Annotated in this window: 102 protein-coding genes (2 of these 102 cut by a window edge); 17 read left to right on the plus strand and 85 right to left on the minus strand. The window is 62.5% G+C overall.

Going from position 1 to position 115,343, the window contains the following annotated elements:
• Positions 1-82, plus strand: partial view of a glycoside hydrolase family 17 protein gene (locus AC1RCO_RS07915; protein ID WP_492617617.1) — the 3' portion only. 1,514 nt of this gene lie to the left of the window's left edge; only the last 82 of its 1,596 coding nucleotides appear in the window; its start codon lies beyond the left edge, outside the window; its stop codon occupies positions 80-82.
• Positions 83-109: 27 nt separating this feature from the next.
• Here the strand turns inward: AC1RCO_RS07915 and AC1RCO_RS07920 are convergent, their stop codons facing one another.
• Positions 110-475, minus strand: a complete 366-nt coding sequence (locus AC1RCO_RS07920) for a hypothetical protein (protein WP_011060042.1) — start codon at positions 473-475, stop codon at positions 110-112.
• A gap of 233 nt (positions 476-708) precedes the next feature.
• On the opposite strand from AC1RCO_RS07920, the gene AC1RCO_RS07925 reads away from it, so the two are divergent.
• From AC1RCO_RS07925 to AC1RCO_RS07935, 3 genes are all read left to right on the plus strand, one after another.
• Positions 709-2,007 (plus strand): serine/threonine protein kinase, encoded by a 1,299-nt coding sequence (locus AC1RCO_RS07925; protein WP_026020029.1) that lies wholly within the window; start codon positions 709-711, stop codon positions 2,005-2,007.
• Positions 2,000-2,788 (plus strand): MlaA family lipoprotein, encoded by a 789-nt coding sequence (locus AC1RCO_RS07930; protein WP_011060040.1) that lies wholly within the window; start codon positions 2,000-2,002, stop codon positions 2,786-2,788. The genes AC1RCO_RS07925 and AC1RCO_RS07930 overlap by 8 nt, the downstream gene beginning before the upstream one ends.
• Before the next feature lie 142 nt (positions 2,789-2,930).
• A complete protein-coding gene (locus AC1RCO_RS07935; protein WP_011060039.1) occupies positions 2,931-4,964 on the plus strand; it encodes an FUSC family protein in 2,034 nt (677 codons plus the stop codon).
• Positions 4,965-4,971: 7 nt separating this feature from the next.
• Here AC1RCO_RS07935 and AC1RCO_RS07940 read toward each other — a convergent pair whose 3' ends face one another.
• From AC1RCO_RS07940 to AC1RCO_RS07960, 5 genes are all read right to left on the minus strand, one after another.
• Entirely contained in the window at positions 4,972-5,895 is a 924-nt protein-coding gene (locus tag AC1RCO_RS07940; protein ID WP_011060038.1) for a DUF808 domain-containing protein, read from the minus strand.
• 75 nt (positions 5,896-5,970) lie between these two features.
• Positions 5,971-7,422 carry an efflux transporter outer membrane subunit gene (locus AC1RCO_RS07945; RefSeq protein WP_492617618.1) on the minus strand — a complete coding sequence of 484 codons (1,452 nt, stop codon included), beginning with the start codon at positions 7,420-7,422 and terminating at the stop codon, positions 5,971-5,973.
• Between the two features lie 2 nt (positions 7,423-7,424).
• The gene (locus AC1RCO_RS07950; protein WP_492617619.1) at positions 7,425-10,550 is read right to left on the minus strand and encodes an efflux RND transporter permease subunit; all 3,126 of its coding nucleotides are present in this window, start codon (positions 10,548-10,550) and stop codon (positions 7,425-7,427) included.
• Positions 10,540-13,641 carry an efflux RND transporter permease subunit gene (locus tag AC1RCO_RS07955; RefSeq protein ID WP_492617620.1) on the minus strand — a complete coding sequence of 1,034 codons (3,102 nt, stop codon included), beginning with the start codon at positions 13,639-13,641 and terminating at the stop codon, positions 10,540-10,542. The genes AC1RCO_RS07950 and AC1RCO_RS07955 overlap by 11 nt, the downstream gene beginning before the upstream one ends.
• A gap of 10 nt (positions 13,642-13,651) precedes the next feature.
• Complete coding sequence (locus tag AC1RCO_RS07960; protein WP_220223896.1) at positions 13,652-14,782, minus strand: efflux RND transporter periplasmic adaptor subunit; 1,131 nt, start codon at positions 14,780-14,782, stop codon at positions 13,652-13,654.
• Between the two features lie 274 nt (positions 14,783-15,056).
• Here AC1RCO_RS07960 and AC1RCO_RS07965 point away from each other — a divergent pair, with 274 nt between their 5' ends.
• A complete protein-coding gene (locus AC1RCO_RS07965) occupies positions 15,057-15,665 on the plus strand; it encodes a TetR/AcrR family transcriptional regulator (RefSeq protein WP_492617621.1) in 609 nt (202 codons plus the stop codon).
• Positions 15,666-15,796: 131 nt separating this feature from the next.
• On the opposite strand, the gene AC1RCO_RS07970 is transcribed toward AC1RCO_RS07965, so the two are convergent.
• Positions 15,797-16,237: a GlcG/HbpS family heme-binding protein gene (locus AC1RCO_RS07970; RefSeq protein WP_011060036.1), complete on the minus strand. Its 441-nt coding sequence runs from the start codon at positions 16,235-16,237 to the stop codon at positions 15,797-15,799.
• Between the two features lie 268 nt (positions 16,238-16,505).
• On the opposite strand from AC1RCO_RS07970, the gene gcl reads away from it, so the two are divergent.
• The 8 genes from gcl (at position 16,506) to AC1RCO_RS08010 (ending at position 25,979) form a co-directional block, all read left to right on the plus strand.
• Positions 16,506-18,281, plus strand: a complete 1,776-nt coding sequence (gene gcl, locus AC1RCO_RS07975; protein WP_015634658.1) for a glyoxylate carboligase — start codon at positions 16,506-16,508, stop codon at positions 18,279-18,281.
• Between the two features lie 117 nt (positions 18,282-18,398).
• A complete protein-coding gene (gene hyi, locus AC1RCO_RS07980; RefSeq protein WP_011060034.1) occupies positions 18,399-19,181 on the plus strand; it encodes a hydroxypyruvate isomerase in 783 nt (260 codons plus the stop codon).
• A gap of 105 nt (positions 19,182-19,286) precedes the next feature.
• The gene (locus AC1RCO_RS07985; RefSeq protein ID WP_011060033.1) at positions 19,287-20,180 is read left to right on the plus strand and encodes a 2-hydroxy-3-oxopropionate reductase; all 894 of its coding nucleotides are present in this window, start codon (positions 19,287-19,289) and stop codon (positions 20,178-20,180) included.
• A 153-nt stretch (positions 20,181-20,333) separates the two neighbouring features.
• The gene (locus tag AC1RCO_RS07990) at positions 20,334-21,614 is read left to right on the plus strand and encodes a glycerate kinase type-2 family protein (RefSeq protein ID WP_011060032.1); all 1,281 of its coding nucleotides are present in this window, start codon (positions 20,334-20,336) and stop codon (positions 21,612-21,614) included.
• On the plus strand, positions 21,604-23,019 hold the full coding sequence (pyk, locus tag AC1RCO_RS07995; protein ID WP_015634657.1) for a pyruvate kinase: 1,416 nt from the start codon (positions 21,604-21,606) through the stop codon (positions 23,017-23,019). Before AC1RCO_RS07990 ends, pyk begins: the two co-directional genes overlap by 11 nt.
• Before the next feature lie 101 nt (positions 23,020-23,120).
• Entirely contained in the window at positions 23,121-24,041 is a 921-nt protein-coding gene (locus AC1RCO_RS08000; protein WP_015634656.1) for an urea transporter, read from the plus strand.
• Between the two features lie 21 nt (positions 24,042-24,062).
• Complete coding sequence (locus tag AC1RCO_RS08005; protein ID WP_015634655.1) at positions 24,063-24,887, plus strand: ion transporter; 825 nt, start codon at positions 24,063-24,065, stop codon at positions 24,885-24,887.
• Between the two features lie 90 nt (positions 24,888-24,977).
• On the plus strand, positions 24,978-25,979 hold the full coding sequence (locus AC1RCO_RS08010; protein WP_011060028.1) for a sulfate ABC transporter substrate-binding protein: 1,002 nt from the start codon (positions 24,978-24,980) through the stop codon (positions 25,977-25,979).
• Positions 25,980-26,044: 65 nt separating this feature from the next.
• Here the strand turns inward: AC1RCO_RS08010 and AC1RCO_RS08015 are convergent, their stop codons facing one another.
• The gene (locus tag AC1RCO_RS08015) at positions 26,045-26,494 is read right to left on the minus strand and encodes a RidA family protein (RefSeq protein WP_011060027.1); all 450 of its coding nucleotides are present in this window, start codon (positions 26,492-26,494) and stop codon (positions 26,045-26,047) included.
• 134 nt (positions 26,495-26,628) lie between these two features.
• The gene (locus AC1RCO_RS08020) at positions 26,629-27,258 is read right to left on the minus strand and encodes a hypothetical protein (protein ID WP_065363392.1); all 630 of its coding nucleotides are present in this window, start codon (positions 27,256-27,258) and stop codon (positions 26,629-26,631) included.
• Positions 27,259-27,503: 245 nt separating this feature from the next.
• Here AC1RCO_RS08020 and AC1RCO_RS08025 point away from each other — a divergent pair, with 245 nt between their 5' ends.
• Positions 27,504-28,712 carry an MFS transporter gene (locus AC1RCO_RS08025; protein WP_041116710.1) on the plus strand — a complete coding sequence of 403 codons (1,209 nt, stop codon included), beginning with the start codon at positions 27,504-27,506 and terminating at the stop codon, positions 28,710-28,712.
• A gap of 70 nt (positions 28,713-28,782) precedes the next feature.
• Here the strand turns inward: AC1RCO_RS08025 and AC1RCO_RS08030 are convergent, their stop codons facing one another.
• From AC1RCO_RS08030 to ccmA, 11 genes are all read right to left on the minus strand, one after another.
• A complete protein-coding gene (locus tag AC1RCO_RS08030) occupies positions 28,783-29,925 on the minus strand; it encodes an alpha/beta hydrolase family protein (protein ID WP_072451665.1) in 1,143 nt (380 codons plus the stop codon).
• A 119-nt stretch (positions 29,926-30,044) separates the two neighbouring features.
• Complete coding sequence (locus tag AC1RCO_RS08035) at positions 30,045-30,446, minus strand: hypothetical protein (protein WP_220223890.1); 402 nt, start codon at positions 30,444-30,446, stop codon at positions 30,045-30,047.
• A 14-nt stretch (positions 30,447-30,460) separates the two neighbouring features.
• A complete protein-coding gene (gene ccmI / locus AC1RCO_RS08040; RefSeq protein WP_015634649.1) occupies positions 30,461-31,672 on the minus strand; it encodes a c-type cytochrome biogenesis protein CcmI in 1,212 nt (403 codons plus the stop codon).
• A complete protein-coding gene (locus tag AC1RCO_RS08045) occupies positions 31,669-32,139 on the minus strand; it encodes a cytochrome c-type biogenesis protein (RefSeq protein WP_011060022.1) in 471 nt (156 codons plus the stop codon). Before AC1RCO_RS08045 ends, ccmI begins: the two co-directional genes overlap by 4 nt.
• Positions 32,136-32,672, minus strand: a complete 537-nt coding sequence (locus tag AC1RCO_RS08050; protein WP_015634648.1) for a DsbE family thiol:disulfide interchange protein — start codon at positions 32,670-32,672, stop codon at positions 32,136-32,138. Before AC1RCO_RS08050 ends, AC1RCO_RS08045 begins: the two co-directional genes overlap by 4 nt.
• Positions 32,669-34,657: a heme lyase CcmF/NrfE family subunit gene (locus AC1RCO_RS08055; RefSeq protein ID WP_011060020.1), complete on the minus strand. Its 1,989-nt coding sequence runs from the start codon at positions 34,655-34,657 to the stop codon at positions 32,669-32,671. The genes AC1RCO_RS08050 and AC1RCO_RS08055 overlap by 4 nt, the downstream gene beginning before the upstream one ends.
• A gap of 3 nt (positions 34,658-34,660) precedes the next feature.
• On the minus strand, positions 34,661-35,116 hold the full coding sequence (gene ccmE, locus AC1RCO_RS08060) for a cytochrome c maturation protein CcmE (RefSeq protein ID WP_011060019.1): 456 nt from the start codon (positions 35,114-35,116) through the stop codon (positions 34,661-34,663).
• A complete protein-coding gene (gene ccmD / locus AC1RCO_RS08065; protein ID WP_011060018.1) occupies positions 35,113-35,289 on the minus strand; it encodes a heme exporter protein CcmD in 177 nt (58 codons plus the stop codon). The genes ccmE and ccmD overlap by 4 nt, the downstream gene beginning before the upstream one ends.
• Positions 35,286-36,041, minus strand: a complete 756-nt coding sequence (locus AC1RCO_RS08070) for a heme ABC transporter permease (RefSeq protein WP_011060017.1) — start codon at positions 36,039-36,041, stop codon at positions 35,286-35,288. Before AC1RCO_RS08070 ends, ccmD begins: the two co-directional genes overlap by 4 nt.
• A gap of 90 nt (positions 36,042-36,131) precedes the next feature.
• Complete coding sequence (gene ccmB / locus AC1RCO_RS08075; RefSeq protein WP_011060016.1) at positions 36,132-36,800, minus strand: heme exporter protein CcmB; 669 nt, start codon at positions 36,798-36,800, stop codon at positions 36,132-36,134.
• A complete protein-coding gene (ccmA, locus tag AC1RCO_RS08080; RefSeq protein WP_011060015.1) occupies positions 36,797-37,432 on the minus strand; it encodes a cytochrome c biogenesis heme-transporting ATPase CcmA in 636 nt (211 codons plus the stop codon). The genes ccmB and ccmA overlap by 4 nt, the downstream gene beginning before the upstream one ends.
• A 196-nt stretch (positions 37,433-37,628) precedes the next feature.
• Between ccmA and fliK the strand changes: the two genes are divergently transcribed.
• Both fliK and AC1RCO_RS08090 read left to right on the plus strand, forming a co-directional pair.
• A complete protein-coding gene (gene fliK / locus AC1RCO_RS08085; RefSeq protein WP_492617622.1) occupies positions 37,629-39,212 on the plus strand; it encodes a flagellar hook-length control protein FliK in 1,584 nt (527 codons plus the stop codon).
• Entirely contained in the window at positions 39,209-39,538 is a 330-nt protein-coding gene (locus AC1RCO_RS08090; RefSeq protein ID WP_011060013.1) for an EscU/YscU/HrcU family type III secretion system export apparatus switch protein, read from the plus strand. The genes fliK and AC1RCO_RS08090 overlap by 4 nt, the downstream gene beginning before the upstream one ends.
• A gap of 59 nt (positions 39,539-39,597) precedes the next feature.
• On the opposite strand, the gene AC1RCO_RS08095 is transcribed toward AC1RCO_RS08090, so the two are convergent.
• The 65 genes from AC1RCO_RS08095 to AC1RCO_RS08415 all read right to left on the minus strand — a co-directional run bounded on the left by AC1RCO_RS08095 (position 39,598) and on the right by AC1RCO_RS08415 (position 114,492).
• Complete coding sequence (locus tag AC1RCO_RS08095; protein ID WP_011060012.1) at positions 39,598-39,990, minus strand: DUF2802 domain-containing protein; 393 nt, start codon at positions 39,988-39,990, stop codon at positions 39,598-39,600.
• Positions 39,991-40,473, minus strand: a complete 483-nt coding sequence (locus AC1RCO_RS08100) for a chemotaxis protein CheW (RefSeq protein WP_011060011.1) — start codon at positions 40,471-40,473, stop codon at positions 39,991-39,993. It abuts the gene before it with no gap.
• Positions 40,474-40,552: 79 nt separating this feature from the next.
• Complete coding sequence (locus tag AC1RCO_RS08105; protein ID WP_236183561.1) at positions 40,553-41,431, minus strand: chemotaxis protein CheW; 879 nt, start codon at positions 41,429-41,431, stop codon at positions 40,553-40,555.
• 84 nt (positions 41,432-41,515) lie between these two features.
• Entirely contained in the window at positions 41,516-42,304 is a 789-nt protein-coding gene (locus AC1RCO_RS08110) for a ParA family protein (RefSeq protein WP_011060009.1), read from the minus strand.
• Between the two features lie 50 nt (positions 42,305-42,354).
• Positions 42,355-43,239: a flagellar motor protein MotD gene (gene motD, locus AC1RCO_RS08115; protein WP_072451670.1), complete on the minus strand. Its 885-nt coding sequence runs from the start codon at positions 43,237-43,239 to the stop codon at positions 42,355-42,357.
• A gap of 2 nt (positions 43,240-43,241) precedes the next feature.
• On the minus strand, positions 43,242-43,982 hold the full coding sequence (locus AC1RCO_RS08120) for a flagellar motor protein (RefSeq protein WP_011060007.1): 741 nt from the start codon (positions 43,980-43,982) through the stop codon (positions 43,242-43,244).
• Complete coding sequence (locus AC1RCO_RS08125) at positions 43,982-45,103, minus strand: protein-glutamate methylesterase/protein-glutamine glutaminase (RefSeq protein WP_011060006.1); 1,122 nt, start codon at positions 45,101-45,103, stop codon at positions 43,982-43,984. The genes AC1RCO_RS08120 and AC1RCO_RS08125 overlap by 1 nt, the downstream gene beginning before the upstream one ends.
• A 47-nt stretch (positions 45,104-45,150) precedes the next feature.
• The gene (locus AC1RCO_RS08130; protein ID WP_492617623.1) at positions 45,151-47,442 is read right to left on the minus strand and encodes a chemotaxis protein CheA; all 2,292 of its coding nucleotides are present in this window, start codon (positions 47,440-47,442) and stop codon (positions 45,151-45,153) included.
• Between the two features lie 12 nt (positions 47,443-47,454).
• A complete protein-coding gene (locus AC1RCO_RS08135; protein ID WP_047284566.1) occupies positions 47,455-48,243 on the minus strand; it encodes a protein phosphatase CheZ in 789 nt (262 codons plus the stop codon).
• A gap of 30 nt (positions 48,244-48,273) precedes the next feature.
• A complete protein-coding gene (locus tag AC1RCO_RS08140; protein WP_003183998.1) occupies positions 48,274-48,645 on the minus strand; it encodes a chemotaxis response regulator CheY in 372 nt (123 codons plus the stop codon).
• 165 nt (positions 48,646-48,810) lie between these two features.
• Positions 48,811-49,551, minus strand: coding sequence for an RNA polymerase sigma factor FliA (fliA, locus tag AC1RCO_RS08145; protein ID WP_011060003.1), 741 nt, complete (start codon positions 49,549-49,551; stop codon positions 48,811-48,813).
• Positions 49,548-50,378, minus strand: coding sequence for a flagellar synthesis regulator FleN (gene fleN / locus AC1RCO_RS08150; protein ID WP_011060002.1), 831 nt, complete (start codon positions 50,376-50,378; stop codon positions 49,548-49,550). The genes fliA and fleN overlap by 4 nt, the downstream gene beginning before the upstream one ends.
• Before the next feature lie 118 nt (positions 50,379-50,496).
• A complete protein-coding gene (gene flhF / locus AC1RCO_RS08155; RefSeq protein WP_011060001.1) occupies positions 50,497-51,819 on the minus strand; it encodes a flagellar biosynthesis GTPase FlhF in 1,323 nt (440 codons plus the stop codon).
• Positions 51,820-51,830: 11 nt separating this feature from the next.
• On the minus strand, positions 51,831-53,960 hold the full coding sequence (gene flhA, locus AC1RCO_RS08160) for a flagellar biosynthesis protein FlhA (protein WP_065363384.1): 2,130 nt from the start codon (positions 53,958-53,960) through the stop codon (positions 51,831-51,833).
• 215 nt (positions 53,961-54,175) lie between these two features.
• Positions 54,176-55,351: a flagellar biosynthesis protein FlhB gene (flhB, locus tag AC1RCO_RS08165; protein ID WP_065363383.1), complete on the minus strand. Its 1,176-nt coding sequence runs from the start codon at positions 55,349-55,351 to the stop codon at positions 54,176-54,178.
• A gap of 3 nt (positions 55,352-55,354) precedes the next feature.
• Entirely contained in the window at positions 55,355-56,137 is a 783-nt protein-coding gene (gene fliR, locus AC1RCO_RS08170; protein ID WP_011059989.1) for a flagellar biosynthetic protein FliR, read from the minus strand.
• Between the two features lie 4 nt (positions 56,138-56,141).
• Positions 56,142-56,411 carry a flagellar biosynthesis protein FliQ gene (gene fliQ / locus AC1RCO_RS08175; protein WP_011059988.1) on the minus strand — a complete coding sequence of 90 codons (270 nt, stop codon included), beginning with the start codon at positions 56,409-56,411 and terminating at the stop codon, positions 56,142-56,144.
• A 24-nt stretch (positions 56,412-56,435) separates the two neighbouring features.
• Positions 56,436-57,185 (minus strand): flagellar type III secretion system pore protein FliP, encoded by a 750-nt coding sequence (gene fliP, locus AC1RCO_RS08180; RefSeq protein WP_011059987.1) that lies wholly within the window; start codon positions 57,183-57,185, stop codon positions 56,436-56,438.
• A complete protein-coding gene (gene fliO / locus AC1RCO_RS08185) occupies positions 57,185-57,628 on the minus strand; it encodes a flagellar biosynthetic protein FliO (RefSeq protein WP_011059986.1) in 444 nt (147 codons plus the stop codon). Before fliO ends, fliP begins: the two co-directional genes overlap by 1 nt.
• The gene (gene fliN / locus AC1RCO_RS08190; RefSeq protein WP_011059985.1) at positions 57,629-58,090 is read right to left on the minus strand and encodes a flagellar motor switch protein FliN; all 462 of its coding nucleotides are present in this window, start codon (positions 58,088-58,090) and stop codon (positions 57,629-57,631) included.
• 55 nt (positions 58,091-58,145) lie between these two features.
• A complete protein-coding gene (gene fliM, locus AC1RCO_RS08195) occupies positions 58,146-59,114 on the minus strand; it encodes a flagellar motor switch protein FliM (RefSeq protein ID WP_011059984.1) in 969 nt (322 codons plus the stop codon).
• Positions 59,115-59,123: 9 nt separating this feature from the next.
• A complete protein-coding gene (gene fliL / locus AC1RCO_RS08200; RefSeq protein ID WP_065363382.1) occupies positions 59,124-59,624 on the minus strand; it encodes a flagellar basal body-associated protein FliL in 501 nt (166 codons plus the stop codon).
• A 191-nt stretch (positions 59,625-59,815) separates the two neighbouring features.
• Complete coding sequence (locus AC1RCO_RS08205; protein ID WP_220223886.1) at positions 59,816-61,210, minus strand: flagellar hook-length control protein FliK; 1,395 nt, start codon at positions 61,208-61,210, stop codon at positions 59,816-59,818.
• 98 nt (positions 61,211-61,308) lie between these two features.
• The gene (locus tag AC1RCO_RS08210; protein WP_011059981.1) at positions 61,309-61,653 is read right to left on the minus strand and encodes an Hpt domain-containing protein; all 345 of its coding nucleotides are present in this window, start codon (positions 61,651-61,653) and stop codon (positions 61,309-61,311) included.
• A gap of 30 nt (positions 61,654-61,683) precedes the next feature.
• Positions 61,684-63,390 carry a fused response regulator/phosphatase gene (locus AC1RCO_RS08215; protein WP_103289648.1) on the minus strand — a complete coding sequence of 569 codons (1,707 nt, stop codon included), beginning with the start codon at positions 63,388-63,390 and terminating at the stop codon, positions 61,684-61,686.
• A 5-nt stretch (positions 63,391-63,395) separates the two neighbouring features.
• Positions 63,396-63,701: an STAS domain-containing protein gene (locus AC1RCO_RS08220; protein WP_011059979.1), complete on the minus strand. Its 306-nt coding sequence runs from the start codon at positions 63,699-63,701 to the stop codon at positions 63,396-63,398.
• Positions 63,702-63,788: 87 nt separating this feature from the next.
• Positions 63,789-64,238 carry a flagellar export protein FliJ gene (fliJ, locus tag AC1RCO_RS08225; RefSeq protein ID WP_011059978.1) on the minus strand — a complete coding sequence of 150 codons (450 nt, stop codon included), beginning with the start codon at positions 64,236-64,238 and terminating at the stop codon, positions 63,789-63,791.
• A gap of 6 nt (positions 64,239-64,244) precedes the next feature.
• A complete protein-coding gene (gene fliI, locus AC1RCO_RS08230) occupies positions 64,245-65,603 on the minus strand; it encodes a flagellar protein export ATPase FliI (protein ID WP_401026421.1) in 1,359 nt (452 codons plus the stop codon).
• The gene (fliH, locus tag AC1RCO_RS08235) at positions 65,593-66,438 is read right to left on the minus strand and encodes a flagellar assembly protein FliH (protein WP_065363379.1); all 846 of its coding nucleotides are present in this window, start codon (positions 66,436-66,438) and stop codon (positions 65,593-65,595) included. The genes fliI and fliH overlap by 11 nt, the downstream gene beginning before the upstream one ends.
• Before the next feature lie 9 nt (positions 66,439-66,447).
• Positions 66,448-67,467: a flagellar motor switch protein FliG gene (gene fliG, locus AC1RCO_RS08240; RefSeq protein ID WP_011059975.1), complete on the minus strand. Its 1,020-nt coding sequence runs from the start codon at positions 67,465-67,467 to the stop codon at positions 66,448-66,450.
• Positions 67,460-69,247 (minus strand): flagellar basal-body MS-ring/collar protein FliF, encoded by a 1,788-nt coding sequence (gene fliF, locus AC1RCO_RS08245; RefSeq protein WP_011059974.1) that lies wholly within the window; start codon positions 69,245-69,247, stop codon positions 67,460-67,462. Before fliF ends, fliG begins: the two co-directional genes overlap by 8 nt.
• Before the next feature lie 15 nt (positions 69,248-69,262).
• A complete protein-coding gene (gene fliE, locus AC1RCO_RS08250) occupies positions 69,263-69,589 on the minus strand; it encodes a flagellar hook-basal body complex protein FliE (protein ID WP_011059973.1) in 327 nt (108 codons plus the stop codon).
• 128 nt (positions 69,590-69,717) lie between these two features.
• Positions 69,718-71,124: a sigma-54-dependent transcriptional regulator gene (locus AC1RCO_RS08255; RefSeq protein WP_492617624.1), complete on the minus strand. Its 1,407-nt coding sequence runs from the start codon at positions 71,122-71,124 to the stop codon at positions 69,718-69,720.
• Between the two features lie 5 nt (positions 71,125-71,129).
• Positions 71,130-72,323 (minus strand): sensor histidine kinase, encoded by a 1,194-nt coding sequence (locus AC1RCO_RS08260; protein WP_161467054.1) that lies wholly within the window; start codon positions 72,321-72,323, stop codon positions 71,130-71,132.
• A gap of 128 nt (positions 72,324-72,451) precedes the next feature.
• Positions 72,452-73,927 (minus strand): sigma-54 dependent transcriptional regulator, encoded by a 1,476-nt coding sequence (locus AC1RCO_RS08265; RefSeq protein WP_011059970.1) that lies wholly within the window; start codon positions 73,925-73,927, stop codon positions 72,452-72,454.
• 171 nt (positions 73,928-74,098) lie between these two features.
• On the minus strand, positions 74,099-74,395 hold the full coding sequence (gene fliT, locus AC1RCO_RS08270) for a flagellar protein FliT (protein ID WP_011059969.1): 297 nt from the start codon (positions 74,393-74,395) through the stop codon (positions 74,099-74,101).
• 11 nt (positions 74,396-74,406) lie between these two features.
• Positions 74,407-74,802, minus strand: a complete 396-nt coding sequence (gene fliS / locus AC1RCO_RS08275; protein ID WP_065363375.1) for a flagellar export chaperone FliS — start codon at positions 74,800-74,802, stop codon at positions 74,407-74,409.
• Positions 74,803-74,930: 128 nt separating this feature from the next.
• Complete coding sequence (gene fliD / locus AC1RCO_RS08280) at positions 74,931-76,349, minus strand: flagellar filament capping protein FliD (RefSeq protein WP_065363374.1); 1,419 nt, start codon at positions 76,347-76,349, stop codon at positions 74,931-74,933.
• 82 nt (positions 76,350-76,431) lie between these two features.
• A complete protein-coding gene (locus AC1RCO_RS08285) occupies positions 76,432-76,806 on the minus strand; it encodes a flagellar protein FlaG (protein ID WP_065364691.1) in 375 nt (124 codons plus the stop codon).
• Positions 76,807-76,879: 73 nt separating this feature from the next.
• Positions 76,880-77,728, minus strand: a complete 849-nt coding sequence (locus tag AC1RCO_RS08290) for a flagellin domain-containing protein (RefSeq protein WP_065363373.1) — start codon at positions 77,726-77,728, stop codon at positions 76,880-76,882.
• Between the two features lie 272 nt (positions 77,729-78,000).
• Positions 78,001-78,927: a ketoacyl-ACP synthase III gene (locus AC1RCO_RS08295; protein ID WP_065364690.1), complete on the minus strand. Its 927-nt coding sequence runs from the start codon at positions 78,925-78,927 to the stop codon at positions 78,001-78,003.
• A 334-nt stretch (positions 78,928-79,261) separates the two neighbouring features.
• Positions 79,262-80,317, minus strand: a complete 1,056-nt coding sequence (locus tag AC1RCO_RS08300) for an NAD-dependent epimerase/dehydratase family protein (RefSeq protein WP_081305185.1) — start codon at positions 80,315-80,317, stop codon at positions 79,262-79,264.
• Between the two features lie 109 nt (positions 80,318-80,426).
• Positions 80,427-83,921, minus strand: coding sequence for a glycosyltransferase (locus AC1RCO_RS08305; protein WP_492617625.1), 3,495 nt, complete (start codon positions 83,919-83,921; stop codon positions 80,427-80,429).
• 81 nt (positions 83,922-84,002) lie between these two features.
• Positions 84,003-85,301, minus strand: a complete 1,299-nt coding sequence (locus AC1RCO_RS08310) for a class I SAM-dependent methyltransferase (protein WP_492617626.1) — start codon at positions 85,299-85,301, stop codon at positions 84,003-84,005.
• Positions 85,302-85,328: 27 nt separating this feature from the next.
• Positions 85,329-86,162 (minus strand): SDR family oxidoreductase, encoded by an 834-nt coding sequence (locus tag AC1RCO_RS08315; RefSeq protein ID WP_065363371.1) that lies wholly within the window; start codon positions 86,160-86,162, stop codon positions 85,329-85,331.
• Entirely contained in the window at positions 86,159-86,911 is a 753-nt protein-coding gene (locus AC1RCO_RS08320) for an SDR family NAD(P)-dependent oxidoreductase (protein ID WP_065363370.1), read from the minus strand. Before AC1RCO_RS08320 ends, AC1RCO_RS08315 begins: the two co-directional genes overlap by 4 nt.
• Positions 86,901-87,734, minus strand: a complete 834-nt coding sequence (locus AC1RCO_RS08325) for a sugar phosphate isomerase/epimerase family protein (RefSeq protein ID WP_492617627.1) — start codon at positions 87,732-87,734, stop codon at positions 86,901-86,903. The genes AC1RCO_RS08320 and AC1RCO_RS08325 overlap by 11 nt, the downstream gene beginning before the upstream one ends.
• Positions 87,734-88,480 carry an SDR family NAD(P)-dependent oxidoreductase gene (locus AC1RCO_RS08330; RefSeq protein WP_081305183.1) on the minus strand — a complete coding sequence of 249 codons (747 nt, stop codon included), beginning with the start codon at positions 88,478-88,480 and terminating at the stop codon, positions 87,734-87,736. Before AC1RCO_RS08330 ends, AC1RCO_RS08325 begins: the two co-directional genes overlap by 1 nt.
• Positions 88,481-88,482: 2 nt before the next feature.
• Positions 88,483-90,285, minus strand: coding sequence for a thiamine pyrophosphate-binding protein (locus AC1RCO_RS08335; RefSeq protein WP_073698922.1), 1,803 nt, complete (start codon positions 90,283-90,285; stop codon positions 88,483-88,485).
• Positions 90,286-90,320: 35 nt separating this feature from the next.
• On the minus strand, positions 90,321-92,222 hold the full coding sequence (locus AC1RCO_RS08340) for an N-acetylneuraminate synthase family protein (protein ID WP_492617628.1): 1,902 nt from the start codon (positions 92,220-92,222) through the stop codon (positions 90,321-90,323).
• Complete coding sequence (locus AC1RCO_RS08345) at positions 92,219-93,586, minus strand: GHMP family kinase ATP-binding protein (protein ID WP_065363365.1); 1,368 nt, start codon at positions 93,584-93,586, stop codon at positions 92,219-92,221. The genes AC1RCO_RS08340 and AC1RCO_RS08345 overlap by 4 nt, the downstream gene beginning before the upstream one ends.
• The gene (locus AC1RCO_RS08350) at positions 93,583-94,278 is read right to left on the minus strand and encodes a sugar phosphate nucleotidyltransferase (protein ID WP_065363364.1); all 696 of its coding nucleotides are present in this window, start codon (positions 94,276-94,278) and stop codon (positions 93,583-93,585) included. Before AC1RCO_RS08350 ends, AC1RCO_RS08345 begins: the two co-directional genes overlap by 4 nt.
• On the minus strand, positions 94,278-95,600 hold the full coding sequence (rfbH, locus tag AC1RCO_RS08355; RefSeq protein WP_065363363.1) for a lipopolysaccharide biosynthesis protein RfbH: 1,323 nt from the start codon (positions 95,598-95,600) through the stop codon (positions 94,278-94,280). Before rfbH ends, AC1RCO_RS08350 begins: the two co-directional genes overlap by 1 nt.
• Positions 95,593-96,666 carry a CDP-glucose 4,6-dehydratase gene (gene rfbG / locus AC1RCO_RS08360; RefSeq protein ID WP_065363362.1) on the minus strand — a complete coding sequence of 358 codons (1,074 nt, stop codon included), beginning with the start codon at positions 96,664-96,666 and terminating at the stop codon, positions 95,593-95,595. The genes rfbH and rfbG overlap by 8 nt, the downstream gene beginning before the upstream one ends.
• Positions 96,648-97,418, minus strand: a complete 771-nt coding sequence (gene rfbF, locus AC1RCO_RS08365; protein ID WP_065363361.1) for a glucose-1-phosphate cytidylyltransferase — start codon at positions 97,416-97,418, stop codon at positions 96,648-96,650. The genes rfbG and rfbF overlap by 19 nt, the downstream gene beginning before the upstream one ends.
• Before the next feature lie 249 nt (positions 97,419-97,667).
• Complete coding sequence (locus tag AC1RCO_RS08370; protein WP_065363360.1) at positions 97,668-100,598, minus strand: glycosyltransferase family 2 protein; 2,931 nt, start codon at positions 100,596-100,598, stop codon at positions 97,668-97,670.
• A gap of 60 nt (positions 100,599-100,658) precedes the next feature.
• Entirely contained in the window at positions 100,659-104,240 is a 3,582-nt protein-coding gene (locus tag AC1RCO_RS08375) for a glycosyltransferase (RefSeq protein ID WP_492617629.1), read from the minus strand.
• A gap of 110 nt (positions 104,241-104,350) precedes the next feature.
• Positions 104,351-105,916 (minus strand): flagellar hook-associated protein 3, encoded by a 1,566-nt coding sequence (locus tag AC1RCO_RS08380; RefSeq protein WP_065363359.1) that lies wholly within the window; start codon positions 105,914-105,916, stop codon positions 104,351-104,353.
• A 13-nt stretch (positions 105,917-105,929) separates the two neighbouring features.
• A complete protein-coding gene (flgK, locus tag AC1RCO_RS08385) occupies positions 105,930-107,981 on the minus strand; it encodes a flagellar hook-associated protein FlgK (protein WP_065363358.1) in 2,052 nt (683 codons plus the stop codon).
• Between the two features lie 10 nt (positions 107,982-107,991).
• Positions 107,992-109,254 carry a flagellar assembly peptidoglycan hydrolase FlgJ gene (flgJ, locus tag AC1RCO_RS08390; protein WP_065363357.1) on the minus strand — a complete coding sequence of 421 codons (1,263 nt, stop codon included), beginning with the start codon at positions 109,252-109,254 and terminating at the stop codon, positions 107,992-107,994.
• A gap of 10 nt (positions 109,255-109,264) precedes the next feature.
• Positions 109,265-110,374: a flagellar basal body P-ring protein FlgI gene (locus AC1RCO_RS08395; RefSeq protein ID WP_011059952.1), complete on the minus strand. Its 1,110-nt coding sequence runs from the start codon at positions 110,372-110,374 to the stop codon at positions 109,265-109,267.
• Between the two features lie 15 nt (positions 110,375-110,389).
• Positions 110,390-111,085 carry a flagellar basal body L-ring protein FlgH gene (gene flgH, locus AC1RCO_RS08400; RefSeq protein WP_011059951.1) on the minus strand — a complete coding sequence of 232 codons (696 nt, stop codon included), beginning with the start codon at positions 111,083-111,085 and terminating at the stop codon, positions 110,390-110,392.
• 61 nt (positions 111,086-111,146) lie between these two features.
• Positions 111,147-111,932 (minus strand): flagellar basal-body rod protein FlgG, encoded by a 786-nt coding sequence (gene flgG, locus AC1RCO_RS08405; RefSeq protein ID WP_011059950.1) that lies wholly within the window; start codon positions 111,930-111,932, stop codon positions 111,147-111,149.
• Between the two features lie 45 nt (positions 111,933-111,977).
• Entirely contained in the window at positions 111,978-112,718 is a 741-nt protein-coding gene (gene flgF, locus AC1RCO_RS08410) for a flagellar basal-body rod protein FlgF (protein ID WP_041116646.1), read from the minus strand.
• A 205-nt stretch (positions 112,719-112,923) separates the two neighbouring features.
• Entirely contained in the window at positions 112,924-114,492 is a 1,569-nt protein-coding gene (locus AC1RCO_RS08415) for a sigma-54-dependent phenylalanine hydroxylase transcriptional regulator PhhR (RefSeq protein WP_047284476.1), read from the minus strand.
• A 306-nt stretch (positions 114,493-114,798) separates the two neighbouring features.
• Here AC1RCO_RS08415 and phhA point away from each other — a divergent pair, with 306 nt between their 5' ends.
• Positions 114,799-115,343, plus strand: partial view of a phenylalanine 4-monooxygenase gene (phhA, locus tag AC1RCO_RS08420; RefSeq protein ID WP_011059947.1) — the 5' portion only. The gene runs 247 nt beyond the window's last position; only the first 545 of its 792 coding nucleotides appear in the window; its start codon is at positions 114,799-114,801; its stop codon lies off the right edge, out of view.

Below are 115,343 nucleotides of genomic sequence, written 5' to 3' on the forward strand. Positions count from 1 at the left end.
CCAGCAGGCCTGGGGCTGGGCCCTGGTCAGCCTGCTGATGGTAGCGGCGCTTTGGCGCAACCTGCGGGCCCGCAGGGCCTGAGGCCATAGGCCATGGCCGCTGCTGCGGCTATGGCTTGCTGGCGCGCACCAGGCGCAAGCCGGCAATCACCACGGCAAATACCGCCAGGGTGGTGTTGTACAGGGCCAGGGCCGGGATGCCGATCAGCAACGCCAGTACGCCCAGCCCCCAACCGGCACGCCCGGGCATGACAAAACCCAGGAGCGCCACGGCCACCGCGCTCCAGCCCAGCACCTTGAAGTGAATCATCCAACCCAGGCTGGAGCGCAGCCCGCACTCCCAGCGGCTGGCAGCCTCGACACAGGCACCCACCCAGCGCGCGTCCTCCATGAAGCCGTAGCGCAGGCCATAACTGGCGGCCAGCCACAGCGGCAGGACCACGAGCAGCAGAATCAGGGGAAGGCGGCGGGACATGAAACACTCCGAACAGTCAAAACGGCGCCCAGCATAATCCCCCGCGAACGCTTGGCAAGCGCCAGGCGCAGATATCTGTCATGCAAATGGCGGCAAAGTGTATCGTCCGGCTACTATCACTTCCCAATAAGCCTGTCGCAGGCGTTATTTGTGCCCAACCATGGCACTTCGGCAGCAGCGCGGTGGTCATAGCCTGCGAACCTCATTCGGTACCTTCTTCTAGGGATACAGTCATGCTTCGTTCCTTGCGCTTCGCTGCCCTGTTTGGCGGCCTTATCCTGAGTGCGTCCGCGCTGGCGGTCGACGTCGACCCGGCCACCTATGGCTACCCGTTGACCAACCCCTTCGAAGCCACCATCGCCACCACGCCTCCGGAGTTGCGCCCGGAACTGCCCTCCAACGATGACATCCGCCAGTCTGACCACAGCCTGACGCTGCGTCCGGAACGGGAATTCATCCTCCCGGACAACTTCTGGGCGGTGAAGAAACTCACCTACCGCATTGCCACCCAGGACCACGCCGCGCCGCTGATCTTCCTGATCGCCGGCACCGGGGCGCGCTATGACAGCAGCCTCAACGAGTACCTGAAGAAGCTCTACTACAAAGCCGGCTACCACGTGGTGCAGCTGTCCTCGCCCACCAGCTTCGACTTCATCAGCGCCGCTTCGCGCTTTGCCACCCCGGGCGTGACCCAGGAAGACGCCGAGGACATGTACCGGGTGATGCAGGCCGTACGGGCGCAGAATCCCAAGCTGCCGATCACCGAGTTCTACCTCACCGGCTACAGTCTTGGCGCGCTGGATGCGGCCTTCGTCAGCAAGCTGGATGAAACCCGGCGCAGCTTCAATTTCAAGAAGGTCCTGCTGCTCAACCCGCCGGTCAATCTCTATACCTCGATCACCAACCTCGACAAGCTGGTGCAGACCGAGGTCAAGGGCATCAACAACAGCACTACCTTCTACGAACTGGTGCTGGGCAAGCTGACCCGCTACTTCCAGCAGAAGGGCTATATCGACCTCAACGACGCCCTGCTCTACGACTTCCAGCAATCCAAGCAGCACCTGACCAACGAGCAGATGGCGATGCTGATCGGCACCTCCTTCCGTTTCTCGGCGGCGGACATTGCCTTCACCTCGGACCTGATCAACCGCCGTGGCCTGATCACCCCGCCCAAATACCCGATCCGCGAAGGCACCAGCCTCACGCCGTTTCTCAAGCGTGCCCTGCAATGCGACTTCGACTGCTACCTGACCGAGCAGGTGATCCCCATGTGGCGCGCCCGCACCGATGGCGGCAGCCTGCTGCAACTGATCGACCAGGTCAGCCTCTACGCCCTGCAGGACTACCTCAAGGCCAGCCCGAAGATCGCCGTGATGCACAACGCCGACGACGTGATCCTCGGCCCCGGCGACCTGGGCTTCCTGCGTAAAACCTTTGGTGACCGCCTGACCGTCTACCCCCATGGCGGCCACTGCGGCAACCTCAACTACCGCGTCAACAGCGACGCCATGCTGGAGTTCTTCCGTGGCTAAACATCTCCTGCTTATCGCTGCGTTGCTCTGCGCAGGCTATGCCCAAGCCGACAACAGCAAGGCCAACATCCCCGTCACCCCCGACCCCGATGGCTTCACCGAGCCGTTGAAGAAGCTCAAGTTCAACCCGGGGCTGGACCAGCGCGAGTTCGAGCGCTCGACCTTGAACGCCCTGAATATCTACGACCCGCTGGAGTCGTGGAACCGCCGGGTCTACCACTTCAACTACCGCTTCGACCAATGGGTGTTCCTGCCGGTGGTGGACGGGTACCGCTACGTGACGCCGAGCTTCCTGCGCACCGGGGTCAGCAACTTCTTCAACAACCTGGGCGATGTGCCCAACCTGTTCAACAGCCTGCTGCAGTTCAAGGGCCAGCGCTCCATGGAAACCACCGCGCGCCTGCTGCTCAACACCACTATCGGCGTGGCCGGCCTGTGGGACCCGGCTACCAAGATGGGCCTGCCGCGCCAGAGCGAAGACTTCGGCCAGACCCTGGGCTTCTACGGCGTACCCGGCGGCGCGTACCTGGTGCTGCCGATCCTCGGCCCGTCGAACCTGCGTGATACCGCCGGGCTGGCGGTGGACTACACCGCCGAATCGGCGATCAACTTCCTCAATGTTTCGGAAGCCAGCAGCAACCACCCGGAAATCTGGGTCCTGCGCGGGGTCGACAAGCGCTACCAGACCAGCTTCCGCTATGGCCAGCTGAACTCGCCGTTCGAATACGAGAAAGTGCGCTACGTCTACACCGAGTCGCGCAAGCTGCAGATCGCCGAGTAACCCTGCCTCGCCCCGCCATCCGGCGGGGCGTCCGCTCCCCGTCAAAGCCCCTTCCTCGCCCGCTCGTTGAAAAGCCGATTGGCACACCCTGGCAAAATCGATACGATGCTAATCATTAGCTAGCTATCAATGTGTCTGAAAGATGAAACTGCCGACCTTTTTCCGCGCCGATATCTGGCAAGCCCTCTTCGCCCCTGCCCCTGCCGACCTGCTGTTCGCCGCGCGCAACCTGATTGCCGGCGGCCTGGCCTTGTACCTGGCGTTCCGCCTGGATTTCGAACAACCGCAATGGGCCCTGACCACGGTGTTCATCGTCAGCCAGTCCAGCAGCGGCATGGTCCTGGCCAAGGGCGCCTACCGCCTGTTGGGCACCCTGGTGGGGGCCGTGGTGTCGATATTGCTGATTGCTACCCTGGGCCAGGCGCCCCTGCTGTTCCTGCTGGCCATGGCCCTGTGGCTGGCCTTCTGCACCACCGGCGCCTCGCTGCTGCGCAACCACGCAGCCTACGGTTTCGTACTGGCGGGCTACACCACTGCCATCATCGCCCTGCCCGCCACCGCAGCGCCCTTGCAGGTGTTCGACCAGGCAGTGGCGCGCTGTTCGGAAATCGGCCTGGGGATCATCTGCGCCGCCGTGGCCAGCCAACTGCTCTGGCCGCGCCGGGTGGAACAGGCGCTGGCGGTCCAGGGCCGCGCCGCCTGGCTGGCCGGGCGCCAGGCCGCAGCCTCGGAGCTGCTGGGGGAAGACCAGCGCAAGGGGCTGCTGGAAGCCCTGGGGCGTATCGTCACCGTGGATGCCCAACGCGATCACGCCTGGTTCGAAGGCCCGCAGGGGCGCCGTCGCTCCCAGGCGCTGCGGGTGCTGAGCCGCGACCTGCTGGGCTTGCTCCGGTCCGCCCGCGGCGTGGCGCGGCAACGGCAGATGCTCGACGCCGCCACCGCGCAGCAACTCCAACCCTTGCTCGGCGAGACCATCCAGGCCCTGCAGGCCGAACATGACGCCGCCCTGCCACCCTTGCTACAGCGCCTGCAACAGGCACTGCAGGACCCTTCGCTGTCCGCCGAAGGCCATCTGTGCCTGGTGCAACTGGCCCAGGTACTGGAGCGGGTGGAACAGAGCGCCCTGAGTGTCAGCGCCGTGGAACAGGGCCGGGTCCCGCCCGGCGCTCCCGGCGCCCTGTCCTGGCACCGGGATATCCAGCAAGGGGTGCTGGGAGGCTTGCGCAGCGCCCTGGCCTTTCTCGCCGTCGCCGGCTTCTGGCTGCTGTCCGCCTGGCCCTCGGGGCTGGGGGCCGTCTCCATCTGTGGCGTGGTGCTGAGCCTGTTCGCCGGGCGTGAGAACCCTGCCGCGTCCTGCCTGAATTTCTTCAAGGGCATTGCCCTGTCCATTCCCGTGGCGGCCTTCGTCGGCCTTGGCCTGCTGCCGGGCTGGGACGGTTTTCCCCTGCTGTGCCTGGGGCTGGCAGTGCCGCTGTTCTGCGCTTCGCTGTGCATGAGCCGACCGAAGCTCGCGCCCGTCGCCTCGGCGTTCTGCATCTTTTTCGTCAACAACGTCGGCCCCAGCAACCTGATGAGCTACGACCTCGGAGCGTTCCTGAACAAGGCCATGGCCACCCTGATCGGTGTCGGCATCGCCGTGGTGGTGCTGCGCCTGGTCAGCCTCAACCCGGGCGAGCAGCACTACCGGCGGATGTTCAAGGCTTCGCTGTTCGATCTGGCGCAGCTCACCTCACGCCCGCCGGAGCAGGCCGAAAGCTGGTTCGGCGGGCGCATGGCCGATCGGCTGATCCGGGTGTCGCGGTATTGGCAGATGCAGCCCGAGAACCGCCGCAGTCACTGGGACAACGGCCTGCTGGGGCTGGACCTGGGAGATGAGCTGCTGCAATTGCGCAGTTGCCTGGACCCGGCCCGGGGGACCCTGGCCACGGAACGCGAGCATTATCTCGCGCACCTGGCGACGCTGCTCAGGCACGGCGGCCCCAGCGCCAACCGCAGCGAACAGCTGGATGCGGTCTCCGCGGCCCTGCTCAAGGCCCTGGATGGCGACCGCGACCTGCCCCTGCAAGCCCGGGAGATGGCCCGGGCGGCGATCCTGCAACTGCAGTTCACCTGGCGCCGCTGGTGCCGCCAGCAACAAGCGGCCGCGCTGCCGACCCCGGTGCCGGCAGCGGGCTGAGCGCCCGTCAGCCGCGCAGTGCACGCCAGGCCTTGCCCGCCAGGGTGACCGCCAGCAGCACCACGGCACCGGCAATGATCCCGGCCACGGCATTGAGCAGGGTCGGCATCAACGCCGATACCGGGCCTATGACCCCGGCGCTGCGCTCGGCCAGCCCTTCTATCAGGTGGTGCACGGCGGGCACACCGTGGGTCAGGATGCCGCCGCCGACCATGAACATCGCCGCCGTACCGATCACCGACAGGCTCTTCATCATCAGCGGCGCTGCCCGCAGGATCGCCCCACCGATGCGTTTGGCCAGGGCAGCGGGCTTGTGCACCAGCCACAGCCCCAGGTCATCGAGCTTGACGATGCCGGCCACCAGGCCGTAGACACCGACGGTCATGACAATGGCGATACCCGAGAGCACCACCACCTGCTGGGTCAGGGAGGCCCCGGCCACGGTGCCCAGGGTGATGGCGATGATTTCCGCGGAAAGGATGAAATCGGTGCGCACCGCACCCTTGATCTTGTCCTTCTCGAAAGCCACCAGATCCACCTGGGGGTCGGCCAGGGCTTGCAGGGTCTGGGTATGTTCGGCCGCCACTTCGGCGTGGTGCAGGTATTTGTGCGCCAGCTTCTCGAAGCCCTCGAAACACAGGTAGGCGCCACCCAGCATCAGCAGCGGGGTCACCAGCCACGGCGCCAGGGCGCTGATGGCCAGCGCCGCCGGCACCAGGATCAGCTTGTTGCGAAACGACCCCTTGGCCACCGCCCAGACCACCGGGATTTCCCGCTCGGCGCGGACCCCGGAGACCTGCTGGGCATTGAGCGCGAGGTCGTCGCCCAGCACACCGGCGGTCTTCTTCGCCGCCATCTTGGTCATCAAGGCCACGTCATCGAGTACCGCGGCGATGTCATCGATCAATACCAGCAAACTGCTTCCGGCCATGAACCTGGCTTCCCTGCATGGAAATAAGGCGCGCAGCATAGCGTGCCGGGCTTGTGCCACGCGAGATCCCGCGTGTCAGGGCAGGCTCGCGCCCGGCTCGTGCCAGCCGCCGCCCAGGCTCTGGAACAGGGCCACGCTGCCCAGGCTCAGTTGGCCCTGGGAATCGCGCAGGCTCTGCTCGGCCTGCAGCAGCACCAGTTGCTGGGTCAGCACGTTCTGCTCGCTGACGGTGCCGGCCCGCAGTTGGGCTTGCTGGCTGCCGAACAGTTGCCGGTTGCGCTGGTACATCTGCTGGTAGGTCGCCACTTGGCGCTGCAGGTGATTGACCGAGGACAACTGGTCCTCGACGTTCTGCAGGGCGCCAAGCACCGTGCCGCGGTAGTTGGCCACGTCCTGGTCATAGCTGGCCCGGGCCTGCTGCACCGCCGCTTCCCGGGCGCCGCCGTCGAACAGGGTTCCGGCCAGCGCCGGGCCCAGGGTCCAGATCCGGTTCGGTACCGAGAACAGCCCGCCCAGGGCGCTGCCGCGAAAGCCCACTTCGGCGGTCAGGTCCAGGGTCGGGAAGAATGCCGCCTCGGCCACACCGATCCGCGCATTGGCCGCCGCCGCGGTGCGCTCCGCCGAGACCACGTCGGGGCGGCGCAGCAACAGAGTCGAAGGCAGGCTCAGCGGCGGCTGCGGCGCATTGAAGCGGTAGTCGGCCTGCGGCGCCAGGCTGAACTGGGCCGGAGCCACGCCCAGCAGCACCGCCAGGGCATGCTCGAACTGCTCGCGGGAGATCTGCGCCGTCTGCAGGGCCGCCACCACACTGCTCAACTGATCCTGGATCAGCAGCAACTGATCGTTGGAGGCCGTGCCCTGGACGTAGGCGGCCTGGGTCATGTCCTGCAGGCGCTGGGTGATCCGCTGCTGCTCCTGGAGCAGGCGGATGTCCATATCCAGCTGACGCAGGCTCAGGTAGTTGCTCGCCACACTGGCGCTGATGGACAGCCGTACCCCCGCCAGCAGCGCATCGGAAGACTGGGCCAGGGCCTGGCTCGACTCGATGCCGCGGCGCACCTGGCCCCACAGGTCCGGTTCCCAGCTGGCCCCCAGGGTCGCGCTGACACTCTGCTCGACGCCGCCGGAACTGCTGGTGCCGGTACTCGAACCGCTACCGGCGCTGGTGCCGCCCACACCCCGCGAACCGGAAAGCCCGGCGCTAACCGTGGGAAACAGCCCCGAGCGGCTCGACGCCACCTGGGCCTGTGCCTGGCGATAGGCCGCCTCGGCAGCGACGATCGACTGGTTGGCGCTGGCCGAGCGCCAGACCAGATCGTTGAGCACCGGGTCCTGATACGCCAGCCACCACTGGCTGTCCAGGGCACCCTGGGGGTTGGCTACGGCGCGCTGCCACTGCCCGCCTTCCTTGAAGGCCATGGGCAACGGCATCTCGGGCTTCTGGTAGTCCGGCCCGACCATGCAGCCGCCAAGCAACATACACAGCAGTGCCACGGCCAGACGCCCCGGTACAGGTTGGCCACGCATAGTCATGCCTCCTTGACCACCCGGCGCAGGCGTTGGGACGCCCGGTCGAGCCACAGGTAGATAACGGGGGTGGTATACAGCGTCAGCACCTGGCTGAGCAGCAGGCCGCCGATGATCGAGATCCCCAGTGGGCGGCGCAGCTCCGAGCCGTAACCACTGCCGAGCACCAATGGCAAGGCGCCGAGTATCGCCGCCAGGGTGGTCATCATGATCGGCCGGAAGCGGATCAAGCAGGCCCGGCGGATCGCGTCCTGGGCACTGAGCCCCTGCTCCCTGGCCTCGGTGATGGCGAAGTCGATCATCATGATGGCGTTTTTCTTGACGATACCGATCAGCAGGATCACCCCCACCAGGGCGATGATCGACAGCTCGGTGCCGGTCAGCAGCAAGGCGATCAGTGCCCCGACCCCGGCCGAAGGCAGGGTCGAGAGGATGGTCAGCGGGTGCATCAGGTTCTCGTAGAGAATGCCCAGCACGAGGTACACCGAGACCAGCGCGGCAATGATCAGCAAGGGCTCGCTGGCTACCGAGGACTGGAACACCTGGGCCGTGCCGGCAAACTGCCCGACCACGCTGGCCGGCATGCGCAACTGCGCCACGGCCTGGTCCACCAGGGCCGTGGCCTGGCCGATGGACACCCCCGGCGCCAGGTTGAACGAAGCGGTCACAGCCGGAAATGTGCCCTGGTGGCTGATGGCAATGGCCGTGCGCTGCACCGACAGCTGGGCCACCGACGAAAGCGGAATCAAGGTCCGTTGCGCCTTGGCCGCCAGGTCCGGGCTTGCCGCGCCGCCCTTGCCGCTGGCCACCGCCCCGGTGGGCAGGTAGATCGAGTTCAGGGTCGAAGGATCGGTCCAGTACTGCGGAGCGATCTCCATCACCACATGGTATTGGTTGGCAGCCCGGTACAGGGTCGATACCTGGCGCTGGCCGAAGGCGTCGTACAGCGTCTGGTCGATGGCCGCCATGCTTACGCCCAGGCGCGCCGCGGTGTCGCGGTTGACCTGGACATTGGCCAGCAGGCTGTTGTCCTGCTGGTCGGTATTCAGATCCTTGAGCTGGGGCAAGCCGCGCAGCACCGCTACCACCTTGGGCACCCATTCATCGAGGTCGGCCTGGTCATCGGCGGTCAGGGTGTACTGGTACTGCGCGCCGCTCTGGCGTCCGCCCACGGTGATGTCCTGTACCGATTGCAGGTACAGACGTGTGCCGGGCATGTCGCCCAGGGTCCGACGGATCTGCGCGATCACCTGGTCGGCGCTGTCGTGGCGCTGGTTCAGGGGCTTGAGGGCAATGAACAGTTGCGCACTGTTGATCGCCCCGCCACCGCCGCCCCCACCCCCGACAAAGCCGCCGACCGTGTCGATATTGGGGTTCTGCATGACCTTGCGGTTGATCTCCATGAAATCCTTCTGCATGGCGTCGTAGGAAATGCTCTGGGCCGCCAGGATGCTGCCGGACAAGCGCCCGGTGTCCTCCTGGGGAAAGAAACCCTTGGGCACCAGCACGTAGAGCACACCGGCGAGCAGGATCACCAGCACCGTCACCAGGCCCATCAGCCGTGAATGGCCGATGACCCAGCCCAGGGTCCGGTCATAGAAGCGGTGCACCGGCGAATCCACGGTCTCGGCGCCTTCGAGTGCCTTCTGCCGGGTGCGCAGCAGCACGCTAGAGAGCATCGGCGTCACCGTCAGCGAGATCAGCATCGAGATGCCGATGGACACCGACAGCGACACCGAGAACTCGCGGAACAGACGGCCGACGATGCCCCCCATCAACAGCAGCGGAATGAACACCGCCACCAGCGACACGCTGATGCTGAGCACGGTGAAGCCCACTTCCCGGGCCCCGGCCAGCGCTGCCTGCAGCCGCGATTCGCCCCGCTCCAGGTGGCGCATGATGTTTTCCACCACGACGATGGCGTCATCCACCACGAACCCGGTGGAAATGGTCAGGGCCATCAGTGACAGGTTGTTCAGGCTGTAGCCCAGAAAATACATGGCGCCAAAGGTGCCCAGCAGCGACAGCGGCACGACGATGGCCGGCACCAGGGTGCTGCGCCAGTCGCGGAAGAAAGCGAAGGTCACCAGGGTCACCAGCACGATCGAGGCGATCAGGCTCAGTTCCACGTCCCGCAGCGAGGCACGGATGGTGGTGGTGCGGTCCATCAGGATATTCAGGCGGATCGAGGCCGGGATCGACTCCTGGAGAAACGGCAGCTCGGCCTTTACCGCATCCACCGTGTCGATGACGTTGGCCCCCGGCTGCTTGAAGATCACCAGCAGCACCGCCGGCTTGCCGTTGAACAGGCCGAAGTTGCGCAGGTCCTCGACGTCCTCGTGGACGTAGCCCAGGTCGGCGATGCGCACCAGGCTGCCGTTGTTCTGCTTGACCACCAGGTCGGCGTAGTCGGCGCTCTGGTACAGCTGGTCGTTGGCGCCGAGCACATGGTTCTGCTGGCCGAGGATGATCGAGCCCTTGGGCAGGTTGACGTTGGCTGCGGCGATCACCTGGCGCACCTGCTCCAGGCTGACCCCGTAGTGATTGAGCCGGTCCGGGTTGAGCTCGACCCGCACCGCCGGCAGGGCGCCTCCGCCGACAGTCACATCGCCGACTCCGGTGGTCTGCAACAGCCGCTGCTCCAGCAAGGTCGAGGCCACGTCGTACATCTGCCCCGGCGAGGCGCTATCGGAGGTCAGGCTGATGATCAGGATCGGCGAGTCGGCCGGGTTGACCTTGCGGTAAGTGGGGTTGCCGGAGAGGTCACTGGGCAGGTTGGTACGCGCAGCGTTGATCGCTGCCTGCACGTCCCGGGCGGCACCGTCGATGTCACGGTTGAGGTCCAATTGCAGGTTGATCCGGGTCGCCCCCAGGGTGCTCGACGAGGTCATCTGGGTAACCCCGGCGATTTGCCCGAACTGCCGTTCCAGGGGCGTGGCCACCGAGCTGGCGACGGTGTGCGGGTCGGCCCCCGGCAGAGAGGCACGCACGCTGATGGTGGGAAAGTCCACCTCCGGCAGTGGCGCCACCGGCAGCAGTTTGAAGGCCAGGACGCCGAACAGCGCCAGCCCGGCGGCGAGCAACGTGGTGGCGATGGGGCGCTGGATGAACGGCGCGCTAAGGTTCATCGCCGATCCCCTGGGGCCCTTCCCCGTCGCCCTCCCTGCCACTGCGGCGCCCTGCCAGCCGCTCGCCCAGGCCGTGCATGGCGAGGAAGATCACCGGGGTGGAAAACAGCGTCAGCAACTGGCTGAGCAACAGGCCGCCGATGATCGCGATACCCAGCGGGTGGCGCAGTTCCGAGCCGATGCCGGTGCCCAGGGCCAGGGGCACCGCGCCGAACAGCGAGGCCATGCTGGTCATCAGGATCGGCCGAAAACGCAGCTCCGCCGCCTGGCGGATCGCCGCCAGTGGCGTCAGGCCGCCCTTGCGCGCCAGCTCGAGGGCGAAGTCCACCATCATGATGCCGTTCTTCATGACGATGCCGATCAGCAGCACGATGCCGATCAGGCCGATGATGTCGAACTGGGTCCCGGTGATCAGCAGCGCCAGCAAGGCGCCCAGGGCCGCCGAGAGCAGGGTCGAGAGAATGGTCACCGGGTGCACGAAACTCTCGTAGAGAACCCCCAGCATCAGGTACACCACCACGATCGCCGCCAGCACCAGAAACACCTGGTTCGACAGCGAAGCCTCGAAGGTCGCCGCCGCCCCTTCCAGCGACGCCTGCACCGAGGCCGGCAGGCCGACCCGGGCCTCGATCTGTTGCAGCCGGGTCACCGCCGCTCCCAGGCTCTGCCCGGGGGCGAGGTTGAACGAGACATCGGCATAGGGAAACTGCCCCAGGCGGTTGATGGTCAGCGGCGCCCGCTGCACCTGCTGGGTGGCCATGCTGGACAGCGGCGCCACCCCGCCGCCGGGGATGTTCACGTAGAGCCCGGTGAGCAGGTCCGCCAGATTACGCGGTGGCCGGTCGGTGGCCATGACCACGTGATACTGGTTGAGCTGGGTATAGATGGTCGACACCTGGCGCTGGCCGAAGGCGTCGTAGAGCACATCGTCGATGGCCTGGGGAGTGATGCCCAGGCGCGAGGCGGTGGCGCGGTCGAAGTTCAGCTGGATCTGGTTGCCGAACTGCATCGCCTGACTCTGCACATCGGTGAACATCGGATCCTGCTTCAGCGCCGCCAGCATCTTGCCGGTCCACAGCTCCAGCAGGTCCGGGTCGGTGGCCTGCAGGCCCAGGCGGTAGCTGGTGGTAGACACCGTGGCATCCAGGGTCAGGTCCTGGACCCCGTGCAGGTACAGGCGTATCCCGGCGTCATCGGCGTTGGCATCGGCCAGCCGGCGGATCACCACCGCGCTGCTGTCGCGCTGCCCGTGGGGCTTGAGGTTGATCAGCAGGTTGCCCTGGTTGAGGGTGGGGTTGGTCTGGTCGATGCCGACGAAGGACGACAGGCTCTCTACCGCCGGATCCTTGAGAATACGCGCCGCCAGGCGTTGCTGCTGTTCCTGCATCTGCTGGAAGGAAATACTCGGCGCCGCCTGGGAGATGCCCTGGATCAGCCCGGTGTCCTGCTCGGGGAAAAAGCCCTTGGGCATGATCATCAGGGTCGCCAGGGTCAGCACCGCCGTGAGCATCAGCGACAGCAGGGTCAGGGTGCGGTGGGCCAGCACCCAGTCCAGGCCGCGCACATAATGCCGGTTGATACGGTCGAAGAAATCCGCGCGGCGCTCCTGGTGGCGACTCTTGAGCATGCGCGCGCACATCATTGGCGTCAGGGTCAGGGAGATCAGCGCCGAGATCACGATGGTCACCGCCACGGTCATGGCGAACTCGCGAAACAGCCGGCCCACCACATCGCCCATGAACAGCAGCGGGATCATCACCGCGATCAGCGCCACCGACAGCGAGATGATGGTGAAGCCGATCTGCTCCGCGCCCTTGAGCGCTGCCTGCAACGGTGGCTCGCCCGCCTCGATGTAGCGGGTGATGTTCTCGATCATGACGATGGCATCGTCCACCACGAAACCGATGGCGATGGTCAGGGCCATCAGGGTCAGGTTGTTCAGGGAAAAGCCCAGCGCATAGGCCACCGCCAGGGTGCCCACCAGGGTCAGGGGCACGGTCACCGCGGGAATCAGGGTGGCCGCGACGTTGCGCAGGAACAGGAAGATCACCAGCACCACCAGCAGCACCGCCACCGCCAGTTCGAACTGCACGTCGGTGACCGAAGCGCGGATGGTCTGGGTCCGGTCGGTGAGCACCTCGACCTTGAGGGTGCCCGGCAGGCCGGCCCGCAGCTTGGGCAAGAGTTGCTGGACCCGGTCCACCACGTCGATGACGTTGGCCCCGGGCTGGCGCTGGATGTTCAGAACGATGGATGGCGTGCTGTTGGTCCAGGCGGCCTGATGCGGGTTCTCCGGGCCTTGCACGGAACTGGCGATCTGCGCCAGGCGAATCGGCGCGCCGTTCTTGTAGGCGATCACCAGGTCGCGGTACTCCTGCGCCGACTGCAACTGGTCGTTGGCACCGATGGAATAGGCCTGGTAGCGCCCGTCGATATTGCCCTTGGCCTGGTTGACGTTGGCGGTACCCAGGGCCGTGCGCAGGTCATCCAGGGACAGGCCCAGGTTGTTCAGCGCCGAGGTATTGGCCTCGACCCGCACCGCCGGGCGCTGGCCGCCGCTGATGGTCACCAGGCCGACCCCGGAGATCTGCGAGATCTTCTGCGCCAGGCGGGTGTCGGCCAGGTCCTCGACCTTGGTCAGGGGCAGCACGTCGGAGGTCAGGGACAGGGTCAGCACCGGCGCGTCCGCCGGGTTGACCTTGCTGTACACCGGCGGGTAAGGCAGGTTGCTCGGCAGGAAGGTGCCCGCGGCGTTGATCGACGCCTGCACCTCCTGCTCGGCCACATCCAGGGACAGCGCCAGGTCGAATTGCAAGGTGACCACCGAAGCACCGTTGGAGCTGGTGGAACTCATGGACTTGAGCCCCGGCATCTCCCCCAGCTGGCGCTCCAGGGGTGCGGTGATCGACGAACTGATCACCTCCGGGCTGGCCCCCGGGTACTGGGTGTAGACCTGGATGGTGGGGTAATCGACTTCCGGCAGGGCCGAGACCGACAGCAGGTGATAGCCCAGCAGGCCCAGCAACAGCACCGCCACCATCAACAAGGTGGTGGCCACCGGCCGTTCGATAAAGGGGCGCGAGACGTTCATCGGCGCCGGCCTATTGAGCCACGACTTTGATGGCCGAGCCGTTGTCCAGCTTGTCCGCGCCCTCGGTAATCACCTGCTCGCCAGCCTTGACCCCGGCGTCCAGCACCGCCGTGACCTCGCCGCTGGCCGGCCCGCTCTTGATGTTGCGCAGGCTGGCCTTGGTGCTGCCGTCAACGACGAACACGAAGTCGCCCTTGCTGCCATGCTGAATGGCCCGGGTGGGCACCACCGGCACCTGCGTCAGGGTGTCGGCCCTGAGCCTGGCGTTGACGAACTGATTGGGAAACAGGGCCTTGCCCGCCCCCTCGAAGCGAGCCTTGACGTTGATGGTCCCGGTACTGGTGTTGACCTGGTTGTCCAGCGCCAGCAGGCTGCCGCTGGCCAGCAGGTTGTGCTTGTTGCGGTCATAGGCGAGTACCGGCACTGGCCCCTTGGCCATGGCCTGGCTGATCGCCCCCAGGTCATCCTCGGGCACCGCGAACACCACCTCGGCCGGCTCCATCTGGGTGATCACCACGATCCCGGTGGTGCTGGCGGTGGTCACGTAGTTGCCCGGGTCCACCAGGCGCAGCCCGGCCACGCCGTCCACCGGCGAGATGATGGTGCAGTAGCTCAACTGCACTTCCAGGTTCTGCACGCTGCCCTGGTCGGCAGCCACGGTGCCGGCCTGTTGCTGCACCGTGGAAACCTGGGTGTCGAGGGTCTGCTGGCTGACCGAACCGGCCTTGATCAGTTCGCGGTAGCGGGCCAGGTCGCGCTGGGCATTGTCCAGCACCGCCTGATCATGGGCCAGCACGCCCCGGGCCTGGGCCAGCTGCGCCTTGAGCGCGCGATCATCGATCCGCGCGATGACCTGGCCCTTGCGCACAGGCTGGCCTTCCTTGAACTCGACGCTGGAAAGAATCCCGTCCACCTGGGTGATCACCGTCACGCTGCGGGTCGGCGTCACCGTGCCCAGGGCGTCGATGTAGACCGGCACATCCTGCAACTGCACCGCCACCGCCACCACCGGCTCCCCCACGGGTGCCGGCTTGACCGGATGCCGCGGGCCGGACAGATAGAACCACAGCCCCAGGGCCAGAGCTGCCAGTGCCAAGAGGATGAGCCACAGAGAAACTTTGCCGCGTCTGCCTTTGTCCACGAGCGAGCATCCGATTCAGGCGGGTCCGGACCCGGTTGCGCAGCGCGATGAACGCCCCACCACAGGCTGATCACAGGCCGGCGAGCCAAGCACTGCCCTGAACTCTAGCAGCCGCCCTCTGGGGCGCCCGCCGATGCGTATTTTCGTTCAGCCACGGGACAGGCAAATCCGCCCAAGTGCAGGAAAACCGGGCCCGAGCCGGCATTCTTGAGCCTCGTACAAGGCCGGTGCTACCATGCGCAACCGCCCGAACAGGCAAGGAATCCCCTGGTTTATGAGCACCATCCGCGAGCGCAATAAAGAACTGATCCTGCGGGCCGCCAGTGAAGAGTTTGCCGACAAGGGCTTTGCGGCGACCAAGACCAGCGACATCGCCGCCAAGGCCGGGTTGCCCAAACCCAACGTCTACTACTACTTCAAGTCCAAGGAAAACCTCTATCGCCAGGTGCTGGAAAGCATCATCGAACCCATCCTCCAGGCCTCCACCCCGTTCAATGCCGATGGCGTGCCCAGCGAAGTGCTCAGCGGCTACATCCGCTCGAAGATCCGCATCTCCCGCGACCTGCCGTTCGCTTCCAAGGTCTTTGCCAGCGAGATCATGCATGGTGCGCCGCACCTGAGCCCGGAGCAGGTGGAACAGCTCAACGCCCAGGCCAAGCACAACATCGAGTGCATCCAGACCTGGATCGATCGCGGCCTGATCGCCCCGCTCGACCCCAACCACCTGATGTTCAGCATCTGGGCCGCGACCCAGACCTACGCCGACTTCGACTGGCAGATCTCGGTGGTCACCGGCAAGACCAAGCTCGACGAAGACGACTACGAAGCTGCGGCACAGACCATCATCCGTCTGGTGCTCAAGGGCTGTGAACTGGATCGCTGATAGCGTTTCGGTACTTTCCGGTTTGTTTCCCGGCCCGCAAGGGCGCAATAGTTTCAATCAAGATCCTGCGCGGCTTTTCGCAGCCTCGCGGGCTCGGCAGTGGCTACAGGCCGGGCCCGCGAGGTCGAGGGCTATGCGCTGACGCCGGCGTCCGCCGCCAGGCCCTGGGCTTCGATCGCGCTGATGGCGCACTGCTCATCGATGTCCGAGGTATCGCCACTGATGCCGATCGCCCCAATCACTGCCCCCGCCTGATCCCGAATCAACACCCCGCCCGGCGCAGGCACCACGCTGCCCTGCCCCAGACCGTTCAATGCGCCGATGAAGGCCGGGCGCTGCTGCGCGTCCAGGGCCAGCAGGCGCGAGCCCTTGCCCAGGGCCACCGCCCCCCAGGCCTTGCCGATGGCGATCTGCGGGCGCAGCAGGCTGGCGCCGTCCTCCCGTTGCAGGGTCACCAGGTGCCCGCCGGCATCCAGCACCGCGATGGTCAGCGGCGCCGCATTGATCTTGCGCCCCGCGTTGATGGCCTGGTTGGCCAGGTTGACTGCGACTTTCAAGGTTAAAGCGCTCATGGGTGCCGTCCTTATCTTGTTATTGAGAAAACCTGGGGAAGCTTCTTGTAGGAGAAGTCCGATACAACAAATAGAACACAATGAATTTATTTTTTGTATACAATAATTCGCGAAAGGTAGCCCCTGCGACAAAAGGACGCCGGTTTATCGGGGCTTTGATGAAAGCCGCTGCCGCTCAAGAAAATGGATTGACCTGCGCCATCCGCCGTGAATACACTTTGCGCAAAACCACTTGTATACAATTACAAAACGCAAGAGGCACAAAACCATGAGCAAAATGAGAGCAATCGAAGCCGCCGTTCTGGTGATGCGCCGTGAAGGGGTCGATACCGCTTTTGGCATCCCGGGTGCCGCCATCAACCCGCTGTATTCCGCGCTGCAGAAGGTCGGTGGCATCGATCACGTGCTCGCTCGCCACGTCGAAGGCGCCTCGCACATGGCCGAGGGCTACACCCGCACCAAGGCCGGAAACATCGGCGTGTGCATCGGTACTTCGGGCCCCGCCGGCACCGACATGGTCACCGGCCTGTACAGCGCCTCGGCCGACTCCATCCCTATTCTCTGCATCACCGGTCAGGCCCCCCGCGCCCGCCTGCACAAGGAAGACTTCCAGGCCGTGGACATCACCAGCATCGTCAAGCCGGTGACCAAGTGGGCCACCACCGTGCTGGAACCGGGCCAGGTGCCCTACGCCTTCCAGAAAGCCTTTTATGAAATGCGCTCCGGCCGTCCCGGCCCGGTACTGATCGACCTGCCGTTCGACGTGCAGATGGCGGAAATCGAATTCGACATCGACGCCTACCAGCCCCTGCCCCTGGCCAAGCCGGCGGCGACCCGCCTGCAGGCGGAAAAGGTTCTGGCCCTGCTGGACCAGGCCGAACGTCCATTGCTGGTGGCCGGTGGCGGCGTGATCAACGCCGACGCCAGCGAGCTGCTGGTGGAGTTCGCCGAGCTGACCGGCATTCCGGTGATCCCGACCTTGATGGGCTGGGGCACCATCCCTGACGATCACCCACAGATGGTGGGCATGGTCGGCCTGCAGACCTCCCATCGCTACGGCAATGCCACCCTGCTCAAGTCCGACACCGTGCTGGGCATCGGCAACCGCTGGGCCAACCGCCACACCGGTTCGGTGGACGTCTACACCGAAGGCCGCAAGTTCATCCACGTGGACATCGAACCGACCCAGATCGGCCGTGTCTTCACCCCGGACCTGGGCATCGTTTCCGATGCTGGCAGCGCCCTGACCGTATTGCTGGAGGTGGCCCGCGAATGGCAGACCGCCGGCAAGCTCAAGGATCGCAGCGCCTGGCTGCATGACTGCCAGCAGCGCAAGGCCAGCCTGCACCGCAAGACCCACTTCGACAACGTGCCGGTCAAGCCGCAACGCGTGTACGAAGAAATGAACCAGGTATTCGGCAAGGACACCTGCTACGTCAGCACCATCGGCCTGTCGCAGATTGCCGGCGCGCAGTTCCTCCACGTCTACAAGCCACGCCACTGGATCAACTGCGGCCAGGCCGGCCCGTTGGGCTGGACCATCCCCGCTGCCCTGGGCGTGGTCAAGGCCGACCCGAACCGCCAGGTGGTGGCGCTGTCCGGCGACTACGACTTCCAGTTCATGATCGAAGAACTGGCGGTGGGCGCGCAGTTCAACCTGCCGTACATCCACGTGGTGGTGAACAACTCCTACCTGGGGCTGATCCGCCAGGCCCAGCGCGGTTTCGACATGGACTACTGCGTGCAGCTGTCCTTCGACAACCTCAACGCGCCGGAACTCAACGGCTATGGCGTCGACCACGTGGCCGTTGCCGAAGGCCTGGGTTGCAAGGCCCTGCGGGTGTTCGAACCCAAGGACATCCAGCCTGCCCTGCGCCAGGCCCAGGAAATGCTCCAGACCTTCAAGGTACCGGTGGTGGTGGAAATCATCCTGGAGCGCGTGACCAACATTTCCATGGGCACCGAAATCAACGCAGTCAACGAGTTCGAAGACCTGGCGCTGGTGGGCAACGACGCCCCTACCGCGATTTCCCTGCTCGACTGATACCCCTGGCCGCTGGCACCGGCCGGGCCCCGGGCGCCACCTCCCGCCAGAGGTGGTGCCCGGGCCGCCCGCCCCCTGGCGCCAGCCCCAGGCTTGACCGAACCACAGGAGACCACCATGCCGCGCTTTGCTGCCAACCTGTCCATGCTGTTCACCGAACAGGACTTCCTCGCCCGCTTCAAGGCGGCCGCCGATGCCGGCTTCAGCGGCGTCGAATATCTGTTCCCCTACGAATTCAGCTCTGCCGAAATCAAGGCGCAACTTGACGCCCACGGCCTGAGCCAGGTGCTGTTCAACCTGCCGGCCGGCGACTGGGCCAAGGGTGAACGCGGTATCGCCTGCCTGCCCGACCGGGTCGAGGAGTTCCGCGCCGGGGTCGACCTGGCCATTGCCTACGCCCAGGTCCTGGGCAATACCCAGATCAACTGCCTGGCAGGCATCCGCCCACAGGGCGCCGATGAAGCCCTGGTGGAAAAGACCTTGGTCGCCAACCTCAAGTACGCCGCCGACAAGCTCCAGGCCGTGGGCATCAAGCTGGTGATGGAAGCCATCAACACCCGCGACATTCCCGGCTTCTACCTCAACAATACCGCTCAGGCGCTGTCGATTCGCGAGCAGGTGGGCAGCGACAACCTGTACCTGCAGTACGACATCTACCACATGCAGATCATGGAGGGAGACCTGGCGCGGACCATGGCCAACCACCTGGGCCAGATCAACCACATCCAGCTGGCGGACAACCCCGGGCGCAACGAGCCGGGCACCGGCGAGATCAACTACCGCTTCCTCTTCGAGCACCTGGACCGCATCGGCTACCAGGGCTGGGTCGGTTGCGAGTACAAGCCGCTGACCACCACTGAAGCCGGCCTTGGCTGGCTGAAAACCCACAACGCAATCTGAACCTGTACCTGCGTAGGAGCCGGCTTGCCGGCGAAGAGGCCCGCAAGACCGCCTTCGCTGGCCAGCCAGCGCCCACAAGGTCCCGTTGAATAGAGGATTTTTATCATGGCTAAAATCGGATTTATCGGCACCGGCATCATGGGCCACCCAATGGCCGCCAACCTGCAGAAGGCCGGTCACAGCCTGCTGCTCTCGGAACACCACGGCAAGGCTCCGGCCGACCTGATCGCCGCCGGCGCCATCGCCCTGGCCTCGCCCCGGGACGTCGCCCAGGAAGCCGAGTTCGTCATCATCATGGTCCCCGATACTCCCCAGGTCGAAGACGTGCTGCTGCGCGCCGACGGCGTGGCCGCCGGGATCGGCAAGGGCAAGATCGTCATCGACATGAGCTCGATCTCGCCCACCGCTACCAAGGCCTTCGCCGCCAAGATCAACGAAACCGGCGCCCAGTACCTGGACGCCCCGGTGTCCGGCGGTGAAGTCGGGGCCAAGGCCGCCACCCTGAGCATCATGGTCGGTGGCGACAGCCAGGCCTTCGAACGTGCCCTGCCGCTGTTCCAGAGCATGGGCAAGAACATCACCCTGGTGGGTGGCAACGGTGACGGCCAGACTGCCAAGGTGGCCAACCAGATCATCGTCGCCCTGAACATCCAGGCCGTGGCCGAAGCCCTGCTGTTCGCCTCGAAGAACGGCGCCGACCCGGCCAAGGTGCGTGAAGCACTGATGGGTGGCTTCGCTTCCTCGAAGATCCTCGAAGTGCACGGCGAGCGGATGATCAAGGGCACCTTCGACCCGGGCTTCCGCATCAACCTGCACCAGAAGGACCTGAACCTGGCCCTGAGCGGTGCCCGCGAGCTGGGCATCAACCTGCCCAACACCGCCAACACCCAGCAAGTGTTCAGCACCTGCACCGCCATCGGTGGCGCCAACTGGGACCACTCGGCCCTGATCAAGGGCCTGGAACACATGGCCAACTTCTCGATCCGCGAGAAGAAATAAGCAGCATCCGTAGCCGCTGCCGCAGGCTGCGCCAAGGTTCGCAGGAAACGCCTCACGGCGGGCCAGGGACAGGCCCTGCTGACCTTGCCGCCGCCTGAGGTGGCGGCTACACCCGTTTCAAGCCCCCCATAACAAGAAATCCGGGAGCCCGCCATGTCGGTCGATCCGCAAAAATTCCTCCGTGAGCTGTTCGCCACAGCCATCGACGCCGCCCACCCGCAACAGGTTCTGCAAGCCCATCTCCCCAGCGACCGCAGCGGCCGCGTCATCGTCATCGGCGCCGGCAAGGCCGCCGCGGCCATGGCCCAGGTGGTCGAGCGCAGCTGGCAGGGCGAAGTCTCCGGGCTGGTGGTCACCCGCTACGGCCACGGCGCCCCCTGCACCAAGATCGAAGTGGTCGAAGCCGCCCACCCGGTGCCCGACGCCGCCGGCCTGGCCGTGGCCAAGCGCGTGCTGGAACTGGTCAGCAACCTGTCGGAACAGGATCGGGTGATCTTTCTGCTGTCCGGTGGCGGTTCGGCGCTGCTGGCCCTGCCAGCCGCCGGCATCACCCTGGCGGACAAGCAGGCCATCAACAAGGCCCTGCTCAAATCCGGCGCCACCATCGGCGAGATGAACTGCGTGCGCAAGCACCTCTCGGCGATCAAGGGTGGACGCCTGGCCAAGGCCTGCTGGCCGGCCACGGTCTACACCTATGCGATTTCCGATGTACCCGGCGACCTGGCCACGGTCATCGCCTCCGGCCCCACCGTGGCCGACCCCAGCACCTCGGCCGAGGCCCTGGCGATTCTCAAGCGCTATGGCATCGACGTACCGGCCGCGGTCCGCAGCTGGCTGCAGAGCCCCGAGTCGGAAACCGTCAAGCCCGGTGACCCGTGCCTGGCGCGCAGCCACTTCCAGCTGATCGCCCGGCCCCAGCAGTCCCTTGAGGCGGCGGCCGTGAAGGCTCGCCAGGCCGGCTTCAGCCCACTGATCCTCGGCGACCTGGAGGGCGAATCCCGGGAGGTGGCCAAGGTCCACGCCGGCATCGCCCGCCAGGTCGCCCTGCACGGCCAGCCCCTGGCGGCGCCCTGCGTGATCCTCTCCGGCGGTGAAACCACGGTCACCGTGCGCGGCAATGGCCGTGGCGGGCGCAACGCGGAGTTCCTCCTGAGCCTCACCGACAGCCTCAAGGGCTACCCGGGCATCTATGCCCTGGCCGGCGACACTGACGGCATCGACGGTTCCGAGGACAATGCCGGGGCCATCATGACCCCGGACAGCTACGCCCGCGCCGCGGCCCTGGGCCTGAGCGCCAGCGACGAGCTGGACAACAACAACGGCTATGGCTACTTCGCGGCGCTGGGGGACCTGATCGTCACCGAGCCGACCCGCACCAACGTCAACGACTTCCGCGCCATCCTGATTCTCGAGAACCCCAAACATGACGCCTGACAAGAAGGTCAAAATCCTCGCCACCCTGGGCCCGGCCATCGACGGCATCGAGGACATCCGTGAGCTGGTGCAAGCCGGGGTGAACATCTTCCGGCTCAATTTCAGCCACGGCGCCCATGCCGACCACGCCCAGCGCTACGAGTGGATCCGCCAGGTAGAGCGCGAACTGAACTACCCCCTGGGCATCCTCATGGACCTGCAAGGGCCGAAGCTGCGGGTCGGCACCTTCGCCGAGGGCAAGGTGCAACTGGTGCGCGGCCAGGCCCTGCGCCTGGACCTCGACGCGACCCCGGGCAACGCCCAGCGGGTCAGCCTTCCGCACCCGGAGATCATCGCCGCCCTGGAGCCGGGCATGGACCTGCTGCTGGACGACGGCAAGCTGCGCCTGCGGGTGATCGCCAAGCACGCCGATGCCATCGAGACCACCGTGCTCAATGGCGGTGAGCTGTCGGACCGCAAGGGCGTCAACGTGCCCCAGGCGGTGCTCGACCTCAGCCCGCTGACGGCCAAGGACCGTCGCGACCTGAGCTTCGGCCTGGAACTGGGGGTGGACTGGGTGGCCCTGTCCTTCGTGCAGCGCCCGGAAGACATCCGTGAAGCCCGTGCGCTGATCGGCGACAAGGCCTACCTGATGGCCAAGATCGAGAAGCCTTCGGCCGTCACCCAACTGCGGGAAATCGCCGAGCTGAGCGACGCGATCATGGTGGCCAGGGGCGACCTGGGGGTGGAAGTGCCCGCAGAAAGCGTGCCGCAGATCCAGAAAAACATCATCAGCACCTGCCGCCAGCTGGGCAAGCCGGTGGTGGTGGCCACCCAAATGCTCGAATCCATGCGTTTCTCCCCTGCGCCGACCCGGGCCGAGGTCACCGACGTCGCCAACGCCGTGGCCGAGGGTGCGGACGCCGTGATGCTGTCGGCGGAAACCGCTTCCGGCGAATACCCGCTGGAGGCCGTGCAGATGATGAGCAAGATCATCCGCCAGGTGGAAACCGGCCCGGACTACCAGACCCAACTGGACGTCAGCCGGCCCCAGGCCGAGGCCACGGTCTCGGACGCCATCAGCTGTGCGATCCGCCGGGTGTGCAGCATCCTGCCGGTGGCGGTGCTGGTGAACTACAGCGAATCCGGCAGTTCGACCCTGCGCGCCGCCCGCGAGCGGCCTTCGGTGCCGATCCTCAACCTGACGCCGAACCTTGCCACTGCTCGCCGCCTGACAGTGGCCTGGGGCGTGCATTCGGTGGTCAACGACCGGCTGCGCCAGGTCGACGAGGTGTGTGCCACGGCCCTGGAAATCGCCCAGGCCCAGGGCCTGGCCAAGCGCGGCGACACCGTGGTGATCACCACCGGTGTGCCGTTCGGCCAGCCGGGCACCACCAATTCGTTGCGCGTCGAAACCCTTCTCTGACCCGCAGCCCATGGCGCCGCTGACCGGCCAGAGCCTCCCGCAGAGGAGGCCTGGGCGGTCGGCGCAACCCTCGCCCAGGGGCCGCCCCACTGATTTGCATCATGCCTTCACAGTCTTTCAATGCCTTCTGCCCCGACTGGGCCACTGCCCTGCTTAACGGCTTCAGTCAGATCTTTCTCCAGCGCCATCCGCTGTGCGGCCTGCTGTGCCTGCTGGCGATCCTGGTCAGTGCCCCGGCACTGCTCGGCGCTGCCCTGCTGGGTGCTCTGGCCGGGCTGCTGACCGCGCAACGCCGGGGGTACGCCAAGGCCGACCGCCAGGCCGGGCTGTTCAGCTACAACGGCGTATTGCTGGGCCTGCTGCTGGGCCTGTACCTGCCCTGGTCGGTATTGCTGCCGCCGCTGATCATCGCCGCCGGCGGTCTCAGCGCGATCATTACCCAGCAATGGCTCAAACGTGCCCGCAACCCCGCCAGCCTGCCGGCCTACACAGCACCCTTCGTCGGCCTCGGCTGGCTGCTGCTGAGCCTGATCGAGCCGCTGCCCGCGGCCACCCAGGGCGTGCCCGGGCTGTCCCTGGCGAACCTGCTGGGTGGGCTGTTCCAGGGCCTGGGGCAGATCATGTTCCTCGGCCAGCCCCTGGCCGGCCTGCTGATTCTGCTCGGCCTGCTGCTGGCCAGCCGCCGCGCGGCAGCCTGGGCCCTGTTCGGCTCCGCCTGCGGCCTGCTCTTTGCCCTGCTGCAGCAAGAGCATGCCCAGGCCCTGCAGGGCCTGGGCGGCTACAACTGCGCCCTGGTCGCCCTGGCCCTGGGCCAGCAGGCCCGGCACCCCTGGCGGCCGCTGCTGGGGATGCTGCTGGCACTGCTGATCAGCCCGGGGCTGGTCGCCCTGGGTCTTGCGCCCCTGACCGCACCCTTTGTCCTGGCCTGCTGGCTGGTGCACACCGTCGACCGGGTGCTGGGCCGCAACGTGCGGGGCGACGCGCCTTGCGCTCCCCCGGCAAATCCCCCTAGGCTTCGCTGACTTTCGATTCAGGCGATTTCCATGGGCAACAGCGACAACTGGCGGCAGCGCCTCTACGTAATGATCTTCCAGACCGATACGGTGGCGGGGAGGCGCTTTGACAGCACCCTGCTGCTGATCATCCTCGCCAGCCTGGTGATCGTGATCCTCGACAGCATCGACGAGGTCCATCGCAACTACGCCAACGTCCTGGCCTACATCGAATGGGGTTTCACCCTGATCTTCGCCATCGAGTACGGGCTGCGCCTGTACTGCTCCCCCCGGCCGCTGCGCTATGCCTTCAGCTTCTATGGCCTGGTGGACCTGCTGGCGATCGTTCCGGGGATCCTCGCCCTGTATTACAGCGACGCCCAATACCTGCTGATCATCCGCATCATCCGCATGCTGCGGATCTTTCGTGTGCTCAAGCTGGCGCCCTACCTCAAGCAGGCCCACTACCTGCTGGACGCCCTGCGCGGCAGCAAGCAGAAGATCCTGGTGTTCCTGCTCAGCGTCTGCACCCTGGTCACGGTGTTCGGCACCCTGATGTACGTGGTCGAAGGCCCGGAGCACGGTTTCACCAGCATTCCCAAGGGCATCTACTGGGCCATCGTCACCCTGACCACCGTGGGCTACGGCGACATCGTGCCCAAGACCGTGATCGGCCAGGTGATCTCGTCCATGGTGATGATCACCGGTTACTCGATCATCGCCGTGCCCACCGGGATCTTCACCGCGGAACTGGCCAGCGCCATGCGCGGCGAGCAGCTCAAGCACGACTGCCCGGTGTGCCGCAAGAACACCCACGAACCCGCCGCGGCCTTCTGTTCCCGCTGCGGCAATGCGCTATTCAGGAAACTGGAATAAGCAAAGTACTTTTTAATCTTTAAAGAGATATAGCGCCCCGGCTATAGTCGGCGGCAAATTGCCTTCACTCTCGAACAAAAGGAATGTGCAGTGAAAAAACTCTTCAGCGCCTCGCTACTGGCCGCCGGCCTGGCCCTGGGCAGCGTCGCCCAGGCCGCACCGACCCTGCTCAACGTTTCCTACGACGTGATGCGCGACTTCTACAAGGACTACAACGCCGCCTTCCAGAAACACTGGAAAGCCGAGCACAACGAGAACATCACCCTGCAGATGTCCTTCGGCGGCTCCAGCAAACAGGCGCGCTCGGTAATCGACGGCCTGCCGGCGGATGTCATCACCATGAACATGGCCACCGACATCAACGCCCTGGCGGACAACGGCAAGCTGGTGCCGGACAACTGGGTGACCCGCCTGCCGAACAACAGCGCGCCGTTCACCTCGGCCACCGTGTTCATCGTGCGCAAGGGCAACCCCAAGGCCCTGAAGGACTGGCCGGACCTGCTCAAGGACGGCGTGCAGGTGATAGTGCCCAACCCCAAGACCTCGGGTAACGGCCGCTACACCTACCTCTCGGCCTGGGGCTATGTGCTCAAGAACGGCGGCGATGAGAACAAGGCCAAGGACTTCGTCGGCAAGCTGTTCAAGCAGGCGCCGGTGCTCGACACGGGTGGCCGCGCCGCCACCACCACCTTCATGACCAACCAGATCGGCGACGTGCTGGTGACCTTCGAGAACGAGGCGGAGATGATCGCCCGCGAATTCGGTCGCGACCAGTTCGAGGTGATCTACCCGAGCGTGTCCGCCGAAGCCGAGCCGCCGGTATCGGTGGTGGACAAGGTGGTAGAGAAGAAAGGCACCCGCGCCGCCGCCGAGGAGTACCTCAAGTACCTGTGGTCACCGGAAGGCCAGGAAATCGCCGCCAACAACTACCTGCGCCCACGGGACCCGAAAGTGCTGGCCAAGTACACCGATCGCTTCCCGAAAGTCGACTTCCTCTCGGTGGAGAAGACCTTCGGCGACTGGCGCAGCGTGCAGAAGACCCACTTCAACGACGGCGGGATCTTCGACCAGATCTACACCAACGCCAAGTGACCCCTAACGGGTGAATGAAAAAAGCGACCTCCGGGGTCGCTTTTTTTATGCCCCAGGCATGGCGCTCAGAGGGCTCGCGCCGGAGTGAACAGCGCCGCTTCGGCGACCTGATGGCGCTCCTCCAGCACCGCCTCCGCCTCGACTTCGATCAGCCACTCTGGCAGCGACAGCCCGCTGACGATGATCCACGAAGACGCCGGCGGCTGGCTGGCAAAGCGTTCGAGCAAGACTGCGCTGATGTGCTCCTGCTGGTTGCGGGCCGCTTCGGCGATGTAGATCCGCAGCATCACCACATCCGCCAGCCGGCCACCCGCCTCGGCCAGGACCCGGGCGATATTGTCGAAGGCCTGCTCGGTCTGCTCCCGCAGGCCCGGGCCCACGGTGCGCTCCTGCTCATCCACACCCACCTGGCCGGAAAGCAGCAGGCGCCGCCCACCGCGCACCTCCACCGCCTGGCTGAAACCGTATTGCAGGGAATTGAACACACTGGCTGGGTTGAACGTCGACTTTTCCATAAGGCACTCCCGGCGCATTGAACGACCGGAGACCGTAAACCAAGCCTTTGCCGACTTCCACTGCAACCCGCGCGCAGCAACATTTGGCAATGCAAGCCCCCGCCCGCCTGGTGGCAACCCTGTGCAGCAGCGGCCTACATCGGCGGCGCGACCCCATCCTTGCCGGCGGAGATCGACTGCGCGGTGAGTTTGCCGTCATCGCTCTGGGTAACGAACATCACCACCTTGACCCCGACCTTGAGCAGGCTGCGGTCGCCGGGAGTCAGGTTGACGATGGGCACATCGTCCGGCACCAGGATCTTCTGCTGGCCGCCCTTGTAGTTGACGGTCAGGGTGCGGCCGTTGCTCACCACCAGGTCGCCGACGCTGCCGTTGGTCATGCTGCTGCCCTTGGCCAGGTCGAAAGGCCGGTGGCCATCACCCGTACCGGCCAACTGCGGTGGAAACACATGCACTTCCAGCGCCTTGAGGGTGCCGTCGGCCATGGGCATGGCCGCCGAGCCGATGTAGCTGCCGGGCTTGATGTCCTCGATATTGGCCAGGGTCACGGCACGCACCTGGGTCTGGGGCGTCAGCTCGATGCTGACATTCTCCCCACTGTTGACGTGCACCCGCACCACGTCGCCGCCGACCCCGGTGATTTCCCCGCGTACGCCAATGCGCATGCCCGGCGCATCCTGGGCCAGGGCCGCGGTGCTGCCCAGCAGGAACGCCAGGGCCAGGCATGGAAGGTTGCACAACAAACCAGGCAAAGACCGATTCATGGAACGGATTCCTCAAGGCAATGGGTGCACAGAGCCCGTCAGTCGACTGCAAGGCCCCGGGGGAGCATGAGCATGCTATCGAACAGGATGTAAGTAAATGTATCATCGCCCCTCGACAGCGACACGCCCCGGTACTCAACGGGCCTTCATCATTCGATCGCTGACCTTTGCCACCCGGCCCGCTCCATCGCTTTGCCACGGGGTCTTGCCGACCTCGCTCCTTGCGCTTGCCCCAGAGATCGCCAATGAATTCCACGACCCAGGCTCTGCCCACCGGCAGCGCGACAATGACCCGAGGCATGGTGCTGCTGTTCGCCTTCTGCTGCGGGGCCATAGTCGCCAACATCTACTACGCACAACCGATCATCGAGCTGATTGCCCCGGACCTCGGCCTGTCCAGCGCCCTGGCCAGCCTGATCGTGTCGCTGACCCAGATCGGCTACGCTCTGGGCCTGTTCTTCCTGGTGCCCCTGGGCGATTTGCTGGAAAACCGCCGGCTGATGATCTGCACCACCCTGGTGGCGATTGCCAGCCTGCTGGGCGCGGCCTTTATCCAGCAGCCCAATGCCTTTCTCCTGGTGTCGCTGTTGATCGGCTTCAGTTCGGTGTCGGTGCAGATCCTGATTCCCCTGGCCGCGCACCTGGCCCCCGAGGAAACCCGGGGCCGGGTGGTGGGCGGGATCATGGGCGGCCTGCTGCTGGGAATTCTCCTGGCCCGGCCGGTGTCCAGCGTGGTGGCCGACCACTTCGGCTGGCGGGCGATGTTCATCGCCGCGGCGCTGCTGATGGCAGCCATCAGCCTGGTGCTGATGCTCACCATTCCCAAGCGCCAGCCGGCCCACAGCGCCACCTATGGCCAACTGCTGCATTCCCTGGGCAACTTGCTGCGCCAGCAACCGGTACTGCGCCAGCGCGCCTTCTACCAGGGTTGCCTGTTCGCCACCTTCAGCCTGTTCTGGACCGCCGCACCGCTGGAGCTGGCGCGCCAGCACGGCCTGAGCCAAAGCCAGATCGCGATCTTTGCCCTGGTGGGCGCCATCGGCGCCATCGCCGCGCCCATCAGCGGGCGCCTGGCAGATGCCGGCCATACCCGCATCGCCTCACTGCTGGCCATGCTGCTGGCGGCCCTGAGCTTCATCCCCAGCCTGGTGCATCCGGCCTACAGCGTGATCGGCATGGCCGTGACCGGGGTGGTCCTGGATTTCTGCGTGCAGATGAACATGGTGCTCGGCCAACGCGCCGTGTACGCCCTCGACGCCCACAGCCGCAGCCGCCTGAATGCGCTGTACATGACCAGCATCTTCATCGGCGGTGCCTTTGGCTCCTCGATTGCCAGTGCGGTGTACGAGCATGGCGGCTGGCTGGGCATCGTGCTGGTGGGCAGCGCCTTCCCGCTGCTGGCCTTGATGCGTTTCCTGCTGGTGCGGGACAACCGCCGCCCGGCCCGGGCCTGAGGAAAAGGCGCGGCGCCCTTGCCCCTGCCCGGAGTTGCCCGGGCAGGCAAGCTGCACCAGGGCGGGCGCCTCAGATGCGTTCGCGCACCAGGACTTCGATATTGGCCGCCGCCCCCCAGAGCCGCAGGCGCCCGATCAGGCCGGCATCGGTTTCCCCCACCAGGTACAGAGTGTCGATGGTCTGGGTCGCGGCCCATTCGACGAACTCGCTGCTGTCGAAGTCGGCCAGGCTGGCCAATTGGAATTCACTTTCATAGAAGCCCGGGGTGACCGGGACCGGGGTGTCCTGGGGGCCGGGCGCGCCGATGAAGTCGCAGCCCAGGTGCACCACGCCCCAACGGGCTACCCGCCAATTGCCCAGGGCTTCATCCAGCCGAGCCCGGGCGCCACGGGCAAAACCCAGGCCATCGATGACCACGCGGCGGTTGATGATCAGCCACAGCTTGCGCCGCCGTGGTGCCTTGAGCAGCACTTCGCCGGTGACCTTGGAGGCGCGCAATGCCAGGGCGATCACCAGCAGCAAGGGCACGAAGTAGCTGTAGAGCCTCTCGGTAGCGCTGACCGTTACCAACCCGTACAGGCGCCGCACCTCGGCCCGCTGCTGCTCCAGTTCCTTGATGCTTTCACTCAAGCCCTGCAGCCATTGGCGGATGGGAGCCGCCGTGTATTCGCCGCGGATATCCTCCAGCGCCTGCTGCACCTTGACCTCTGCCAAGACCGAAAGGCGCCCGTCCGCGGTGCGCTCCAGCGCTGCAAAACGCTCGCACAGGCTGCTGACCTGGGCCGCATCCTGGGGCTCGTAGCGAGCGATGGCCGCCTTGCAGTGCTCCACGCCCAGCATGTCCTCGATCTCCGTGGCCACGCGCCGCTGCAGCCCGGCCTGGGCCTGCTGCGCCAATTGGTAGTCGGTCTGGAACCAGTCCACGCGCACCGCCTGGGTGGCGCTGATCAGGGCCAGGGACGCCAGCAGCAGCCAGGCGTAGTCCACGCGCTTCCAGCCGATCTCGCCCAAGCGAAAGACCGAGATCAGGCTCCAGCAGAAGAAGTAGTACATGAAGACGAATGCCAGCAGCAGGCACACCGGCTCCAGCGACAGGTAGATCAGCTCCGGCACCTCGGTCGGGCCAAAGCCATACACCAGCAACAACACACAGATCAGCGCAAGCCAGAACACCATCGGCGTGAAATAGGGTTTATTCAGGTCATTCTTCATCGGGCGCTCAACGGCTGATACTCGGGAACACCCCGCTGTATCGGCCAGGCATCCCGAGGCTTAAATAATCCAGCCCGGGCGCAGGCTCTGGCCTGCGCCTCTGCGCTTATCGGACAGGGTTACTGGAACTGGCGACCAAGCCCGGCGGGCACACCATGGATATCGGTGTCTTCCCAGGGCCCGTCAGGGCTGATGGAGCGGCTCCAGCCATTGTTCCAGCGGTAGTAGGTGCGCTGGCGGTAGAAGGTGTTGCTCTGGTCATCCAGCACATAGACCCCCAACCGCGCATCCCAATGGCTGTGCCCGCCCGGTGGCGGCGCGAAGCTGGCGGAGGTGCGTGGCAGGGGCTTGGCGGCGGGGATCGGCGCGCTGGGCGTACCCGGCACCGTGGACGGGGCCGGGCGTGTGCTCGGCCCTGCCGGCGGGATCGGCTCGGAGCTGGTGGGCACCGGCCGATGGACCGTACATGCGCTCAACCCCAGGACCAGTGATAACAGGGTGATACGAGCGATGGCGGTCATGGCGGCTTCTCTGATTATTGATCCGGGCTGTCGATGGTCAGCTGCTGGGCAGCGGTGGTGCTGCTGGCCAGAGGCTGGCTGCGCCCGACCCACTCGCCGGCCGTCGGCTGGCCGGCGCGGGACACGCGCGCAACCAGTTGGACTTCAGGGAAGTTCGACAGTTTCAACTGCGGCATCATCGCGTCGGCATCCGCCAGCTCGACCGTGGCCGGCAAGTCGGCCACGGTCAGGCGCTTGGCCGCCAGCGGCGCGGGTGGGCCCTGGGTGGCGCGAGCAAAGATGAACACGCTGTCGCCCGGCTGGACCTTGGCCTTGAGCTCGGCCGCCAGGTCGACCCTGACCTTGAGCACCGCGCCCTTGGCCTGAGCCTTGGCCGCAGGTTCGCTGGCAACCTTGCCGCCACTGGCCACCAGCTTCTCGCTGGCGCGGTCGATACCGCCCTGCAACGCGGCGCGGGAGTTGTCGTCCGGCGGCAGTTGCGCCTGCAGGCGCTTCCAGTAGTCGATGGCTTCCTGGAAACGCCCGCCTTCGAAGGCGGCGATCCCCAGCAGCCCGAGGCTGGTGACTTCATTGGGGTCGGCTTTCAGGGCTTCGTCGGTCAGGCCCTGGACCTTGTCCGACCATTGCTTGTTGTCGGCAAAGTACTGCGCCTGGGCCCATTGCCCCAGCAGCTCGGGCTGGCGCCCGGCCAGGGCCACGGTGCGCTCGAAGATCTTCGCCGCGTCCGCCGGCCGGTCCTGGGCCATGTAGGTACGGCCGAGGAAGTACAGGCCTTCGGCGGAATCCGGCTGGGCCGCTACCGCACGCTCCAGGCGCCGGGTCATTTCCTCCATGGACTGTGGCGCCTGGGCGAACTCCCGGGTCAGCTCGACCTTGTCGCTGGCACCAAAATGCAGGTACAGGCCCAGGCCCAGTACCGGCACCAGCAGCGCCGCCAGCAACGGCAGCGGCTTGCCCAGGCGCGAAGTGCGCACGTTAGCGCTGCCTTCGGTATCGGCCAGCAGTTCGCGCGCGGCTTCGGCACGGCCACTGTCCATCTGTTCGGCACTGAGCACGCCTTCCTGCTGCTGGCTGTGCAGTTCGGCCACGCGCTCTTCATAAAGCGCCACGTTCAGCGCGGTACGATCCTCTTCACGCTGAGCGCGACGCTCACGCAATACCGGGATCAACAGGAAACTCAGGGCAATCAGGAGCAGCAGGCCTGCCGCAAGCCAGAAATCAATCATGGGTGGTTTTTATCCAGCAGTTGGTCGAGGCGCTGACGCTCTTCGACGGAAAGCGTGTTCGGGCTGTCGCTGCGCTGCACGCGCCGACGCCGGACAATCACGACAATGATCACCAGCCCGCCCAGCAGCAACCCGGCGGGGCCGAACCAGAGCAAGGCAGTCTTGCCGGTCAGGGCCGGCCGGTAGCGCACGAAGTCACCGTAGCGATCGACCATGAAGTCGATGATCTGCTGATTGTCCTTGCCCTCGCCGAGCATGCGGAAAATCTCTTTGCGCAGGTCGGCAGCAATCGGCGCGTTGGAATCGGCGATGTCCTGGTTCTGGCACTTGGGGCAGCGCAGTTCCTTGGTCAGCTCGTGGAACCGTTCGCGATCGGTGTCGTTGGCGAACTGGTAGGTGTCGATGGCGGCATGGGCCATGCCGGCGATGCCCAGGCCCAGGATGGCGGCGGCTAACCAGCGCTTCATGGCTTGGCCTCGTCGACCAGGGCCTGGTACTTGGCGGCCAGTTGCTCGCGCCACACCACTTCGTCGATCACCCCGACGTACTTGTCGCGGATGATGCCCTTGGCGTCGATGAAAAAGGTTTCCGGAGCGCCGTAGACGCCCAGGTTCAGGCCCAGGGAGCCCTCCTCGTCACGCACGTCCAGCAGATAGGGATTGTGGAATTCGGCCAGCCACTTCAGGGCATCGGCGTTGACGTCCTTGTAGTTGATGCCGTAGATCACCACGCCCCTCTCGGCCAGCTTGTTCAGTACCGGGTGCTCGACCCGGCAGGAAATGCACCAGGTGCCCCAGACGTTGACCAGCGCCGGCTTGCCCAGCAGGTCGGCGCGGGTCAGGGTCTTGTCGCCCTGCACCGACGGCAGGGAGAACTCCGGGAACGGCTTGCCGATCATCGCCGACGGCAGTTCGGCCGGGTCCAGGTACAACCCGCGATAGAGAAACACCGCCACCACCAGGAACACCGCCAGGGGCAGCATCATCATCCAGCGTCTCATGCCGTAGCTCCTGTCATGCCCAGCGCTTCGCGCACGCGGCTTTTAACCTTGACCCGGTAGCGCCGGTCCAGGGCCGCCAGCAAGCCACCGAAACCGGTGAGCAGGCCGCCGAACCAGATCCAGCGCACGAACGGCTTGACGTGTACCCGCACCGCCCAGGCGCCATCGCCCAGGGGCTCGCCAAGGGCCACATACAGGTCGCGGGTGAAGCCGGCATCGATCCCGGCCTCGGTCATCATCGAACTCTGCACGGTATACAGGCGCTTCTCCGGATGCAGCACCGCCACTTCCTTGCCGTTGCGCACCACGCGGACGGTGCCCTTGTCGGAAGTGAAGTTCGGCCCTTCGAAGTGCTTGGCGCCCTCGAAGATGAAGTGATAGCCGGCCAGTTCCATGGATTCACCCGGCGCCAGGCGCAGATCGCGCTCGGCGCTGTTCTGGCTCGACAGCACCACGCCCAGGGCGCAGACCGCGATGCCCAGGTGCGCCAGCTGCATGCCCCAGTAGCTGCGGGTCAGGCTCGGCAGGCCCTTGATCAGGCCCTTGTGCCGGGTCTTGTCGACGATGTCGCGAGCCCCGGCCAGCAGCACCCAGGCCGCCAGCAGGAAGGTCGCCAGCACGGCCCAGTTGAAGTCGCCATAGGCGATGCCCGCAACCACGGCCAGGGCCACGCTGCCCAGCAGTACCGGGCCGAGCATGCCCACCAGCCATTTCACCGGGGTGTCTTTCCAGCGCACCAGCACGCCCACCGCCATCACCACCATCAGCAGGGCCATCAGCGGAATGAACAGCGCGTTGAAGTACGGCGGGCCCACCGACAGCTTGGCGCCGGTCAGGGCGTCCAGCACCAGCGGGTACAGGGTGCCGAGGAGAATCATCGAGGCCGCCACCACCAGCACCAGGTTGTTGCCCAGCAGCAGGGTTTCCCGGGACCAGAGGTTGAAGCCCACCTGGCTCTTGACCACCGGCGCGCGCAGGGCGAACAGGGTCAGCGAACCACCCACCACGAACAGCAGGAAAATCAGGATGAACACGCCGCGCTCAGGGTCGGAGGCGAAGGCATGCACAGAAGTCAGGACGCCGGAACGCACCAGGAAAGTCCCCAGCAGGCTCAGGGAAAAGGCGGCAATCGCCAGCAGCACGGTCCAGCTCTTGAACACCCCGCGCTTTTCGGTGACCGCCAGGGAGTGGATCAGCGCCGTGCCCACCAGCCAGGGCATGAACGAGGCGTTTTCCACCGGGTCCCAGAACCACCAGCCACCCCAGCCCAGTTCGTAGTAGGCCCACCAGGAGCCCAGGGTGATGCCGATGCCGAGGAAGGCCCAGGCGACAATGGTCCAGGGCCGCGACCAGCGAGCCCAGGCGGCGTCCAGGCGACCGCCGAGCAAGGCGGCGATGGCGAAGGCGAAGGCCACCGAAAAACCCACATAGCCCATGTAGAGCATCGGCGGGTGAACGATCAGGCCAATGTCCTGCAACAGCGGGTTGAGGTCGCGACCATCGGCCGGCACCTGGGGCAGGATCCGCGAAAACGGGTTGGAGGTCATGATCAGGAACAGCAGGAAGCCGGTGCTGATCATGCCCATCACCGCCAGCACCCGGGCCAGCATCACCTGGGGCAACTGGCGCGAGAACACCGACACGGCGAAGGTCCAGCCACCGAGGATCAGTGCCCAGAGCAGCAGCGAGCCTTCGTGAGCCCCCCACACGGCGCTGAATTTGTAGTACCAGGGCAAGGCGCTGTTGGAGTTGCTGGCGACATAGGCCACCGAGAAATCGTCGCTCATGAAAGCGTAGGTCAGGCAGCCGAAGGCGAACGCCAGGAAGGCGAACTGGCCCCAGGCAGCCGGCTGGGCCAGGCTCATCCACAGGCGATCACCGCGCCAGGCCCCCAGCAGCGGCACCACGGCCTGGACCAGGGCGAAGCACAGGGCGAGGATCATCGCCAGGTGACCGAGTTCGGGAACGAACAGTGCGGAACTCATGGCTTAACCCTCTTTCGCTGGTGTCGGTGCCGATTGGCCGCTGTCTTTCAGGGCCTTGGTGACTTCCGGCGGCATGTACTTCTCGTCGTGCTTGGCCAGCACTTCATCGGCCACCACCACGCCATCGGCGTTGAGCTTGCCCAGGGCAACGATGCCCTGCCCTTCGCGGAACAGGTCCGGAAGGATGCCGCGGTAGGTGATGGTCACCGACTTGTTGAAGTCGGTGACCACGAATTTCACGTCCAGGGAGTCGGCGGAACGCTGCAGGGAACCGGCCTGGACCATGCCGCCGGCGCGGATCCGCGTGTCCAGCGGGGCTTCGCCATTGGCGATCTGGGTCGGGGTGTAGAACAGGTTGATGTTTTCCTTCAGCGCGCTGAGGGCCAGGCCAACGGCAATGCCGACACCGACCAGAATCGCCAGGATGATCAAAAGACGCTTTTTACGCAGCGGATTCACTTACCGTTCTCCCGGCGCAGACGACGCGCCTCTTGTTGCAGATAGCGCTTGCGCGCCAGGATCGGCGCCACCAGCTCACGAGCCAGGACCACCAGGCAAATGCCATAGGCCGACCAGACGTAGAGGCCGTGATGGCCCATGGCGAGAAAATCGCTGAAGGATGCAAAGCTCATCGGGCGGCCTCCAGGCTGCGTTGGACTTCGGCCTTGACCCAGCTGGTCCGGGCTTCACGCTTGAGCACCTCAAGGCGCATGCGCAGCAACAGCAGCACACCAAAGAAACAGTAGAAACCCAACGAGGTCAGCAGCAGCGGCAGCCACATTTCCACCGGCATGGCAGGCTTTTCGGTCAGGGTGAAGGTCGCGCCCTGGTGGAGGGTGTTCCACCATTCCACCGAGTATTTGATGATCGGGATATTCACCACCCCGACAATCGCCAGCACCGCACAGGCCTTGGCGGCGCTGTCACGATTGCTGATGGCGGCATTGAGCGCAATCAGACCTGCGTACAGAAACAGCAGGATCAGCATCGACGTTAGTCGGGCATCCCAGACCCACCAGGAACCCCAGGTCGGCTTGCCCCAGATAGCCCCGGTCACCAGGGCCAGGAAAGTGATCGAGTGCCCGATGGGCGCCGCGCATTGCAGGGCGACATCGGCCAGTTTCATTTTCCACACCAGCCCGACCACACCGCACACGGCCAGCATGACGTAGCAGGACTGGGCCAGCATCGCCATCGGCACATGGATGTAGATGATGCGGAAACTGTTGCCTTGCTGGTAATCCGGTGGCGCAAAGGCCAGGCCCCAGACCACGCCGATGCCGATCAGCAACACGGCGGCAACACTCAGCCAGGGCAGCAGCTTGCCACTGATGCCGTAAAACCATTTAGGCGAGCCGAGCTTATGAAACCAAGTCCAGTTCATTCACTATTTCCATCACGGGTGCTTTTCGTGGTCGAAAAGCCTGGGTCTTTTCTCAGAAAGAAGTGATCAAAAAATGATCAGACCTCATTATTATTCGCCGACGCTGATCTTCAGGCCAGCCGCTATTGCAAAGGGTGTCAAGGTTACTGCCAGGGCGGTCAGGCTCCCAAGCCAGAGCAGGTAACCGGTTGCCGGCATGCCCTGCAATGCCGCCTGCAGGGCGCCACTGCCGAGAATCAGTACCGGGATGTACAACGGCAGGATCAGCAGCGCCAGCAGCAGGCCGCCACGCTTGAGCCCTACCGTCAATGCCGCGCCTACTGCGCCCAGCAGGCTGAGCACCGGGGTCCCCAGCAGCAGGGACATCAGCAGCACCGGCAGACAGGCGGCAGGCAGCCCCAGCATCACCGCCAGCAAGGGCGCGAGCAAGACCAGTGCCAACCCGGAAAACACCCAGTGTGCCAGTACCTTGGCCAGAACCAGAAGAGCCAGGGGGTGCGGCGAAAGGACCCACTGCTCCAGGGATCCATCCTCGAAATCACTGCGAAAAAGCCCGTCCAGCGAGAGCAGGACGGACAATAGGGCCGCTACCCAGACCAGCCCCGGAGACAAGGTTTGCAACAATTGTGTCTCAGGTCCCACGGCCAGGGGGAACAGTGCGACAACGATTGCGAAAAATACCAAGGGGTTGGCCAGTTCCGCCGGGCGCCGGCACAACAGGCGCGCTTCACGGGCCACCAACAGGGCAAACACACTCATGCGGCCCACCGTCCCAGGTCAATGTCACGGTAGCCGGAAGGCATGCGGGCCAGGCTGTGGTGGGTGGTCAGGACCACCATGCCGCCACGCTCGCAATGGCCCGCCAGGTGCTCTTCGAGCTGGGCCACGCCCTGCTTGTCGAGGGCGGTGAAAGGTTCGTCGAGTATCCACAACGGCGGGCTGTCCAGGTACAGCCGCGCCAAGGCCACGCGGCGCTGCTGGCCGGCGGAGAGGGTATGGCACGGCACATCCTCGAAACCGCGCAGGCCGACCGCCGCCAGGGCCTGCCAGATCGCCTCGCGCCGGGCAGGCTGGTGCAGGGCACAGAGCCAGCTGAGATTCTCCTCGGGGCTCAACAGCTCCTTGATGCCGGCGGCATGGCCGATCCACAACAGGTTGCGGGCCAGTTCCGCGCGCTGGGCGTGCAATGGTTGGCCATTGAGCAGCACCTGGCCGCTGGTGGGCTGCATCAACCCGGCCAGCAGGCGCAGCAGGCTGGTCTTGCCGCTGCCGTTGGGGCCGCTGATCTGCACCATGTCGCCGCCCGTCAGACGCAACTCGAGGTGTTCAAATAGCATCCGCCAATCGCGCTCACAGGCGAGTGCTACGGCTTCGAGAAGAGGGCTGGTCAAGGGATAGCGGGCCTTTACAGGTTCAAGTCGGCAACGGAGCGGCCGTTAAAGAGATGCAGGATAAATGCATTGGCGGCCTGTTCTAGAGAGCTGCGTCAAACAATTGCAATGTTTTCACCACTCCCCCAAAGACGGGCGGCATTATACATGCGAAGCCCTACGCTTATGAGGGCTAATTTCCACAGGTTGTGTCCGAATGACAGGCGAAATGAACATCCTGCCTGCGCCCCAGGTGCCCGCGCCCGGCGCCTCGCGCCCCCAGGCGATCAGCGGGGAACTGCTGAAGCTGGTGCCGCCCCTGGAAGGCCTGATTGCCGCCGGCCAGAGCGCCAAGGCCGAAGTGCTGTCGCTCAAGCAGACCGACCAGACGTTCCAGTTGCTGCTCAAAGTGACCCTGGACAACGGCCGGCAAACCACTTTGCAGGCCACCAGCAATCAACCCCTGCCCCAGGGCACCAGCCTGGCGGTCACCCAACCCTCGGCGGGCAACCTGGCGATCACCGTGCAACAGGCCATCGCCTCCAGTGTCGCCGCCCTGACCCGCCTGGACGCCAGCCAACTGCCCCCCGGCACCCTGATCCAGGCCAAGGTGCTGACCAGCCAGATGCTGCCCCAGGGCACCAGCCAGCCGGCGATCTATCGCTCCCTGGTGAGCCTGCTCAACACCGCACAGAGCGGCGCCACCCTGAGCATCGAAAGCCCGCAGCCGCTGCGCATCGGCAGCCTGCTCAGCGCCCTGGTCTCGGATGCCCAGACCCTGAATTTCGTCCCCCTGAGCAGCCGTCAGGAGCAATTGGCCATCGCCGCCCAACTCGCCAGCCAGCAAAGCCGCCAGGGCTCCCTCAGTAGCTTGATCAACGCCCTGCAGAACCTGCCCTCCGACAGTGACCCCTCGACCACCTCCACCGACCTGCGCGCCGCCGTCGAGCGCCTGCTGGCCGGCCTGCCCGACGTGCAGCAACTGAGCAACCCGCGCGGCGTGGCCCAGGCCTTGCTGGGCAGCGGCCTGTTCCTGGAAGCCCGGCTGCTGGCCGGGGCCAACCCGGGGCAGGTACCGGACATGAAGGCCGACCTGTTGCGCCTGATCGCCCAGCTGACCCCGGGCCTGCCCTCCTCCACCAGCTTCAACGCCATCCTGGCCGCCAACACCCTGGCCCAGTCGCTGCCCAGCTTCGTGCGCAGCGCCCTGGGTACCCTCGGCCAGGTCAGCGCCAAGGCTTCGCCCACCGGCTTTCCATTGCCGGAACGGTTGCTGCAGAGCCTGGAAGGCGAAGGTGACCTGGAACAACTGCTGCGCCTGGCCGCCGCGGCCGTATCGCGTTTGCAGAGCCATCAACTGTCGAGCCTGGAGCAAAGCGGCCTGACCGACGATGGCCGGCTGTTGAGTACCTGGCAGTTGGAAATCCCCATGCGCAACCTGCAGGACATCGTGCCCTTGCAGGTCAAGCTGCAGCGCGAAGAGGCGCCGGAACCGGAGCCGGAACACAAACGCGAGGAACGTGAGCCCAAGCAGGCCCTGTGGCGGGTCGACCTGGCCTTCGACCTGGAGCCTCTGGGCCCGCTGCAAGTCCAGGCACAGCTGATCCAGGGCCGGCTGTCCAGCCAGCTCTGGGCCGAGCGCCCCTACACGGCGAGCCTGATTGAAAGCCACCTGGGCAACCTGCGCGAACGCCTGCTGGCCTCGGGACTGAATGTCGGCGACCTGGATTGCCACCTCGGCACTCCGCCCCAGGGCCCGCAAACCCGATTGGAACAACGCTGGGTGGACGAAACCGCATGAAGCACTCTCCGCCACCACGCCAGGCCATCGCCCTCAAATACGATGGCCAGCAAGCTCCGACCCTCACCGCCAAGGGCGATGACGAACTGGCCGAAGCCATCCTGAAGATTGCCCGGGACTATGAAGTCCCGATCTACGAGAACGCCGAGCTGGTGAAGCTGCTGGCGCGACTGGAACTGGGCGAGAGCATTCCGCCGGAGCTGTACCGGACCATCGCCGAGATCATCGCCTTCGCCTGGAACCTCAAGGGCAAGTTCCCGGCGGGGCATGATCCGCAACGGGCGGAACTGGAGAAGGACGTCACCGAACGCGGCGACGATTACTGAGACAGCCCGGCCGCATGAGGGCCCCAGGGGCCTTTTTGCAGCGCGCGTTCGCGGCTACATCAGCCTTTGTGCAGCTTGCTGACCAGCTCCGCTTCAGCCTGGGTGAGGCCGCAGGACTGGGTCAGCTCGTCGACGCTGGCGCCCATGCCCACCAGGCGCGCGGCCTGGGCGAACGACAGGCTGGAAGGGTCACGCTGCTCCAGCTGGGCCAGCTTGTCCGGCAAAGGCGCTACCACAGCGCGCAACTCGTGCAGGTCCTCGCCCATGCGCACCGTACCGCTCTGGTAATGGTCGACGCGCTTGGCCAGCTCCTTGATCCGCTGGTCGCGCACGGCGTCACCCTCAGCCTGCTGGGCAGCAATCTGCCGCTGGTTGCGGGTGTAGGACAGGAACAGAGCCAGAGTGGCGACCCAGAGGATCGCCAGGACAATTACCGCTACCTCGAGGATCAATCAGATACTCTCCAGTTCCGACCATTCCTCTTCGCTCATCATCTTGTCCAGCTCAACCAGAATCAGCAGTTCGCCGTTCTTGTTGCACACGCCCTGGATGAACTTGGCCGACTCTTCGTTGCCGACGTTCGGCGCGGTCTCGACTTCCGACTGGCGCAGGTAAACCACTTCGGCGACGCTGTCTACCATGATCCCGACCACTTGCTTGTCGGCTTCGATGATGACGATCCGGGTGTTGTCGTTGACTTCGGTCGGCACCAGGCCGAAGCGCTGGCGGGTATCGATTACGGTCACCACGTTGCCGCGCAGGTTGATGATCCCCAGCACGTAGCTGGGTGCGCCCGGCACCGGAGCGATCTCGGTATAGCGCAGCACTTCCTGGACCCGCATCACGTTGATGCCGTAGGACTCGTTATCCAGCTTGAAGGTGACCCATTGCAGGATCGGATCTTCGGAACCCTGTGCAGACGACGACTTATTCATACCCTGACCCCTCAAATAACCGTTGAAAACGGCGTGTGTTCTGTGTGGCCACGCCCGACGGACGCGGCCTGTTGTTGGTTTACTTCGGCTTGTGGGCCGCTTGACTGATCGCCATCTGCTTGGCGCCACCGGTGGCGATCAATTCCGCCAGTTCGGCAACATCGAGCAAGGCGCACATATGTTCAATCACCGTGCCGGCCAGCCACGGGCGTTGGCCACGGTGACTGCGCCACTTGATTTCATTGGGGTCCAGGCGCAGCGAGCGGCTGACCTGGTGCACCGCCAGCCCCCACTCATAGCCCTGGACCGAGATCACGTACTGCAGGCCCTGGCGGAAATCGTCGCGGTAGCGATCCGGCATGACCCAGCGTGCGGTATCCAGCACCTTCAGGTTGCCAGCCTGGCTCGGCAGGATACCGAGGAACCATTCCGGCTGGCCGAACAGCGGCGTCAGCTCCTGCCCGGCCAGGGAATAGATCGAGCCCAGGCATACCAGGGGCACCGCCAGGGTCAGGCCCGCGACATCGAACAACAGGCACTCGAACGGCTCTGCCGCCCAGGCGGGACGATCGCTGCCGGTGACCGGAGGCGGCGTATTGCTCGGCGGCAAGTGCACTTCCACCACGGGCGGCACCAGGGCCTGGAGCATCGGCACCACGGGCGAGAGGGTGCTTGGCATGGGCTCCGGCGCTTCCAGCACCGGGGTGGCAACGGGCTCTGGCGCAGCAACCGCAGGCGCCGAGTGCTGCTGGAGCTCGGCGTCACGGGCCTGCTCTTCCAGTACCGCGGCCTGGAATTCATCCAGCACTTCACTGGAGGCTTCAACCACTACCGGGGCGGGCACCGGGATCGGCGGCGGTGGCAGCAACTCCTCGTCGGTGGCGTCCTGCAGCAAAGCGTCCAGGTACGACTGCAGCGCCAACTGCGGCCGGCTCTTTACATCCAGAGGACGGTTCATGAGGATGCCCACGCTAAAACCCCGATACAGTGACCTGTAGGGGTTATCGGCCGGGCGGCGTGGCGACTTGAATAACGCTTCACGTCAAGCCACCTGCGCCACGAGCTGCTGGGCCAGCAAGTGCTTGAGCAAGGCCTTGTAGGCCAGTACGCCGCGGCTCTTGCCATCGAATTGCGAAGGGGTGACCCCGGCCCGGCTGGCGTCGCGCAGGCGGGTATCCACCGGAATGTAGCCTTGCCAGATCTCCTCGGGAAACTTGTCCCGCAGTACCCGCAGGGTGCCCAGGGAGGCCTGGGTACGGCGGTCGAACAGGGTCGGCACGATAGTGAACGGCAAGGGTTGCTTGCGCGAGCGATTGACCATGGCCAGGGTATTGACCATGCGCTCCAGGCCCTTGACCGCCAGGTGCTCGGTCTGCACCGGGATCACCAACTGCTGGCTGGCCGCCAGTGCGTTGACCATCAGCACCCCGAGCAACGGGGGGCTGTCGATCACCGCATAGTCGAAATCCTGCCACAGCTGCGCCAGGCTCTTGGCGATCACCAGGCCCAGGCCGCTCTGCCCCGGCGACTGGCGCTCCAGGGTGGCCAGCGCGGTGCTGGACGGCAACAGCGAAATACGCTCGTGGCTGGTGCCCAGCAACAACTGGCCCGGCAGGTCCTGGGGCACATTGCCCTTGTGCAGGAACAGGTCGTAGCTGCTGTGCTCCAGGCTGTCCGGGTCATAGCCGAAGTAGCTGGTCATGGAGCCGTGGGGGTCGAGATCGACCACGACCACACGCTTGCCCGCCTCGGCCAGCAAGCCGGCTAAAGCGATGGAACTGGTGGTTTTACCGACACCACCCTTTTGATTGGCAACTGCCCAGACTCTCATTCGGTTGGTTCCTCCCGCCCGGCCACAGCGGGGCGAGACATAGCGCTAAGTTATAAAGCAGGTGACGGAGAATTGACGGCGCTTCCCTGTACCGGCGTTTTGACCGGGGTTGGTGCAGTTTGTGTGCCAGCACGCTTGAGTGCCGCATCCGGTGTTGCATGGGCGGTGCCGGTACCGGTCAGGCTGCGGCGCACATCCAGGTTGCGCGACACCACCAGCACCACCCGGCGATTGCGCGCCCGGCCTTCGGCGGTGGCGTTGTTGGCCACTGGCTGGAACTCACCGTAGCCCACCGAGGCCATGCGCGCCGGGTTCACCCCCTGCATCGCCAGCATGCGCACGATGCTCGCAGAACGGGCCGAGGACAGCTCCCAGTTGGTCGGGTACTGCGCGGTCTGGATCGGCAGGTTGTCGGTGAAGCCCTCGACATGGATCGGGTTGTCGAAGGGTTTGAGGATCTTCGCCACCTTGTCGATGATGGTGAACGCCTGGTCGCTGGGCATGGCATCGCCACTGCCGAACAGCAGGCTGGAGTTGAGTTCGATCTCCACCCACAGTTCATTGCCGCGCACGGTCATCTGGTTGGAGCTGATCAGGTCGCCAAAGGCTGCGCTGATGTCATCGGCGATGCTTTTCAGCGGGTCGCTGGCCCCGGCGATGCCGGCGTCGGTCTGGTCGCTGTCCTTGACCAGGGGCTTGGCCGGGGTCACGGTCTTGGGACGCTCGTCGCCGATGGGAATCGGCTTGAGGCTACGATCGGAGTCGGTGAAGACCCCGATCAAGGCTTCGGAAATGACCTTGTACTTGCCCTCGTTGATCGAGGAAATCGAGTACATGACCACGAAAAACGCGAACAGCAAGGTAATGAAGTCGGCGTAGGAAACCAACCAGCGCTCATGGTTGACGTGTTCTTCATGCTGGCGACGACGGGCCATAATCAGTCCATGAAGCCTTGCAGCTTCAGCTCGATGGAGCGGGGGTTTTCGCCTTCGGCGATCGACAGGATGCCTTCGAGGAGCATTTCCCGGTAACGCGACTGGCGCAAGGCAACGGATTTCAGCTTGGCGGCGATCGGCAGCAGCACCAGGTTGGCACTGGCCACCCCATAGATAGTGGCGACGAAGGCCACGGCGATGCCGCTACCCAGCTGGGATGGATCGGCCAGGTTGCCCATCACGTGGATCAGGCCCATTACCGCGCCGATGATGCCGATGGTCGGCGCATAGCCGCCCATGCTCTCGAACACCTTGGCGGCCTCGATATCACGACTTTCCTGGGTATAGAAATCCACTTCGAGAATGCTGCGGATGGCTTCGGGTTCGGCACCGTCCACCAGCAACTGCAAGCCCTTGCGCGCATAACTGTCAGGCTCGGCATCCGCCACGCCTTCCAGGCCCAGCAGGCCCTCCTTGCGCGCGGTGAGGCTCCAGTTGACCACCCGGTCGATGCCGCCCGGCAGATCGACCCGGGGCGGGAACAGGATCCAGGCAAGGATCTGCATGGCCCGTTTGAAGGCGCTCAGCGGCGACTGCAGCAGTGCCGCACCGATGGTCCCGCCGAGCACGATCAGTGCCGCCGGACCGTTGGCCAGGGCCGACAGGTGCCCCCCCTCCAGGTAGTTGCCACCGATGATGGCGACAAACGCCATGATGATCCCGATAAGGCTGAGCACATCCATCAGAGACAGGCCTCGACCAGGTGCCGGCCGATGTCGTCCAGGCTGTACACCGCATCCGCCAGGTTGGCCTTGACGATGGCCATGGGCATGCCATAGATCACACAGCTGGCCTCGTCCTGGGCCCATACCGCACTGCCGCCCTGCTTGAGCAGACGCGCGCCTTCGCGACCGTCGGCGCCCATGCCGGTGAGCACCACCGCCAGAACTTTGTCGCTGTAGGACTTGGCCGCAGAGCCGAAGGTGATATCCACGCACGGCTTGTAGTTCAAGCGCTCATCGCCCGGGAGAATCTTCACCGCACCACGACCGTCGACCATCATCTGCTTGCCGCCAGGCGCCAGCAGCGCCAGGCCCGGACGCAGGATGTCGCCATCCTCGGCTTCCTTGACACTGATGCGGCAGAGCTTGTCCAGACGCTCGGCAAAGGCTTTGGTGAAGGCCGCCGGCATATGCTGGATCAAGACGATGGGGGCCGGGAAGTTGGCCGGCAGCTGGGTCAGGACCCGCTGCAGCGCCACCGGGCCGCCTGTGGACGTACCAATGGCCACCAGCTTGTAGGCCTTGCGCTTGGGTGCCGGCGAATTCGCACTGGCCGCCGGCGCCGCTGCGCGGGCCGGAGCCGGTGCGGGAGCTGGCGAGCGCGAACTGGCGAAGCTCGAAGGAGCAGGTGCCGGCGCACTCGCCGGCTGCGGCGCCGGAGCACTGTAGCTGCTGAAGCGCCGATTGCTGCGCGAGATACTGTGGACCTTCTCGCACAGCAACTGCTTGACCTTCTCGGGATTGCGCGAGATGTCCTCGAAGTTCTTCGGCAGAAAGTCCACCGCCCCGGCATCCAGCGCATCGAGGGTCACTCGGGCGCCTTCGTGGGTCAGGGAGGAGAACATCAGGACCGGCGTCGGGCAGCGCTGCATGATGTGCCGCACTGCGGTGATGCCATCCATCATCGGCATCTCGTAGTCCATGGTGATCACGTCCGGCTTGAGCGCCAGGGCCTGATCGATCGCCTCTTTACCATTGGTCGCCGTGCCGACGACCTGGATATTCGAATCCGCTGAAAGAATTTCCGAGACGCGGCGGCGGAAAAAACCCGAATCGTCCACCACCAGGACTTTGACTGCCATAAACACTCCGTTAGGTGGGGCGAGGCCAACCGCCCCTCCCCGCCGAATCAAATACGCCGTGCGGCGTAACGCTTGAGCATGCTCGGAACATCGAGGATCAGAGCAATGCGGCCGTCACCGGTAATGGTGGCGCCGGACATGCCCGGGGTTCCCTGAAGCATTTTGCCCAAGGGCTTGATGACCACTTCTTCCTGGCCCACCAGTTGATCGACGACGAAGCCGATCCGCTGGGTACCCACCGAAAGGATCACTACGTGGCCCTCGCGCTGCTCTTCATGAGCGGCGGAACTGACCAGCCAGCGTTTGAGGTAGAACAGGGGCAACGCCTTGTCGCGCACGATCACCACTTCCTGGCCGTCCACCACGTTGGTGCGCGACAGGTCGAGGTGGAAGATCTCGTTGACGTTGACCAGCGGGAAAGCGAATGCCTGGTTGCCGAGCATGACCATCAGGGTCGGCATGATCGCCAGGGTCAATGGCACCTTGATGACGATCTTCGAGCCCTGGCCCTTGGTCGAATAGATGTTGATCGAACCATTGAGCTGGGAAATCTTGGTCTTCACCACGTCCATGCCCACACCGCGACCGGACACATCGGAAATCTCGGTCTTGGTGGAGAAGCCCGGGGCAAAGATCAGGTTGTAGCACTCGGTATCGCTCAGGCGGTCGGCGGCGTCCTTGTCCATCACGCCGCGCTTGACGGCGATGGCGCGCAACACGTTCGGGTCCATGCCCTTGCCGTCATCGGAGATCGACAGCAGGATGTGGTCGCCTTCCTGTTCCGCCGCCAGTACCACCTTGCCGCCACGGGACTTGCCCGAGGCTTCGCGCTCTTCCGGCGATTCGATGCCGTGGTCCACCGCGTTGCGCACCAAGTGCACCAGCGGGTCGGCCAGGGCCTCTACCAGGTTCTTGTCGAGGTCGGTTTCTTCCCCCACCAGTTCCAGGTTGATCTCTTTCTTGAGCTGTCGGGCCAGGTCGCGAACCAGGCGCGGGAAGCGCCCGAAGACCTTCTTGATCGGCTGCATGCGGGTCTTCATCACCGCGGTCTGCAGGTCGGCAGTCACCACGTCGAGGTTCGACACGGCCTTGGACATGGCTTCGTCGCCGCTGTTGAGGCCCAGGCGCACCAGGCGGTTACGCACCAGCACCAGCTCGCCCACCATGTTCATGATTTCGTCCAGGCGCGCGGTATCGACACGCACCGTGGTTTCCGCTTCGCTGGCAGGCTTTTCCGCCGGCGGGGCCGCAGCGGCGGCGCGAGCCGGGGCCGGGGCCGGGGCCGCAGCAGGAGCAGCGGCAGCTTTCGGCGCCTCGGCCTTGGGCTCGGGCTTCTTCGCCGCCGGCTTGACGACGGCAGCGGTGGCCGCCGCAGCCGGAGCCGCAGTGGCCGCGGCTGGCTTGGCCGCACCCGGGGTTTCGGAGAATTTGCCCTTGCCGTGCAACTCATCCAGCAGGGATTCGAATTCGTGATCGGTGATCAGGTCGCTGCCGGCTGCGGCTGCGCTTGGTGCGGCTGCGGCAGGAGCGGCAGGCGCCGCCGCCACGGCCGAATCCAGGGCCTCCACGGCGAAGTTGCCCTTGCCATGCAACTGGTCCAGCAATGCTTCGAATTCATCGTCGGTGATCTCATCACCTGCGCCAGCCGCACCACTGGTGGCACTGGCCGCGGCCGGTGCCACGGCATCCGGGGCGAACTGGCCCTTGCCGTGCAACTGATCGAGCAGGGATTCGAACTCGGCGTCGGTGATTTCATCGCTGGCCGGCTCGCCCTGGGCCGCAGGTGCGGCGGCAGGCGCTGCTTCGGCTTCGGCCTTGGCGGCATTCAGCGAGTCGAGCAACAGCTCGAATTCGTTATCGGTGATGTCCCCTGCCGGGCTTTCTTCAGCCACAGGCTCGGCAACCGGCTCAACCACCTCTTCCACAGCAGGTGCTGCAGGCTCGGCACCGGCAGGTTCGGCCAGGCGCGCCAGGGCCGCCAGCAACTCCGGTGTGGCAGCGGTGATTTCGGTGCGCTCACGGACCTGGCTGAACATGCCGTTCACCGCGTCCAGAGCTTCAAGCACCACGTCCATCAGTTCCGAGTCGACTCGCCGCTCACCCTTGCGCAGGATGTCGAAGACGTTCTCGGCGATGTGGCAGCACTCCACCAGCTCATTGAGCTGGAGGAAGCCGGCGCCCCCTTTAACAGTGTGAAAACCGCGAAAAATTGCATTGAGCAAATCCGCATCATCCGGCCGGCTTTCCAGCTCGACCAGTTGTTCGGACAGTTGCTCTAGAATCTCGCCGGCCTCAACCAGGAAATCCTGAAGGATCTCTTCATCGGCGCCGAAGCTCATTAATGGGTGCTCCTAGAATCCAAGGCTGGAAAGCAAATCGTCTACATCGTCCTGACCGGACATAACGTCTTCCCGTTTATCGGCATGAATCTGCGGACCTTCACCCTTGGCGAGATGTTTTTGCGGATCTTTTTCAGCGAGGATCGATTCACGGTCATGTTCGATACCGGCGAAACGATCGACCTGGCTGGCCATCAAGACGAGTTTGAGCAGATTGCTTTCGACTTCCGTGACCAACTGGGTCACACGCTTGATCACCTGACCGGTCAGGTCCTGGTAATCCTGCGCCAGCAGAATGTCGTTGAGGTGGCCGGAAACGGTACGGGTTTCCTGTTCGCTGCGCGTCAGGAAACTGTCGACCCGGCGCGCCAGCTCGCGAAACTCTTCAGCGCCGACCTCGCGCCGCATGAAGCGCCCCCAGTCTGCGCTCAAGGCCTGGGCTTCAGTGCTCAGGCCGTTGACCAGCGGGGTGCTGCTCTCCACCAGGTCCATGGTGCGGTTGGCTGCGGCTTCCGTCAGCCGGACCACATAGGACAGGCGCTCAGTGGCATCCGTGATCTGTGAAACTTCCTCGGCTTGTGGCATGTGCGGGTCAATCTGGAAATTGACGATCGCGCTATGCAGCTCGCGGGTGAGCTTGCCCACTTCCTGGTACAGGCCGCGGTCACGGGTCTGATTGAGCTCATGGATCAATTGCACCGCTTCGCCGAACTTGCCCTTTTCAAGGCTCTCGACCAGTTCCAGCGCATGTTTTTTCAGGGTCGACTCAAAGTCGCCCAGTGAAGATTCGTTATGCTCCATAGCTCCCCCGTGGCGGAATGGCTACGCGTCTCAACCGATGCGTTCGAAGATTTTTTCGATCTTCTCTTTCAACGCCTGAGCCGTGAATGGTTTGACGACATAGCCGTTTACGCCGGCCTGGGCAGCTTCGATGATCTGCTCGCGCTTGGCTTCAGCAGTCACCATCAATACCGGCAGGTGCTTGAGTTTTTCATCGGCGCGCACGTGGCGCAGCAGGTCGATACCGGTCATGCCCGGCATGTTCCAGTCCGTTACCAGAAAGTCGATGCTCCCGCTGTTGAGTACCGGAATGGCGGTAGTGCCATCGTCGGCCTCGACCGTGTTGGTGAATCCCAGATCACGCAACAGGTTCTTAATGATCCGCCGCATCGTTGAAAAGTCATCAACGATGAGGATTTTCATGTTCTTGTCCAATTCGACCTCCAAGCAGTCTTAAACGCATCCAGCACCTGAACGCGCCATTCAATCAATCCGGCATAACACACAACGACTGCATGGAGCACATACTGCAAGACCGGTGCAGCGCTTGCTTCACCGGTCCTGAACGCAGTGTCCCCACACTGCCTGTCAGCGCGCTCGCCACTCCCCCAAACGCCCCCGCAAACGGGCTGCGCACTGGCTGTGTAACTGGCTGACCCGCGATTCGCTGACCCCCAGGACCTCACCGATTTCCTTGAGGTTCAGCTCTTCGTCGTAGTACAGCGCCAACACCAGTCGCTCGCGCTCCGGCAAATTGGCAATCGCATCCGCCAACGCGGCCTGGAAGCGTTCATCCTCCAGGTCCCGTGACGGCTCGAGATGAGCACTGGCGCCATCCTCATGCAGCCCTTCATGCTCGCCGTCCTGCAACAGGTCGTCGAAACTGAACAGGCGGCTGCCCAAGGTGTCGTTCAAAATCCCGTAATAATCGTCGAGACTCAATTGAAGTTCGGCCGCAACTTCATGATCTTTAGCGTCACGACCGGTTTTAGCTTCAATTGCGCGAATCGCATCACTGACCATGCGCGTATTACGGTGCACCGAACGCGGTGCCCAGTCGCCTTTACGAACCTCGTCGAGCATCGCCCCACGGATACGGATACCCGCGTAGGTTTCGAAACTCGCCCCCTTGCTCGCGTCGTATTTGGTCGACACTTCGAGCAAACCGATCATCCCGGCCTGAATCAGGTCTTCTACCTGAACACTGGCCGGCAACCGCGCCAGCAGGTGATAGGCAATACGCTTGACCAGAGGCGCGTAGCGCTCGATCAATTCGTACTGGCTGTCACGCGCCGACTTCTTGTAGAGGTTGTAGCCACTGGCAGTCATAGCACCGGTCCCGCTGTTTGATGCACTAGCCGCTCGACAAAAAACTCCAGATGCCCGCGTGGGTTCGCCGGCAACGGCCAGGTATCGACTTTTTGCGCGATGGCCTTGAACGCCAATGCACACTTCGAACGAGGAAAGGCTTCATAGACCGCACGCTGCTTTTGCACGGCCTTGCGTACGCTTTCGTCGTAGGGAACTGCGCCGACGTATTGTAAGGCCACGTCCAGGAAGCGATCCGTGACCTTGGTCAATTTTGCAAACAGGTTGCGACCTTCCTGAGGGCTCTGAGCCATGTTGGCCAGGACCCGGAAACGGTTCATGCCGTAGTCGCGGTTGAGCAGCTTGATCAGCGCGTAGGCGTCCGTGATCGAGGTCGGCTCGTCGCACACCACCAGCAGTACTTCCTGGGCCGCGCGGACAAAGCTGACTACCGAGTCACCAATACCCGCAGCGGTGTCGATCACCAGCACATCGAGATTGTCGCCGATATCGCTGAAGGCCTGGATCAGGCCAGCGTGCTGCGCAGGGCTCAGGTGCACCATGCTCTGGGTGCCCGAGGCGGCCGGTACGATGCGGATGCCTCCAGGGCCCTGGAGCAGCACATCGCGCAGTTCGCAACGGCCCTCGATGACGTCGGCCAGGGTATGTTTGGGAGTCAGGCCCAGCAGGACATCGACATTGGCCAGTCCCAGGTCGGCATCCAGCAGCAAGACCCGCCGGCCGAGCTCAGCCAGAGCCAGGGACAAGTTCACTGACACATTAGTCTTGCCGACGCCACCTTTGCCGCCGGTCACCGCAATCACCTGTACGGGATGCATGCTGCCCATGTTCTTTCTTTACCTTGTCTTACTTAGACGGGGCCACATAACTGGCTGCGCGTTCACCATTGGAACAATGCATGGCAGACCATCGATGTAGATACACTGCAATCTATTCATGATTACCTCAGCCAACCCGTTTGGACGGGCTGTGGTAAAGGTCAGCGAACATGTCGGCCATGGCTTCCTCGCTGGGTTCTTCCTGCATCTGTACGCTTACCGCGCGACTCACCAGCTGATGCCGGCGAGGCAGGTGCAGATCGTCAGGAATCCGCGGACCATCAGTGAGATAGGCAACCGGCAGTTCATGACTGATGGCCAGGCTCAGCACTTCGCCAAGACTGGCTGTTTCATCAAGTTTAGTCAGGATGCAACCGGCCAGGCCGCAGCGTTTGTAGCTGTGGTAGGCGGCGGTCAGCACCTGTTTCTGGCTGGTGGTAGCCAGTACCAGATAGTTCTTCGCACGAATGCCACGACCGGCCAGGCTCTCCAGTTGCATGCGCAACGCCGGATCGCTGGCCTGCAGGCCGGCGGTATCGATCAGCACCACGCGCTTGCGCAGCAGCGGATCCAGTGCCTGGGCCAGGGACTGGCCCGGGTCCACATGGGTCACCGACACATTGAGGATGCGCCCCAGGGTCTTGAGCTGCTCCTGGGCGCCGATGCGGTAGCTGTCCATGCTCACCAGGGCAATGTTCTGCGCCCCGTACTTGAGCACGTAGCGCGCCGCCAGCTTGGCCAGGGTGGTGGTCTTGCCCATGCCGGCCGGGCCGACCATGGCGATCACGCCGCCCTCTTCCAGAGGCTCGACTTCCGGGGTCTGGATCATTCGCGCCAGGTGCGCCAGCAACATGCGCCAGGCCTGACGGGGTTCGTTGATTTCGGTAATCAGTGCCAGCAGGTCGCGGGCCAGCGGGCCCGACAGGCCGATGCGCTGCAGGCGACGCCAGAGGTTGGCCTGCTCCGGACGGCTGCCCTGCAACTGGCTCCAGGCCAGGGAGCCGAGCTGCACTTCCAGCAGTTCGCGCAGACCGTTGAGCTCGAAACGCATCGAGTCCAGCGCCCGCGTATCGGCAGGTGGCGCTGCAGGAGCCGGCGCCGGGCGCGGACGCTCGGTCAGGGTCGGCTCGATCAGGGGCTCGGCCGCGGTCAACGGCAGGCCGGCGAACAGCTGGCGATTGGTGATCGAGGCACTGTCGCCCTCGCCCCGCAGGCTCAGTTCGGCCTGGGCGGTGACAATCCGCGACTGGGTCTTGCGCAGCTCGTCCTCGAGTTCCATGTTCGGAACCCGTGGCGACAAGGCCGACAACTTGTAATCCAGCGCAGCCGTCAGCTCGACACCGCCGGCGATCCGCCGGTTGCCGATGATGGCGGCTTCAGCGCCCAACTCATCACGAACCAGTTTCATGGCCTGACGCATATCGGCGGCGAAAAAACGCTTAACTTGCATAACCCACTACCTCAGCCGTTGGGCCCTACTGTCGCAACGATGGTCACTTGCTTGTTGTCCGGAATTTCCTGGTACGCCAGCACATGCAAACCCGGGACGGCGAGACGGCCGAACCGCGAGAGCATGGCGCGGACCGGCCCCGCTACCAACAGAATCACCGGTTGACCTTGCATCTCTTGACGCTGCGCCGCATCGATCAGCGAACGCTGCAGCTTCTCTGCCATGCTTGGCTCCAGCAGAACGCCTTCTTCCTGGCCTTGTCCTGCCTTCTGCAGACTGCTGAGCAAAATTTGTTCCAACCTTGGCTCCAAGGTGATCACAGGCAGCTCAGACTCAGTGCCTACAATGCTTTGGACGATGGCACGAGACAATCCGACGCGTACCGCGGCAACCAAAGCGGCAGTATCTTGACTCTTGGCGGCATTGTTGGCGATGGCTTCAGCAATGCTGCGGATGTCGCGTACCGGCACCTGCTCGGCCAGCAGCGCTTGCAGGACCTTGAGCAACTGCGACAGCGACAGCACGCCCGGCACCAATTCCTCGGCCAGCTTCGGCGAACTCTTGGACAACACTTGCAGCAACTGCTGGACCTCTTCGTGGCCGATCAGTTCGCTGGAGTGCTTGTACAGAATCTGGTTCAAGTGGGTGGCGACCACGGTACTGGCGTCCACCACGGTGTAGCCCAGGGACTGCGCCTGCGGCCGCTGGCTGATTTCGATCCACACCGCTTCCAGACCAAAGGCCGGGTCCCGAGCGGAGATGCCGTTGAGCGTGCCATAGACCTGCCCCGGGTTGATCGCCAGCTCGCGATCCGGATAGATCTCCGCTTCGGCCAGGATCACCCCCATCAGGGTCAGGCGGTAGGCGCTCGGCGCCAGGTCCAGGTTGTCGCGGATATGCACCGTGGGCATGAGAAAGCCCAGGTCCTGGGAGAGCTTCTTGCGTACCCCCTTGATCCGCGCCAGCAATTGCCCGCCCTGGTTGCGATCCACCAGGGGAATCAGGCGGTAACCGACTTCCAGGCCGATCATGTCGATCGGCGTCACGTCGTCCCAACCCAACTCCTTGGTTTCCAGGGCACGGGCCGGGGAAGGCAGCAGGTCCTGTTGACGCTGGACCTCTTCCAGAGCCTTGACCTTGACCTGGTTCTGCTTTTTCCAGACCAGATAAGCGGCGCCACCGGCCACGGCCGCCAGGCTGAGGAAGGAGACGTGCGGCATGCCCGGCACCAGCCCCATCACGGCCATCAGGCCGGCTGCCACCGCCAGCGCCTTGGGCGAAGCGAACATCTGCCGGTTGATCTGCTTGCCCATGTCTTCGGAACCCGAAGCCCGGGTCACCATGATCGCCGCCGCAGTGGACAGCAACAGTGATGGCAATTGCGCCACCAAACCGTCACCGATGGTCAGCAAGGCGTATACCCGGCCCGCATCGCCAAAGCTCATGTTGTGCTGGAAGATACCGACGGCCATGCCGCCGATCAGGTTGATGAACAGGATCAGCAAACCGGCGATGGCGTCACCGCGCACGAATTTGCTGGCACCGTCCATGGAACCGTAGAACTCGGCCTCCTGGGCCACTTCGAGACGGCGCAGCTTGGCCTGGTTCTGGTCGATCAGGCCGGCGTTCAAGTCAGCATCGATGGCCATCTGCTTGCCGGGCATGGCGTCCAGGGTGAAGCGCGCGCTCACCTCGGAAATACGGCCGGCACCCTTGGTCACCACCACGAAGTTGATGATCATGAGGATCGCAAAGACCACGATACCGACCACGTAGTTGCCGCCGATCACCACCTCACCGAAGGCCTGGATCACCTTACCGGCAGCGGCGTGGCCCTCCTGGCCATGGAGCATCACCACCCGGGTCGAAGCCACGTTGAGCGCCAGGCGCAGCAGCGTGGCCACCAGCAGAATGGTGGGGAACACGGCAAAGTCCAGCGGCCGCAGGGCGTACACGCACACCAGCAGAACCACGATCGACAAAGCGATGTTGAACGTGAAGAACACGTCCAGCAGGAACGCCGGGACCGGCAACATCATCATGGCCAGCATGACCAACAGCAGCACCGGCACACCCAGATTGCCTCGACCGAGGTCAGCCAGGTTGCTGCGAGCCGTGTTGATTAACTGAGAGCGATCCACCGATTTACCCCGTTCCGTAAAGCAAACTTTTGACGCCTGAAGCGGCACGGGGCTGCTACTGCAAGAAACCTTCCAACTTTGCCCTGACCCCGGAAGCAGAGGGACGCAGCCTCTATCAGCCGCATCGGCAAGCCTGGGCATGCACAAGCAAAAAAATAATGGCGATAAGCCACTTTTCTGGCGAGGAGTGTTTTTTAGCGCCGCTATGGCCAGGCTTATACCGGCGTGACGGGCCCGGGTGGGGCCTGCTTGCCAGAAGTATCGCGCTGCAGATCCGGCGGAATCGGCAGATCCTTGAGCGGATCCGGGCGCTTGCCCTTGCCCGCGCGGTGCTGGCGGATCTGATAGACGTAGGCCAGTACCTGGGCCACCGCCAGGTAAAGCCCGGCAGGAATCTCTTCCTCAAGCTCGGTGGAATAGAAGATCGAACGCGCCAGGGCCGGCGACTCCAGCAGCATGACTTCGTGGGCCACGGCGATCTCGCGAATCTGCAAGGCCAGGAAGTCGCTGCCCTTGGCCAGCAGCACCGGCGCCCCGCCCTTCTCGGCATCGTATTTGAGCGCCACGGCGTAGTGGGTCGGGTTGGTGATGACCACATCGGCCTCCGGGATCGCCGCCATCATCCGCCGCTGGGACATCTCGCGCTGCAACTGGCGAATCCGCTGCTTGACCTCGGGCCGCCCCTCCTGGTCCTTGTGCTCGTCGCGCACTTCCTGCTTGGTCATCAGCAACTTCTTGTGGGCCTGGTACAGCTGCACCGGCACATCCACTGCAGCAATCAGGATCAGCCCGCAGGCCATCCACAAGGTGCTCCAGCCCACCACCTGGATGCTGTGGATGATCGCCTTCTCCAGGGGCTCATGGGCGATACGCAAGAGGTCGTCGATATCTGCCGAGAGCACCGAGAGCGCCACGAACAGCACCAGGGCAAACTTGGCCAGGGCCTTGAGCAGCTCGATCAACGCCGTGGGGGAAAACATCCGCTTGAGGCCGTTGGCCGGGTTCATCCGGCTGAACTTGGGCGCCAGGCTCTTGCCGGCGAACAACCAGCCGCCCAGGGAAATAGGGCCGATGACCGCCGCCAGCAGCAGGGTCAGCAGTACCGGCTGCACTGCCAGGATGGCGATCTTGCCCGAATGCAGCAGGTACAGGCCCATAGCCCCGGGGCTGAGCAGCACTTCACGGGGCAGGGAGAAATTCAGGCGCATGATTTCCAGCAGATCCAGGGCCAGGCCACCACCATAGACCAGCAGACCACCCGCCCCCGCCAGCATGATGGCCAGGGTATTGAGCTCCTTGGAGCGGGCAATCTCGCCCTTTTCCCGGGAGTCCTTTTTGCGTTTCTCCGTGGGCTCTTCTGTCTTGTCCTGACCGCTCTCGCTCTCTGCCATGGCTCAGCGTGCCCTCGCCAGTTCGCGCAAGAACTGCAGGGCCTCGGAGGCCAGCGGTTGATACTGATTGAGAATGTCAGCCAGGCTGATCCAGACGATGCCCATGCCCAGCACCAGGGTCAGGGGAAAGCCGATGGAGAAGATGTTCAATTGCGGCGCCGCGCGAGTCATGACGCCAAAGGCGATGTTCACCACCAGCAGCGCGGTGATCGCCGGCAATACCAGCAGCAGCGCCGCCCCCAGCACCCAACCGAGCTTGCCTGCCAGCTCCCAGTAATGGTTGACCATCAGGCCGCCACCCACCGGCAGGGTGGTAAAGCTCTCGGTAAGTACCTCGAACACCACCAAGTGGCCGTTCATGGCCAGGAACAACAGGGTCACCAGCATGGTGAAGAACTGCCCGATCACCGCCACCGACACACCGTTGGTGGGGTCGACCATGGAAGCGAACCCCATGCCCATCTGGATCGCCACGATCTGTCCGGCAACCACGAAAGCCTGGAAGAACAGCTGCAGGGAAAACCCCAGTACCGCGCCGATCAGGATCTGTTCGGCGACCAGCAACAGGCCGCTGAGATCCAGGGCGTGCACTTCGGGCATGGGCGGCAGCCCCGGCGCTATCACCACGGTGATCGCCAGGGCAAAGTACAAGCGTACCCGCCGCGGCACCAGGGTGGTCCCGAAGACCGGCATCACCATCAGCAGCGAGGTGACCCGGAACAGCGGCAACATGAAGCTCGCCACCCAGGTACTGATCTGGGTGTCGGTCAACGCCAGCAGGGACATGGGCTCAGCCGATCAACTGCGGAATACTGCCGTACAACTGACGGATGTATTCCATGAAGGTTTGCACCAGCCAGGGCCCGGCGACAATCAGGGTCACCAGCATCACCAGCAGGCGCGGCAGGAAGCTCAGGGTCTGTTCGTTGATCTGGGTGGCAGCCTGGAACATGGCCACCATCAGGCCCACCAACAAGCTGGGCACCACCAGCACCGCCACCATCATGGTGGTCAGCCAGAGCGCTTCGCGAAACAGGTCTACCGCGACTTCCGGAGTCATTGTCGATCACCCGCAAACAAGGTTTTAAACACCACCGAAACTGCCCGCCAGGGTACCGATGATCAACGCCCAACCGTCCACGAGGACGAACAGCATGATCTTGAACGGCAGGGAAATGATCAGGGGCGAGAGCATCATCATGCCCATGGCCATCAGCACACTGGCCACCACCAGGTCGATGATCAGGAACGGAATGAAGATCATGAAGCCGATCTGGAACGCAGTCTTGAGCTCGGAGGTGACGAAGGCCGGGACCAGGATGGTCAGCGGCGCCTGGTCAGGGCTGGCGATGTCGGTGCGCTTGGACAGGCGCATGAACAGCTCCAGGTCGCTGCTGCGGGTCTGCGCCAGCATGAAGTCCTTGATCGGCACCTGAGCCTTGGCCACGGCGTCCTGGGCGGTGAGTTTTTCCGCCAGGTAAGGCTGCAAGGCGTCCTGGTTCACCCGGTCGAACACCGGCGCCATGATGAACATGGTAAGAAACAGCGCCATGCCGGTGAGGATCTGGTTCGACGGGGTCTGCTGCAGGCCCAGGGCCTGACGCAGGATCGAGAAGACGATGATGATCCGGGTGAAGCTGGTCATCAGCATGACGAACGCTGGAATGAAGCTCAGCGCCGTCATGATCAGCAGGATCTGCAGGCTGACCGAATACTCCTGCTGGCCGCTGGCATTGGTGCCAAGGGTGATCGCCGGGATCGACAACGGGTCCGCCGCCAACGCCAGCGGCGCCGCCAGCATCAGTGCCAACGTCAAGATGATGCGCAACGGCATTACTTCTTATCCTTCTGATCCTTGCCCAACAGCTCCATCAGGCGCTGGGCGAACTCGGGCGTCGCCTGCTCGGCACTGGGCACCTGCACCGGCTCCTTGAGTACATGCAACGGGGTGATGGTGCCCGGGGTCAGGCCCAGCAGGATCTGCTCGTTGCCAACCTGCACCAGCACCAGGCGATCGCGCGGGCCCAGAGCCCGGGAGCCGATCAGTTCGATCACCTGCCCCTTGCCGGCAGGACCGGCCTGCTGCACCCGGCGCAACAGCCAGGCCAGGAAGAAGATCACGCCGATCACCAGCAGCAGGCCCAGTACCAACTGGGTCAACTGGCCGCTGACACTGCCGGTCACGGGCGCAGCCGCAGCCACCGCGGCGGTGGCCGCCGGCTCCGCAGCCAGGGCGCTCAGGGGCAGCGCAAATGCAATGCCAAGCAGCTTGTTCACTTAGCGCAGCTTCTTGATGCGTTCGCTGGGGCTGATCACGTCAGTCAGGCGAATGCCGAACTTTTCGTTGACCACAACCACCTCGCCATGGGCGATCAGGGTGCCGTTGACCAGCACGTCCAGCGGCTCGCCGGCCAAGCGATCGAGCTCGATCACCGAGCCCTGGTTGAGCTGCAGCAGGTTGCGAATGTTGATATCGGTGCTGCCCACTTCCATGGAGATCGATACCGGGATATCCAGAATCACGTCCAGGTTAGGGCCGTCCAGGGTGACCGGCTCATGGTTCTTCGGCACGCTGCCGAACTCTTCCATCTGCAAGCGCCCGGAACTTGACGCGGCGCCGGCATCCGCCGCCAGCAGGGCATCGATATCCGCCTGACCGGCATCACCGGTTTCTTCCAGCGCAGCAGCCCACTCGTCGGCCAGCGCCTGGTCGTCCTGGGAGTTAATTTCGTCAGCCATCATGGGTCCTCGACGGGCAAAAATTCATTGAACAGCAAACAGGTTGGAGCGCCGCTCAACGGCGCTCGATCGGCTCGATCACTTGCAGCGCCAGGTTGCCCTTGTGGGAACCCAGCTTGACCTTGAACGACGGCACGCCATTGGCGCGCATGATCATGTCTTCGGGCAGTTCCACCGGGATTACATCGCCAGGCTGCATGTGCAGGATGTCCCGCAGGCGCAACTGACGACGGGCGACAGTGGCGCTCAGCGGCACGGCCACATCCAGCACGTCCTCGCGCAGAGCCTTGCTCCAGCGTTCGTCCTGGTCGTCCAGGTCGGACTGGAAGCCGGCGTCGAGCATTTCGCGGATCGGCTCGATCATCGAATACGGCATGGTCACGTGCAGATCGCCGCCACCGCCATCGAGCTCGATGTGGAAGGTCGACACCACGATGGCTTCGCTGGGACCGACGATGTTGGCCATGGCCGGGTTCACTTCCGAGTTTATGTACTCGAAGTTGACCGGCATGATCGCCTGCCATGCTTCCTTGAGATCGACGAAGGCCTGCTCCAGCACCATGCGCACCACCCGCAGTTCGGTCGGGGTGAATTCGCGCCCTTCGATCTTCGCGTGGCGGCCATCGCCGCCGAAGAAGTTGTCCACCAGCTTGAACACCAGCTTGGCGTCAAGAATGAACAGCGCGGTGCCGCGCAGCGGCTTGATCTTCACCAGGTTCAGACTGGTGGGTACGTACAGCGAGTGCACATACTCGCCGAACTTCATTACCTGCACGCCACCCACTGCCACGTCAGCCGAACGGCGCAGCATGTTGAACATGCTGATACGGGTATAGCGGGCGAAACGCTCGTTGATCATTTCCAGGGTCGGCATGCGTCCACGGACGATGCGATCCTGGCTGGTCAGGTCGTAGCTTTTGACACTGCCGGGCTCGGCAGCGTGTTCGGTCTGTACCAGACCGTCGTCGACGCCATGCAACAGCGCATCGATCTCATCCTGGGACAGCAGGTCCTGCACGGCCATGTCGTGTTCCTACTGCAGTACGAAGTTAGTAAAGAGCAACTGCTCGACCACCACTTTGCCCACCTCTTTCTGCGCCACTTCCTGAACGCTGGCGGTGGCCTTCTGGCGGAGCATTTCCTGGCCGACCGGAGTGGCCAGGGTGTCGAAATTCTGCCCGGAGAAGAGCATGACCAGGTTGTTGCGGATCACCGGCATGTGCACTTTCAGCGCATCCAGGTCGGCCTGATTGCGCGCCAGCAGGGTAATGCTCACCTGCATGTAGCGCTGCCGGCCGTTCTGCGTGAAGTTGGCAACAAAGGCTGGGGCCATGGGCTCGTAGATCGCCGCAGGCTTGACGTTGCTGGCGGTCTCTGCAGCCGGGGCCGGCTTGCTCTGAGCACTGTGCATGAAGTACCAGGTGGCGCCGACCGACAGGCCGATGGCCAGCAACAACGCCAGGACAATCAAGAGGATAAGCTTGAGTTTGCTTTTCCCTGCGGTGGGTTTTTCTGCTGCTTCGCTCTTCGCCATGCCAATAATCCGTCACTAATCGGGGGTTCACAGTCGCACGGCAAGGCAAGAGCAAGTGTTATGCCAGATTTGTCAGAAAGGCAGGGATCAACAGCGAAGGGCAACGCTGCGAAGGGAAACCTGGGGGGGCAAGCTGTTGCAGTTACACCGCGAGGATCAGTGCAGGGGCCGGTAGCGACCCCCGCCACAGGTCAGGCGTAGTAGTCGACGGCGCTGCTGCCGATCACGGTCTGTACCGGAGCCTGAACTTCTGCCACGGCCGGGGTCGACTCATCATCGCCATTGTCCAGGCGCCCGCCGCTGGTGCTGGAACCGCTGCGGCGATTCTGTTCCTGCTGCGCCTGCTCTTGGCCCTGCCAGCCACGGGACTGATCGGAGACGTTGACGTCCACCTGCCCCAGGCCCTGCTGGTTGAACATGTCGCGCATGCGGTGCATCTGCCCTTCCAGGGCTTCGCGAACGCCAGCATGGGCACTCATGAAGGTGACCTGGGTCTGCTGGTCCGGAATCATGTGCACGCGAATGTCCAGGCGCCCCAGCTCGGCCGGCTGCAACTGGATGTCTGCCGACTTGAGGTTGGTGCTGGACAGGTACATCACCCGATTGACCACCTCTTCGGTCCAGCCATTCTGGTGCATGGCCAGCGGCTGGTTGACCGGCACCGCGTTGGCCGTCTTGGGCGTCGCGGCCTGGGTCAACGCCGCCAGGCGATTGGCGAAATCATCCACCCGGGTATCACTGGAAGCCCCCTTGAGGTCCTTCAAGCCATCGGCGATCAACCCGCTAAAGGCCTTTTCGCCGCCCTGCTCGGTGCCGCTCTTGCCCGCCTGCTGCTCGAGCATGCCGGCCATGCCATTGGCGAAGTTCTGCACCGAGGCCAGCTGCCCTTCATTGCCGGCATTGCCTGGCGTGGCCTTCGGCTGGCTCTGGCTGGACGCCGACACATGGCCGCCCTGCTCCATGGCCAGGCGCACCGCAGGCAAGGCATCCAGAGGATCAGCCTCGGGGTCGAACTCAGGCTTGGCCGGCTCGACGGGTGGCGCCACCACTGCGGCAACGATGGCCGGCGCAGGGGCGACGGGAGCCGCCTCGACCTGAGGCGGCGCAGGTGTCGCCGGGGCCGGTTCAGCCGGCACCACAGGCTGCGGCGGCGCGACCTGTACCAGGCTTGGATCCAGCATCGGATCGCTGGGGGGCGGAGTGTCGGTTTGTGCGGTATCAGCCGGCTTGGCAGCATCAGTGGACGCTGTTTTGCTGTCGCTGCTGGCCGGCTTGTCGGCAGGCAAGGATTTGCCGCTATCGGCAACGGCTGGCTGCGGCGCGGCAGAAGAGTCCTTGCTGACATCCTTCTTCGGGCTACTGTCAGCCCCCTTGTCGCGCACCGGCTTGGGCGAGTTGTCGGCAAAGCTTGGAGGCTTGGCCTGCGGCTGGTTCTGGGATTCCTTGGCGTAGAGCTGCGCGAAGCTGGAAGCCTTGTCCCCAGGCTCGGCAATGCTCGCCAGGGGGCTGACAGGTGCCGCTTGAGTCTTGGACTTAGCGCTGGCCTGGGCAGTGGCCTGAAGAAGCGAATTAGGGGTAACAGCCATGGGACAGTCTCCGCTGCACGGGGATCATAGGTACAGTTGGAAGACTTGACTGCAAAGGCCGGGCCAGCTTTATCAATCCGCAGATAAAAAGCTGTTTCTCAACAATGAAAGCGCTGCAGCTCCTGCTCGCACAAGCGTCGAACGATAGCGAACTCGCCGTCGATCTCCCCCACCAATTGTCGAATGCCATCCGCGGCCGACTGCCCGGCCCGCAGTTCCAGCTGATGACAGAGTTCGGCCAGGCGGGTGGCGCCCATGTTGCTGCTGCTGCCCTTGAGGCTGTGAGCGGTGGCTACCAGCAAAATCGTATCCTCGGACTTATGCAGCAACCGCACACGCTCCTCGGAATCGCAGACGAAGGTATCCAGCAGGACGGGATATTCATCCTCCATGACCTCTTGCAAAGCATTGAGCACCGTGTGGTCCAGATGAATCTCAGCCACTTGTTCACTCCTTGATCAAGAACCCGGGAATTATGCCAGAGCCTCCCAAGAAAACTCCACGCAGACACTGCGCCCATCATCCGCCCACACGGCCTGCTGGCTCATCTGCCGGATCAGACTGACGCCACGCCCCGACAGACGCTCCATATCATTGGGCCGCGCCAGGACCGCAGCCACATCGAAGCCCTCGCCACTGTCCTCGACGCGTACCACCAGGCGCCCTCCCGCTTCCAGGGGCTGCACTTGCAGATGCACCCGGACAAAGCCCTCCTGCAACTGCGCAAGCCGGGTCGAGCGTTCGCGGTAATAGCGGGTGAACCCCTCGGCATCGCGCTTGAGCCGCGAGTCGAGCTTGAGCACGCCATGTTCCAGGGCATTGGAGTAGAGCTCTGCCAAAACGCTGTACAGCGCCCCGCTCTGGGAACGCAGGCCATGCACCTCAAGCAACAGTTGCAGCAGATAGGGCAAGGGATTGAAACGCTTGAGGGTGGCAGCCCGAAACTCGAAACTCACCGACCAGTCCAGCGGGCAGGACTGGCCACTGTCGGAGTACACCAGAGCCGGCGGCGCCAACCGGGGAAACTCCGGCAACCCCACCTCGACCATGCTCACATCATCCCGGGCACTGCCGCCAAAGCGCTCCAGGGCCTGCCGGATCTCTTCGAACAGCTGATCTTCCTGGCGATTGGCGGCAAACACCTGGTGCAATCGCTCGACGCCAAACAGTTGCTCCTCGGTATTACAGGTATCGATCACCCCATCCGACAATAGGAAGACGCGGTCTCCCGGCGCCATGGAAAACACTTCGGTGCTGTCCTCGAAGGCCTCGGCGCTCAACACACCCAGGGGCAAGTGGCGAGCCACCAGCGGCGTGCGTGCGCCGCTGGCGTGCCGATACAGATACCCTTCGGGCATGCCGCCGTTCCACACCTCCACCGCCCGCCGCTGGGAACTCAGGCACAGCAGGGTGGCACAGCAGAACATGTCCACGGGCAGGATGCGCTTGAGCTTGGCATTCATCTCCCGCAGGGTTTCCGGCAGGCCGTAGCCCTTGGCGGTCATGCCGTAGAACACCTCCGCCAGCGGCATGGCGCCTACCGCCGCAGGCAGCCCATGGCCGGTGAAATCCCCCAGCAGTACGTGCATGTCTCCGGCCGGGGTGTAGGCCGCCAACAACAGGTCGCCGTTGAACAGGGCATAGGGCGATTGCAGGTAACGGATATTCGGCGCATCCAGGCAGCCGGCATGGGCGACCTTGTCGAACACCGCCTTGGCCACCCGCTGCTCGTTGAGCAGGTAGTCGTGGTGGCGAGTGATCTGGTCACGCTGGTGCAGCACGGTCTCTTGCAGACGGCGCAGGCGGTCCATGGCGTTGATCTTGGCACCCAGCACCACCGGGTTGTAAGGCTTGGCCAGAAAGTCGTCGCCACCCGCTTCCAGGCAGCGGGCCAGGGCCTCGCCGCCGCTCAAGGAGGTGAGAAAGATGATCGGCACCAGGGTCTCGCCAGCCAGGGCCTTGATCTGCCGGGCAGCCTCGAAACCGTCCATCACCGGCATCAATGCATCCATCAGCACGATGTGCGGGCGCTGTTGCTGAAACAGCTGCACCGCCTCGGCGCCGTTGCTTGCCGCCAGCACCTGATGCCCCTGGCGCCGGATGATGCTGGACAGCAGCATGCGGTCCGCTGCGCCATCTTCGGCGATCAGCACACACAGGGGCTCTAGCATCGACCGCATACCGGTCAACTGATGTCGAAAAGCTTGTCGAAGTTGGAGATGGCGAGGATCTTGCGCACATCCGAGTTGCTGTTGATTACCCGGACATCGGCGTTGTCGCCGCCGGCGTGGTCACGCAGCAACAGCAGCATGCCCAGGGCCGAACTGTCGAGATAGGTGGCTTCCTTGAGGTCCACCACGATGGACTCCGGTGTCCGGTTGAGTCGCTCGTAGGATTCGCGAAACTCCTGGTGGCGTCCGAAATCGAAACGGCCTCTGATGGAGATCGTGAGTTTTTGCCCGTCCGGGGATATTTCTGTAACGACCGACATGTGACTGCTTCCTTGTCATTGACGACGTTTAAAAGGTTTAGCACCCACTCGCCGGGGGGACAACCTGCGTGAGGCAAATGAGCACTATCAGTATGGGCTCTGACGAGGCAAGCGCTGGGAAAGTTCATCCAGCAACTTCTGCTCACGCTTGTCCTCAAGCGCCCGCGCCTCGTCGATATAGCGCTGCACCAGCTTGCGCAGCCCCTCGACCCGGGCATAGGCCTGCTGCCAGGCTTCCCGGGCGCGATCGAGGTTGTTCTGGTGCCAGGCCAGGCTCTGTCGCTGCTGACCGACGGCGGTATCCAGCTGGCTGAGAAAGTACTGGTAGTTCATCAGCCAGTGGCCACTGACCCCCAACTTGCCGCGCTCGACCCACTGTTCCTGGTAGTCGCCACGAAAACGCTCCAGGTCCCCCAGCTTGCTCTCGGCCACACGCACCTGGCCGTGAAAGTACTCCAGGCGCTGGGCGGCCGTGCGCTCGGCACTCTCTGCCATGTCCACCACCGGCGCCAGGCGCGCGGCACGGCTATCAGCCATGGCCGGTTACCCGCCCGCTGCCGGAGCGAAAAGCATTTCCAGGTGGGTCTGGCTATGGCCCAGGCTGATGTTGTCATTGAGCCCCTGGCGCAGGTACGCAACCATGGCCGGATGCAGGGAAATGGCCGTATCGGTATCCCGGTCGCCGCCGGCCACATAGGCACCGACGCTGATCAGGTCCCGGGCCTGCTGGTAACGCGACCACAGCTGTTTGAAGTACTGCGCCCGCGCCATGTTGTCAGGGCTGATCACCGCCGGCATGACCCGACTGATGGAGGCCTCGATGTCGATGGCCGGGTAGTGCCCCTCTTCCGCCAGGCGCCTGGACAGCACGATATGCCCGTCGAGCACGCCCCGCGCCGAGTCGGCGATCGGGTCCTGCTGGTCGTCGCCTTCGGACAAGACCGTGTAGAAGGCGGTGATCGAACCGCCGCCGGCCTCGGCATTGCCGGCACGCTCCACCAGTTTGGGCAGCTTGGCGAACACCGAAGGCGGATAACCCTTGGTGGCCGGCGGCTCGCCGATGGCCAGGGCGATTTCCCGCTGGGCCTGGGCGAAACGTGTCAGGGAATCCATCAGCAACAGGACGTTCTTGCCCTTGTCGCGAAAATATTCGGCGATCCGCGTGCAGTACATCGCCGCCCGCAGACGCATCAGCGGAGCATCATCCGCTGGCGAGGCCACCACCACCGAACGCTTGAGGCCTTCCTCACCCAGGATGTGCTCGATGAACTCCTTGACCTCACGTCCCCGCTCGCCGATCAGCCCGACCACAATGATGTCGGCCTCGGTGAAGCGGGTCATCATGCCCAGCAGCACACTCTTGCCCACGCCGGTACCGGCGAACAGGCCGAGACGCTGACCGCGACCTACCGTCAATAAACCGTTGATGCTGCGAATACCCACATCCAGCGGCTGGCTGATGGGGTCGCGCTTGAGCGGGTTGATGGTGGGGCCGTCCATCGGCACCCAGTCTTCGGCACGCATCGCACCCTTGCCATCCAGCGCCCTACCGGCGCCGTCCAGCACACGCCCGAGCATACTCATGCCCATGGGCAAACGGCCGGTGTCGGCCAGGGGCACCACGCGCGCGCCCGGAGCAATCCCGGCCACGCTGCCCACTGGCATCAGGAATACCTTGCTCCCGGAGAACCCCATGACCTCGGCTTCGACCTTGACCGGGTGGTAGCTGTCATCGTTGATCACCATGCACCGGGTGCCCATGGCCGCGCGCAAGCCTTCGGCTTCCAGTGTCAGGCCGACCATGCGCAGCAGGCGGCCCTCAAGGATCGGCTGGCCCGGCAGGCTGATGGCCTCGGCATAGCCCTCCAGGCGCTTGCCGAAGCTGGTGCGTTCAAGGCGCATTGCTAGGGTCCGCTGGCTCGTGTGCGGCGGCGTCAGGGTCCATAGCGGGGTCGGCGATGTCGCTCTGCGGCGCCGACGGCGTCAACGGCCCCAGGTCCAGGCCAAGGTCCGCCGCTGCCGGATGCAGCGATTGTTCGTGCAACTGGTCGGACAGCTGGTCCATGGCCTGGGCGATCCGGGTTTCCATGCTGGCGTCGATACGGCTGTACTCGGTCTCGACCCGGCAACCGCCGGGCAGCAGCGCTTCGTCCTCGACGATGCGCCAGCTTTCCTCATGGCGCTCGCGCAGGCTTTTGACCTGCTCGAAATCCTGCGGATTGACGTACAGGCGCACATTACCGACGCCCAGGGGCAGCAGCTTGAGCGCTTCGCGCATGACATGTTCGATCTGCGTGGAGTCCATCGCCAGCTCGCGCTGGATCACCTGGCGGGTGATATGCCGCACCAGCTCCACCAGGGTCTTTTCAATCTGGGTGTCCTGCTCGGCAATGGGCTCGAACAGGTTGGCCATCAGTTGCTCGAGCGCCTGCAACTTGGCGCTCAGTGCCACTTCGGCTTCCTGGCGCACTTTGAGGGTGGTGCTGTGAAAGCCCTCTTTCTCGCCGGTGGCGAACCCTTCGTTATAGGCTTCCTGGCGGATGCTCTCGAGCTCTTCAAGGGTCAGCGGCTGGACTTCCTCCAGCGGCACTTCCTCGATCTCCTCCTGCACCTCTTCCGGCTCGGGCTCAGGCTCGGGCGGCTCGGGATCGAAACTGGGCAGCGCCCAGACGTCAAAACCCTCGACGTCCCGGGCGCGAATCAGCTCGCTTTGGGACTCATCACTGCTGGACGACATAAAGCGACCTTAGATCATTTCTTCGCCGCCCTTCCCGCCGAGAACGATTTCTCCGGCTTCGGCCATACGGCGGGCAATGGTGAGGATTTCCTTCTGCGCGGTTTCCACATCGCTGACGCGAACCGGGCCCTTGGCTTCCAGGTCGTCGCGCAGCAGTTCCGCCGCACGCTTGGACATGTTCTTGAAGATCTTTTCCTTGACCCCTTCGTCCGAGCCCTTGAGAGCCAGCACCAGCACATCGGAAGAGACTTCGCGCAGCAGCGCCTGGATGCCGCGATCGTCGACATCGGCGAGGTTGTTGAAGACGAACATCAGGTCTTCGATCTGGCCCGACAGGTCTTCGTCCACTTCGCGGATCGAATCCATCAGTTGGCCTTCGATCGAGCTGTCGAGGAAGTTCATGATGTCGGCTGCACGCTTGATACCACCCAGGGTGGTCCGCGATGCGTTGGAGTTGCCGGAGAACTGCTTCTCGAGAATCTGGTTGAGTTCCTTGAGCGCCGCGGGTTGCACGGTGTTGAGCGAGGAAACCCGCAAGATGATGTCCAGGCGCGCCTTGTGGTCGAAGTTGCCGAGCACTTCGCCGGCCTGGTCAGGATCGAGGTAGGCCACCACGATGGCCTGGATCTGCGGGTGCTCGTAGCGGATCACGTCGGCAACGGCCCGCGGCTCCATCCACTTCAAGCTGTCCAGGCCGCTGGTGTTGCCGCCCAGCAGAATGCGGTCGATCAGGCCGTTGGCCTTGTCTTCGCCCAGGGCCTGGGTGAGCATCTTGCGCACGTAGTCATCGGAGCCGACGCCGAGGCTGGTCTGGTCGCCGACAATATCGACGAACTCGCTCATCACCTGTTCGACCTGCTCACGGTGCACGTTACCCATCTGCGCCATGGCCACGCCCACCCGCTGGACCTCTTTGGGGCCCATGTGGCGCAACACTTGCGCAGCATCGGTAGAACCCAGGGACAGCAGCAGAATCGCGGCTTTGTCGACCCGGGTCAGTTTGGCGGTAGCGGCTCGGTTATCACTCATCTGCGTTAATCCACTCTTTCACGACCTGAGCCACTCGACCCGGGTCTTCAGCCACCAGACTCTTGATTGCGTTCAACTGAGCGTCATAACCCTCGCTCGGGCTCGGCAGCAGAATGCTCTGCGGGCCGCCGAGGCTCACGCGGTCGTTGCCCAACTCACCGTCCAGGCCGCCCATGCCGCCCAGCTCGACGTCACTGCCCAGGCCTGCCAGTTCTTTGTTCTTGCCGCCGCCAGTGATGTTGTTGAGCACCGGACGCAACACGCCGAACACCAGCACCAGGATGAACAGCACGCCGAGCACTTGCTTGACGATGTCCCAGAACCAGGGCTGCGAGTAGAACGGAATATCGGCGATCACTTCCCCGCGTTCGGCGGAGAACGGCACGTTGATCACGCTGACGCTGTCGCCACGGCTGGCATCGAAGCCCACGGCGTCCTGCACCAGACGGGTGAAACGCGCCAATTCGTCGGCGCTCCACGGCGCTCGGCTGGTTTCGCCATTGGCCGGGTTGACCTTCACCTGGTCGTCCACCACTACCGCTACCGACAGACGATTCAGGCGACCCTGCTGCTGCTTGGTATGGCTGATGGAGCGATCGAGCTCGAAGTTCTTGGTGGATTGTTGACGCTTGTCCGACGGGTACGGCGCCAGCATCGGCTGGCCGGTGGCCGGGTCCATGATCTGTTGGCCGTTGGCGTCCAGCAGTGGCTGGCCCGGTTGCACCATGCCGGCGGCGGCAGTGGCGCCACCGGTGGTTTGTGGTGCAGAGGCCGGCGCTGGCGGCTGGTTGCTCAGAGCACCCGGCACGCCTTGCGGGCCGTTGCTGCTGGAGCGCTGCTCATTCACCGACTGCTCGCTGCGCAGGGCCGGCTGGTCGGGGTTGAACTGTTCGGAGGTGGATTCCACGGCACTGAAGTCGACGTCCGCCGAGACTTCAGCCTTGTAGCGATCGTTGCCCAGCACCGGTTGCAGGATGTTGTGCACCCGCTGGGTCAGCATGCCTTCCAGGCGGCGGCTGTAGTCGAACTGCTTGCCAGCCATGGTCAGTGCGGAGTTTTCCGCCTGATCGGACAACAGGTTGCCCTTCTGATCGACCACGGTGACCTGGGACTTGTTCAGCTCCGGAACACTGGTCGCCACCAGGTTGACGATGGCCATGACCTGGCCGGGCTCCAGGGAACGGCCGGAGTAGAGTTCTACCAGGACCGAGGCGCTGGGCTTGCGTTCATCACGCACGAACACCGAGCTTTTGGGAATCGCCAGGTGTACCCGGGCGCCCTTGACGTTGTTCAGGCTGGAGATGGTGCGAGCCAGCTCGCCCTCCAGGCCGCGACGGTAACGGGTCGCCTCCATGAACTGACTGGTACCCAGGCCCTGCTCTTTATCGAGGATCTCGAAACCGACGTTGCCGTCACCCGGCGCTACGCCAGCCGCGGCCAGCTTCAGGCGGGCTCGGGACAGGTCATCGGCCTTGACCAGCAAGGCGCCGGAATTGGGCTCTACGGTGTAAGGAATGTCGGCAGAGGCCAGGGTATCCATGACCTGCTTGGCGTCCATACCCGCCAGGCTGCCGTACAGCGGCCGGTAATCGGGTTGCTGGGACCACAGCACCACGGCAAAACCAATCGCCACGCTGGCGGCCAGGCCCACCAACAGGCCGACCTGACGCAGCATGGTCATCTGGGACAGGTTTTCCAGGAAGGACAAACCGAACAGCGGCGGTTTACCGTCGATCGGGGCGGCCTTGGCCGGTACGTTATCGGCGACTGCTTCTGCCATGACTCAATCTCGTCCTTAAACCGGCATCTGCATGATGTCTTGATACGCTTGAACCAGCTTGTTGCGAACCTGGGTCAAGGCTTGAAAAGACACGCTGGCCTTTTGCGAGGAAATCATCACGTCCGTCAGGTCGACACCGCTCTTGCCAATTTCAAAGGCACTGGACAGCTGATTGGACGCCTGCTGAGTGTCATTGACCTTGTTCACGGCCTGGCCAAGCATGTCAGCAAAGCTGCTGCCGCTGACTTCTGCCACCGCGGCGGATTTAGGCTGCGACATTGCGTCCATCTGCATGGCACGCATATCCAGCATCAACCGATTAAATTCAACACCTTGGCTCATGGTCTACTCTCTCTGACGACCCGCAATTTTTTGACGCTCACTCAGCGGTTAGTGAGGTGTTAGCAACAAGGGTGCCAGCTCCATGGCCCTTATCGACAAAAGCCCATCCCGGGCTTGCCTCTCACAGATCAGGTCGCGAACAGATAGGCCTCGACGTCCATTCCAGCATCGCGCATCTGCGCCAACTTGTAGCGCAAGGTCCGCGGGCTGATACCCAGGCGTTCCGCGGCCTCCTTGCGTCGCCCGCGCTCGGAGCGCAGGGTATCGATGATCATCTGAAACTCCCGGCGCCGCAGGTCATCGCCCAGGCCGCCGGATTCTTGAGCCGGCACCTCCACCTCGGCAGCCGTGCCACGCGCTGCCATCTGCACCACGCGCGCCAGCGCCGGCAGCGGAGCACAAGCCACAGGGCCGGCAAGACAGAAGTCTTCCGGCTGGATCAAGCCCCCCTGCTGCAGGATCAATGCGCGCTGCAATGCGTTGTCCAGTTCTCTAACGTTGCCTGGCCATGGATAGGCCAGCAGGCACTCCTGGGCCTTGGCCGATAGCCTGGCCGCCGCGTGCTTCATTTTCTTGACGTGCTTGGCCAGCAGGCGCTCGGCCAGCGGCAGGATATCGGCGGTACGCTCGCGCAACGGCTTCCAGGCCAGAGGAAATACCGACAAACGGTAATACAAGTCCTCGCGGAAACGGCCGGCCGCCACCTCCCCCGCCAGATCGCGGTTGGTGGTGGCAACCACGCGGATATCCAGGGTGATCGGCTTGCGCGCACCAACCCGCTCCACTTCGCGTTCCTGCAACACCCGCAGCAGCTTGGCCTGCAAGCCCAGAGGCATTTCGGAAATCTCGTCCAGCAGGATGGTGCCGCCATCGGCCTGCTCGAACTTGCCGGGCTGGGCAGCGATGGCCCCTGTGAAAGAGCCCTTTTCGTGCCCGAACAAAGTGGCTTCGAGCATATTGTCCGGGATGGCCGCGCAGTTGATGGCGATAAACGGCCGATTGACTCGATGGGAATGCTGATGGATATAGCGCGCCAGCACCTCCTTGCCAGTGCCGGATTCACCAGAAATCAGCACCGTGGAGTCACTGCGGGCCACCCGCGCCGCCAGCTCCAGCAACTGAGCGCTGGCTGGTTCGAAGGCCACCGGCCCCTCATCCTCGCCAACACCCAGGCTGCCCAAGGCATGGCGCGCCACCAGGTCCAGCAGGGCCCGCGGCTCGAAAGGCTTGACCAGATAATCGGCCGCCCCCTGGCGCATGGCGTCCACGGCACGCTCGACGGCGCCATGGGCAGTCATCAGCAACACCGGCAGTTGTGGCTGGCGGGCTCGCAGCAGGCCAAGCAATTGATGACCGTCCATGCCCGGCATGTTGACGTCGCTGACCACCAGGCTGAAGGGCTCGAAGGCCACCGCTTCCAATGCTTCCTCAGCACTGCCGACAGCCTTGTAGTCATGACCGGCCAGCAGCAGGGTATCCGCCAGGGCCTCGCGCAATGCGCGGTCGTCTTCAACCAGTAGAACCTTGATTGCCATTACCTTCACTCCACTCCATGCACGCTGGAGAACAGAGGCAGTGTCACCAGCGCACAAGTACCGCGCCCAGGACGCGAGCGCAGCGACAATTCTCCCTGATGAGCACGGGCCACCGCCTTGACCACCGTCAGGCCCAGCCCGGTTCCATTGGCCTTGGTGGTGAAGAACGGCTCTCCCAGGCGCTCCAGGACCGCGGCGTCAATACCACTGCCACTGTCACTGATGCACAGCCGCAAGGTGTCGCCGCGGCTGTACAGGTGCACCTTGAGTCGCGCCGCGCCGGCACTGGCCTGCACCGCGTTCTCGATCAGATTGAGCAAGGCGCCCACCAGAGTGTCGCGATTGCACAACAACTCACCGTGGTGGCTATCGCACTGCCAGCGCACGGCAACGTCCTGCACATGGGTCAGGGCCGCGGCCTGCAACGACTGCAACAGCGACTTGGGCGTCAGGCGATCGGTCAGGGGCAATTCGCCACGGGCGAACACCAGCATGTCGCGCACTTGATGTTCCAGCTCGTGCAAACGCTCCTTGAGCCGCCCGGCAAAGCGCTGATGGGTAGCTACCGGCAGTTCCTGCTCAGTGAGATGGCTGGCGTACAGCAGGGCCGCCGACAACGGCGTACGGATCTGGTGAGCCAGGGAGGCAACCATCTTGCCCAGGGAGGACAGACGCTCATGACGGGCCAACTGGTCTTGCAGATGACGGGTTTCTGTCAAGTCATTGAGCAGCACCAACTGCCCGGGCTCGGCATCCAGCGAGCGCGTGGCAATCGACAGGCGTCGACCGTCGCGCAGGGAAATTTCATGGCCATCGTCTTCGCGAGGGGCAAAGCTGCGGGCGATGATGTTGCGCCACAACTGCCCTTCCAGCGGCAGCCCCAGCAGCTCGCAGGCTGCCGGGTTGGCCTCGGTGACGATGCCATGACCATCAATCACGATGACCCCGCCCGGCAACAGGTCCAGCAGGTTCTGCAGACGATTGGCCAGACGCTCCTTTTCCGCCAGCTCCTGCATGCGCTGGGCGCTGACCACCGCCAACTCGCCCTTGAGCTCGGTCACCCGGGCCTCAAGCATGCTGTAGGAGTCAGTAAGTTGGCTCGACATCTGGTTGAACAAGGCGAAGGCCTGCTCAAGACCTAGCCGGCTTGCCTGCTCTACGGACGACGATTGCCCCTGTGCATCAGGGGCAGGAGACATCTGGGCGGCTTGGGGCATCGTGCACTCTCGCGTGGCTGACCGTCAGTTAAACGGAACGTTGCAAGAGACTTAGCAATACCCGTGCCTAAAAAAAACCACCCAGTTTTCAAAGACTTGAAAAACCGGCGTCAATCATCCGCCTGTTCATCACCTTCACGACGGCTCATACCGTACTTGCGCATCTTCTCCACCAGGGTGGTGCGACGGATACGCAAGCGCTCTGCGGCCCGCGCCACGATGCCATTGGCGTCGTCCAGCGCCTGCTGGATCAGCCCTTGCTCCAGGCTGCCGAGGTAGTCCTTCAGGTCCAGGCCTTCCGGCGGCAGCATGGCCGTGGCGGCGAAGTCTGGCGCGTGACCGTTGATCGCTACGCGCTCTTCCAGATCGCTGCGCAGGCTGTCCACCAACTGCTCGTCTTCGTCATCCACATAGCGGAACTTCTTCGGCAACTCGACGACGCCAATCACACCATAGGGATGCATGATCGCCATGCGTTCCACCAGGTTGGCCAACTCACGAACGTTACCCGGCCAGCCATGCCGGCACAGCGACATGATGGCGGCAGAGTTGAAGCGGATAGAACCGCGCTTCTCGTGCTCCATTCGCGAAATCAGCTCATTCATCAGCAGCGGAATGTCTTCCACTCGCTCACGCAGCGGCGCCATTTCAATGGGGAACACGTTGAGGCGGTAGTACAGATCCTCACGGAAGCTGCCTACCTCGATCATGCTTTCCAGGTTCTTATGGGTGGCAGCGATGATTCGCACATCAACACCCTGGGTCTTGTTGCTGCCCACGCGCTCGAACGTGCGCTCCTGCAGCACCCGCAACAACTTGACCTGCATCGGCAGCGGCATATCGCCGATTTCGTCGAGGAACAGGGTGCCGCCATTAGCCAGCTCGAAACGTCCGGCACGACTGGTGATAGCACCGGTGAACGCGCCCTTTTCATGGCCAAACAGCTCACTTTCCAGCAGCTCTGCCGGAATGGCGCCGCAATTGACCGGCACGAAAGGCGCGTCGCGCCGCTTGGAGTGATAGTGCAGGTTGCGCGCTACCACTTCCTTGCCTGTTCCCGACTCGCCAAGGATCAGCACGCTGGCGTCGGTATCCGCCACCTGCTGCATCATCTGCCGCACATGCTGGATGGCGCGACTGGTGCCTACCAGGCTGCGGAAAAGATTGGGTTCACGGTGACGACCGCGCTCACGGGCCTGATCGTACATTTCACGATAGACCTGGGCCCGGTGCAGGGAGTCCAGCAATTTGCTGTAGCTGGGAGGCATTTCCAGGGTGGAAAGCACACGGCGACGCTGGTCTTCAGGCAGATCAATGGAAGAATTTTCGCCCATCAACAGCACTGGAAGGAACTCATCCCAGGTTGAGAGTGTCTTTAACAGGCCCAGAAGTGCACCAGGAGCATTTACGGTCCCGATGAGGACGCAAATTACTTCGCGACTTGACGACAAAGAGCCGACAGCCTGCTGCCAGTCATGGCTACCGCAGGGTAAATTTTCTTCGCCAAGAAAATTTAAAATCACCGCCAGGTCGCGGCGGCGCACGCTATCGTCATCGATCAGCAGAATTTTGGTTTCACGCCACATGCAATAGCAACTTCCCTAGTCAACTCAATGCCCAGATAAGGGGCAAGCTAGACGCGCTTGTAGGCATTTTCTGCCTTATAGACGCCTGAAATCTGAAAACAGCCACTAGTTAAGTCAAAAAAGCGTGCACAGTCAAATTTATGGCGCGCAGTGTTCGGGATTAACTCAACATCAACCGAACAAATGGTAAACCTTTGCCGCGTTCTGTGCTTGCTGGATCTGCGACATCTCGTCGACTATCGCCTGGCGCTCCCCTGTTGCCACCTCAAGCAGTTGCCGGTAGACCCCCAACAACTCCTCCAGATTGTCGCGCAGTGCCGCCTCGTCGACCTCAGCCTCGCTGAGCACGTCCTCCATGCATGAACGGCACGCCAGGTCCAGCTCGCCAATGGCTTGCCAGTTGCGCTCGGCCAGGGCGCCGACCAGCGCCTCACGGGTTTCTTCAATGCGTTGCAGGACAGCACTCATGGTGTTTCTCCTTAAAACTGCGGACCCGGTGCGGCGATGGCATCCCAGCCCTCTTTGACCGTGCGCAGCAGATCGGCGACCTCATCGAGAATCTTCGGGTCGGTCTTGATATTGGCTTCAGCCAGACGCTTCATCATGTAGGTGTACAGACCGTCAAGATCCCCCAGGGTATCCAGGGATTTTTCCAGGTCCAGGCCCTCACGCAAACCGCCAATGATGCCTATTGCCTTACTGATGAACACACCCTTGTTGGCGATATCCTTGCGCTCGATCGCCCCCTTGGCCTGTGCAATACGATCCAGACCGCCTTCCATCAGCATCTGCACCAGACGGTGGGGACTGGCTTCGGAGGTCTGCGCCTGCGCACCGATCTTCTGGTACTGCCGAAGGGCTAACATCGGATTCATGTAATACCTCTTCAAAACTCAAGGGTTCGTATAAGCAATATATCGACGCAACGTCAAAAAACTTTAGGCCAAATACAAAAGCCCGGAGCGCTGAAAAACGCTGCCGGGCTTTTGGCGCTGAGTGAATATCAGCCTTTTTGCTGTGCGTTCATCGCTTCGAACATTGAGGTGATATTACTAGCGGTAGCCTTCAGCTTGCCCACCAGAGTATCCATGTCGTTGTATTTTTTGGTGAGCACAGCAGTCAGAGACTCCACCCGACGATCCAAGGCCAGTTGATCATTGCTCAGCTTGGTCTTGGTACGAGCCAATGCATCGTTACGGGTATCGAGAATACCCCCAGTCTGAGTGTAAGGAGTGATCGCCTTGGTCATCCGCTCCAGAAGGCCGTTATCACCCGTGAAGAGGTTCTGCACCTCGCCACCCAGCTTCTTGTCGTTCATCGCCTGATCGAACTTGACGGAGTTGAAGTTCAAGTTGCCAGTTTTCTGATCCGTAGTGATACCCAGCTGCGACAGAACAGTCAGGCGATCTCCATTACCGCTCTCAGCCAATGGGCCACGCATCGCCGCCAGAATCGAACGCGGCATGGCATCACCGGTCAGAGCAGCAGCAACAGTTGGCTTGCCATCATCATCCAGAGACGGCTTGGTGTAGGAAGTAATAGCTGTGGAGACCGCGTTGTAAGCATCCACGAACTTCTGGATAGACGCCTTCAGGCCATCATTGTTCGGAGCCACCAGAACCTGGGATTTACCTGGCGCAACCAAGACCATAGACAGACCAGAGACAGTCTTATCCAACTTGTTGGTGGAGCTGGTGATTGCCATACCATCCACAGTGAATTTCGCGTCTTGGGCGAAACCACCTACAACCCCGGAAGAACTAGCGGTGATCGGATCATCTACCGTGCCCTTGGGCATCAGTTTCGTACCATCAGCCTCCAGCCCAGGAATTCCGCTAAGGGTGATATCCGAGCCAGCACCCGTGTTGGAGGAACTCACCACCAGACGGGAACCGAAGCTATCGGTTACCACGTTGGCACTGAAGCCGCTGAACTGATACTTGCTGTTCAGGGCTTTGGCAACAGAATCCAGGGTCGAACCGGCAGGCACATCAAGATTGTAACTCTTGGTACCCTGGGCAATATTCAACACCCCCGCTGGTACAACTGCCGAGGAACCGCCGGAAAACGCTGAAGTGGCGACCTTGGAACCAGTCGCAATTTGAGTGACTTCAATATTATAAACGCCGTTGACCGCCGAGTTATTGGCCGTAACAGCCAAGGTCTTGGGGTCGGACGTAGTCGCAGAAAAACCGGTGAACTGCGGCTGCTCCGGATCGGCCAATGTCTTCATGGTCGACTGAAAGGTCGCCAGCAGCGATTTCAGGGAACCGATAGCAGAGATCGACGCGGTGTTAGCCGTGGTTCCACGGTCAATCTGTCCCTGCTTGGCCGCTTTATCAGCGTTGACCAATGCCTTGACGATAGAACCGGTGTCCAGGCCGGACCCCAGACCTGTACCCGGTAGAATTGGACTCGCCATGTAGAACTCCCTTTAGTGTCTCGCCGGTCTTTTGACCACTACAACGCCCAAAAGAACATAGCAACAAAATTCGTGCCAGCTGTCAGACCTTAGCACTGAACAGCAGACTGCTTGCATCATTCAAACTATTAGCCAGCTTGAGGACTTCTTCGTTGGGGATCTGACGGATCACCTCACCGGAGTCACTGGCAATGACTTTGACGACTACTTTGCCTGAGGGTTCATCAATCGAGAACTCCAGGTTACGCTTGACCGACTGCACAAACTTTTCAATTTCCTGAACGGCCATCTTAAGCTTGTCCTGCTCGCTGGTCGCGTCTTTAGTTTGCTCATCCTTGTCCGCTGCCGCCACCTTCAACGCAGCATCGGCTCGAGGCTTCTCCGCTGCAGGCTCAGCGACTGGCGCCGATAGCTTGGCAGCTGGATAAGACAAGTTCAGCTTAACGCTCATATCCATGTCCATCACCTCTTGAATGGAAAAAGCGAGAGAGCACGACAAGCGCACTCCCCCGCCAAAAAATCACCAGCTATTACTGAAGCAGCTTCAGTACAGCGGATGGCAGTTGGTTGGCCTGAGCCAGAACTGCGGTGGAAGCTTGTTGCAGAGTCTGTTGCTTGGTCAACTGAGCAGTTTCAGCAGCGAAGTCGGTATCTTGTACACGACCCAGTGCAGCACTGGCGTTTTCGTTGATGTTCTGCAGGTTGGAGATGGTGCTGGTCAGACGGTTTTGTGCAGCACCGAGGTCAGCACGGCTGGCGTTGATGGTCTTCAGAGCGCCGTCGATTGCAGTAACAGCGGCCGAGAAGTTGGTTTCAGCAACGGCGCTGTCGGAACCGGCGATGGTGATTGCCGAGCCAACACCCAGGGTGTCGGCGTCGAAGCTGGCGCTCAGAGTCAGAGTGATCTGGTTGGTGCTGCCAGTGTTGGAGCCGACCTGGAAGGTCATGGTGCTGGCAGTACCGTCGAGCAGGTTCTTGCCGTTCAAGTTGGTGCTGCCCGAAATACGGGTCAGCTCAGCACTCATCTGCGAGAACTCTTTGTTCAGAGCATCACGGTCGTCGGAGCTGTTGCTGTCGTTTCGCGACTGAACGGCCAGTTCACGCATACGCTGCAGAATGTTGGTTTGTTCCTGCATCGCGCCTTCAGCGGTCTGGGCGATGGAGATACCATCGTTGGCGTTCTTGATCGCCATGGTCTGACCACGGATCTGCGAAGTCATGCGGGTAGCGATCTGCAGGCCGGCGGCGTCGTCTTTTGCGCTGTTGATTTTCAGGCCGGAAGACAGGCGAGTCATCGAAGTCGACAGAGCGTCGGAAGCCTTGTTCAGGTTTTTCTGAACGCTCAACGATGTGACGTTAGTATTTACGGTTAAAGCCATGACGAATTCCTCGTTGGTTGGGTACTGCGGCTTCCGGCCCTGGCAACCGCCGGGTGTGGCCTAGAGAACCTTCGTAATAGTTATCGTCGCCGTAGCAGGTTGCTTGAGGTTTTTTTTAAAAATATTTACTAGCAGACGGCCACCCCTAATAAAACAAGGGTTTAACCAACAAAAGGCGATAAAAATGGCGCCAGAAAAACCGCCACCCAAAAACCGGGACAAAAAAAACGCCGCCGGCATGACCGGCAGCGCTTCTACATAAGCGTGAAACGTCATTCGCGATGGATGATCGCCGAGCCCCAGGACAAACCGACACCAAAGCCGCTAAGGGCCACACGCTTCCAGGTGGAAGGCAGGACATGCCGCTCCAGCAGCAGCGGAATGCTCGAAGACACGGTATTGCCGGTCTCGACCATATCCTTGATGAACTTCTCCGTCTCGCCCTCGAAGCGCCGGGCCACCGCGTCGACAATCGCCGCGCTGCCCTGGTGGATGCAGAACGCGTCGATCTGGCTTTCCTCCAGACCCGACTCTTCCAGCAGCTCATGCAGGTGCGCCGGCACCTTCAGCAAGGCGAAGTTGAAGACCTGCCGGCCATTCATGAAGAACACCCCGTCGCTGACCTTCAGGTGTGGCGCCCCGGAACCGTCGGTGCCGAACTTGGCCTTGCCCAACTGCCAGGGCGCGCCGTCGGCCATCCAAGTGACGGTGGCCGCATCGCCGAACAGCATGGTGGTGTTGCGGTCTTCGGGATCGACAATCTTAGAGTAGGGGTCGGCGGTCACCAGCAGGCCGTTTTTCAGGCCCGCAGCCTCCATGAAGCCTTTCATGGCGTACAAGCCGTAAACGTACCCGGAACAGCCCAGGGAAATATCGAAAGCGGCCACATGGGTCGGCAGGCCCAGCTTGTCCTGAACAATGGCAGCAGTGTGGGGCAAGCCTTCTTCATCACCGTTCTGGGTCACGACAATCAGCGCATCGATAGAATCACGCTGGAGCTGCGGATTATTGGCGAACAAGGCATTCACCGCCTCCACACAAAGATCAGAGGTTTCCTGCGCAGCCTCTTTGCGCGGCAGGAATGCCGAACCGATCTTGCCAAGGATGAACTCTTCATCCTTGGCGAATTTGGCACCCTGAGCGTAGTTATCCACACCGGCAGTCGGCACGTAACTCGCTATGCTTTTTATGCCAATCATCATGGCTTCCCGATCATAAACTGCGACTAGGTTCACCCCGAAAAGCTCAGGGCGCATCAAAATAGTTGATTTCCGGTGCGGACTTATCGCCCGAACTCAAGAACACAATACAGTGAAGATGCACTTTATGACCTATGCGTCACGCCGTTAAGCCCACGAATACGATTTTTCATACAGGCTGCGCCTCCGGCTCAGTCTGGCAGCCGGATAGCGCACCCTTTCAAAAAGCCCGTACCAGTCAAGATTTCGTCGCGCCGGATTTGATCTTGCAGGGCACAACCGCTTTTAGAAGCGCCCTCCTGATCTGCTGTCGTGACCGGGTGATCGGTACAGCTCAAGAGCTCAGCGGGCGGTCGAGGTTCCAGTCCACCATGCTATCGATAGACTCATCCAGCGAGGTCCAGACATCCAGACCCAATGCTCGCGCCTTCTGGATATCGGGCACGTAGTAAGAAGCCACAGAACTACCTTCCCCTGCCTTCGGCATGATGATGGGGGTTTGCGGTGCTACCCGAGCCACAACTCTGTGGGCCAGTTCGGCGATGCTGAGGCCCTGGTCAGACCCCACGTTGTAGGCATGTCCGCTCTGCCCTCGCACCAGCAGCGTCAACAGCCACGCCGCCAGATCGGCACCGTGCAGATAGCTGCGCACAGACAGGCCAGTCGACTGCATCACCAGCGCTTCCTGACCGATGGCGTCCCTGATGAAGTTGCCGATTGCAAAATGTGCATCCAGAGGAAGCCCTGGTCCCGAGAAGGCAAAGCAGCGTGTCAGGATGCACTCCAACCCATGCCGATCCGCGTACAGCGCCGCCAACGTTTCCTGAGCCCGCTTGGCTTCGGCATAAGCGCTGCTGGCCAGAAGACTGTTGCATGCAGACATATGGGTTTCTGGAACAGGTAGCGAAGAACTGATAGCGCCGTACTGTGCTCCCGTTCCGGTGAACAGAACGCGCTTGGCCCCCGCCCTCACGGCCAGATCAAGTACGTTGCGCGCCCCCTGCAAAATCGTATCGAAGATGCGCAAAGGGTCGGCATGAGCGCCCGCCAAGGTATCGGTGGCAGCATGAATGACCAAGTCGACCGGTCGCAGTTCAGGCACCCGAGGCAACGCCTGAACGTCACCTTTCAACCAGGTTATCCAGCCACACTGATGGTATTGCGGATGCTCTCCGAGAAAACGCTCAGGCGATCGGGACACCGCAGTGACCTCGATGGCCGCGCCTTCCCTGTTCAAAAAGGCAATCAGCGCCAGCAGCCATTTACCAAAAAAACCCGTGCTCCCGGTAATCAGCAAATGCTTGCCGCGCAACTCTCGACAGGCATCCAGGTGTTTGCTGATCCGCTGCAGATCACGCAGCACCACCTGGGAATCCAACGTTACCTTCATGCTTTGTACACCCCTGCCAGCCTGAACGCGGGCATCGTATTAAAGGAGATAGGTCCGCCAGGCTGTTACGTCGCAACAGCCTGCAATAGGTTTACGCAGAGGGCGCGAATCAAGCCGGCAGCCAGATATCGCGCCAGGCTTTCAGGTGCAAGCCGTCGAGCAGCCATTGACTGCGAACGCACTGTTGCAGCGTGTCGCCCAAGCGTTGCGCCGCATCCAGATCCACCATATGGGAGCGAATCGCGTCCATCCAGGGCGCCACCCCATCCTTGACCAGGGTCACCGGCAAATCGCCGCGATGCGGCTCGAGATCGCTGCCGATCACCGGGATGCCCAATGCACCGAACTCCAACAACCGCTCGTGACTGCGGCAACGGTTCAACAAGGTGTTTTGCAGGGGCGCCAGGGCAAAATCGAGATTCAACGAAGCCAGCCTCGCCGCATATCCCGCGTCTACGTCCGTATGGACCTCATGGACAAAAGCACGCAGATGAGTCGGACAATGGCCGATCAGCACCCAATGAACGTCATTGGCCAAGGCTTTTATGACATCGGCAATCAGCTCAAGGTCATCTGGCCGGGCTCCGCGTGCCGACAGGCCTACACGCGGCTTGTCGCCAGCCCGGCGTTTGCTGCTCAAGCCAATCCAGGGGTGCGGATCAAGGCGAGTCTTGAGGATCTGCACATCGGGATTGAAGCCCTCGAAAACATCGGCAAGCATGTCGGAGGAAACCACTAGGCGATCCATGAAACCCAGCCCCTGTCGCAAGGCATCCAGTACCTGCAGACCATGGTTTTCCCTATTGAACCCCGGCATGGGCGTATCGGGCAGATAACGATCCAGCTCATAAACCTTGAAAGCCCGGGAGAAAGCCTTCATCCGGCGCATGGCCTCTATCTGCATGCCATCAACGTGCCGTTGCAGCACAACGCTGTCCGGGGCGAACCGGGCCAACTCGGCTACCGACATCAAGTCGCGAACAACAGCGCCGTCGATCAACCCCTCGTTACGCAAGGCAGTGAACGGCTGAATAAGCCTCGACTGTCCGTCGACGGCGCTTCTCGCAGGATGCGCCAGGATTTTGGGCGCAGAGACACCAGCGATCGAAAGCGGCAACGCCCATGCGTTATCAGCAAGCTTGAAAGCGCCGCCGGTGGCCAGGGACAGGTTCTTGTTGTAGGCCGGATCCTGAGCCAGGACCGCCAGCCAGCGCTGGTACATCAGGTCGTCCTGGTCGGCGCCCGCCGGGGACGCCTGCGTATCGCCGATAAACAACCTGACCCTCGGCGTCCAGACGTTCATATAGCCGGCTTGAGAAAGCTTCAGGCAAAGGTCCGTGGACGCCCAGGATGACATCGTCTCATCGAAGCCGCCTGCTGCAACGAACAGTTCTCGACGCACCATCAAGCACTGCTCAGCCACAGCGGAACAATCTTGATCGACCTGCAATCGCTGCATGTAACCAGGCTCATCGGGCGCATTCAGGAAGGGGTCGCCTACCGCCGCGCCCAACCCCAGCAACAAACCGGCATGACGGATCCTGCCATCGCCGCCAAGCAGCTTGCCCCCCACGCACCCAACTTCAGGGCGCATGGCGTGGTTGAGCAATTGCTGCAGCCAGTCCTTGCCGACCACGCCGATGGTGGAGTCGAGGAACAACAGGTAATCGCCACTGGCTTGGTTGCACGCATGATTACGAATCGCAATCGGCGACGCTTGAGCCTCGTACCTCAATACCTGCAACTGGGCAACGCCCAACTGCTCGATCCCGGACAGCCAATCCACCATCGCCGAATCTTGGTTGCCGCGGTCCAGCAGCAATACTTCGAAATGACTGTACGTCGTATTTTCCAACAGGCTGTCCATGCACAGTTGCGCCTGCGGGAGCTGGCCGTCGAGCAGAATCACAATGCTGACGCGCGGCGTTTGCGCATGGCCGTAATCAATCTGGTAACGGCCAGGCTGAGAGGCATTCACTTGAGCATGCTCATAGCCGCGCTGCTGCAGGTGTTGCACGATGACCCTGCGCTCCTCGGCCATATCCTGTAGAGGCACAGCGTCGCTGATCAACAACGGCTCACTGATATGCCCTAGCCCCTCAACACCCCCGGATTCGATCAGGCGCAAAATGAACTGAAGCTCGAAAGCTTCCTGACAATCATCGGCAAAACCTCCCATCTCTTGCCACGTATCACGCCGCAATAGCCAATGCCGGGAAAAACCTGCGGGGTAGCTGAGCAAGAGATCCAGGTTGAAATCAGGCCGAAGTGCCGCTTCGAAGCTGTTGTGGCCGACCCGAACGACCTCATCCGCGTAAACAGCCCGGTATTCACCCATTTGCGCCAACTGCAACGAGGTCATCAACAGGCCGGCAGCAGTGAACTCCTCTCCCGCGCGAACCACGACCAACCAATCGCACGCGCTTTCACGGACGATCTGGTTAATCGCCTCTACGCAATTGTCGCCTGGCTTGAGGCCATGAGCCCCCGAACGTCCGGGGGTGACGTTGGACACGATCAGCGGAACGGTCGAAACCGCCCCGCCCGCGCAGGCCGCCAAACTGTTCAGCGTTCGGGCTAGCAAATCGTTATGGCCCTGAAGATCGAGAACGACCACACCGATGTTCGGGACATGGCCCTGCGCAACAGCAGAGTCCGCCTGCAGTTGCCGGGCCGTCTGGTCTCGCGCTTCGAGTCGCTTGGCAACACTCCGTTCAAGCTTGGCCTTTCTGGAGGTCGAAGCGGCGTTCTGCGTCGTCTCGATAAACAGATCGAGCGCCTGCCAGAAAGCGACTTCCTGCTTCTCCAGGCTTTCCCTCAACAAGGGCAACGTTTGCCGCGCCCGCTCGATTTCCTGGGGCGAGGTTCCCCAGGCCACACCGTAATTTCCGGTCTCTTCGGAGGAGAAATTCAACGGTGCACCTTTACCCGGAATGACCACGCCTATACACCCACAGAGCGCGGCCTCCGCCGAAAGGGCCGTCGTCGCCGAGGAATAAAAGAATTCGCTGGTCTGGAAGATCTCCACCAGCCCTTCCCAGGTATCCGGGTAACTGCCGGTAATTTCCACCGCGTCGGCGGGCAGGCTGTCTTTATCGATCCCCGATCCCGCGCGCCCCTGGTAGTAGCAGATTTTGCCCGGTATGCGCCGGGCCGGATCCTCAGGCAACGTGAAGACATTCAGGTCGATGGGCTGAAGAAACATCACATGCTCTTCAGGCATGCCCGGTAACAACAACCCCTTGGTGAAGGCGAACATGATGTCGTCTTCACCGTAATTCTTGCCTCCGGCGAGGAACCCGGGCGTATTCAATAGATACCGGACCACGACGTCACCACCTAGCGGATTGCCACTGGTGACTTCCGGGTAAACGACGATCGGCTCCAGACCCTGTTGTTTATGCAAGGCAATCACTTGATTCGTCAGCGGCGGCGTCATCAGTTCCGGATTCAGAACGTTCGCCCCGATATACGCTTCATACCCGGATCGATTCAACACATCGCAGAGCATGTGCATGACCCGGATACCCGCAGAATTTCGTCGGTAGTCCGGCGCAAGAAGATAATAAGGATTTGGCCGTGGAGCATATAACGAACGAATCATGGACACACCCGATGCTGGATATTGCGAAAAAACCATCTTCAAAAAACGCAACGCCCGAACGGATCCGGGCGCTCCACTACATCAATAGAAGTACAGGGTGATGTCGTGAAGAATATCTGCGTAGTGCCGAATGCCTACGCGATAATCCGGCCTAATCGCCGTCACCGTATCGATCAACTTCCAGAAGTCGTCTGCCCGGTGATAGGCACAGACGGCCAATACCGGCTTTTCACGCCGAATAACCGCCGTAGCGCCAAACAGCGCCCTCTCTTCCATGCCCTCGATGTCCAGCTTGAACAGCCCGACCTTGCCAGGCACCAGTTGCTCCAGCGGCACGCCCTGGATGTAAGACGTTATGTTGCCGGGAATCGGCCCGGTCACTTCGCCCGCCAGGTTGCACGACAGCACCGGATCGTACTCGAAACGGCTGTAGTCACTGTCCAGGCCCATGTTGAACAGCAGCACGTGAGGCCGATCCGAAAAGCGCTTCAGAGCCGCGTAGTAGGGAGCCATCTCCGGTTCGAACAGGTAAGCGCGTTCAACCGGACCGAAATGCCGCTCCAGCGACGCCAGGGTGTCGCCATTGAAGGCACCGGCGTCGACAAAGTGACGCGCTTGCTCGGCACTGACAAAGGCGCTGTCGAAGTACTCGTCGGCGAAAGGAGACTTGTGGGCATCGGCCGGCTCGATCGACAGCGACATACGCATCTCGATCAGCCCATTGAATGCCTGCCTGGATTGCTCATCGCCCAGGCGCAGGAAGGCCGACAGGTAGCGCAAGGGGCCAGCCAGGGTGTCATGGGGCAGGTTGGCGAACGTGGATTCCGGGCCATGCGCCGAGTCCGTCGCGTACAGGAACTCATGGAAGTTCACCACCCGAGCGCAACGATCCTTGATTTGCCGGATGATGTCGTTGCTGTAGCGGCCGCTGGCAACCACCACCACCGCGTCGGACAGGTCAATGGCCGTCGGGTGGAACACTTCGATGCCGTCCAGGTGTTGTCCGGCCTTCGCCGGATCGTTGTCCAGCAGGCCAGCCACGGTAATCCCCACGCGTCGCGCGTCGTTGACGACCGACTGGCCGATCCTGTGGGCGCCGAATACGTGGATACCCCTGCTCATCGCGGCCAGCAGGCCGCGCTTGTGCTCGGCCAGGCGGGCCGCCTCGTCATGGCCTTCCAACAGCCGATGCAGCGCGGGAAATTCCGGCAACCGCTCCAGCACCGCCAGGTCTTCCGGCCCGCGCAGCAATACCGCGTCGACCGCCTCCGACAGGGGCGCCTGACTCAGGCGCACGGGGACCGACACCCCGGAGGACAACAGCAGCGTCTGGGTGCTGCCGGCCACCCATTGGCTTGTCGATTGCAATTCAAAATTCATCAGCGTCTCCAGCGTGAGAGTGGGGCGTCACCAGGTGCTGCGCCCACCGTCGACAATAAGGTTGGCACCATTCATGTAACTTGATGCGTCGGAACAGAGGAACGCCAGCGCCCCGCGATACTCATCGACTTGGGCCATGCGCCCCATGGGAATCAACTGGCTGAGCTTGCCCAGGAAAACATCGTTCTGCCCGGCGTATACCCCGCCCGGCGACAAGGCATTGCAGCGCACGCCCTGCTCGCACCAGTATGTGGCCAGGTATTTGGTCAGCCCGATCAGGCCGTGCTTGACCACCGAATAAGTCACCGGCTTGACCGGCTGCTCGTCCGCGGCCTTGCCCTCGACCCGGTACAGCCGCTGATCGGGGGCGATGACACCCAGGTCCGAGGCGATATTGATGATCACGCCAGCGCCCTGCCCGGCCATGTGCGCACCGAAGACCTTGGCGCAATTGAAGGCGCCGCCCAGGCCGACGTCGAGATCCAGGCGCCACTGCTCCCAGGGGAAGTGCTCCAACCGCGAGAACTCCTTGCCATCGTTGCCTTCGACCTTTGGGTTGCGTGCGGCATTGTTGATCAGGATGTCGACCCGGCCATGCCGCTCCAGAACGGTGGCGCAGGCAGCGCTCACACTGTCGACATCGGTGATGTCGACCGTCAGGCACAGCGCCTCGACGCCAAGCTCGTCATGCAACCGCGCACGATTGCTCGCCAGGGCCTCGGGGTTGATATCCAACAGCACCGCAATGCCGCCAAGATCGGCGACCGTTGCCGCATGCTGGTAACCCAGCATGCCGCCGCCGCCAGTGATGACCGCGACCCGGCCGCTCAGGTCGAACAGGTTGGACGTTGCGTTTTTCATGATCTGAGTTGTCCTCCGTCGACCACGTACGTAGCCCCGGTAATGAACGCCGCCAGCGGCGACGCCAGATAGGCTGCCAGCCGTGCGACATCGCCGGGCGTGCCCAGGCACCCCAGGGCCACATCCCTGGTCAGCATTGACTCGACCGCCCCGCGGTCCTGCTTGAGCTTGCGGTCCCAGACCGACCCCTCGAACAGAATGTTTCCCGGGGCGATGCTGTTGATCCGCACGCCCTGGCGCCCGAATGCCCGCGCGCTATTGCGCACATAGCTTTCCAGGGCGGCCTTGGCGGCAGCGTATGGCACGGGGCAGCCGAGCGCCTCGATACCGCAGATGGAAGAGATGCAGATGACGTTTCCCTTGCTGGCCGCCAATGCATCGGTGGCCGCCCATACGGCGTTGGTCGTCGAGTGCAGGTTGATGTCCAGCACGCGCTGCCATTCGCTCGGATGCTCCTGGCCGGGCGGCACGGAAGCGCCGCTGCCGACATTGCACACCAGGATGTCAAGCCGACCGTGAACAGCCATGACTTCGGCGATCAGCGCCTGGCAGGCTGACGGCTCACGCACGTCGGCAAGCACCGATTGCGCGCCAGGCAGCTGGGCCTGTGCCGCACGCAGGCGCTCTGGGTCACGGCCATTGAGCACCACCTGGCAACCCTCTTCGGCCAGCTGGCCGGCAATGGCCAGCCCGATGCCCGAAGAGGAACCGGTGACCAGGGCCACCTTGCCGCCAAGCTCAAGATTCATGGGTGTTCCACCAAGCCTGGGTCATGTCGCGGTAGCGAGCGATAGCCCCCGCATGGTCGCCGTCGTCGGCACGCGCGGTCTGCAAGATGAAATGGCCGGTATAGCCGGTCCTGTGCAGTGCCGCAAACACCTGCTCGAAGTCGGCGTTGCCGGTCCCCAGGGGCACGGTAGTGCCGGCTAGAACCCGATCTTTGACATGCACGTTGTCGATCCGCGCCCCATAAGCGGCGATTTCTTCCGTCGCGCAATAGCCCAAGGCGGCGCTGTTGCCGATGTCGTAGTTGATACCGAAGGCATCGGCGGGAAAACGGGCGATGAAACGCGCCAGGCGCTCGGCGGAGAAATCGGACTCGAACACGATCTTCAAGCCGCCCTCGACCAAGCGTTCGCGCAGCGGTAGCAGGCCTTCGAGCAAGGCCGCTTCCTCTTCAGGGCTGGTCAGCGAGCCGTTATCGACCAGCGGGATCAGCACATAGACGATGCCGACGCTCTGGGCGGCATCCAGAATCGCCTCCAGGTCCTGTAGCAGGCTGGCACGCTCCGCACCCTGGGCCTTGTAGAAAGGCGCCTGCATAAAGCAATCGCCGGTCAGCGAAAAGACCCGCACCCCATGGGCCTGGCTCAACTGGTTGATGCGCTGGCGTCCGGCCTCGGTCATCAGCGGGTTTTCGTACAACCGCTCCTGATCCAGGGTCCACTCCATCAAGCGCACGCCGAGGCCTTGTGCGACCTCGAACTCCGAGGCCCAGTCGCCCCAGGGAAACGCCTGGATCTTTCCATCCACCCGCTCGCACAGGCGCCCTTGCATAAAGCCGATTTCCATCACAACCCCTTGGCCGACCAGCCGCCGTCGACATGCAGATCGGTGCCCGTGACATAGCTGCTGGCGGGCGAGGCGAGAAACACCGCCGCGCCTGCCAGCTCCTCGACGCGGCCCCAGCGTCCGAGCATCGTGCGCCCGGCGCGAGCCGCGTTCAGCTCCGGATCGCTGTAGCTACCGTGAGTCATCGCCGTATGCACATAGCCCGGTACGATGTTGTTCACCCGGATGCCCTGGCCGCCCAGGTCGAGCGCCAATGCGCGGGTCATCGCCGCCAGCCCGCCCTTGGACGCGACATAACCGGGGTTGCCGGGAAAACCCAGCCCGGCGCCAATGCTGGTGACGTTGATAATCGACCCACGCCCGTTGCGCTGCATGTGAGGCACGGCCGCGAGGCAGCAGGCGTAGGCCGCCGTCAGGTTCAATTCCAGGGTGCGCTGGAAGCTGACCATCGGATCGGCATCCGTGTTGCCCGGCAAGGTAATGCCCGCGGCATTCACCAGAATGTCGAAACGACCATGGCGCTCGGCGATTTCGGCCAACAGCGCCTTCACCTCGACGGCCTCGCGCGCGTCGCACTGTCGATACTGGAAGGCGCCAGGCGCCTCCATCTCAGCCGAGCGACCAATGCCGTAGACGATGGCACCGGCCTCGCCCAGGCCGTTGGCAATGGCCGCGCCGATCCCGCGAGATGCGCCGGTCACCAGGGCGACCTGGCCATCGAGCCGGAATCTATCGAGTACATTCATGCTCATGCTCCTTGCGCGTCCAGGGGCCAGTTCTGGGCGAATTCTTCACGCGAAAGGAAGGGATACAGATCCTCCAGGGCACCCGATTCAGGCTTGCCCTGGGCGTTGATACGGGTCATCACCCGCGGGATGCGCGGCTCTTCAACCTGGACCATCACCTCACAGACCACCGGGCCTTCGCGGTCGAGCACTTCGCGCAGGCGGGCGTCGAGGTTGGCGTGCCCCTCGATCAAGGCATAACCCACGCCATAGGCCTCGGCCAGCTGACGCAAGTTCGGCAGTTGCAAGCCACTTTCGGCGTCGGCACCCACCAGCAACTTGAAGTGCGCGCTCTGCGAGGTGCGAATGGACGCGTAGCCCTGATTGTTGACCACAAAGCATTTGACCGGCAGGCGCTGCGCGGCCAGGGTCGCCAGCTCCTGCACGTTCATTTGCAGGCCGCCGTCGCCTTCCACACAGATCGTCTGCCGACGGCCCGAGGCCAGGCAAGCGCCGATGGCCGATGGCACACCGAAGCCCATGGAGCCAGTCCCGCGGTTATGGAAGCAGCGCTGGTGTTTCTTCATCCGCAGGCTCAGCAGGAACAGCTCTGCGGCGAACCCCGAACTGCAAGGCGCGATCACATCGCCCTCGCCTAGCAACTCGGACAGCCGATCGGTGAAGTGGTACATGCTCACACCCTGGCTGTCGTCGGCGTGCTCGGGCTGCAGCAGCGGATAACGTTGGCGCCATTGGGCGATCTGCGCGAGCCACGCCGAATAGTCCGGGAGAGGCTCGGCGGCGACACCAGCGACCAATGCCTCGATGAACGGCTTGACGTCCGCCACCACCGGCACCTCGATCGGCATCTGCAGCTTGGCAATTTCCGCCGCGTCGATGTCAACCACCACTTTCTTGGCGAAGGGGGCGAAATGTGCATGGTTGTAAGCGGTCAACGCCATGTCCAGGCGCGAGCCCAGCACAATCAGCAGGTCGCAATTCTGCAGAGTGAAGTTGGCCCAGCGCGGCGCGATCGAACCCGGGCGTCCGCCGTAGAGCGGGTGCTCGTCTTCAATCACATCCATGGCCAGCCACGTCGGCATGATCGGCACACCTGCGCTTTCGACCAGCGCATTGAAGGCATCGATGGCCCCGGCCATGCGAATACCGCTACCGGCGATGATGCCTGGACGCTTGGCGGTCTTGAGCAGTTCCAGGGTACGGGCGACTGCCGCGCTGATGTCAGGCGCGGCGACGGGCGCGGGCAGTGTTGCCCGACGCAACGCCTGGGGATCGACTTGCGCGGCTTGCACGTCAAGGGGCACATCCAGCCAGACCGGCCCGCGACGACCGTTGAACGCGGCGTACTCCAGCTCGTCGAAAACCTCGGCGACCGCTTCAGGATCGGTGAGCGTCACCGCCCGCTTGGTGATCGAGGAGACCATGGACACGATATCGGCCTCCTGCACGCCCAGCATGCGCAAGCCGGTACCGGCCTTCAGGTCGGCAGTTTTGACTTGCCCGGAAATGAAGAACACCGGGGTGGAGTCCAGCCACGCGCCAAGGGTGGCCGTAACGGCGTTGGTCGCACCCGGCCCGCAGGTCGTCATGCAGGCACTCGCGCCACCGGTCAACTTGCCAGCGGCCTCGGCGGCGATTCCGCATGCCTGCTCCTGAAGGCAAAGGATAGGCTCCAGGTCGGGATGGCGTCCCAGCGCGTCATTCAAATGCATGGCGCCACCGCCCGGCAGGAAGAACACCTGCTTGATGCCCAGCTCCGCCAGCCGATTCATGATGTAATCAGCTACGCGTATTGTGTTACTCATCGTTGAAACTCCATCCCGTTCGCGGAGCACTCGGCTCAATTCAATGTGTTGAGAAACTCCAGCGCCGACCAGAAACCGGCGCCATGATCCTTATGCCCCTGCCAGACCTCAGGGATGAAACTCACGGCTGGATACCACTTGAGCTGAGCCCAGGTTGCCGGCCAGTCCACATCGCCGGTGCCCATGATCACGCCCTCGCCATTGGCCCCTTTGGCATCCGCCACATGCAAGTGCGCCGAATGCGGCAGCAGCAGCGCCAGCGCGGACTGGAAGTCCAGGCCGAAGTGGAAGCAGGCCATCTGCAAATGCGACAGGTCGAGGCACAGGCGCAGGCCAAGGACCTTGGCCTGCTCGGCCAGCTCGTCGGGCATCATGAAAATGTTCTGGTGGCGCTGCCCGCCAAAGTGCCAGGGGAACGGCGCCATGTTCTGCGGAATCAGTTCGGTGCGACCGAAGTCCACCTGAGCACAGGATTCCTGGAAACGCCGGTACAGTTCGGCCCGATGAGCGATGGGAAACGGCTCATCTGCGGAGAACCCGCCGATGTTGGCAACGATCAGCAGCGAGTCGGCATTGGGGAAGTACTCGGCAATCTGCAAGGTGGCATCCACTACCCGCTGCAGATTGACGATCGAACGCTGGCGATATTCCAGGTCATCGGCCACCAGGTCCAGCAGTTCACTGTTCTCGAACAGCTCCGGGGCATGCACCACCAAGCGCGAGCACTCCACCTGACGCAAGTACGCCTGTGGCGCCACGCTCAAGTCGCGGTAGGACAGGTGGAACTCGAACAGGTCCGGCTTGATCCACTGCTCATACTGCAGAAAGTCGTGATAACGAACCGGCACGCCCCAGAGGATGGGCATGGAGAACTCTCGGCGAACTTCGGCCTGCTCGGTCAGATCGCTGTCGAAAAGAAAGTCGCCCTGGGCGATGCTCCGCCCGGCCGGCCTGCCCAGCAGGTCGATCAATCGGTATGGCGCCAGGCCCTGACCCGGGCTGGCTACTCGCAACATGTCCTGGGTGAAGGTTTCCCCGGAAGCGATGGCCCGCGCAGCGATCACGCTCTTGCCGAGGTTCTCGCGATTGAGCAACTCACCCTGGCTGGCATGGCGGCCTGGACCGGTCCATGGCAACGCCTTCTCCAACTGCCGGATCCCCTCCACCAATTGGCGGAACTCCTGGGGTTCAAGGCTGGCCAGATGATCCGGGCCTTCCATGCCACGATCTAGAGTGATGTGCCGCTCGATCAGCTTGGCCCCCAGAGCGACTGCTGCGATGCTGATGGCCGTCCCGCGCTCGTGGCCGGAATACCCGATCAGCCCGTGCAGTTCGCGCAGACGGGCCAGGTAGCCGAGCTGAATATCGCTCTCGGGAGCCGGATAGGTACTGTTGCAATGCAGCAAGGCGAAGGGCACGCCCAAGCCACGTAACTGCATGATGGCGCGCTCGATCTCATGCTCCAGGGACATCCCGGTGGAGAGAATCAGCGGCTTGCCCAGGGTCGCGGCCTTGGCGATCAGGTACGGATTGCACAGATCGGCGGAGGCGATCTTCAATGCCGGAACATCGAAACCGGCCAACACATCGACACTGGGTTCATCCCAGGGGGTGCAGATGTAACTGATACCTTTTTCCGCACAGTAGGCGCGGATCTGTCGATGCTCGTCCACATTCAGTTCGACCTTATCCAGCAAGTCCTGGATGTATTCCACCCCCAGGTCCTCGGCTCTTGAACCGTCAGCCTTGCGCCGGTAAAGCGCCTCGCGATTGCGCAGCTGGAACTTCACACAGTCGGCGCCGGCCTTGATCGAGGCATCCACCAATTGCTTGGCCAGTGCCAGGGAACCGTTGTGGTTGTTGCCCACTTCGGCAATCACAAAGGTCCGGTCGCCACCGATGACCATGCCATCGATGCTGAAAACTTGCTCATTCATTGAATTTTGGTCCGCCAGGAAGTGACACCGTTGGATTCGAATCGGAAATCAGTGGTGCGACAGCCCAGCTCGCGGACCTTTTCAACGACCGCATGCCGATGCTGGGGCTGTACATAGAACAGGAAGAACCCGCCGCCTCCGGCCCCCAGCAGTTTCCCGCCCAAGGCACCGGCGCTTAGCGCGCATTCATAGATCTGATCGAGGACGCCATCACTGACGGCCCGGGAAAATTGTCGCTTGAGCATCCAGCCTTGATGCAGGCTGCGGCCGAAATCCAGCAACTCGCCGCGAATCAGGTGGTGATGCATTTGCCGGCACAGCGATACGCTCTCGGTCAGCAGCAACCCTTGGGCCTGCTTGCTTTCCATTTCTTCACGCTGCTGTACATGCAGCTTGCCGGAGTCGTGGGAAATCCGCGTATCACAGAGCACCAGGCACTCTTCAAGCTCGTTGCAGATCGAATCGTCAAGGCGAATCGGGTGCACCAGGTTGCGCCCCTCCTTGAACTCGATCAGGTTGAAACCGCCAAAGGCTGAGGCGTACTGATCCTGCCAGCCACCGGCAATACCAAAGCACAGACGCTCGGACTGAAAAGCCAGTTCGGCAACTTCATAGGTGCTCCAGCGATCGCGGCGCAGCTCGTTGAAGGCAGCGATCACTGCCGTCGCCACTGCCGAAGAGCCCCCCAGGCCTGAGCCCACTGGAAAATCAGAACGCACATGCAAGTCCAAGCCATAGCTGGGCTTGATCACCGACACAATGGTCGCCAGCAACCCCTTGCCGGCATGGGCCTGCAACGCGTCCACCGACTCGTATTGCTCTTCGGTATCCAGATCTTCGGAGAAAATCCGGATGACCTCATCCGTACGCGGAATGAGGGTAGCGTGGGAATAAAGACCCACCGTGCAACTGAGCACCGCCGCCGGGTTTTCAACAAAGTAGTAAGTAAGGTCCGAGCCGCCACCACTGAAGCTCATACGCACCGGGGCTCGCGCCCTGGCCAGCACCGGCACCTCCTGGTTGGCGGCCAGCAACGCCGGAGTGACCACGTCCACCAGCAGCCCCTGAGCATCCACCACCGGAATTGCGTTGTAGCTGAGGTCGAAGATCTTGAGCATTTCCTCCCGAGCAGCACCCACCTTTACCGATCGGTATTGAGTGTTCATGCACTCGGTGACCGGCACGGTAGTGGCGCCGCCCTGCAACAGATAACGGCGCAAGTCACCGTTTGTCAGCACGCCAACCAGGCGGTAGCCGTTATCGACCACAAAGACAATCTGCAAGTCCCCCGACTCGATGCACTCGACGGCCTCGAGGATGGTCTGGTGGGTATAGATCGTCTGGGTTTTAACCAATTGGCTCATGGTTTCCCGACCTCTTGCACACGCGACTTGAAAGCACTCAACGCGTCGGGTGTTCCAATATCAATGAATGGCCCGCTGTACTGGATCACTTGCAACCGTTGCAGCTCGATCAGTTGCGGCAGGATCAACTGCTCCATGGAACAGGCCTGCCGCTCAAACTCACTCAGGGCGTTGGCGGAGAAACCGTACACTCCCGCATTCACTAGGCCTGGCCCGGACACGCCCTTCTCATTCAGGGCCAGCAGGCGCAGATCCTGCGTGCAGGCGAGGCTGCCATAGCGCGTACGGTCCTCGACCATCACTCCAAGTACACAGTCCGTTGCCGAACCAAGGGCCAGGCGGTAAGCCTGCTGATCAAGGTACGTATCGGCGTTGAGCACCAGATAGCGCTCCTCAGCCCGCACCTCGTGCAGCGCATGCAATATTGCACCTCCCGTACCCATGGGTTGCTCTTCGACCACCAACTGCAACTTCAGACCACTCTGCGCCGCAAGTGCCGGCAACAGCTCGTCCAACTGATCTGCACGGTAATGGGCGCACAATACGGCTTCGCTGAGCCCGGCCAGCTTCAACTGTTGCAGTACCAGCTCCAGAAATGGCCGGCCGTGCACATCGACCACGGCCTTTTGCGATCCTTGCAGTACGCTGCTAAGACGTGTGCCAAAGCCGCCACAGAGGATATAGGCACGCATCAGCGATCCAGCCCGAAGAAGTGTTCGAGACAGCGTGCCGCATGCGCCAGATGTTCCTCGCCCAGGCCCGGCCAGACGCCGATCCAGAAAGTGTCGTTCATGACCTTGTCGGTCACGGTCAGCTCGCCGCTGACGCGAAAGTTGCGCCCGAGCATGTAGGGTTGGCGTACCAAGTTACCGGCGAACAGCAACCGCGTGCCGACGTTCTGGCTATCCAGATACTGCAACAGTTCGACCCGTTTGATCCCGCAACCATCGCGCAAGGTCAGTGGAAAACCGAACCAGGACGGATCGCTATCAGCGGTAGCCTCGGGCAGGATCAGGAAGTCGGTACAGCTGGCCAAACGTTCGCGCAGCCACTGGAAATTGCGTTTGCGCGCCTTGGTGAAATCATCCACCCGATCCATCTGCGCCAAGGCGCAGGCAGCCTGCATATCAGTGATCTTGAGGTTGTAGCCCAGGTGCGAGTAGGTGTATTTGTGGTCGTATCCCTCTGGCAACTCTCCCATCTGCTTGCAGAAACGCTGCTTGCAGGTGTTGTCCTGGCCGGGTGCGCAATAGCAATCACGCCCCCAGTCGCGGAAGGACTCCATGATCCGCTTGAGCAACGGATTGTTGGTGAACACCGCCCCGCCCTCGCCCATGGTGATGTGGTGCGCCGGGTAGAAGCTCAGTGTTCCGATATCACCAAAGGTGCCCACCAACTGCCCTTTGTAGGTTGAACCCAGGGCATCGCAGCAGTCTTCGATCAGCCACAGCTTGTACTTGTCGCACAGGGCTCGAACCACACTCAGGTCATAGGGATTGCCCAAAGTGTGGGCGAGCATGATGGCCTTGGTCTTGGGGCTGATGGCCGCCTCGATCTTGGCTGGATCGATGTTGTAGGTGGCCAGTTCGACGTCGACGAATACCGGCACTGCACCGAATTGCAGGATCGGGTTGACTGTGGTGGGGAAACCCGCAGCGACCCCGATCACTTCGTCACCCGGCTTTATCGCGCGGTCGCCCAGGCGCGGCGAGGTCAACGCCGAAAAGGCCAGCAGGTTCGCTGACGAGCCTGAGTTGGTGGTCAGTACACAACGCCGACCGAGGTACTTGGCCAAGCGTTTCTCAAAGGCATCGTTGAAGCGCCCGGTGGTCAGCCAGCCATCCAGTACCGCTTCGGTCATCGACTGCAACTCGCCGGCACCGATCACCTTGCCCGCAGGCGGCACGGCGCTCTGGCCAGCCACGAACACTTGTGGAGCCATCTGCAACTGCGCATAACGCCCAACCAACTCGACAATTTGTTGGCGTAACTGCTGCGAAGTACTTTCACTCATGGGTATCGCCTTGATAGTCCGCGATCTGCTTGCGGGTAAAGGTGTGCATGTCTTCGCCATGTTGCCAGGCGAGGTTCCAGGCCAGGGTCTGCTCCAATGTGGTTGCCAGAGACCAGCGCGGGGTCCAGCCCAGTTCCGTTTGCGCCTTGTTCGAGTCCAGCGCCAGCAGGCTGGCTTCATGGGGTTGAGCCCCCGGCTCGATAGCCCAGCGCACAGGTGTGGGCCACAACTCGGCGAGCTGGCTGACAATGCTCTGGACCGTGGCCACATTGTGGCTATCAGGACCAAAGTTCCAGGCACCGGCATACTGCTCGCCGTTTTCGAACAAAGCCTTGGCCAGCATCAAATAACCCTTCAGTGGTTCAAGAGCGTGCTGCCAGGGACGAGTGGCCTGGGGATAGCGCAAGACCACTTCTTCGTTGTGCTGCCAAGCACGAAAAATATCCGGCACCAGGCGGTCCGGCGACCAGTCGCCACCGCCCACGACATTGCCCGCCCGGGCCGTGGCCAGGGCCGCTCCCGAAGCCTGCAGGAAGGAGTCGCGATAGGAGGCGCAGAGCAGCTCCACGCAGGCCTTGCTATTGCTGTAGGGGTCGAAACCGCCAAGGGCGTCGTACTCGCGATAGGGCAGCACCCATTCACGGTTTTCGTAACACTTATCAGTGGTGACCACGACCACCGCGCGCACCCCAGGGCACTGGCGTACTGCTTCCAACAAGTTGACCGTGCCCATGACGTTGACGGCGTAGGTGTCCACCGGAGCACGGTAGGACTCACGGACCAGAGGTTGCGCCGCCAAGTGAAACACCACGTCCGGAGCAAAGGCCTGTACCGCCCGGGTGACGGTGGCCAGATCGCGGATATCTGCCAGGTCGCCAGCGATCAGGCGATCCAACCCCGCGTCCTGCCATAACGATGGCGTGGTCACCGCGGGCAAGGCATAACCCTGCACCTGCGCACCCAGCTCACGCAACCAAAGCGCCAGCCAGCCGCCCTTGAAGCCTGTATGCCCGGTAAGGAAGACCTTCTTGCCCGACCAGAACCCTTTCAACTCCAGAGTTTCCATTCAGCCTGCCCACCGCTCCAACGCTCTTCCAACAGAACTCGGTCGCGCAGGGTGTCCATCGGCTGCCAGAAACCACGATGCAGATAGCTCATCAACTGCCCCTCACGGGCCAGGTTGCGCATGGGTTCGTATTCCCAAGTGGTTGAATAGTCTTCGATGTAATCAAGCGCACCCGGCTCCAGGACGAAGAATCCGCCATTGATCCACCCCCCATCGCCCTGAGGCTTTTCCTGAAAACCACGTACGCAGGAGCCTTCCAGCTCCATGGCGCCGAAGCGACCTGGAGGCTGAACAGTGGTCACAGTGGCAAGTTTGCCGTGCTGGCGGTGGAAGGCGATCAGTTCGGGAATATTTACGTTCGAAACACCATCGCCATAGGTGAAGCAGAAGCTCTCTCCCCCGAGGTAGTCGCGTACCCGCTTCAAGCGTCCGCCGGTGCCGGTAGTTTCTCCAGTGTCTACCAGAGTCACACGCCAGGGTTCAGCATGGCGCTGGTGTATATGCATGCTGTTTTCCGCCATGTCGAAGGTCACATCCGACATGTGCAGAAAGTAGTTGGCGAAGTACTCCTTGATGATGTACCCCTTGTAGCCCAGGCAGACCACAAAGTCGTTGATGCCGTAGTGAGAGTAGATTTTCATGATGTGCCAGATGATTGGCTTGCCACCAATCTCGATCATCGGCTTGGGCTTGAGGTGGGATTCCTCACTGATGCGAGTTCCTAATCCCCCCGCCAGAATTACTGCCTTCATGTGCGTCTCTCAAATGTGAACAGCATCGTCTTCAATGGCCTGCTACCCCCTCAACCTGTACGCCAATAATACGGCGTCTGTGCGATTTACCGGGGGCGCAGGCACTGGAAAGCAATATTGGTGCCATCGAAAAAACGCCTGAAAAACCCAACTCTTCGGCACTTTCAGCGCTTTTGCAAAGTTGTAAAAAAGCCCACTTTCAGTGGGCTTTTTTGTGTGCGGCATGCAGCGGGAGAATATTGATCACTCTCAGCCTGCGGACTGCTCCAGCAGTTCCATCCAAGGAACCGCAGCCACAGGACCAAGGCCATAGCCACGCCCCTGCAAGGTCAGGTTCTTGTTATAGAAGCGGTCATGCCCCAGAACCTGCGACCACTTCTCCTGAAGTACCTGCAATACTCCAGGCGAGGACTCAAGCAATCCCGACTGAATGACTTGGACATGGGGAGTCCAGACCGTCAGGTAACCGCCCTGGCCAATCCGCAGGCACAGGTCGACATCGCCCAACCCTTCGGCAAACAAACTGTCGTCGATACCATCGGCGGCATCGAACAATTGCTTGGCAATCATCAGGCAGGCAAAAGACACCGCCGAACAGTTCTGCTCCACCACCAATCGATTGAGGTACCCCACGGATGTCTTGGGCTCACCAACAAACGCTGAACCGACACTGCCATTGAAACCCATGATCAGCCCCGCCTGGGTCACCCGCGCCTGCTGATCCACCAACTTGGCCCCCACCACGCCGACTTCAGGACGCAGGACCTGGTTAAGCAGTGACTCAATCCAGTTGACGTTGAGCACTTCGCTGTCAGCCGCCAGAGTCACCAGGTATTCACCCTTGGCTTGCTGGCTGAGGGTATTGATCAATGTCGCAGCCGACAAACCGGGTTGAATGCCGAACTGACGCAGACGGCTGGCCTGCTGCCCCTGGGAGGCCAGCCATTGATTCAATGGCGCCGAGTAGGCAGGGTCTTCAGCCAGCAGGATCTCGTAACGCTGATAGCGGGTTCGCTGCAGTATGCTGAGCAGGCAGCGCTGCAAGGCCGGCAGATCCTTAACGCTGTGAAGGATGATTGATACCAGCGGACGCTCAGTGAAGCGATAGTCGATCTTATGGGTCCCCGGCACCGGCGCGCTGATATCGGCCTGATAGCCTCGGGTGGCCAGATGACGCAACAGCGCCTTGCGCTCATCAGCATTGTTCTGCGCCATGGGCGCCTGGCAGACCAGCAGCGGCTCGGCCAGGTGGGCTAGCCCCTCCAAACCACCCTGCTCGATCAGGCGCAACAGCAGATCAAACTCCAGAGCGTCCTTGAACTCGCGGGAATAGCCTCCTGCCTGCACCAGCGCGTCGCGACGTACCAGCCAATGCTGTGCCAGCAGCGCAGGACAGTTCTGCAACAGGTCCAGGTTGAAGCCCGGACGGAATACATCACGCAAGGTGCCATCCGGCAGGCGCTGGATCTCATCCATGGCCACCGCACGGCATTGCGGTGCCGCCAACAGCTCAAGGCTTGCCTGATATAAGCCACTGGGTGTGAGTTCGTCTCCGGCTTGCGCCATGACCATCCAATCGCAATCGCTCTGCCGCACTGCCTGATTGATCTTGTCGACGTAGTTGTTCTCGTCGACCTTGACGAAATGCAAGGTGTTCTGCGGGGTAGTGACCGAAGGCAGGTCACCACTGGTGAAGACAATGATCTTGAAGTTGCGGCAGTAGCTGTTGATCACGCTATCGAAGGTCGCTTGCAACTTGAGGATGTCGGCCTGCAGATCCAGCAGCAATATCCCGAAAGAAGGCCCACCGGAATGGCGCGCCAAATGCCGTCCGATCTTCTCCACCTGACCGGCATCCGGCTCACGTGCTTCGAGCCAGTGTAGAAGGCGTCCGGAACGGGTTGTATCAAACCACTCAGCGCAGTGCGCCAGTGTCGCTGCCTGCAATCGAACCTCCCAGGCTTGCACTGCCTGCGCACGCTGCTCCTGCCCTCGGGCCTGCAGCGACAGAATCATCTGCCGCACCACTGGCAAATTGAAAGCGTAGAGCTCGAAGGCCTTCTGCAGCCGATCATCGAGAGGCTCGGCACTAGCGTTGCGCTGCACCCGCAACAACTCTTTCTGCTGGAGCATGACGCCTTCGAGCTCCTCCAACTGTCGACGACCGCTCGGTGCCGCATGAAGGAGAAACTCCAAGACGCTCAATTGTTCGAAAAACGCCTGGTTGTAGAAGGGCAGCTCTACGTACTGGATCGGCTCGAAGCGCCGGACCGGCTGTTCCAGCAGCGAGTCCCAAGTCGATTCGATCAGCTTTTCCGTTGCCAACCCTGGCAAGGTCGCAAGGTATTTGCCGACGGCCAGCAGGTTGTCCCGAGTACGCTGGCGAATGCTCTCGCCGTCGATGGCGTCGAAAGCCCCGGCCAGAGCCAGGGCGAAACGTTCGTGCTCAACCAGGGCCTGCGCGTCACGGTAGCTCAGTTGCGCTGCGATCTGCTGGCTTTGCAGCCTTGAAGCACAATGCCGCTCATGCAGCCCATAGGGGATTGGCAACAGACGCACCTTGGCGGCGACCATCAGACCATAGGAATGCCCGATCTCCTGCAGGGCCGGATTGAAATCTGCCGGCATCGAAACATACCACCGACGCAGCAACTCGGTTCGGGTCACTGCGCTGATCAACGATGGACAATGGCGGGCGAATACGTCCAACCGGGCCTCGGCAGACTCCGCGCAATAGTCCTCTTCCCCCTTGCGATCAAGGCGCAGGTAATCGACTCGCTGGGCATGTGCCTCGAAAGCCAGGCTGTATCCCTGGCAAGCACCGTAGTCGCCATGGGCCTCAAGAAAGTCCAGAGACTGCTCGACCCCTTCACGCAAAAGGAAACCCTCGACATCAGCCATGGCCATGTAAGGAGTCTTCAGCGTCGCGATGGACTGCCGCAATTTGCCGCTGAAATGCTCGGCACCGTCCGTCGGCACATGCAGATACAGCACATCGGCAAACTCGGCGCCCACCCCGTTATCGCTCTCGCTCGACGAGTCGACCACCAGCACCCCGCAAGGCCATTCACTGTAGTAGCGCAGCGCTCGACGCAAGGCCCGAGGCTGCTCATGCGCCAGCAAAACCAAGGTGAAACGCTCACTCAAGGGGGATGCGCCATTGGGAAAATTGCTTTGCATATGAATTCCTGTCCGCTCAATCGGAGGCATTAGGTTGTTGGCTGATGTCGCTCACACCCATCAGTCTGCGAGCCAGCCATCGGCCCAGTACTGCAGGTTGTCACCACGCAACATGAAGTCGCGCAGTACTACCTCGCGCAACTCATCGCCCATCTGGTAGCTGGCTTGTGGATCGGCCAGATGCATACGGATAGCCTGCAACCACTCCTGCGCCGAGTTACTGACGACCCGGGTACAGGGTAGATGACCACGATAGGCCTCGGTATCCGAACAGATCACCGGATAACCGCAGGCACCGTACTCAAGCAAGCGCAGATTGCTCTTGCAGTCGTTGAAAATATGAAACTCCAGCGGCGCCAGCGCCAGGTCGAGATTCAGGCTAGCCAGCTTGGCCGGGTAATTCGCCAGGCTCACGCCAGGGTGGTACTCGTGAACATAAGGCTCGAGCACTTCAGGGCACATTCCGAAGAACACCCATTCCACCTCATTGGCCAACTCCTTCACCACATCGGCAATCAACTCCAGGTCACCACGGTGGCTGGTGCCGCCACCCCAGCCAATCCGTGGTTTGAGTGAGGTGCGGCGCTGGCTGCGAATCTGGCTCCACAAATGCGGTGCCAGCATGTTCGGCACCACCCGGATATCCTGGTGCATGCTGGACAGGGTGTTGGCCAGGGCATAGGTCGAGACCACCACGCGGTCACACTGGGCTATGCCACGGCGCAACAAATCCTGGATATTGTCGGGCATGTTGCGAGCATGATCGTTGCGCTCGGGAATATGCGCAACGTAGTCATCCAGCTCATAGATCCTACGGGCCTGGGAATAATTGCGAACCTGGCTGATATCGTTGAACTTGGAGGTGTTGTAGCGCCCCTGAAAGATCACCACGTCCGGCTGCAGGCGCTCAATCTCGATAATCGAAGGCATTTGGTAAGACACGCTACCCGTTATCCTCTGAGCCTCTTGCAACTCGATCAGTGGCTGGCTGACGCGGTAGTGACCGATGGCAGAATTATTCAGGGCCAGGCCGAGAATTGAGGGTACTGATCGACTGCAAAGTGGATTCCATCCCGCACGCGAACCGGGCATCAATCCGAAACTGATGCCCGTCAGAGTAAGGTTGTGGTTGTAGGCAGGATCCCGAGCCACCTTCGGCAGCCAGCGCTTGTAGAACGCTTCCTGCTCACGCTCCAGCCGCCGCTCCCAACCCTCCTCTCGTCGAACTTCTTGGGAAGCTGCCAACACAACTGCCGCATGCGGCGTAGTCACGATCAGGTAACCGTTCTTGCCCACGCGCAGGCACAACTCCAGCGAGTTGATCCCCTGAGTGCCGACCTCCTCATCGAAACCACCTGCTTCCGCGAAGACCTGAGCTCGTACCATTAGGCAATGGCCGCTCACAGCACTCCAGTTCTGCACCACCTGCATGCGCTGCATGTAGCCGACCGAGGATACCGGCTCGTTGACAAAGGCTCTTCCGGCCAGGCCTTCCAGGCCAAGTATCAAGCCGGCATCGATGACATTGCCTAGCGTATTCAAGGTCCGCGGCCCGACTATCCCCACCTCAGGACGCTGCCCGTGATTGAGCAACTCTTGCAACCAATCCTTGTCGCGAACAACACAGCAGGTACTGAACATCAGCAGATAATCGCCCCGCGCCTGACGCGCCGCGAAATTCATCAACTGTGCTTCATTGCCACCCTGCTCATGGAAAAAAATCCGCAACGCGTCACTGCCGAGATCAGCCATGGCCCGCAACCAGTGACACAATTCGGGTTGGCTGCTGGCGTTATCCACAATGATGATTTCATAGCGGGTGTAGGCGGTATGAGTAATCAGACTATTGATGCACTGTTCCAGCGCCCCCAGATCGTCCTTGACCGAGACGAGGATCGACACCAGCGGATCGGAGACATGCACATATTCAATCCGCGGAATCAATTGCAGGCCTCTCCCCTCATGCAATCGATGCTCGACACCGATGCGCTGCAAATGGGCTGCCAGCAGGTGCGGGTTCTGCTCCACGACTTGCGGTAATGACAACCATTGAGCAAAGGAAAACTGCGACTCCACCTGAATCTCGGCAATGTGCTCGATGACCTGCGATCCATGGCTCTCCACCAGGCGCCAGATTAGGTCATGAGGCGCCAACTCACCGAGCCTTGCATCGAAACAGCCTAGATTCAGCACAGCCTGGCGGTCGAATGCCAACGTCCGACCCACATAGGGATATGAACGCAAAAGATCGAGATTGAAGTCCGGCTTGAAGATAGGCTCCACCGATTTCCCATCGACCAGGGCACCTTCGTCGCTGTATATGCAGAAGACTCCCTGGCTGCAGACAATCCGCTCGGCCAGAATCTGTAGCGCCGTCTCCCGCAGACAATCGCCCGCACGCAACAGGTAAAACCAGTCCACACCATCTTGCTGGACCAATAGTTCGTTGGCCCGAATCAGCCACTCACTGCCCAGCGCATGCCGCCGAACCTTCTGATCCAGGGCACACTGGCCGTCAGAAAAGAGCAACACCTGCGACTCGTAGCCCTGCGCAGCAATGCTGGACAACGTCAAATCCACGGCGCTGTCATCCGCATCGGTGTCGATGACCAAAAGCATGATCTGCGGACGCTTTGTCCAGAAACTCATCTGCCTGGATAGCAACTGCTGCTGCGCCGGGCTAAAACGACGATACCGCAACCATTGACCATAGAGATCGCCATAGCTTTCAGTATCAGTACCGACATGGCTCTGGATAATGCCCTGGCGCCCCGCCATCAGCACATAGAGGTTGATTTCCTCCCAGTCACGCAGTGACGGCCCTTGCGCCTTATCCAGCGCAAGATAACGAACCCAGCCCTGGGCCGGGGCCTGATCACCGCTGCGCTGTTTGAGCATCTGCTCCAGCCAGCCCCACTCAACGATTGCGGCGCTGACTATTTCCGGACGGCGCGAAAGGCGCTCCGGATAAAGACGCTCGAAACTGCCTAGGGCACTGAGCTCCACTAGGTTGCCGCGACGCAAAAGACAGACGAACAAGGCAAAGTCGAGCGTCGCGACAAACCCACCTTGCTCCTGTGCCAGGGCCGGCAACAGAGACTCGATGTTCGACCGGCGCATCAATGCACAACTGAACCCCCCGAGGATGTTGCGCGGGGCCTTTTCAAAGTACGCCAGCAGGTCCTGCCCGTTGAACAATGCATCGAACTGAGTTAGGCCCACATTCTCCATGCGGATGGGTAGCACGTAGTCGTCGGCATCGAAGAAGTGGTGCTTGCTTACCACCAACTGGACGTCGTCCTGGGTATCCAGAATCGCTGCCTGGCGCTCGATGCAATCGGCCACCAGTTGGTCATCGTCACAGAGAAACTTGATGTATTCGCCGCTAGCCTCTTCCAGGCAACGCAGGATGTTGCGCTGAAACCCCAACCGCTGGGGGTTGCGCACATAACGCAGCGTGACGGCAGGATACGAGCTACGCGCCTGGGTTACGATCTGTTCGATTTCATCCGTGCGGCAGTCATCGCACACAACGATTTCAAGGCTGGAGTAGGTCTGGCCAAGCGCACTGCACAGTGCAGCACTAAAAAAGCGAGGGTTGAATGCCGCAATGGCGATGCTGACAAGAGGGGCTGGTTTCACGCGCGTAACTCTCGACCGGTATACGCCGGCTCACGTGAGAGCGGAACGCCCCGATCCGTAAAAAGAAGAAGAACGGGGATCGCGCAGGCTGCCACGATCCCCTCACTGAATCAGACCTTATTGAACAGGCCCAACTGAGCGATCTTGCTGAATGCCAACTGCGAAGCCTGCAGCATGGTTTGTTGCAGGGTCAGGCGAGTCATCACTTCGGCTGGATCGGAATCGCTAATCGCAGAACGCGTCTTTACGTTGGCCGCCGACAGGCTCTCGTTGATTTCTGTCTGAGTATCCAGGGCCTGGCCGCGACCACCAATCGAACTGATACCAATGGCCAGTTGATCAACACCGCTGGTCAGGTTGGCAATACCAGAGGCAAGGTCTGCCAGCTGCTTCTGGGTAGCTATGGTATCGCCGGTCACTGGAGTGTTGAGGGCGTTTTTCAACTGGCTCACAGTGTCCAGAATGTTCTGCGTTTCATGAGTATTGACCGCAACACTGAACTGATCATTGGCCGCGGGAGCGGTGCCATTCAACTGGAAACTCACGCCAGCCGCCGTAGCTACATTGCCCGCAGTCAGAGTTCCCGAAGACACCGGCTTACTGTCGGCAGTCACGGGAGCAGCATACAGATCGAAATCAGTGGCGCTGGTGAACTTGAGCACCGCCGAACCACTAGGGAAAGCCGCTTTGTAGGCCGCCTGGTCGGTCACAGTAGTGCTGCTGACCTGAGCCATGCTCGGGTTACCCGGGCTGCGGGCCACATTGAAGGTATCGGGTTTGGCCGCCAAGGTGAATTGGTGCCCCGGCAGCAATGCTGCGGGGTCTTCACCTGCCTTCAAATTGACGTTCAGGGTCAGGTCGACCCCACGAAAGCTCACGGTCTGGTTGGGACTGCTATCGAACACTCCACCCTTGCTCGCTTCGGATGTGACGTCGACACCATTGGCATCAGTGATCTTCAATTGAGTGCCAGTAACGAACTCGACCTTGTAGGGCTCGCCACTGCGAAAGCTGTTGTTGTAATTGACGCTATTGGTCACCTGCCCATTAGACAAGCTCACACGACCATCATCCACCGCTGGCAAGACACGGGTGACCTCACTGCGACTGGTGTTAAGGGCTTGCTGGAAAACATCCCAGCCAGTGCTATTGGCGGCCATTGTCATGGTATCGCCCACCGGCAGCTTGAGGCTGGTCTGGTCACCGTTGTAGCTGTAGGTGCCATCGGAGTTTCGGGAGAATGGCGGCACATCATCCTTGGAACCACCGAAGATGTACTTACCGTTTTCATCCTGAGTGTTCATCAGGCTCAGCAACTGCTCTTCGATCTGCCCCAGCTCAGAGGCGTTGGCCTGACGGTCGGCATCGGTGTAGCCAGCGTTACCAGCACCCAGCGCCAGTTCCTTGGCTCGCGCCAGCACATTGTTGATGCTGGTCATCACCGACTCGGCCTGGCCCAGCGAGGCCTTGATCGAGTTGGTATTGGTCTTGTACTGATCAAGCAGAGAAGCCTGCTGGCCCAATTGCAGCAAACGCGAAGCGCCTACCGGATCGTCTGCAGCGGTATTGACGCGAACCAGGCTGCTGGCCTCTTCGCTGCTCTTGACTACGTTGGCGAAGTTCTTCTGGTAGTTGGCAGCCGAAGACTCGTAAAACTGGGCGGTGGAAATGCGCATGGGCTACGGCTCCTTAAAGGCTGTTGATCAGCGTGCTGAAGGTTTCCTGCGCAGCCTTGATGATCTGCGAAGACGCTGTGTAGTACTGCTGGAATTTGACCAGGTTGCCGGTCTCTTCATCCAGGTCAACCCCGGACAACGAGTCCCGAGCCCCTTTGGCGTTGGCCAGGATGGTGCCGTTGGCGGCGGTGTCGAGCTTGGCCTGACTGGCCTTGGCACCAACGTTCTCGATCAGCTTGCCATAGGCATCCACCAGGGTGATGCCCTTGCTGGCGGAGCCGGTATCGACAGTCTGCTTGGTCTGCAAGCCGGCCAGGGCCAAACCATTGCGGTTATCGGACGAGCCGGCACCGTTCACCGAAATACTCATGCTGTCGCCAGAGTTGGGCGCGCCGGCAATGGTCATCTGCACGGTAAATGTCTTGGTCACAGGCGGCGTACCGCCGTCAGTGACCGGATTGCCACTGGCATCTAGCATGTTGACTTGCAGATTCAGGGTATTGCTCTGCCCCGGCACGATAGAGCCGCTGCCCATCTTGTTGCCTTTGGCATCGTAGTAGTCGTAGGTCTGACTGCCACCGGACACGGCGTTGAACACCACCTTCACCGGGCCCGAATTCTTGATAGCAGTCTGCATCTCCAGCCTGGCAGCGGCATCGTAGTTGTCGACTGGCACCGCTAGCGAAGGCTGCGCGGAAATGCTCAGCGAACTCTTGATCCCGGCACCGAGCTCAGCCTTCAACGGCGCAGCCAGGGCTAAGCGTTTGGCGTCAGTCATCTCGGTCTGGATGGTCGTCGCCGCGTTGCGTGTCGGGATGATCTTGAAACTGTCACCAGCACCCGCTGTGCCATTGAGATTTAGCGAAAAGCCATCAATCACCGGAGCCGGCGATGTCGTGGTGCTGAAGCTGCCCATGTCGGTCCCATCAGAGCGCTTCACGCTGTAGTCAGTGGCACTGCTGAAGGTCACGGTGTAATCGCTTGTGCTCAGCTTGCCAGTGTCTTTGATGGTCACATCGAAGTTGCCCGAACCTGTACTGTTGCTGGTGCTGGCAACGCTGCGCTGGGCGACCATGCGAGCACTGTTGATGTCATTGAACAGGTTGCCGCCGAAATTGCCGTTCTTGTCGATGCCCTGAGCCATCTGGCTGTTCATCTGATCGGCGATAACCAAGGCCACGCGCCCCAGTTCATTCATCGCCGGATCCAACACCTCACTGCGATAACGCAACAGACCACCGATCTCGCCACCGGTGGTGACGTTAGTGATATCAACAGTGCTAGTACCTCGGTTGAGCTGCAGCGCGGAACGGCTCGGGTCGTTCTTGCCCTGCACCACTTCCAGGGTATTGGCCGAGTTACCCATGACCAGCGGCTGGCCGCTGCCCAGGTACAGATCGACGCTGGAGCCACGCTCCGAGACCTGTACACCGATGAAGGTCGAAAGCTGGCGCACGGTTTCATTACGCGCATCGAGCAGGTCGTTGGGCATGCCGTTGCCGTTGGTCGACAGCTCGGAAATCTTCTGGTTGAGCTGGGCCACGGTGTTGGCCAGCTTGTTGACCTGGTCCGCCATGTTCGCCAGGTTGCCGTTGATATTGGTGTTCTGCTGGTTGAGCTGGCTGGACACCGAATTGAAACGGTCGCTCAGGGCCTGGGTATCGCTGAGCAGCAACTGCCGGGAAGCCTCGTCGGTGGGCTTGGCATTGAGGTTCTGTACCGAAGCGAAGAACTTGGTCAGGGCGCCGGTCATGCCGGTGCCGCTGTCCGATAGCAACTGGTCGATCGGGCTGATCTGCCCCTGATAGGCCGCCACGTCACTGTTGAGCGAAGTAGCCGTACGCAGTTGTGCGTCCAGGAAGCTGTTATACACCCGGCGTACATCCGCCAGGGTGGTGCCAGTGCCGATGAAGACATTGCCGAACTGATTCGAAGCCTTGGTGCCCTGCACGGTCTGCTGACGCGAGTACCCGGCGGTGTCGGCGTTGGCAATGTTGTTACCCGTGGTCATCAACGACGTTTGGCTGGCGGCCAGCCCCGACATCCCGATATTGAGCAAACTCATGATTCAGACCTTATAAATTCGTGGAAACGCCAGCCGCAGCGTAGTTCTGGTAATTCTTCATCTGCTTGGCTATCTGCGAAATCTTGCTTGCGTAATCCGGATCCGTTGCATACCCGGCTTTTTGCAACTCGCGAACAAACTGTTCTGGTTTATCGGCCACCTTCAGCACTTCTTGATAGCGATTGTTGCTCTGCAACAAGGTCACCAGATCGTGGAAGCTGTCCTGATAGGAATCGTAGGAACGGAACGCCGCCGTCTCCTTGACCATCTGCCCGTTGCGGAACTCGCTGGTGATCGCCCGGGCCTGTGCACCCTGCCAACTGCTGCCGGCCTTGATGCCGAACAGGTTGTGGCTGCTGCTGCCATCCTGCTGGCGCATCACCGATTTGCCCCAGCCGGTTTCCAGGGCGGCCTGGGCCACCAGGTAGCGTGGATCGATCCCGATACGCTGGGCCGCCTGCTGCGCCATCGGCAGCATGGTGGCGACGAAGTCGTCGGCGGAACTGAAGGCACGCTTGGCCGGTGCCAGCGGCGGCTGGGCCATGGCTCGGCCATAGACCCGCATCTTGCCCTGGGACGCGGCGTAGCCCTGATTGACCCGCCACTCGCCCCGCAGCACGGCATCGGCGGCCGGGCTGTTGCGGGTCGGCGCGACGTTCTGTGCACCGCCCTCGACGGCACCGGCCGACGGCACGATGCCGGTCAACAGGCGATCGGTGAGCTTGCTGGGCAGGGACAGACGACGCTGGTTGAGCAGCACCATGTCGTTATGCGCCACGCTCGTGCGCAAAGGATCGTGGGCCCGCGAAGCCCACATCGGGCGCTGGCCGTTGACCCGGCTCAACGGACCATCCTGGGCCGTGGTACCGGCAGCGATCGGCGTCGGAGTCGCCACCGGCGCCGCGGCCGGCAAAGTCGTGGTGGCCGCATTCGGATGAGCCGGCTTGTTCTTCATCATCTGGCGCATCAGCACATTGGCCAGGCCGATACCGCCACCCTCGCGAGACAGGGACACCGCCAACTGCTGGTCATACATGTCCTGGTACTGCTTGGCGGCCGGGGTATTGAGCGGGTTGTCCTGGCCTATGACATCAGTGGCCTTGCGCATGGACTTGAGCATTTCATTGAGAAACAGCGACTCGAACTCCTGCGCCACTTTGCGCACGTTGGCTTCGCCGTCCTTGTCGCCGACCTTCAGTTGCTGCAGGCGGTTGAGGTCGGAGTAAGACCCGGAATCGCCGCTGCCAATCAGTCCGCTCTTACGAATATCCATGGCGCTCACCTCAAATCACGATCAGGTCGGCCTGCAAGGCGCCGGCCTGTTTCAAGGCTTCGAGGATGGCCATCAAGTCGCCTGGCGCCGCGCCCACCTGGTTCACCGCCCGGACGATCTCATCCAGAGTGGTGCCCGGGCCGAACTTGAACATCGGCTTGGCTTCCTGCTGAGCATTGACCCGCGAGCGGGGCACCACCGCGGTCTGGCCATTGGACAGAGGGCCGGGCTGGCTGACGATCGGGTCTTCGGTAATGGTCACGGTCAGGCTGCCGTGGGTCACCGCCGCCGGCGAGACCTTGACGTTCTGGCCGATGACGATGGTGCCGGTACGGGAGTTGATGATGACCTTGGCCACCGCCTGCCCCGGATCGATCTCCAGGTTCTCCAGGATCGACAGGTAGTCCACACGCTGGCTTGGGTCCAGGGGCGCGGTCACCCGGATCGAGCCACCGTCGATGGCTTGGGCCACGCCTGGGCCGAGCATGTCGTTGATCTTGTCGACGATGCGCTTGGCGGTGGTGAAATCCGAACGGTTGAGGTTCAGGGTCAGGCTGTTGCCCTGGTTGAAACCACTGGGCACGGCACGCTCGACCGAGGCGCCACCAGGAATCCGCCCGGCCGATGGTACGTTGACGGTGATCTTCGAACCGTCGCGTCCTTCGGCATCGAAACCACCCACCACCAGGTTGCCCTGGGCGATGGCGTAGACGTTGCCGTCGATACCCTTGAGCGGCGTCAGCAGCAAGGTGCCGCCACGCAGGCTCTTGGAGTTACCAATGGAGGACACGGTGATATCCACCTGCTGGCCCGGCTTGGCGAACGCCGGCAGATCGGCACTCACCGACACCGCCGCGACGTTCTTCAACTGCACGTTGCCGGAGCCGGCCGGCACCTTGATGCCGAACTGCGACAGCATGTTGTTGAAGGTCTGCAGGGTGAACGGCGTCTGGGTAGTCTGGTCGCCGGTACCGTTAAGCCCGACCACCAGGCCATAGCCGATCAATTGGTTGGAACGCACGCCGGAAATGCTGGCGATGTCCTTCAACCGCTCGGCCTGGACGCCAAGGGAAGTGGACAGCAACAACGCCGCCGCCATCAGGTGCTTGAAATTGAGCATGAGTCTTTTCATCACCTAGAAAGGGAACAGCGGGCTGAGGAAGAAACGGTCGAACCAGCCAGGCTGGTTGGCATCGGCAAACGAGCCGGTGCCCGAATAGGTAATGCGTGCATCCGCGACCCGGGTCGAGGACACGGTGTTGTCGGTGGCGATGTCGTCCGCCCGTACCAGGCCTGCAATCCGCACCAGCTCATCGCCGGTGTTGAGGGTCATCCACTTCTCGCCGCGCACCGCGATGATGCCGTTGGGCAGTACGTCGGCCACGGTCACGGTGATCGAACCGGTCAGGCTATTGCTCTGGGCCGCCTTGCTGTCGCCCTTGGTGGCGCGATTGCCGCTGTAGCCGGCATTCAGGGTCAGGTCGCCGTCGCCCAGCGGGTTGTTGGTGTTGGGCACGGCACCGAACAGCGAGGTCAGGCCAATGCTGTTGGAACTGGTCTTGGTCAGCGCCGAGTTGGCACCCTTGCTGGCGTTGGTCCGCTCGTTCAGGGTGATGGTGATGATGTCACCGACCCGGAACGCCTTGCGGTCGCTGTACAGGTTCTGCTCGAAGCCGGCCTGGTAGATCGAACCGTTGTTGGACGCGGAAGGCAGCGGCGTACGCGGCAGCACCGGCGCGTAGTAAGGGTCATTGGGCTTGGGCGGCGGGGCGACACAGCCCGCGAGCACGGCACTCCCACTCAGCGCTAGAACACAAATAAACCGATTCATGACCCTTCCTCACGATGTTGCCGGTGCGCCACTTCAGACCCGTGGCGACCTCAAGACTTGATTACAGCTTCTGCGTAATGAACGAGAGCATCTGGTCCGCGGTGGAGATCACCTTGGAGTTCATCTCGTAAGCGCGCTGAGTGGTGATCATGTTGACCATCTCCTCAACGGTGCTGACGTTGGAGGCTTCCAGGGTATTCTGCAGCGTGGTGCCGAAACCGTTGAGGCCCGGGGTACCGATCTGCGGCGCGCCACTGGCGGCGGTTTCCAGGAACAGGTTGTTGCCTTGGGCCTGCAGGCCCGCCGGGTTGATGAAGTCGGCGGTTTGCAGGTTGCCGATCACCTGGGACGCCGGGTTGCCGGCAATGGTGATGGACACGGTGCCGTCCTGGCCTACGGTGAAGGTCTGTGCATCGTTGGGCACGACAACCGCAGGCTCCAGGGCAAAACCGCTGGCGGTGACGATCTGGCCGTCGGAGTTCAGGTGGAAAGTACCGTCACGGGTGTAGGCCGTGGTGCCATCGGGCTGCAGGATCTGGAAGAAACCGCGGCCGTTGATGGCCAGGTCCAGAGGCTGCTCGGTGGTCTGCAGGCTGCCGGCGGTGAAGTTCTTCTGGGTGCCGACAATGCGCACACCGGTACCGACCTGCAGGCCGGTTGGCAGCTCGCTGTCCTGGGTGGACTGGGCCCCCGGCTGACGCTTGATCTGGTACAGCAGGTCCTGGAACTCGGCGCGATCACGTTTGAAGCCCGTGGTCGAGACGTTCGCCAGGTTGTTGGAAATGACGGTCAGGTTGGTGTCCTGGGCGGACAGACCGGTTTTGGCAACCCATAGAGCCGGAAGCATTGATTTCTCCTCTCGCGCCTGTTTTACGGCGCTAGATACTGGTAATTAGCTGATCTGCAAGACCCGAGCCATGGCCTGGTCGTCTTCTTTGGCGCTGTTCATCATCTTCACGTGCAATTCGAACTGCCGGGACAGGGCCAGCACCGCGGTCATTTCCTGCACGGCGTTGACGTTGCTCGACTCAAGGAAACCCGAGACCAGCTGGACGTTGGCGTCGGCGGGTGCCGGCTGGCCGTCCTTGGTCTTGATCGAGCCGTCCAGGCCTTTGGTGAGGTTCTTGATGTCCGGGTTGACCAGCTTGATGCGGTCGACCTCGGCCATGACTCGCGGGCCCTCGCCCATGGCACGGATACTGATGGTGCCGTCCTGGCCAACTTCGATCTTCTGCTCGGGCGGCACGGCGATCGGGCCGCCGTTGCCCATCACCGGCATACCGTTGCCGGCGCGCAGCACACCCAGGGCGTCGACATTCAAACTGCCGGTACGCACATAGCTTTCGCTGCCGTCGGGGCTCTGCACGGCGATCCAGCCGTTGCCGCTGACGGCCACGTCCAGGTCACGACCGGTCTCCACCATCGAGCCGGCACTGAAATCCGTTGCCGGGCGCTCGCTCATGGCAAAGGCGCGCGCCGGAAAGCTGTCACCAAATACCGGCATCGCACGGGCCTGCTCCAGGTCGCGCTGAAAACCATTGGTAGAGATGTTCGCCAGATTGTTGGCATGAGCCTTTTGCGCCAGTGCATTCTGGCTGGCGCCGGTCATTGCCACATAAAGGTACTTGTCCACAGTCTTTCCTCTGTCTGCCGGACGTTTGCCGCCCACCGCTGTACTGCGAAGCCATAAGCAATAAGCGCACCAACTTTTTCACGCAGTGGTGATCCCCAGGCGGGGCAAGGCTTTGCCTGATTACAGAGGAAAAAACAGCGTTGGCAGAAGACGGAAAAACGGCGGTCTTATGCCGCTACCGGCAAGTAACGGCCCGGATACAAGCCTAGGGATTGTCGCCGGCATTCTTGCCGACCTCGTATTCGCGCAGCTTGTTGGCGATGGTGGTGTGGGAAACCCCCAGCCGCTTGCCCAGCTGACGGCTGCTGGGGTGCTCGGCGTACAGACTCTCGAGCACGGCCTTTTCAAAGCGCCCGACAATCTGTTCCAGGCCACCCTCCAGGGAGAAATCGCCAAGCGGCTGGCGCGCACCATAGTCCGGCAGCCGGATGTGCTCGGTCTTGACCGTACCGCCATCGCACAGGGAAACCGCCTGAAACAGCACGTTCTCCAGTTGCCGCACATTGCCCGGCCAGTGGTAGTGACTGAGGCGTTCCATGGCCGCCGGCGCCAGACGCGGCAACGGGCAACCGATCTGCCGGCTGGCCTGGTCGAGAAAGTGCTCCACCAGGGGGGTCAGGCCGTCGAGGCATTCGCGCAATGGCGGAATGTGCAGGGACAGCACATTCAACCGGTGATAGAGGTCCTGACGGAACTCGCCCCTGGCGCACAACTCGGAAAGATCCACCTGGGTCGCGCAGATCACCCGCACATCCAGGTACACCTCTTCATCGCTGCCGACCCGGCGGAAGCAGCCATCCTGCAGGAAGCGCAGCAGCTTGACCTGCAAGCGCGGGCTCATCTCCCCTACCCCGTCGAGAAACAGGGTGCCACCGGCGGTCAGCTCCAGCAGCCCCAGCTTGCCCTCTGCCCGAGCCCCCTCGAAGGCGCCGGGGCCGTAGCCGAACAGCTCGGTCTCGGCCATGGACTCCGGCAACCCGGCGCAGTTCAGGGCCATCAGCGGCGACTGCCCGCGCGGGCTGGCCAGGTGACAGGCACGGGCCAGCAGCTCCTTGCCGGTCCCGGTCTCGCCCTCGATCAAAAGCGGCGCATCCAGCGGCGCCATGCGCCGCGCCTCACGCACCACCGCCGCCATGACTTTCGAACTCTGGAAGATGCTGTCGAAGCCCCGCAGCTCCTGCTTGCGCACGTTGTAGATGCGCTCGCCAACGCGATCCGCCCGGTGCAAGGTCAATACCGCGCCGGCCATGGCTTCGCTGTCGTCATGTTCCGATTGCAGCGGCGCGATGTCCGCCAGGAACACATCGCCCCTGACCTTGACCCGCAACCCGTTAATCCGCGACTGGTTGGCCCGCACCAGTTCCGGCAGGTCGAAGTCTTCGGCGTAGCGCGACAGGGGAATGCCTGGCACCTCGTCCACCCGCACTCCCAGCAACTGCGCTGCGGCCCGGTTCGCCGCCACGATGGAGCCGCCCATGTCGATGGACAGCACCGGGAACTCCAGAGCCCCCAACAGCGCATTGAGCTCCATGTGCCGGCGCTCGCTGGGCATCAACCCGACTCGCTTGACGCCAAACACCCCGGCGATGGACTCGAACTTGGGGCGCAGCGCCTGGAATTGCAGGTTGATCAGGTTCGGGCAGTGCAGATAGATGGCATTGCCATGCTCGCCCCCCACCTCGCCACGGGCCACGTTGATCCCGTATTCCACCAGCAGGTTGAGAATGTCGCGCAGGATGCCGATGCGATTCTGGCAGTGAACTTTGATACGCATAGAAGGAAGGCCCTGGGACTGACAGTGAAAGGCATAAGCGCCGAAAACCGACGCTTATGGCATCGGGCTTTACAAACTTTCTGCAGGATGGCGCAGATAGTCGTCAAGATTATGTGACAGCAAACCGCTTTTTCAAACCTGAAAACCACCACAGGGTGGAGACCCCGCCAGATTCGTAACGTTTACTTTACAAATTGGTGCACGACAGCCCTCTACCCGCACCGGCCACCTGCTGCAAAGCGTCGCACCCTCGGGTATCACTGGGGTCACACATAACAAGAACGCATCCCCTGGCAGGAGAGCAGCATGAAGCAGACGCAGTACGTGGCCCGCGAGCCCGACGCGCAAGGTTTTATCGACTATCCACCCGAAGAACACGCGGTGTGGAACACCCTGATCACACGCCAGTTGAAAGTGATCGAGGGTCGTGCGTGCCAGGAGTACCTGGACGGCATCGACAAGCTCGGCTTGCCCCACGACCGTATTCCGCAACTGGGCGAAATCAACAAGGTCCTGGGTGAAACCACCGGCTGGCAAGTGGCCCGGGTACCGGCGCTGATCCCCTTCCAGACTTTCTTCGAACTGCTGGCCAGCAAGCGCTTTCCCGTGGCGACCTTCATTCGCACCCGCGAAGAACTCGACTACCTGCAAGAGCCGGACATCTTCCACGAGATCTTTGGCCACTGCCCGCTGCTGACCAACCCCTGGTTCGCCGAATTCACCCACACCTACGGCAAGCTCGGCCTGCAAGCCACCAAGGAAGAGCGGGTGTACCTGGCGCGGCTGTACTGGATGACCATCGAGTTCGGCCTGGTGGACACCCCGGCCGGGCGGCGCATCTACGGCGGCGG

Source organism: Pseudomonas sp. GW823-FHT03E05, assembly GCF_058796855.1.

Bases quoted from the DNA above. Each gene is read 5' to 3' on its own strand.
- AC1RCO_RS07920 (WP_011060042.1), bottom strand. From the start codon at position 475: ATGTCCCGCCGCCTTCCCCTGATTCTGCTGCTCGTGGTCCTGCCGCTG.
- AC1RCO_RS07925 (WP_026020029.1), top strand. From the start codon at position 709: ATGCTTCGTTCCTTGCGCTTCGCTGCCCTGTTTGGCGGCCTTATCCTG.
- AC1RCO_RS07935 (WP_011060039.1), top strand. From the start codon at position 2,931: ATGAAACTGCCGACCTTTTTCCGCGCCGATATCTGGCAAGCCCTCTTC.
- AC1RCO_RS07940 (WP_011060038.1), bottom strand. From the start codon at position 5,895: ATGGCCGGAAGCAGTTTGCTGGTATTGATCGATGACATCGCCGCGGTA.
- AC1RCO_RS07945 (WP_492617618.1), bottom strand. From the start codon at position 7,422: ATGCGTGGCCAACCTGTACCGGGGCGTCTGGCCGTGGCACTGCTGTGT.
- AC1RCO_RS07950 (WP_492617619.1), bottom strand. From the start codon at position 10,550: ATGAACCTTAGCGCGCCGTTCATCCAGCGCCCCATCGCCACCACGTTG.
- AC1RCO_RS07955 (WP_492617620.1), bottom strand. From the start codon at position 13,641: ATGAACGTCTCGCGCCCCTTTATCGAACGGCCGGTGGCCACCACCTTG.
- AC1RCO_RS07965 (WP_492617621.1), top strand. From the start codon at position 15,057: ATGAGCACCATCCGCGAGCGCAATAAAGAACTGATCCTGCGGGCCGCC.
- AC1RCO_RS07970 (WP_011060036.1), bottom strand. From the start codon at position 16,237: ATGAGCGCTTTAACCTTGAAAGTCGCAGTCAACCTGGCCAACCAGGCC.
- gcl (WP_015634658.1), top strand. From the start codon at position 16,506: ATGAGCAAAATGAGAGCAATCGAAGCCGCCGTTCTGGTGATGCGCCGT.
- hyi (WP_011060034.1), top strand. From the start codon at position 18,399: ATGCCGCGCTTTGCTGCCAACCTGTCCATGCTGTTCACCGAACAGGAC.
- AC1RCO_RS07985 (WP_011060033.1), top strand. From the start codon at position 19,287: ATGGCTAAAATCGGATTTATCGGCACCGGCATCATGGGCCACCCAATG.
- AC1RCO_RS07990 (WP_011060032.1), top strand. From the start codon at position 20,334: ATGTCGGTCGATCCGCAAAAATTCCTCCGTGAGCTGTTCGCCACAGCC.
- pyk (WP_015634657.1), top strand. From the start codon at position 21,604: ATGACGCCTGACAAGAAGGTCAAAATCCTCGCCACCCTGGGCCCGGCC.
- AC1RCO_RS08000 (WP_015634656.1), top strand. From the start codon at position 23,121: ATGCCTTCACAGTCTTTCAATGCCTTCTGCCCCGACTGGGCCACTGCC.
- AC1RCO_RS08005 (WP_015634655.1), top strand. From the start codon at position 24,063: ATGGGCAACAGCGACAACTGGCGGCAGCGCCTCTACGTAATGATCTTC.
- AC1RCO_RS08015 (WP_011060027.1), bottom strand. From the start codon at position 26,494: ATGGAAAAGTCGACGTTCAACCCAGCCAGTGTGTTCAATTCCCTGCAA.
- AC1RCO_RS08020 (WP_065363392.1), bottom strand. From the start codon at position 27,258: ATGAATCGGTCTTTGCCTGGTTTGTTGTGCAACCTTCCATGCCTGGCC.
- AC1RCO_RS08025 (WP_041116710.1), top strand. From the start codon at position 27,504: ATGAATTCCACGACCCAGGCTCTGCCCACCGGCAGCGCGACAATGACC.
- AC1RCO_RS08030 (WP_072451665.1), bottom strand. From the start codon at position 29,925: ATGAAGAATGACCTGAATAAACCCTATTTCACGCCGATGGTGTTCTGG.
- AC1RCO_RS08035 (WP_220223890.1), bottom strand. From the start codon at position 30,446: ATGACCGCCATCGCTCGTATCACCCTGTTATCACTGGTCCTGGGGTTG.
- ccmI (WP_015634649.1), bottom strand. From the start codon at position 31,672: ATGATTGATTTCTGGCTTGCGGCAGGCCTGCTGCTCCTGATTGCCCTG.
- AC1RCO_RS08045 (WP_011060022.1), bottom strand. From the start codon at position 32,139: ATGAAGCGCTGGTTAGCCGCCGCCATCCTGGGCCTGGGCATCGCCGGC.
- AC1RCO_RS08050 (WP_015634648.1), bottom strand. From the start codon at position 32,672: ATGAGACGCTGGATGATGATGCTGCCCCTGGCGGTGTTCCTGGTGGTG.
- AC1RCO_RS08055 (WP_011060020.1), bottom strand. From the start codon at position 34,657: ATGAGTTCCGCACTGTTCGTTCCCGAACTCGGTCACCTGGCGATGATC.
- ccmD (WP_011060018.1), bottom strand. From the start codon at position 35,289: ATGAGCTTTGCATCCTTCAGCGATTTTCTCGCCATGGGCCATCACGGC.
- AC1RCO_RS08070 (WP_011060017.1), bottom strand. From the start codon at position 36,041: ATGAACTGGACTTGGTTTCATAAGCTCGGCTCGCCTAAATGGTTTTAC.
- ccmB (WP_011060016.1), bottom strand. From the start codon at position 36,800: ATGAGTGTGTTTGCCCTGTTGGTGGCCCGTGAAGCGCGCCTGTTGTGC.
- fliK (WP_492617622.1), top strand. From the start codon at position 37,629: ATGACAGGCGAAATGAACATCCTGCCTGCGCCCCAGGTGCCCGCGCCC.
- AC1RCO_RS08090 (WP_011060013.1), top strand. From the start codon at position 39,209: ATGAAGCACTCTCCGCCACCACGCCAGGCCATCGCCCTCAAATACGAT.
- AC1RCO_RS08100 (WP_011060011.1), bottom strand. From the start codon at position 40,473: ATGAATAAGTCGTCGTCTGCACAGGGTTCCGAAGATCCGATCCTGCAA.
- AC1RCO_RS08105 (WP_236183561.1), bottom strand. From the start codon at position 41,431: ATGAACCGTCCTCTGGATGTAAAGAGCCGGCCGCAGTTGGCGCTGCAG.
- AC1RCO_RS08110 (WP_011060009.1), bottom strand. From the start codon at position 42,304: ATGAGAGTCTGGGCAGTTGCCAATCAAAAGGGTGGTGTCGGTAAAACC.
- motD (WP_072451670.1), bottom strand. From the start codon at position 43,239: ATGGCCCGTCGTCGCCAGCATGAAGAACACGTCAACCATGAGCGCTGG.
- AC1RCO_RS08120 (WP_011060007.1), bottom strand. From the start codon at position 43,982: ATGGATGTGCTCAGCCTTATCGGGATCATCATGGCGTTTGTCGCCATC.
- AC1RCO_RS08125 (WP_011060006.1), bottom strand. From the start codon at position 45,103: ATGGCAGTCAAAGTCCTGGTGGTGGACGATTCGGGTTTTTTCCGCCGC.
- AC1RCO_RS08130 (WP_492617623.1), bottom strand. From the start codon at position 47,442: ATGAGCTTCGGCGCCGATGAAGAGATCCTTCAGGATTTCCTGGTTGAG.
- AC1RCO_RS08135 (WP_047284566.1), bottom strand. From the start codon at position 48,243: ATGGAGCATAACGAATCTTCACTGGGCGACTTTGAGTCGACCCTGAAA.
- AC1RCO_RS08140 (WP_003183998.1), bottom strand. From the start codon at position 48,645: ATGAAAATCCTCATCGTTGATGACTTTTCAACGATGCGGCGGATCATT.
- fliA (WP_011060003.1), bottom strand. From the start codon at position 49,551: ATGACTGCCAGTGGCTACAACCTCTACAAGAAGTCGGCGCGTGACAGC.
- fleN (WP_011060002.1), bottom strand. From the start codon at position 50,378: ATGGGCAGCATGCATCCCGTACAGGTGATTGCGGTGACCGGCGGCAAA.
- flhF (WP_011060001.1), bottom strand. From the start codon at position 51,819: ATGCAAGTTAAGCGTTTTTTCGCCGCCGATATGCGTCAGGCCATGAAA.
- flhB (WP_065363383.1), bottom strand. From the start codon at position 55,351: ATGGCAGAGAGCGAGAGCGGTCAGGACAAGACAGAAGAGCCCACGGAG.
- fliR (WP_011059989.1), bottom strand. From the start codon at position 56,137: ATGTCCCTGCTGGCGTTGACCGACACCCAGATCAGTACCTGGGTGGCG.
- fliQ (WP_011059988.1), bottom strand. From the start codon at position 56,411: ATGACTCCGGAAGTCGCGGTAGACCTGTTTCGCGAAGCGCTCTGGCTG.
- fliP (WP_011059987.1), bottom strand. From the start codon at position 57,185: ATGCCGTTGCGCATCATCTTGACGTTGGCACTGATGCTGGCGGCGCCG.
- fliN (WP_011059985.1), bottom strand. From the start codon at position 58,090: ATGGCTGACGAAATTAACTCCCAGGACGACCAGGCGCTGGCCGACGAG.
- fliM (WP_011059984.1), bottom strand. From the start codon at position 59,114: ATGGCCGTGCAGGACCTGCTGTCCCAGGATGAGATCGATGCGCTGTTG.
- fliL (WP_065363382.1), bottom strand. From the start codon at position 59,624: ATGGCGAAGAGCGAAGCAGCAGAAAAACCCACCGCAGGGAAAAGCAAA.
- AC1RCO_RS08205 (WP_220223886.1), bottom strand. From the start codon at position 61,210: ATGGCTGTTACCCCTAATTCGCTTCTTCAGGCCACTGCCCAGGCCAGC.
- AC1RCO_RS08215 (WP_103289648.1), bottom strand. From the start codon at position 63,390: ATGCGGTCGATGCTAGAGCCCCTGTGTGTGCTGATCGCCGAAGATGGC.
- AC1RCO_RS08220 (WP_011059979.1), bottom strand. From the start codon at position 63,701: ATGTCGGTCGTTACAGAAATATCCCCGGACGGGCAAAAACTCACGATC.
- fliJ (WP_011059978.1), bottom strand. From the start codon at position 64,238: ATGGCTGATAGCCGTGCCGCGCGCCTGGCGCCGGTGGTGGACATGGCA.
- fliI (WP_401026421.1), bottom strand. From the start codon at position 65,603: ATGCGCCTTGAACGCACCAGCTTCGGCAAGCGCCTGGAGGGCTATGCC.
- fliH (WP_065363379.1), bottom strand. From the start codon at position 66,438: ATGTCGTCCAGCAGTGATGAGTCCCAAAGCGAGCTGATTCGCGCCCGG.
- fliG (WP_011059975.1), bottom strand. From the start codon at position 67,467: ATGAGTGATAACCGAGCCGCTACCGCCAAACTGACCCGGGTCGACAAA.
- fliF (WP_011059974.1), bottom strand. From the start codon at position 69,247: ATGGCAGAAGCAGTCGCCGATAACGTACCGGCCAAGGCCGCCCCGATC.
- fliE (WP_011059973.1), bottom strand. From the start codon at position 69,589: ATGAGCCAAGGTGTTGAATTTAATCGGTTGATGCTGGATATGCGTGCC.
- AC1RCO_RS08255 (WP_492617624.1), bottom strand. From the start codon at position 71,124: ATGGCAATCAAGGTTCTACTGGTTGAAGACGACCGCGCATTGCGCGAG.
- AC1RCO_RS08260 (WP_161467054.1), bottom strand. From the start codon at position 72,323: ATGTCTCCTGCCCCTGATGCACAGGGGCAATCGTCGTCCGTAGAGCAG.
- AC1RCO_RS08265 (WP_011059970.1), bottom strand. From the start codon at position 73,927: ATGTGGCGTGAAACCAAAATTCTGCTGATCGATGACGATAGCGTGCGC.
- fliT (WP_011059969.1), bottom strand. From the start codon at position 74,395: ATGAGTGCTGTCCTGCAACGCATTGAAGAAACCCGTGAGGCGCTGGTC.
- fliS (WP_065363375.1), bottom strand. From the start codon at position 74,802: ATGAATCCGATGTTAGCCCTTCGGCAGTACCAGAAGATCGGTGCGCAG.
- fliD (WP_065363374.1), bottom strand. From the start codon at position 76,349: ATGGCGAGTCCAATTCTACCGGGTACAGGTCTGGGGTCCGGCCTGGAC.
- AC1RCO_RS08285 (WP_065364691.1), bottom strand. From the start codon at position 76,806: ATGGATATGAGCGTTAAGCTGAACTTGTCTTATCCAGCTGCCAAGCTA.
- AC1RCO_RS08290 (WP_065363373.1), bottom strand. From the start codon at position 77,728: ATGGCTTTAACCGTAAATACTAACGTCACATCGTTGAGCGTTCAGAAA.
- AC1RCO_RS08295 (WP_065364690.1), bottom strand. From the start codon at position 78,927: ATGATTGGCATAAAAAGCATAGCGAGTTACGTGCCGACTGCCGGTGTG.
- AC1RCO_RS08300 (WP_081305185.1), bottom strand. From the start codon at position 80,317: ATGAAGGTAACGTTGGATTCCCAGGTGGTGCTGCGTGATCTGCAGCGG.
- AC1RCO_RS08305 (WP_492617625.1), bottom strand. From the start codon at position 83,921: ATGATTCGTTCGTTATATGCTCCACGGCCAAATCCTTATTATCTTCTT.
- AC1RCO_RS08310 (WP_492617626.1), bottom strand. From the start codon at position 85,301: ATGAATTTTGAATTGCAATCGACAAGCCAATGGGTGGCCGGCAGCACC.
- AC1RCO_RS08315 (WP_065363371.1), bottom strand. From the start codon at position 86,162: ATGAAAAACGCAACGTCCAACCTGTTCGACCTGAGCGGCCGGGTCGCG.
- AC1RCO_RS08320 (WP_065363370.1), bottom strand. From the start codon at position 86,911: ATGAATCTTGAGCTTGGCGGCAAGGTGGCCCTGGTCACCGGTTCCTCT.
- AC1RCO_RS08325 (WP_492617627.1), bottom strand. From the start codon at position 87,734: ATGGAAATCGGCTTTATGCAAGGGCGCCTGTGCGAGCGGGTGGATGGA.
- AC1RCO_RS08330 (WP_081305183.1), bottom strand. From the start codon at position 88,480: ATGAATGTACTCGATAGATTCCGGCTCGATGGCCAGGTCGCCCTGGTG.
- AC1RCO_RS08335 (WP_073698922.1), bottom strand. From the start codon at position 90,285: ATGAGTAACACAATACGCGTAGCTGATTACATCATGAATCGGCTGGCG.
- AC1RCO_RS08340 (WP_492617628.1), bottom strand. From the start codon at position 92,222: ATGAATGAGCAAGTTTTCAGCATCGATGGCATGGTCATCGGTGGCGAC.
- AC1RCO_RS08345 (WP_065363365.1), bottom strand. From the start codon at position 93,586: ATGAGCCAATTGGTTAAAACCCAGACGATCTATACCCACCAGACCATC.
- AC1RCO_RS08350 (WP_065363364.1), bottom strand. From the start codon at position 94,278: ATGCGTGCCTATATCCTCTGTGGCGGCTTTGGCACACGTCTTAGCAGC.
- rfbH (WP_065363363.1), bottom strand. From the start codon at position 95,600: ATGAGTGAAAGTACTTCGCAGCAGTTACGCCAACAAATTGTCGAGTTG.
- rfbG (WP_065363362.1), bottom strand. From the start codon at position 96,666: ATGGAAACTCTGGAGTTGAAAGGGTTCTGGTCGGGCAAGAAGGTCTTC.
- rfbF (WP_065363361.1), bottom strand. From the start codon at position 97,418: ATGAAGGCAGTAATTCTGGCGGGGGGATTAGGAACTCGCATCAGTGAG.
- AC1RCO_RS08370 (WP_065363360.1), bottom strand. From the start codon at position 100,598: ATGCAAAGCAATTTTCCCAATGGCGCATCCCCCTTGAGTGAGCGTTTC.
- AC1RCO_RS08380 (WP_065363359.1), bottom strand. From the start codon at position 105,916: ATGCGCATTTCCACCGCCCAGTTTTACGAGTCTTCGGCTGCCAACTAC.
- flgK (WP_065363358.1), bottom strand. From the start codon at position 107,981: ATGAGTTTGCTCAATATCGGGATGTCGGGGCTGGCCGCCAGCCAAACG.
- flgJ (WP_065363357.1), bottom strand. From the start codon at position 109,254: ATGGATATTCGTAAGAGCGGACTGATTGGCAGCGGCGATTCCGGGTCT.
- AC1RCO_RS08395 (WP_011059952.1), bottom strand. From the start codon at position 110,374: ATGCTCAATTTCAAGCACCTGATGGCGGCGGCGTTGTTGCTGTCCACT.
- flgH (WP_011059951.1), bottom strand. From the start codon at position 111,085: ATGAATCGGTTTATTTGTGTTCTAGCGCTGAGTGGGAGTGCCGTGCTC.
- flgG (WP_011059950.1), bottom strand. From the start codon at position 111,932: ATGCTTCCGGCTCTATGGGTTGCCAAAACCGGTCTGTCCGCCCAGGAC.
- AC1RCO_RS08415 (WP_047284476.1), bottom strand. From the start codon at position 114,492: ATGCGTATCAAAGTTCACTGCCAGAATCGCATCGGCATCCTGCGCGAC.